Genomic DNA, 90,339 nt, shown 5'->3' with positions numbered 1-90,339 from the left:
TGGGGGTTCGACCATATCATGACCAAGAGGGGCCTTGAGAGTGCCTCGGCGGATTTTGGCCTGATTGCGCTGGCATACAACCTCAAACGAATGCTAAAGCTGGGGATAACGCTTGCAGGGTGGCCTGTTTTGCTGCTTTTATGGCTTCAAGGGGCGCTTTCCCTTCACAAACATGCCCTGAAAACGGTTTCTGGGGACAAAGGCCGATCTTTCAACTTTTACTCCATTTACTTGCCGAAAATGGAATTAAAAACTATTTTCAACAATTGAAGGGCGGTTTTGAGACAGACTGCCGTTGTAAAACATTTGAAAAAAACACTTGCCATAATATTATTGCTACTATTCTGTGAGAATATTTATTCTCAACAGACTGAAAGTCAATCTGAAATATTTAATAGTTTAATAAACTATATTCCTTCAGCACTTAACAACGATGATTTTGTGTCTGATTTAGAAAAAAGATATAAAACGAAATTTAATTATGTAAATGTTTTATTTACTGTTGCGCTTTCTGAAAAAGAACTAAAACTTACGGAAAAGGATATTTTAATTTTTGAAAAACATCTACAAGATTTGGCAATTGAACTATATAAGGAGGGAAAAACATTTCTTTTAAAAGGTTATATGTCTCACGGATGTAATCCAATATCCTCAGAAATGATAAATGAGAAAAACGTAAAAGTTTTGATATGGTGCTATGGAGATATGGTTAAGGATGATAAACTGATATTAAGATTTTTTGAAATATTTAATAATCAAATGAAAATATTAATATAAAACGTTTTACAACAATTCATAACCGCAATTACGGCGGAATCGACTGCGTTCGAATCCACGCGTAATTGCTACCGTCGGTGCTTATTCGAAAAACATTAAATTTAATCCGTAACTGCGGTTATACTAAACGTTGTGCATAATTTCAAAAATGACCGATAGACTGATAAAACGGAATAAAATAAGAACTTGGGATTATATATCTGTTGGAATCTGTATTTGCTTTTCAATATACTTTCTGACAACGCATCAAGTTGAATTTGAAACACGAAAACCAATCGTATTTTATTCTTTCGGACTTTACTTTTTCACTCTGTTTTTCAATTACGGTCATTTGAGAAATATTAACCTTTGGATAATTTGGTTTGGATTATCAATAATTCAAATTATAATATATTACAAACACGGACTTGATAATACTGATTGGCCTGCTATACGGGGATTAAGAAACTTTTGGTTGTATTTAATATTATTTCAAATTTTACGATGGTTAAGTTTGAAATTGCAAAAAAGAGAATTTGTAACTCTCTCAAGATCGCTAAAGGATTTACACGATGATCGAGAATTTAAATTTTGGGATTATCTGTTATTTATACCAGCTATTGCTCTAATTTTTATACTTCAGATAATATGAAAAAACTATGCACAACAATAGTAACCGTTGCACAACCCCTTAATTTTTTAAACCTGAACCAATATAAGCCGTTTTAAGCGGCTTTGTTTTTTTGGTCAGGCTTGAGTAGGAACCAGATTTGGTGCTTTTAAAAAAAGCCATGCTACATTCTGAAGCACTATTTTTGGTAAAAAATACAAAACCAGGCTTTCCGCCCCGCTCTTTGCGCGTTTTTGGACGAACTTGAGGTATTTCTTGAGGTTGTAGGCCATTGCCGAGAGGTGCATGCATTTGTTGGCCTGTTTAATGCCAATGGTATTGACCTTGCGAAGCCCCATAAACTCCTTGAGGGTTCCAAAGACAGGCTCCACGGTGCTTTGCCGTTTGCTTTTTAGATACCGACCAGTGGGGCTTTTTATTCCCGCTGCCGCCACACTTTACCGCAGATACCCCACGCTGCCTTTGCATCAACGTATTGCGGTAGAGGAGAAGAAGGTGTTGAAAACTAAGGTAGAAACCTTGATGCAGGTGATTGGGAAATAAACTTTATATTTGGGGAGGCATGCTGTTGCGTACATGTGCGGGATAGCAGCAATAAGATTTTAAAAACATGCGTATATAAACATGTTAGCAACAACCTAAAAACAACTATGGGAAAAACAAGAAACTTAAATGGAATACCAGGAAATCTTGCCTTGAGTTATTTAAGTACACTTGGATATTATGATGGCGGATATATGGCTGATTGGTTGAACTACATTGCTCGTGAAAAAAATATAAAAGAAATTGAGATTGACATTCTTAACAGCAAAATTGAACCGATTGAAACGGATATAAAACCATTAAAAGCGGACTTGAATAAATTAAGAGAAATTCTAAATAAAGAATTAACAATTCACGGATTTGAAACGGATTTTATAAAAAAAGCGATTATGAAATTTGAAATACCAATTGATAATCCGAGATTTAAAAATACGATTTATTGCTATCCATTTATTGAGGACGAAACAGGGAAGATTTATAAGCCTAAAAAAAGAATAATTGAAACTGCGTACGAAGTTGATTTTAATCCTGTAAAGAAAGTGAGAATGAAAACTGAACAAGTTAAAAACAATTGGATTAGCAAAATTAAGAAAATCCTAAATTAAAAAAAGGCAGTTGCTAACAATGCGTATAAGCAATGGCTTGTCCTCGCCTACTTGGAAATTCCTGCGGAATTTCCAATGGCAAGTACCTGTTTGCCATTGTCCGTCACGAACCACGCCACTGCTCATACACTAACCGTTGTGTGTAACTATGAAGAAACCCGTGCTAAAATGAAAAAATTGATAATTTTAATTTCGATACTTATTACAAATTTTGCTTACGGGCAACGTGGAGATAGTCATAATTTTAATTTTAAAGTCAAATTTGATAAAAGCATTCCTGTTGAAAACCTTCAAATTTTTTATATAGAATACAATGCTAATAGAATTACTTCAATTAAATACGAAACAAATGAAGAAAATGAAATAATTTTTAACGGAATAAATTACTCTATTGCAGGTGCGGGAACATATTTTCCAACTATAATATTTTCATTAAAAGAAGACAAAATTTTAAATGGTTCAAACGAAAAAATTGAAACCTACAGAATGTTTTACCTTATAAGCGAGACAGAAACATATCTAGAAGATATTGGTAAAGAAATTTTCTTCACAAATTCAAGCAAACCCTACTTCATCAAAGTAGGGTTTGAATGGCAAAATAGTAAAAAGATATACAATGTAGAGCAAGTACCGTTAAATCAATTATCGACAGAAATACTCGAAGTTATAACTTCTAACAATACTTGGATGAAAATTAAAAGATAAAATCAATAAGCCGAAAAAAATAGCTACACACAACAGCGGTAACCGTTGCACAACCCCTTAATTTTTTAAGTCCGAACCAATATAAGCCGTTTTAAGCCCCCCCCGCTATCGCACCTGTGTAACGTGCAGTCCTCAGCCTGCCAAAGGGTCAAAGCCTCACCTCGAGCTTAAAGGTACAGTCAAAGCACAAAACAATAAAGAAGAACCCAACAGACACCGGCAGGGGCCTAAACAGCCAAGAAGGGGCCACATAAGTTGGGTTCTTTATATTTTCCATACACCATCCAATCATCACACCCCCTTTCATAGTGCCCTTTGTGGTAAAAACCCAATGAACCAATCCCCCAATTAAACAAGAAACAAGAAACAAGAAACATAACAAATTCCTCAAAGCCAATATCATTTCCCTCATAGCCAAAATCATTTCCCTCACAGCCAAAATATTTTCCCTCACAGCCAATATCATTTCCCTCATAGCCAATATTTTTTCCCTCAAAGCCAATATCATTTCCCTCAAAGCCAATATTTCTTCCTTCAAAGCCAATATCATTTCCCTCAAAGCCAATATTTCTTCCCTCAAAGCCAATATCATTTCCCTCATTCCTCATCGCTAATCCCTCAGCACCAGTATCATAAAGCACAAATCCTTAAAAATTTAACTCAAATTAATTTTGAAATTTCACGAAAGCATTTTAAATTTATTTTGATATTTAATTGTCTTAAATCTAAAATCCAAAACCTATGGCATCCCGCACAGAAAACACCTTCGGAGCGCGTCTTTATAACGCAGAACAACTCTCCACAAACCTTGCAACCTTTGCAGGGTATGTACCACTAACCCCAGAAACTTCAGTGGCAGCATACAATACCTTAATTACGGCTATAGAAGACGTCAACGCACAAGTTGCCGCCGCACACTCTCAGTTCTCCCTCGCGGTAGATAACCGTCAGTACCTATTTATGAAAAGCGAAACATCATTGTTCAAAACAATGTCACCCATCCTCTCTTACGTTAAGGCAAAGTTTGGCAAAAAGTCTGAACAGGCTGCAGAAATAACCACCCTTGTAAACAATATAAGAGGAGAAAAAACCGCCAAATTAAAAAGAGACGAAGAAGGCGAATTTGTATCTCAATCACACCGTTCCTACGGTAGCCAGACCCAGTATTTTGCAGATATTATTACAATTCTTAACAGTTATGGCGCAGCATACGCCCCCACAAACACAAGCATCACCACAGAAAATCTAACCCTGCAGTTAGAAGCCCTAACAGCCGCAAACACGCAAGTAACAACGGCATACAGCACATTAAAACCCCTTCAGGACATGCGCCTCAATGAGTACAGTACCCTTTCAAGCCGCTCCCAAACCATAAAGGACGCAGTAAAATCACAATATGGTATCCAATCATCAGAATACAAACTCATAAAAGGATATAAAATATAAAAAGACGCCCGCCCCAGCGGGCGTTTCCATTTTTCTCACTCAAAGAAAAGCCTACCATCAAAACTTCTCACCACTCACCACTCACTACTCACGTTCTATTTCACTACTTTTGTAAAGCAATGAAAAAGAACAAATGAATTTTAAGTTAGCTACAGAATACCCCGCTAGCGCGAGCGTCCCGCTTGTTCTCAAAACATTAAAATTTTAAAACCAATGAAAAAAATAGGCACTGCTATTCTCATCTTAACTTTATTCGTCTACATCTTTTATTCCGAAAAAAGAAATGCCGAACTCTCGCAAGAGTATATGAATTTATACCAAAAGTATATGGATTGCAATTCAGAAGAAAAAGCAACAACTCTCAATGCAGATGAACAATACCTAGATATCGCAAGTGTAACGCTCGTGCACAAATAAAAAACTTCTCACCACTCACCACTCACTACTCACGTTCTATTTCACTACTTTTGTAAAGCAATGAAAAAGAACAAATGAATTTTAAATTAGCTACAGAATACACCCCCTCCGGCGACCAGCCCGAGGCTATAAAATCCTTGGTAAACGGCCTAAACGCAGACGAAAAATACCAAACCCTCCTCGGCGTAACCGGTTCCGGGAAAACCTTTACCGTGGCCAATGTGGTGCAGCAAGTGCAAAAGCCAACCCTGGTGTTGGCGCATAACAAAACCCTTGCGGCACAGTTGTACACAGAGTTTAAAAACCTCTTCCCCGAAAACGCGGTGGAGTACTTTGTATCCTATTACGATTATTACCAGCCCGAAGCGTTTATCCCCAGCAGCGGCACCTATATAGAAAAAGATCTTTCCATAAACGAAGAGATTGAAAAAATGAGGCTTAGCACCACCTCGTCCTTGCTTTCGGGCAGGAGGGATGTGCTGGTGGTGTCCTCGGTTTCCTGCCTGTACGGTATCGGGAACCCTGCGGAATTTCAGAAAAATGTAATCAGTTTGGAAAAAGGGCAGATCATCTCCCGCACCAAATTGTTGCACCGTTTGGTACAAAGTCTTTACTCAAGAACCGAAGCGGAATTCAATCACGGGCGTTTCCGCATAAAAGGAGATACGGTAGATGTGTACCCCGGTTATGCGGATGATGCTTTTAGAATCCACTTTTTCGGTGATGAAATTGAGGAGATTGAAGTGTTTGACCCATTGAACAACAACATAAAAGCCAAATACGACCGACTGAATATTTACCCTGCAAATATGTTCGTTACCTCGCCAGATGTGCTGCAGGGCGCCATCCGCCAGATTCAGGATGATTTGGTAAAACAGGTGGAATATTTTGGCGAAATAGGAAAACATCTGGAGGCAAAACGTCTGGACGAACGAACCAATTTCGATTTGGAAATGATACGCGAACTCGGCTATTGCAGCGGGATTGAAAACTATTCGCGCTACTTGGACCAGCGACTGCCCGGCACGCGCCCGTTCTGTTTGTTGGATTACTTTCCCAGGGATTATTTGATGGTTGTGGATGAGAGCCACGTAACCATTCCGCAGGTAGGCGCCATGTACGGGGGCGACCGCTCCCGAAAGGAAAACTTGGTGGAATACGGCTTTAGATTGCCAGCTGCGATGGATAACCGTCCGCTAAAGTTTGAGGAATTTGAAGCCCTGCAAAACCAAGTAATCTACGTAAGCGCCACGCCTGCCGATTACGAACTTGAAAAAAGCGGCGGCGTGTATGTAGAACAGATTATCCGTCCCACAGGTTTGCTGGATCCACCCATTGAAGTACGCCCCAGCCTAAACCAGATTGATGATTTATTGGAGGAAATCCAATTGCGCGTGGAGAAAGACGAACGCGTTTTGGTAACCACCCTGACCAAAAGAATGGCGGAAGAACTCACCAAATATTTAACAAGGGTACAAATCCGTACCCGCTATATTCACAGTGATGTGGATACCTTGGAACGCGTAGAGATTATGCAGGATTTGCGTCTCGGTCTCTTTGATGTTTTGGTAGGTGTAAACCTGTTACGGGAAGGATTGGATTTACCGGAAGTTTCCTTAGTAGCCATTCTCGATGCCGATAAGGAAGGATTTTTGCGAAGCAACCGCTCCCTCACCCAGACCGTAGGCCGCGCCGCCCGGAACCTAAATGGAAAGGCAATTATGTATGCCGATAAAATCACTCGAAGTATGCAGGAAACCATTGACGGCACCGAATACCGCCGCCAAAAGCAGATTGCCTATAATGAAGCGCATGGCATTACGCCAACGCAGATAAAAAAATCATTTGAAAACTCATTGACGAAATCCAAGCAGGAGGCTTATACATTTGAAAATGCCGAAACCCTCGCCGCGGAATCGGAGGTGGAATATTTGACCAAGGCACAGATAGAAAAGAAAATCCGCGACACCCGAAAAGCCATGGAAAAAGCCGCAAAGGATTTGGACTTTATGATGGCCGCCAAGTTGCGGGATAAGATTAAGACGTTTCAGAAACAATTGGAGGAAGTTTAAGTTCAATTTTCAATGCTCAATTTTCAATGCTCAATTTTCATTTATATTAACCTGCAACCTGCAACCTGAAACCTGAAACCTGAAACCTGAAACCCGAAACCTGAAACTTGAAACCTGAAACCTGAAACAAAAAATACAAATCCCAAATCCCAAATCCCAAATCCCAAATCCCGAACACCCAATACCGAGAATTTATAATGCCTTTAACGTCCCTCATAAAACCTATTTTGTACTTTACCATTTCTATGGTTTCAGCGCAAAATATCAATTTGGACAATAAGATTATTCCCGAGAGCATCAAAAAAGAAGTTATTGAGGCGATTTCCTTTTATCCTGAATTGTACGATACCGCAATTGAATTCAAATTCAAGGATAATATTAAAAAATCCACCATGCAGGCCCAGCCGCGGTTTGCGAGTTTTTTTAAGCGGAAGGAAAATCGGGAGTACGTAATTTTAATAAGCCGAAACATTCAGATTGAAGGCGAACATTTCACCATGGAGGATATCCCGTCTGATGTAAAAGTAGGTTGGCTTGGCCACGAATTGGGCCACGTTATGGATTATAGGGAGCGCACAAATTTTGGGATGCTTATCTTCGGAATAAAATATCTGTTCTCTTCAGCACATATCAAGGAAGTTGAGCGCACAGCAGATACCTATGCCGTTGCCCACGGGATGGGAGATTATATTTTAAAGACGAAAAACTTCATACTCGACAACGCCAGCCTTTCCGAAAAATACAAGGAGCGCATCCGCCGCCTTTATATTTCCCCAGAGGAAGTAATGGAGCTCATCAATGAAAATAAAGTAGAAGAAGAGCCGGAGATTGTAGGGGAAGAGGGTAGCTGATATGTTTACTTGTTGAAGCGATAATTTGTTTAATTGACTCGTCGGCCTCGTTCACGGCAACAGGATTTGTGATTTGAAATTTTTGGAATTTGTATTTTTAAAACCTAAAACCTCACACCTCACACCTCACACCTCAAACCTCACTCCTTAACCTGAGTTTTTACAAACCTTTCCCAGTCAGCAAACTTTTCCTCGTCCATAACCTTTTCCATTTTAACCTGTCCGCCCTTCTTTTTGTTTTTGGCGTTCCATTCGTGGAAAATTTCAGGATTCACGGTATTCACTTTTACCCCCTTCAGCGCTTTTGAACGTGCGACTGCGTAGTTTTTATTTGCTTCCTTTAAGGCTTCATCCAGTGCGTTCGCTATTTCTGCTGCGTCGATTTCGGTTTGCGTACCCAAATACCAATGGTGGTAAAATTCATCATCTATTTTGACCGCTGCTAAAGTAAATTCGGGGATTTTTATATCGAATTTCTCCTCCATTTCACGCAGGGCAACTTCCATTTTGTTCACGGATAATTGTGAACCAACCACATTTAAAAAGAATTTGGTGCGCCCCGTGATTTTTATTTCGGCCTTTTCCACATCGGTAAAAGCAATGGTATCGCCAATCAAATAGCGCCAAGCGCCCGAGACTGTACTGATTATCAAAACATAATCCACACCCGGTTCCACTTCGGCGAGGGTTAGGGCAGGGGCGTCCTGTGCAAGGGAACCATCATCGTTGATATACTCGGGTTTGAAGGGAACGAATTCAAAATAGATTCCATTGTCGGTAACCAACTTCATTGAAGTGGTATCGGGCCTATTCTGAAATGCCAAAAACCCTTCCGAGGCCAAATAGGTGTCAATCACAATAATGGGATGCGCCAATAATTGGTTAAAACTCTTCTCATACGGCTGAAACGCAACACCGCCAGTGGTATAGACCTGCAGGTTTGGCCAGATTTCGTGAATGTTTGCCGCATCGTGGTATTCAATAACCTTCTTCATCATCAATTCCATCCACGAAGGAATGCCGCTGAGGGCACCAATGTCCCAATTTCGGGCATTTTTGGCAATGGTTTCCACCTTTTGGTCCCAGTCGTCCATTTGGGCAATTTCCTCTCCCGGTTTGTAATAGCCCCGAAACCAAAACGGAATGTTGCTGGCGCTGATACCGCTTATTTCTCCCTCCAAAAACTGATCCTGTTCCTCCAGATTGGTGCTGCTGCCCAGCATCATGATTTCCTTTTCGTAAAAATCGGAAGGGATTTCAAAATTGGTCAATGCGCCCACTTGCTTGATGCCCGTGGTGCGAATGGCCTCGATCATCTCGTCGGTAACGGGAATGCGTTTTGAGGTTTTTCCGGTCGTGCCGCTGCTTCGGGCAAAGTAGGTAGGCTTTCCGGGCCAGCTAATATCTTCCATTCCTTCCTGGGTCTTGCACCACCATTCGGCCTCCATTTGGTGGTAATCAAAATAGGGAACTTTCTCGGCAAACTCTTTTTCAATATCGGTTGCTTCAAGAATTTTTGAAAAGCCGTAATATTTCCCAAAGGCGGTGTTCTTTGCTTTTTCGAGAAGGTTTTTTAGGACTTCCCGCTGCGATTCCACAGGAGATTTTTCTGAAACGATCGCTCCCCGTAGATCGATCGCGGTTTTTATTATTGAGCCGAGTATTGCCATTGTTGAAATTTTTGTTGAAACTACAATTTTTTAAAAAGTTGGATAGGGCGTTTAAATTAAATTTAACCTTTTCGCTATGCGCTGCAATAATGGTATCTTTGTTGAAAAATTAGAAATGCACCATCCAGATTCCGTACGATTGAACAAGGCGATAAGCGATAGTGGCTACTGTTCCCGCCGCGAGGCCGACACCTTAATTGAAAAGGGACGCGTAACTGTGAATGGCGAAAAGAGCGGGCTGGGCGATAGGGTGACGCCCAATGATGAGGTTCGCGTGGATGGAAAACTCATCAAGGAAAATACTGCCGAAGTATATATAATGCTGAATAAACCAGTTGGAATTACCTGTACCACCGATACCCGCTTTGACGATAATGTAGTGGATTTTGTAAACCATCCCGAACGCATTTTCCCCGTGGGAAGATTGGACAAGCCCAGTGAAGGATTGCTTTTATTGACAAATGAAGGCGATATAGTAAACAAAATACTTCGCGCGGGCAACAAGCACGAAAAGGAATACATAGTAAAAGTAGATAGGCCCGTTACCGATGAATTTATTAAGCGCATGGGTTCCGGGATTCCTATTTTGGATACTGTAACCAAACGTTGCAAAGTTGAACGAGTCAGCAGGTTTGAGTTTCGGATTATTTTAGTGCAGGGCTTAAACAGGCAGATTCGCAGGATGTGCGAATATTTGGGGTATGAAGTTGTTGCTTTACAACGCATCCGCATTATGAATCTTGAGTTGGGAGATTTACCCGTGGGCGCGTGGCGCGATCTTACGCCGGAAGAACTTAAAACGCTGAAAGACTCCGTTAAGGATAGCGATGGTCTCCCCAAGGCTTATCAAAAAGATGGCCGAGAAAAGGCGGTAGAGACCGTAAAACCTGAAAAGAAAAGGCAAGAGGAGCGAAATTTAAAAAGAGCCCAGAGAAGTACAGGTGGGCGAAGAAGGAGAGGGCCCAATTAGTCCCATGAAAAAACCGCGCACCGATTGAGTAGCACGCGGTCATTTTCAACTAACTAACCAAATTAAATTTCAATTATGAAATCTCAACCATTTTCTTCAATGCTTTCTTTTCTTCCATCTTTGGGATGGTAACCCGAAGGATTCCATTTTCGTAATTGGCTTGAATATCTTCGACTTTAATATTCTCAGGAAGTTTAAAAGAACGCTCAAAATTGCTGTAATTAAACTCCTTTCTTCTGTACTGGAAATTGGTGTTTTCTTCTTTCTTCTCTTCTACTTTTTTAGAAGCGATTTTTAAGGTATCTTCCTCAACCTCAATAGTAAAACTTTCTTTTTTCAGTCCCGGCACAGCCAATTCGACTACAAAATTCGGGAAATTTTCAATAATATTTACTGCTGGAATGCTAAATGTTTCATAATTGTTATTAAAGACATCTAACTTATTGTCAAAAAGCAGGTTATCTAAAAGCCCTGGCAACCAAATACTGTTTTTATTAACTGTTTTCATAACTATATATTGTTTAAAATTTCGAGTTATTTTCCGAACTGTGTTCAATAATAATTCCAATACTATTTTGCAGACATTTTGGCTGTTGAGAATGATTATTTAGTGACTTTTTGACATTTAAGAAAATGGTCTTTAGAAGATTTAATTCATTTTTAAGAATTTTGATTGAGGGTTTCAGTACTTTTAAAATTGATAACCATCTTTTATGAAAAAACTCTTCATCCGCATTTTTGATTTCTTTAATACTATTGAAAGCAAAATTGCTTTTTACCCTACACTTTTTGCTATTTCCGGTTTTTTTGTTGCTCTTTTGATGATTTATTTGGAACAACAAGGCGTTTCAAGAAAAATCATGGATATTTTTCCTCTTTTGATGGTGGAGGATGGCGATACTGCGCTAACTGTGCTGAGTGCCTGTCTTGGGGGGCTTATTTCCTTGATGGTTTTCAGCTTTTCCATGGTAATGCTGTTGCTCAGCCAGGCCTCCAATAATTATTCTCCGAGATTGCTTCCGGGCTTGATAAGTGACAGGCGCCACCAAGTAATATTGGGTATTTATCTGTCAACGATTCTTTATAATATCTTTACGCTTTTTTCCATTGAACCCAGTGAGGATAAATACACGCTTCCGGGATTTTCGGTGCTTTTGGGAATTGTTTTTACCATTGTCTGCTTGGTCGCCTTTATTTATTTCATACATAATATTTCACAGAGCATACAGATAAACAATATATTAGATACCATATTTGAATATGCTGAAAAAAGGCTGCAAAGCCTAATTGAATCTGAAAAGGGACAAACCAAAAATTTTCCCGATGTGGCCAATTGGTACGAATATAAAGCAGGAAGAAGCGGTTATTTCCAGAATATATCCATAAAAAATATTTTGAGAATTTGCGAAGACGAAGAAACCAGGATTTACATAACAATACCAAAGGGACTTTTTGTGCTGAAAAATTCAATTTTTCTGAAATCTGAAAAGCAATTGGATGAAAAAGTAGTGGATTCTATTATTTCCAACATAAGCTTTGCGCGTGGCGAATTGGTTGAGGACAATTATATTTTGGCATTCAAACAAATAACCGAAATAGCTGTTAAGGCAATGTCGCCGGGAATCAACGATCCCGGAACCGCTATCAATGCCGTTGATTACTTGACAGATTTGTTTGCCTTGCGCATGCAAAAAAAGGACAATGGAATTATTGTTCACAAAGAAAGTGCAACTCTTAGGATGGCAATAGTAAGCTTTAAAGAATTGATGTACAACGTAATGGCTTCTTTGCGTACTTATTGTAAGCACGATCCTGTAATGGTTGAAAAGCTGTTGTGGATGCTGAACTACCTTCAAAAGCAACCTGCTGCAGATGACAATTACCAAAAAGTAATCAAGGAAGAAATGAAAACGCTATTGGAGCAAGCCAAAAACTCTTTTGATTCTGAGTGGGATGTTTTGACCATTGATAAAATGGTTGCGGGCTAGTTGTAATAGATTTTGAAGATTTTTAATAGCTCCTCCGCAGGAACGATCTTATCTTCAGACTGCTCCAGTTTTTTTAGAATTTGATCGGCTACTATTGGGCGAATGCCCATTTTAAGTCCGAAATTTTTTAAGGCTACAATTTCAGATTCGTGGGCTTCATTGTCTATATTCATCATCAAGATCAATTTGTAGAAATGCGTGATTCGTTCCACTTCACTGAAAACGGCCCGGGAAGGTTGCGGATTCTCAAAAAGGTCAATAAGTTCCCTCTCCGAAATATTCATTCGCTTGGCAAGTTTCTGAATAAATTCAATTTCGGAAGCTTTTATTTTTCCGTCTGCCATTACCATATTTATTAAATCACTAAGAAGAGATTTGGGATTTTTCTCCATAAATTATTAATTCACAAAAAAGCCCTCGCAAATGCAAAGGGCTTTCAAAATTATTGGTGTCAATTTAGGAAAGAACTTCCTTCACTTTATCTGCGGCTTCCTGAAATTCAATAGCGCTCTGAACGTCCAGTCCGCTGTCGTCAATTAGTTTTTTTGCAATGTCTGCATTGGTTCCCTGCAAACGAACAATGATTGGAACATGGATGGTGCCCATATTCTTATAAGCATCAATTACACCTTGGGCCACTCGGTCGCAACGTACAATTCCACCGAAAATATTAATAAGGATTGCCTTTACACTCGGATCCTTCAAGATTAGTTTGAAAGCGGCCTCAACGCGCTCGGCATCTGCGGTTCCACCTACATCAAGGAAGTTTGCAGGTTCGCCGCCCGCTTGCTTTATAAGGTCCATTGTTGCCATTGCAAGGCCAGCGCCGTTAACCATACAGCCAACGTTGCCATCAAGATCCACATAGTTTAGGCCTTTTTCCTTAGCTTCAACCTCTACGGGGTTTTCCTCGCGTTTGTCACGCATTTCCTCGTAATCTTTATGACGGAATAGTGCGTTATCGTCAATACTTACTTTTGCATCAACGGCGATAATTCTATCATCACTTGTTTTTAAAACCGGGTTTATTTCGAAAAGAGAAGAATCAGATTCGTTGTAGGCTTTGTAAAGCGCGGTAACAAATTTGGTCATTTCCTTAAAAGCCTTTCCGCTTAAACCAAGATTGAAAGCAACCCTTCTTGCCTGAAAGCCCAAAAGGCCAACGGCTGGGTCAATTTCTTCGGTGAAAATTAAATGAGGAGTTTCCTCGGCTACCGTTTCTATATCCATTCCACCCTCGGTAGAATACATAATCATGTTTCTTCCCGTGGAACGATTTAACAGGACGCTCATATAATATTCCTCTGGCTCATTGTCGCCTGGGTAATAAACATCTTCAGCAACCAAAACTTGGTGCACCCTTTTTCCTTCTGCGGAAGTTTGCGGGGTTACAAGATCCATCCCAATGATTTTTCCTGCAATGTCTTCAACTTCCTGTAAATTCTTTGCAAGTTTTACACCACCACCTTTTCCGCGGCCACCGGCGTGTACTTGGGCCTTGATAACGTGCCAGCCTGTCCCGGTTTGTTCGGTAAGTTTTTTTGCGGCCTCCACTGCCTCTTTAGGGGTGGTAGCCACGATACCGCGCTGTATCTCAACGCCAAAACTGTTTAAAATTTCTTTTCCTTGATATTCGTGTAAATTCATAGTAGCGGTTTTGTACCTACCCGTTTGGCAGGCAGGCTTGTTTATGGATTGCAAAAATAACAAATGTAACAGGAATGCGCTAATGTTTTTAAATCTTTACGTTTCAGAAATTTTCCATCCTTCACAAATTTGAAAATTTAAGTGATTCTTAATGAAGTAATTCGGCATTCCTTTCTATTTTTGCGCCTTAATTTTTAAAAATTTATTCTAAAGAAATGAAAAACCAAGACCTTTTGGCAATTGCCCAAGAATTCGGAAGCCCCGTATATGTTTATGATGCCGCTAAAATTGAAAAGCAGTATAAACGGTTGACCGGCGCTTTTGATAAGGTGGATAGTTTGAGAATAAATTACGCCGTAAAAGCCCTTTCAAATATTTCAGTATTAAAATTGCTCATTAATATGGGCAGTGGTCTGGACACGGTTTCTATACAAGAAGTGATGCTGGGCTTGGAAGCCGGGGCTAAACCAGAAGACATAATCTACACGCCCAACGGAATTTCGCTGGAAGAGATTGAAAAAGCCGCAAAATTAGGGGTGCAAATAAATATTGACAACCTTTCCATTTTGGAGCAATTCGGAACCAAGCATCCCAAAATCCCTGTATGTATCCGGATAAACCCGCACGTTATGGCAGGCGGAAACGCAAATATTTCCGTGGGGCATATTGACAGCAAGTTTGGAATTTCAATCCATCAAATGCCTTTGTTGAAAAGAATTGTTGAGAATACAGGGATGAATATCAACGGAATCCATATGCACACGGGCAGCGATATTTTGGATATCGATGTCTTTCTCTATGCTTCGGAAATTCTCTTTAATGCGGCTGAAAATTTCGATAATCTCGAATTTATTGATTTCGGAAGCGGTTTTAAAGTACCTTACAAAGAAGGCGATATAGAAACAAACGTAGAGGAATTGGGAAAAAAACTGAGTAAGCGCTTTAATGATTTCTGTAAAAAATACGGTAAAAACTTGACCTTGGCCTTTGAGCCAGGGAAATTTTTGGTGAGTGAGGCCGGACAGTTTTTGGTAAAGGTAAATGTGATAAAACAAACTACTTCTACCGTTTTTGCGCAGGTGGATAGTGGGTTCAACCATTTAATCCGCCCGATGCTTTACGGCTCGCAACACGAAATTTCAAATATTTCAAGACCCCATGGAAGGGATCGATTTTACACCGTAACAGGGTATATTTGTGAAACCGATACGTTTGCGAACAACCGCCGCATTCCGGAATTGCACGAGGGAGATATACTTTCCTTTCATAACGCTGGGGCATATTGCTTCACCATGGCGAGTAACTACAACTCCCGCTATCGACCTGCGGAAGTACTCTGGTATAAGGGAAAGGCACATTTAATCAGAAAAAGGGAAACTTTTGAGGATATTTTGAAAAACCAGATAATGGCAGCGCTGTAGTTTTTTGAAAATTTCTGAAAGCAATGTTTCAATTTCAATAAAAAGTATAGCTTTGTTTAAATATGATTAACAAATATTCAACAAAGTTACACTTTTGAAAAATATGCCTCCCAGTGCCATCTCCCGTCCAGTCCATGGACAGAATGATTTTGATACAATTATAATTGGAAGTGGCGTAGGCGGCCTTGCTGCAGCTATCTTTTTATCAAAGGCGGGCCAGAAAGTATTGGTTCTGGAGCAGCACGATGTGCCCGGAGGATGATGCCATAGTTTTTACTTAAATGGCCATCGCTTTACTCCGGGTGTTCATTACGTGGGGCTATTGGATAAAGGGCAATCTACTTCGCAACTCTATGAGGCACTTGGTATTGCGGAGAACCTCGTTTTTTTTTCAGAATGAATCCAACTGGCTACGAGCATGCTTATATTGGGGATGAGCGTTTTGATTTCCCGGGAAATTTTGACCAACTGATTGGCGCGCTTGTGGAAAGATTTCCGAAGGAAGAGAAAAACATAATAAAATATCTAAACCTGGTAAAAAAGGTGAGCGCCGAGTTGCAGCTACTTCCAAATGTAGAAGGATTTTGGCAACATCTCACCATCCCATTTCGAACCAAGAATATGGGGAAATATGCTCTTTTCACCCTCAAAAGGGTGATCGACTGGTATATTAAGGATCCACTTCTTAAAAAAATTCTCAATATACAATTTGGTGATCACGGGCTTGCTCCCGCCAAGGCGAGTTTTCCGTTGCACTGCGCAGTGATGGACCATTACTTTAATGGGGGCTTTTATCCCTGCGGCGGCGGAGCGGCAATTGTAAAGGCAATGACCAGAACCTTAAAAAAACACGGTGGTGAAGTGCGAACACAACAATCCGTAAAAAAGATTCTGCTGGAAGGTGGCAAAAGAAAAACGGCCGCGGGTGTTGAGCTGAAAGGCGGGGAGAAGCTATTTGCCCAGCGCATCATTTCAAACGCCGATCCGAATATTACCTATCAGCAACTTGTGGGAGAAAAAAACTTAAGTAGAAAACTGAAGAAAAAGTTAAGCAGGACGACTTATTCATGCACTTCACTTATGCTTTTTCTAACGGTAACTATGGATCTCAGGGCTGCGGGGATGGATTCCGGAAATATTTGGCTTATGCCCAATGAAGATATGGATACCGTCTATGAACGCATGATGATGCCCGATATAACTACCGAGGCTGCTTTTGAGGGAATGTTCATCAGTTGCACAACCTTGAAAGACCCTTCCAGTTTCGATGGAAAACACCACGGCATAGAGGCCATAACCTATTTGGATTATAAAGTTTTTGAGGAATTCAAAAACGAGGGGGAGCCACGATCCGAAAAGTACCTTCAATTTAAGGAACTGCTTACGGAAAAAATGATCAATACTTTGGAAAAAGTGTTGCCTACCATTCGAGAGCACATTGTTCACAAAGAACTGGGAACGCCCATAACGAATGAATATTATATAAATACCACTAAGGGAAATGTGTATGGAACGGAGAAGAAACTTACACAAATAGGGCCTTTTGCCTACAAATCAAAAAGTGAAATAAAAAATCTGTACCTATGTGGCGCCAGCATTGTTAGCCACGGAGTTGCGGGGGCTGGATACTCAGGATTGCAGACTGCGGGTGAAATTTTAGGAAAAAAACAGCGGGAATTATTAAATACGGATAGCGATCAATCCATATTAATACTGGAAGCAGAAAATAATTCGACTTATCCACTTTGGCTTCAAGAGAAGATTTCAGCCAAAAAAAGACGAATAGCCAGTAAGTAAACGGTAATATAAGCAGCGATTTGAGGATTTTTTACACATTCTATTAAATTTCAATAAAAAGTTTAAAATTTTAAGTTTTTAAAATAAACATTGTTAAAAATTAATATTTCTCATTTATAAGATTATCTTTGCCACTTATTATAAATTTTTTAATTAAATACAATGAACAAAGGAACAGTAAAATTCTTCAACGACACCAAAGGTTTTGGTTTTATCACTGAAGAAGGAACCAACAAAGAACATTTTGTACACATTTCAGGCCTTATCGACGAAGTTCGCGAAGGTGACGAAGTAGAATTTGATCTTCAAGAAGGTAAAAAAGGATTGAACGCGGTTAATGTAAAAGTGCTTTAATACACACAATTTTTTTAAGACAAAGCCTCCCATTTGGGGGGCTTTTTTTATGGATAAAATTTTACAGTTCAAAATTTTATTTTGAAATATATGATGACAATTAGTTGATAATAAAGATTTTATCATACATTTATAGAACTAACTAAATCAAATTTCAAAATGAAAAAATCAACACTACTCTTGATGGTGTTGTGCATGCTGACATTTCAGTTTTCGGCGCAACACAAAAACCCAGAAAAAGAAAAAGAAGCGGCGCGATTAGCCACAGAACTTTCAACCATTTCGCTAAAAAACCTTATTACACAGAAAAGTGATTCTTATGTAATTACTAAAGAGCATGTAAGTAGCATTAGCGGTATTCGCCATGTCTATATACGGCAAGCCATCAATGGGCTTGAAGTATACGGCACCGAATCCAGTGTGCATTTTGACAAAACTGGAAAAGCGATAGTGGAACACAACAAATTCTTGGCTGATGTGAAAGCAACCGTTAAGAGTAGTTCGCAAGGAATTTCAGCTAGACAGGCGGTAACTTCTGTTGCAAGCCAAATGGGTTACACAATTACAAATCTTCAAGAAGTAAAAAGCATTGGAGGTAAAAATAAAGCTACTGTCTTTAATAAAGCCGGTATTTCCTCTGAGGAAATTCCTGCCAAATTAATGTATTATTATCGGGAAGGTGTTGGAACCTATTTAGTTTGGGAGCTTTCCGTAGCCGAAAAGACTTCTTCAGATTGGTGGAATTTTCGCGTAGATGCTTCAACCGGAAAAATAATAGACAAAGACAATTGGACAATTTCCTGTAATATTTTGGGAGATCACGAAGATCATGTCCATGCATCAGCTACGCCGCCGACCCCGTTCATTGGCCCAATGAATGAGCCTGTTAAAAACAATGCTGTTGTTTCAGGAAGTTTTGCACCTCCCGCAGCAAGTTATAGAGTGTATGCAATGCCTGTAGAAAGCCCAAATTACGGAACCCGTACATTGGTAACTAATCCGGAGAATTTAACGGCCTCACCTTTTGGATGGCATGATACAAATGGAGATGATACTCCAGAATTTACCAATACCCGCGGAAATAATGTGGATGCGTATGATGATGATAACGCAAATAATAATCCGGACGGTAAATATGCTTTTAGCCCGGGCGGAAATTTGATTTTTGATTTTCCGCTAAACACTACATATAGTGCTGGTAATCAATCTGAAAATGCCGCAATTACTAACTTGTTTTATTGGACAAACATTATACACGATGTAACGTATCAATATGGTTTTGATGAAGCTAGTGGAAATTTTCAGCAGAATAATTACGGAAACGGCGGTGCTGGTAATGATCCGGTAAATGCTGAAGCCCAAGATGGATCTGGAACTTGTAATGCTAATTTTGCAACACCTGGAGACGGAGCTAGACCGCGTATGCAAATGTATGTTTGTAACTCTAGGGATGGTGATTTGGATAATATGGTAATTATCCACGAATACGGTCATGGAATTTCAAATAGATTGAGCACATTAGGTGGAGCAGAACAAATGGGAGAAGGCTGGAGCGATTATTATGGCTTAATGCTTACAATGGAAAGTGGGGATGCTGGGCCAGACTCAAGAGGGGTTGGTACTTGGTTGATTGGCGAAGGCCCGGGCGGACCAGGTATAAGAACTTGGCCGTACAGTACTAATTTTGGGGTAAACCCACATACATACGATGATATTAAAACTGAAGTAGCGCCACACGGGGTTGGCTCGGTTTGGGCAGAAATGTTGTGGGAAATGACTTGGGAGCTTATAGCTATCCATGGATTTGATACAGATTTTTATAATGGTACCGGCGGAAATAACATTTCTTTGGCGTTGGTTACCGAAGGCTTAAAATTACAACCAAGCCAACCTGGTTTTGTAGATGGTCGTGACGCTATCCTAGCTGCAGATATGGCAATGTACGGTGGGGCCAATCAGTGTGCTATTTGGGAAGCTTTTGCAAGAAGAGGTCTCGGCTATAGTGCCATTCAAGGTTCTTCTGGAAGTAAAACTGATGGTACGGAGGCTTTTGATTTACCACCATCTTTTTCAGATTTGGATGTTATTGATGAAGTATGCCTTTCCGATGGAATACAAACAGGTCTTTCAGGTGGTAACCCGACAGGAGGTGTTTATAGTGGTTCCGGTGTAACCGATGATGGCAATGGAACGACTTTTACTTTCGATCCAAGCGTTGGTGGCCCAGGTTTGGTAACCGTAACGTATATAGTGAACGATTTCTGTACGGGAGCGCCAACTACTTTAACAGATGATATTAATGTAACCAACGACCCCCCAGAAATTATATGTATGGGCTCTGGAAATGTGCCGATGACTGGTTCACAAACAAGCAGCCCAGGAACGGCAATTCCTGATAATAATCCTACAGGAGTTACGGTAACGATGAATGTTACGGAAAATGTTTCCATGACGGATTTGGATGTAAATCTCAATATATCCCATACTTGGGTTGGTGACGTAATTGTTACAATAAAATCACCATCGGGAACAATGGCTACAATAATTGATAGGCCTGGAAGAACAACAAGTGGATTTGGATGTTCAGGAGATAATATTGTTGCTGTTTTAGATGATGAGGCTGCCACTGCTGTGGAAAATGAATGTGCAGGATCAGTGCCTACAATAAATGGTTCTTTCATTCCAAACAACCCACTGTCAGTATTTGATGGAGAAAGCACTATGGGATTATGGGAGCTTACGGTTTCTGACGTTGTGAGCCCAGATACTGGTACAATAAACAGTTGGGGTATAGATTACGATTATGAAGTAACTGCGCCCGTATTGGACGTTACGCTTGACGGTAGCGGAAACGCAACCGTAAACGCAGAAGATTTATTGTTCAGTGTTTCTGTTGATTGCGGAGGATATACAGTATTGGCTGGAAGCCCGTTAGCAGCCACGGTGAGTTTTACCTGTTCTGACACAGGCTTGAATACAGTTGCTGTTGAGGTAACAAATGACAACGGTGCAACTTCAACCTGTTCTGCCATAGTAAATGTTATTGGCGGCGGAGGCGGTGGAGGTCCATTTAATTGTCCGGGAGATATTACCCAAGACAACGATCCAGGTATTTGTGGTGCAGTTGTAACTTATACGGTTGAGTCTCCTTCGGGTTGTGGCGGTTCTTCGCCTTTGGCAACTGGAGTTGCTACTTTGGAACTGATTTCTTCAGCAGGCGGAACAGGAAATAGATCTGGTGTTAGTTATAATCCCTCAGCAGACAGGTACTATAGTGTAAATGCTGGATCTAGTGCATATCCAATAGACTGCTTTGATGGCACTTCAGGAGCTATTATTAGTAGTGTTGTTAGTGGTTTAGATTATAGAGGGGCATGGTGGAATCCTTCCCTAAATCAATCTGAAGGGAATGGTTTTAATTTAGGCGGAGTAGTTCTTACGAACCTAGCGGGTGATTGTCCAGACGGAACAACAACCCCAATTCTTCCGGCAAATCAACCCGATATCCAATCTTGTGGTGATTTGGATTATGATAACAATGAAATAATCTACTATAATGCAGGCTCCATCACCCAAGTAGACAGAGCTTTGGGTACCACAAATGCAATACTGGCACTTTCTGGAATTCCTGGAGGTTCAGTGTATGCATCATATTCTGTAGGATACACAGGTATAGTTGGGTATGAGTATGCAATCTATGATAACACAACCCAATCTGTTCATTTATATGATCGTGCAACTGGTGCTTATGCCGCTGCAAGTTCAATCGGTTTGACTACAAGTGATTTCGGGTTTGCTTATGAAAATGGACTAGCATGGATATATGCAAACGACAGATGGAACGGCTTTACCATTTTTGGTGCTGCAAGTGGAATTATCACCCAAACAGCAGGTTTGGCAAGCGGAAGTACTTTCCCTGTGGGAACAACCACCAATACTTTTGAGTATGACGATGGTGTAAACCCCGTACAAACTTGTTCTTTTGATGTAATTATTAATGACACCGAAACTCCAGCGGCAGTTTGCCAAAACATAACCGTTCAGTTGGATGCTTCTGGAAATGCTTCAATAATTCCTGCCGATGTTGATGGCGGAAGTACTGATAATTGTGGAATCGCTTCCTTAAGTGTTTCTCCAAGTACTTTCACTTGCGCAAATGTAGGTGTAAACAATGTTACCTTTACTGTAACTGATGTCAATGGAAACTCAAGTACCTGCACCGCAGTAGTTACTGTGGAAGACAATATAGCTCCAGGGGCAGTTTGCCAAAACATAACCGTTCAGTTGGATGCTACTGGAAATGTTTCCATTACTGCTGGTGATGTTGATGGAGGCAGTACCGATGCCTGTGGAATTGCAAGTACTTCAATTGATATTACAGATTTCACTTGTGCAGATATCGGTCCTAATAACGTGACCTTAACGGTAACTGATGTAAATGGAAACTCAAGCACTTGCGTAGCTGTGGTAACTGTGGAAGATGACCTCCCACCAACAATAGTTTGTCCTGCAAATATTACTGCAAATACAGATTTGGGAATGTGTAGTGCAGTTGTAAGCTTTCCAATGGCCTTAGGTCAGGATAATTGTAGTGTTACTGTTTCCCAAACAGGTGGTCTTGCAAGTGGAAGTGCTTTTCCGGTAGGGGTTAATACAGTTGAGTTTACTGCAACAGACGGTAGCGGAAATACAGTAGTTTGTAGCTTTACCATTACGGTTGTTGATAATGAAGCGCCAACCATGGTTTGCCAAAACATTACAATTCAATTGGACGCTTCAGGAAATGCATCAATAACTGCAGCCGATGTTGATGGAGGATCTACTGATAATTGTGGAATTGCAAGTATATCGGTTAGCCCGAGTACTTTTGATTGTAGCGATGTGGGTGATAACCCTGTTGTATTAACCGTTACGGACGTTAATGGAAATTCCAATACCTGTACGGCAATCGTAACTGTAGAGGATATTACTCCTCCCGTTGCAGTTTGTCAAAACATTACGGTTGAACTGGATCCCGTAACCGGAACTGTAACTATTGCTGGAACAGATATTGACGGTGGAAGTACCGATGCCTGTGGAATAGACACCTATAGTTTGGATATTGATACTTTTGATTGTTCAAACATTGGCGATAACACAGTAGTACTTACAGTAACAGATGTTAATGGAAATATTAGTACCTGTACGGCTATCGTAACTGTTGAAGATAACACAAATCCAGAGCTTGTCTGTCAAGACTTTACGCTGGAACTTGGGGCTAATGGAACAGCTACGTTAGATCCAAACGATGTAATAGCAAGTAATACTGATAATTGCGGAATTGCAACTGTGGCGGTAGATATTACTGAATTTAGCTGTGCCGATATCGGCACCCCTGTAACTGTTCAGGTATTTACAAGTGATGTAAATGGAAACTTAAGCACTTGTACGGCTGTAGTAACTGTGGTGGATTTATTGGCGCCAGTACTTACTTGTCCTGCAGATCAAACGGTTGATCCGGGAGCTGGTAATTTATTTTACATTGTTCCAGATTATTTCGCAACAGGAGAAGCAACAGCAATTGACAACTGTACCGATCCCGTTACTTTAACTACACAAGATCCTGCAGCAGGCACACCTTTATCTGATGGTGTTTATACCATTACACTAACTGCGGAAGATGAATACGGAAATGTATCTACTTGTACATTTGAGCTAACTGTTGAGAGTGTCTTGGGCGCTGGCGACAACAATGCTGATATTGGAAGTTTACAAATGTATCCAAATCCAGCCCAGCATACCGTAACGATCGGAAATCCACAAAGTCTATCTCTTGAAAAACTAAGTATTTTTGATTTAAGAGGAAGAATGGTAAAATCAATCGATCTTAAAAGTATGGGAACCGAGAAAACAATTGATATTTCTGAAATGGCCGCCGCTACTTATCTTGTAATTATTCAAGGTGAAAACGGACAGACCACCAAAAGGCTTATCAAGGAATAAACATTTGGTTTTAATTAAAAAGAAAACCCTTCCAAATTTAAGTGGAAGGGTTTTTTATTTATTAAAAGTTGATATTATAAAATTTATAAATTGATTATTTCTTTCTTTGCTTTTTCAAATTCGGCAACCATATCCTTCAGAATTTGGGCTGCAGGTTTTATATCATGGATAAGCCCCGCAATTTGACCAATTTCCAATTCGCCTTCTTCCATATCGCCTTCAAACATACCGCGTTTGGCACGGGCGCGACCCAAATGTTTTACAAGGTCTTCCTTAGAAGGATTTGTGGTGTAAAGTTGCATTACGCTTTCAAAAAACTTGTTCTTCAGCATACGTACGGGCGCCAACTCTTTTAAAGTAAGTTGTGTGTCGCCTTCTTTGGCATCGACCACCATTTGTTTAAATGCACGATGCGATGAGGCCTCTTCCGAAGCAACAAAACGGCTTCCCACTTGTACGCCATCAGCTCCTAAAACCATAGCGGCTAACATCCCCCGACCGGTTGCTATTCCGCCAGCAGCAATCAAAGGGATCTTCAACTGTTCTTTCACCATTGGAATTAAGGTGAAAGTTGTAGTCTCTTCACGACCATTGTGCCCTCCAGCTTCAAATCCTTCGGCAACTATCGCATCCACTCCAGCTTCTTGTGCTTTTAGCGCAAATTTCACACTGCTAACCACATGAACCACAGTAATTCCGTTTTCTTTCAATTTTGAAGTATACGTTTTTGGATTTCCGGCTGAGGTGAAGACAATTTTCACACCTTCTTCAATAATTATGTCAATTATTTTATCAATGTCAGGATAGAGCATTGGCACGTTTACACCGAAAGGTTTAGCTGTAGCTTTTTTACATTTTTGAATATGCTCCCTAAGAATTTCAGGATACATAGAACCCGCCCCCAGTAAGCCTAAGCCACCCGAATTCGAAACTGCACTGGCAAGTCGCCAGCCACTATTCCAAATCATTCCAGCCTGGATTATTGGGTATTCAATATTAAAAAGTTCGGTAATACGGTTTTGCACTACTTCTTAATAATTTTATAGCTTGTTGTTTTGTTGTTTGAAGTAATTGAAGCTATATACATTCCTGAAGAAAGTCCAGACACATCGATACTGTTTTTAAAAGTTGTAATATTTGTTTGAAGGACTTTTTCTCCTAAAATATTGAACAATGAAAATTCAGCACTTTCCGAACTTTTAGGGAATGAAATGTTTATTTGGGTACTCACTGGGTTTGGATAAAGTGCAAAATGGTAATCCTGCATCTGCTCCTCTACGCCCAATAAAAGCAATGCATTTAAAGCATCTCCAAAATCTGGAATACCATAGCCCATTTGGTTTGTAGGGTTGTTATATTTATCTGCAGATTCACGAATAGCTTGCATAACAACACTATTCTTTAAGTTGGGAACAGCTTGCCATAATGAAGCAACGGCGCCAGCAGTAATCGGTGAGCTAAATGATGTACCACTAGCGGTGGTAACATCTCCAAATTGATCCACAATAGCAGCATTACGACCCTTTGCCATTACATCAGGCTTCACCCTCCCATCAACTGTGGGGCCAATAGCACTGAAACTCACGTAATCTCCACTACTATTTACGGCTCCAATGGTAAGCACACCAGGAGAGTCGGCAGGGCTTCCCACCCATGGAAAACTCTCATTGCCATTATTACCGGCTGAGTTAACCATAATCATTCCTTTGTCATAAGCGTGATTTGCGCCACGTGCGCCTAAGGTAGTTTGCCCGTCCAAATCTTCGTAAGTATATGTATACTGAGGATAATTAGGTGAGAAATCGCGATAGCTTAAAGAAGTATTTACTACATAAACCCCAAGGCTGTCAGCACGTTCCAGTGCTTCTACCCAATAGGCTTCCTCAACAGGATTTTCATCACCTCCATCTTCTGTAACAAATAAATAATACGAGGCATTTGGAGCAGTGCCCACAAAATCTCCGTCAAGAAAACCTGCGGCATCACTGAAAGTTGAAGATCCATGACTTCCAGTACCATTTGGATTTGTTACTCGGTCTACAAAGTCATAATAACCTAATAATCTCCCCTCATTCCGAAGCGTGGCATATGCAGGATTGGTCAATACGCCCGGATAACCATTATCCATAAATGCAACTATAATATCTTCTCCGGTATAATCATTTTCGTGCAGGTAATCAACATTTAGCATGGTGGTTTGGTTTGTAGCATCACCATAATTGTATATTACCCTTTCTTGGTTTTCAATTTCAAACTTATCTTTAGCAATTGGAGTCTCAAATGGTCTGTTCAAGCTCTTATCCATAAACTCCACTGCTGTAACGAAATTTAGGTTTAAAAGATTATTGATATTGGTTTCCGTTCCACGAACGTAAAGAGCATTCATCCATTTTGATTTTGCATAAACGGTAATACCTGTAGCGGCTTCAATTGCAGATTTTTGGGTTTCGTTTAAAGGTACATCGCGATCGTCAATAGAGGTGCCTTGAGCGGTTTTTCTATCAATGGCTGCTTGGGATAAAATGGTTGATGGGTCTGCTAAAGCTGCTGCCACAACGGCAGGATCCTTAGCTTCCAAAAAAACAAGTGCGTCTTCTATTTGTCCAAAACTAAGCGTAGAGACAAAAACCAAGATTAAGAGGGGTAATTTTTTCATCATATTTTTTTTAAGAGATTACACCGCTCCCCAATAACTCGTTGGTTTTATACCAAGCAACAAATTGGCCTTCGGTTATGGCGGATTGCGGGTTTTCAAATATAACATAAAGTCCGGATACTGTGGCGTGTATTGTGGCTTTTTCCAAAGGTTGTCTATAACGGATACGTGCCATCACCTCCATTTTTTGGTTTTCGAAAAGTTTGAGATCTTCTCGAATCCAGTGGATTTCTTCTTTTTTAACAAAAAGTCCGCGTCTGTAAAGACCCGGATGGCTTTTTCCTTGCCCTGTGAAAATAATATTCTCGTTCACATCTGTATCAATCACAAAAAGTGGTTCTTTGTTTCCGCCCACGGCCAAGCCTTTACGCTGACCTTTAGTAAAATAATGTGCTCCGTGGTGCACACCAATCTTTTTACCATCCGACAAAGAATAGGTATGTTTTGAAGCAAGATATTGTAGTTCTTCTTCTTCGGAAGTAAAATTCGGAGTTTCCAATTTATATTCCTCGAAATCTGAAGGCACCTCTACAATAATGCCATCTTTTGGAGCCAATTTCTGTTGAAGAAATTCGGGCAGCCTTACCTTCCCAATAAAGCACAATCCTTGCGAATCGCGTTTTTCGGCGGTAATTAAATTTTGTTCCGAAGCAATTTTTCGAACCTCCGGTTTCAACAATTCCCCAATTGGAAAGAGAGTTTTGGAAAGTTGCTCCTGCGAAAGTTGGCACAGAAAATACGATTGGTCTTTGTTTGGATCCTTTCCCGCGAGCAATTGATATATCTCTTTTCCGTCTTTTTCAATGGTGCCTTTCCGGCAATAATGCCCCGTTGCCACAAAATCTGCTCCCAGCCCGAGGGCGATTTTCATAAACACGTCAAACTTTATTTCACGATTGCACAGTACATCTGGGTTTGGGGTACGGCCCATTTGATATTCGCGGAACATATAGTCAACGATGCGTTCTTTGTATTCCTCGCTTAAATCTACCGTTTGAAAGGGAATGCCCAGTTTTTCTGCCACGAGCATTGCGTCGTTGCTGTCCTCAAGCCATGGGCATTCATCAGAAATGGTTACGGAGTCGTCGTGCCAATTCTTCATAAATAGCCCAATAACGTCGTAGCCCTGCTCTTTTAAAAGATAGGCTGCAACGCTGGAGTCAACGCCTCCGCTAAGACCGACAACTACTCGTTTTTTCATGATTATTTAAATGTGTGCAAAGATACGGCTTGAAAGCACCAAATTCCAAACTCCTAATTATAACGAAATCATAAAACGGCAAAACTCAAATAAATCTGAAGGTACTGCTTTGGAATTTGGGATTAAAAAAAATTATTTATCAGTTTTTGGATAGGTTTCCTCCAAAATCACTTTCCCATCCTTGTAGTATTTCCAGAGTCCGTGCTTTTTTCCTTCTTTATAAAAACCTTCAATTATTACATTGCCATAAGCATCATAATATGTGGCGGTGCCCTGAAGTTGGTCGTTTGTGTATAGTAACTTTTTCAATAGAATTCCGTCAGGAGAATAATAATTGTCCTCACCTTCCTTTATCCCGTTTTTATATGTGGTTTCTTGGGTAATTTTTCCGTTGGGATAATAAGTAATTACTTTACCGTCCAATTTTCCGTCATTATACTGCTCGCGCGTCATAACATTGTTGGACTTTTCGTGGTAATAGACCCATTCGCCAATGCGGTCCTTGCCCTGCATTTTTCCTTCACTTACCAGTTTTCCCTTTACGGTGAAATATTTTACCTCGACGATATCGTCTTTCCCCGTGAAGTTTTTAATGACCATCGGCTGGCTTTTGCAATCTTCACAATAAAACTTGAATTCGCCCACTTCCTTTCCGTGTTCAAAAGTTCCCTCATAGCGAAGCTGATCGGTGCCTTCAAAGGTTTTTTTCCAAAGACCGTGGCGTTTTCCCTGTGCGTCCATTTGGTTTATTTCGCTTTGTGAAAAGGAAACTTGGGAGCAGAGTACAATTCCGAAGAAGAAAGTTAAAGCATTTTTTTTCATTGTTCATTTACTTAAAAAGCAAACGCTTAAATCTAAAATCTATTTTCAAACATTTTAAATCTAAAGAAAAATCTAACGTTTTCCGGCTTTTTTCTGTTGCTCGGCCTGTTCCATCATCTCGGCCATTTTGCGTTGAAACTTGTTTTGTTTCTTTGGCGTGGCCTTTTTCACCTGAATCTTGGCGTGTACCTTGTCTTCATCTATGATGAAATTTTTGATTACGAGCATAATACCAATGGTAATCAAGTTTGAAACGAAGTAATACAGCGAAAGCCCACTCGCATAGTTGTTGAAGAATACCAACATAAACAATGGCGAAAGGTACATAAGGAATTTCATGTTCGGCATTCCCGGCTGCTGCTGTTGCTGCATGTTTGCGCCCATGGTCATCATCATATAAACAAAGATGGCAATAGAGGCCAAAATAGGGAAGAGACTCACGTGGTCTCCATAAAATGGAATGTGGAACGGCAATTCTGCAATGGTATCATAGCTGGAAAGGTCATCTGCCCAAAGGAAACTTTTCTGCCGCAAATCAAAAGCCGAGGGGAAAAACGTAAACAGCGCATAAAACACCGGAATTTGCAACAAAGCTGGCAAACAACCCTTCAGCGGGCTGGCACCGGCGGAGTTTTGCAGCTTCATGGTTTCCTGTTGGATTTTTAAGCTGTTGCCTTTGTACTTTTCCTTTATCTCGTCGAGTTCGGGTTTCAGCACTTTCATCTTTGCCTGGGCCAAATACTGCTTGTACTGCACTGGCGAAAGCATAAGTTTTATAAGAATCGTCAAAACGATGATGGCAATTCCCGCGGGCAGAAAATCGGTTAAAAAGCCGAATAACGGAATGATAATGTATTTGTTTATCACCCCAAAAATACCCCAGCCCAACGGCATGGCTTCGTCCAGATTACGGCCGTATTTTTTGAAAATTTGATAATCGGATGGGCCGTAGTACATATTCATATTATACGACAACGCCCCATTTTTTGGCTCCAAAAGCATCTTTGCACCGTATCGCTTGGTGAAGGTAGTATCTACCTCTTCGTCTTTCACCAAATCAACGGAAGTTAATTTCACTTCCTTGAAAGGAGTATCGGTAAGTAGCATGGAGCTGAAGAAATGCTGACGGAAATTCATCCAGGTTACGTCCTTCTCTAGTTCATCATCTTCGCCCGAAGGGGAAAGTTTTGAGTGTTTTTCGTCATCGTATTCATAGGTTAAACGCGAATAACGGTTTTCGTATGAAATACTCTTGGCGTGGCGATAGCCCTTTAACTGCCAGTCCAGGTACATCGGCTGCGAAGTATTGATAATACCGTCCAAGCCTTGGCTGTTGATGCTGAAATCCATCATATATTCACCCGGATGCAGGGTATAACGGTATTCAATAAACCCGTTTTCTGAAGTTTTCAGCTTCATGGAGAGCACTTGGTCATCGCCATTTTTGCTCAAGGTAGGTTCAAAATATAGTTCTTGTGAGTTTAGCGTTCGGTTTTCTGAAGTAAACTGAAGATTTAAGGAAGCAGTTCCATCCTTTATCAAATACACCGGAACGGAGTCATATTTGGTGAAATTTTTCAAAAGCGCTTCCGTAATGTATCCGCCTTTATTGCTTATTTCCAAATAGAGCACATCGTTCTCCAAAACCGTTGTGGCATCGGTTGCCGATGGAAGCGTTTCAGAATACGCAAAGGAACCGAGCTTGTTCTTTAACTGTTCAAAAGCCAGGGAATCACCTTGTTTCACAGCGTTCATGGTATCTGAGGTTGCCTGCGCAAGTGTAACTTCATCTGTGGGTTTGGCAGCTTCTGCCTCTTGTTTTGCAGCGGCTTCGGTCTTGGCTTTTTCCGCCTGGATTTCTTCCTCGGTAGGTTTGTTGAGGTACAACATCCAGATTAGGATACCGCCGATTAATAAAAAACCAATAAGTGAGTTAAAGTCGAATTTCTTTTGTTCCATCTTTTATTTCTTCTTTTGAAATTAATCAAAAGCATATTATCATTAATTTTATCTGGCAGGGCAATAATCCCGCCTTTTCTTTTATTGCGCCAAATTGTCTTATTTCTTTTTTAGGGAATGTTCGTGCACGGCTTTCACGAAAGCCACAAACAGTGGATGCGGATTGGCAACGGTACTCTTGTATTCAGGGTGATATTGAACGCCTACAAACCATGGATGCTCGGGAATTTCCACAATCTCCACCAAACCGGTGTTTGGGTTTATTCCGGTTGCCACAAGGCCCGCAGTTTCAAACTGGTCCCGGTATTTGTTGTTGTATTCATACCTATGCCGGTGGCGCTCTTCAATTGTTTTCGTTTTGTAAACCTTGCTTACGATACTTCCTTTTTTCAAGTCGCACTTCCAAGAGCCCAGACGCATGGTGCCGCCCATGTCGGTTATGTTTTTTTGGTCTTCCATGATGCTTATTACCGGGTTTTTTGTCTGCGAATCCATTTCGGTGCTGTTGGCATCTTTCAACTTTAAAACGTTTCGTGCAAATTCAATAACGGCCATTTGCATTCCCAAACAGATTCCCAAAAATGGCAGGTTGTTTTCGCGGGCGTATTTTACGGCGGCAACTTTTCCTTCAATACCGCGCTCGCCAAACCCGGGAGCCACTAAAATGCCATCGAGTTTTGAAAGTTTCTTCCCGATGGTTTTGGCGTTTATGTGTTCAGAATGTATGTATTCTACTTTTACCTTCACCTCGTTTTCCGCACCGGCATGGATGAAGGATTCAAGAATTGACTTGTAGCTATCCTGCAATTCCACATATTTTCCAATCAAGCCTATATGAACCTCTCCTTTTGGGTTTTTGTGCCTTTGCAGAAATTTATTCCACTGCTTTAAATCTGGTTTTTTGGAATTCTTTAAATTTAATTTCTGAAGTGTTACCGTGTCAAGTCCTTCCTCCAGCATCATATTCGGCACGTCGTAAATGGTGGAAGCATCGATGGACTGGATAACGGCTTCCTCTTTCACATTACAGAAAAGCGCGAGTTTTCGTCTTAAATCATTGGAGAGTTCGTGCTCCGTTCTACAAACCAAAATATCAGCGCGGATTCCGCTTTCCATCAGGGTTTTTACGGAGTGTTGGGTGGGTTTGGTTTTGAGTTCGCCGGCTGCCGAAAGGTAGGGCACGAGCGTTAGGTGGATGACCAAAGCGTTGTCGTCGCCCATTTCCCACTTCATTTGGCGCACGGCCTCGATGTATGGCAATGATTCAATATCGCCCACGGTGCCGCCGATTTCGGTAATGATTATATCATAATCGCCCGTATTTCCGAGCAATTGTACGCGTTCCTTAATTTCGTTTGTAATATGCGGAATAACCTGCACGGTTTTTCCCAAAAATTCACCCCGGCGTTCCTTTTCGATTACACTTTGGTAAATTCTGCCTGTGGTAACGTTGTTTGCCTGTGAAGTATTTACGTTCAGAAAACGCTCATAGTGGCCCAGATCAAGATCGGTTTCAGCGCCGTCATCGGTTACGTAGCACTCGCCGTGTTCGTATGGATTCAGCGTTCCGGGATCCACATTTATATAGGGATCCAATTTTTGGATGGTAACGCGGTAGCCTCTGGCCTGCAAGAGTTTGGCCAGCGATGCCGCTATAATTCCTTTTCCTAAAGATGATGAAACCCCGCCCGTAACGAAGATGTATTTTGTAGTGCTCATGAGTGCCTGTGCTGAAATAACTATACGGGATGCAAAGGTACATTTTTTATTGTGGAAAGGAAGTGGAAAATTCCAAAAATCAAATTCCAAATTCCAAGAGGGAAATCCATAAAACTTTGACAAAGTTTCAAACTTTGTCAAAGTTGACCGGTTGCAGAGCGGAGCCGAAGCACTGCCAACCGCTACTTTTTAATAAGCTTCTGCACCAATCCTTCCAGCCCGTTCAATTTAAGCTCGTACATTTCGGCCATCATCCGGCCCAGTTTTCCCTCGGGAAAGCCTTTTTGTTTGAACCACACAAAGTAATATTCAGGAATATTTGCCAAATAATAGCCTTCGTATTTTCCGAAGGGCATTTTATAATTTGCCAATTCCACCAAATGGTTTGGGTCTGGGCTATTTCCAAGATTCATAATCGGCGAGTTGTTTGGCGATGTAATGCTGCCAGAAAGCTTCTTTTTCCTCGTTCCGGGAATGGTCGGTTTCGGCGTCAAATCTGGTTTGCATGGCGCGTCTTTTCTGTTCTACCTGTTTGTAGATACCTTCTATTTCAGATTTTATTCTTTTTGTGAACTTTTTTCCGTGAAGATTTTTCCGAAGCATGCGCGCGTGCAGTTCCGAAATATCAAAATGGGCCTGTTCGTGCCTTAAAATATGGGCGTTCACCCTTTCTGGAATGTACCACGAACCTTCGGGATTAAAAAAACTTTCAACGGAATATTCCACGTGTACAGCTCCATTTTTGATGGAATAGGAATATTGAAAACTGATACCTGTATTGGTACTTGCCACAAAACTGGCGCTCGGCACGGGTTTTCCACGGAAATCTTTCCAGGTGAGTTTCTGGTTTTCATTCCACAGCATCTTTTCGGGATTATTTTGTGGGAAAAGAACCAAGGAAAATATAAAAATGAAAAGTAGTTTCATATTTAAAGAACATCAAAAACAATATCTGTTTAAAGTTTTCTTTGAAAGGGTTTGGAGTAGCCTACCAATTAAAGGTAATCACCTTCTCAATATCGGGATGCAGGCTATAGAGCACGGGGCAGGTCCTGCCGGTATTTTCCAATATTTTTCGCGCTTTTTCATCTATGCCCGATGGAAAATTGAGGACCACTTCAATTTTTGAAATACGGCGTGGATCGGCAGCCATCGTTTTGGTTACGAGCGCCGTGGTGCCGTCCATATTTACCTGCATATCGCGGGCCTTTATGCCCATAACGGTAATCATGCAGTTGGCAAGTCCCGTGGCCACAGTATCGGTGGGAGAAAAGGCTTCGCCCTTTCCGTTGTTGTCCGTGGGAGCATCGGTTATAAATGTACTGCCCGATTTTAAATGTTCATTTTCGGTACGGAGGTTTCCGAGATAGGTTACTTTGGCGGTGCTCATTCTACTACTTCAAATTTAAGGTCGTCGTTATATTTTAAAATATAGGCTGCTTCGTTGCAGTAGCCTTCAGTTTTCGATTTTTCATATCGAAATTTGTTCTCAATATATACCGTTTCGCTTTCGGGCATAATGGCATCGTAAATATCTTTTTCGGCAGCCAATCGCAGCAAGACATCATAGGTTACGTCAAAGCCCCGGATTGCGTAGCGGTTCGGAAGCACACCGTACTTGTTTTTGTAACTTATCAAGAACGGATTGCGGTCTTCTTCATCAATGTTTTTGTTCACCGAAGGGAAAGTGAAGTTCAGTTTTGCCAGGCGCATACTGGAAACCTCGTGCCATTCATAAGCGTCGTTTTTTTGCAAAGTGAATAGGCGAATTTTGTAATTATTCGGCATGGCGGAAAGCACGTTTACGGCACTGCTTACCAACACCGGATTTTGGGATTCAAGGATTACCCAGTTTTCCATTCCCTGTGAGGCTACCGCAGTTATATCGCTGGCCTGTATATATCCGCCGCCACGGGGCGATACGGTTTTGGCTGATGGAATTGCGGTTTGAATCATCTCCCTTTGAGTGGCTCTTTTGGAGTCGGAAATAATGATGACATTCTTTCCGGCACTATGCTCTTTTATGTAACGGATTATCGTTTTCTGTAGCACGGCATCGGTGGGAAGGGTTTGGAAAAGATTGTCGTTCATAGCCATTTCCCTGTTGCTCAAGGGTGAAAAGACCGGGATTTTATCACCTTTCAGCATATCCGAAGCTTTCTCCACATTTTTTTGAAGCAACGGGCCAATAACGGCGTCCACGTTTTTGAACTCGTTTCTTGAAACGATGGAGGCCACTTTGCTATCGCTCTTTTCGGTGTCATAGACATTCAGGGTCACGGAAATGCCGTGGTCCTTTGCGAATTCCGCAGCCATCAAAGCGCCGCTGTAAAAGTCCAAAGCTACGCGAAGGGTAGGGTCGCGTTTCAGTAAATCTTGGTCGTTGCCCGTGGTGTCGCTGGCACTTCGCATTAATCGAAAAGGGAGCATCAATGCTACCGTTTTCATTTTTTTGTTGTCAATTCTTTTTTCCAGATCGATTACCGAAATATCCTCTTTTGAAATGCCGTCTTCATCCTTTGGCAATTTTAGGATCATTCCTTCTTTCAGCCCATCTTTTGCATATGGATTGAGCGCAATGATTTCTTCTTCCGAAAGACCGAATTTTGCTTTTAACCTGTAAAAACCTTCCTTGGGTTTCACTTCGTAATACTGAAAATTTTCTTCGTCTATTTCAGCATTTTCTATTACAGTTTTGTCTGGAACGATCAAGGTTGTTCCCACTTTAAGGCCTTCGCCCAAATCGGGGTTCAAATCTTCCAGTTCCGCAATTGAAATGCCGAATTTTCGGGCAATCCCAAACTTTGTTTCCTTTGCTTTTACGGTATATTTCTGGGTGCCGGGCAGGGCATTTCCAACAGTTGTATTTTCATCTTTTTTGGAGGGCGCAGGAATCAACAGGCGTTCTCCTTTTCGCAGACCCCGGGAGTACAATTCCTTATTTAGCTTCTTGATATCGTCCACGCTTACGTTGTAAAGCTGCGCAATTCCGAAGAGGGTTTCCTTCTTTTTAACCCTGTGGTCGCGGTAGTTGTTTTTATCGGTTCCAGAGCTGATTGCCTCGTTGGATGGAATAATCAATACGCTATTTACCTTCAACTCATTTCTGGAGTCTGGGTTAAGATTGTAAATGGTTTCTTCTGAAATATTATACTTTTTTGCAATGCTGTAAACGGTTTCGCCTTTTTGTACCGAGTGGCTTTTGTATTGTTGTTGCGCAGCCGAGCCACAGCTAACCATAAATAGGAAGGTCACCGAAACGTATATTAAACACTTCAACATAGAGATAATCAATTTTTTAGATTTGCCAAACATAGTCTCGATTTCATTTTGTTATTCCCACTCGATTGTCGCGGGCGGTTTTGAGCTGATGTCATAGACTACTCTATTAACGCCTTTCACACGGTTTATTATATGGTTGCTCGTTTCCTGTAAAAATTCATAGGGAAGGTTTACCCAATCTGCCGTCATGCCATCTGTGGATTCCACAGCGCGTAACGCAACTACTTTTTCGTAAGTACGTTCGTCGCCCATTACGCCAACGCTATTCACAGGAAGTAAAATTGCGCCCGCCTGCCACACTTTATCGTAAAGTTCCCACTTTTTCAAGCCGTTGATAAAGATTGCGTCAACCTCTTGTAATATACGAACTTTTTCGGCCGTAATATCGCCCAAAATCCTAATAGCCAAACCTGGTCCCGGGAATGGGTGCCTGCCCAACAATTCGGGGTCTATGCCCATTTCCTTTCCAACGCGTCTCACTTCATCCTTAAAAAGCATGCGCAAAGGTTCTACTACTTTCAGCTTCATAAAATCTGGCAAACCACCTACGTTGTGATGGCTTTTTATGGTAACCGAAGGGCCATTTACCGAAACGCTTTCAATAACATCGGGATAAATTGTTCCTTGCGCCAACCAATCCACACCAGTCAACTGATGCGCCTCGTCATCAAAAACTTCGATGAAGGCGTTGCCGATGGCTTTTCGTTTTCTTTCGGGATCACTTTCGTTTTTCAAAGCTTCCAAAAAGCGTTCCGAAGCATCCACACCTTTTACGTTCAGCCCCATATCCTTGTATTGGTGAAGTACGTTTTCAAATTCATTCTTTCGGAGCAAACCGTTGTTTACGAAAATGCAAAACAGGTTTCTGCCGATGGCTTTGTTCAAAAGAATTGCTGCAACCGTAGAATCTACGCCGCCACTTAAACCAAGTACTACCTTTCCGTCGCCAATCTGCTCTTTTAAAGTTTCAACAGTAGTTTCCACAAAAGCTGCGGGTGTCCAGGTTTGTGGCACTTCGGCAATATTTACTAAGAAATTTTCAAGCAATTGCTTGCCGTGGGTGGTGTGATATACTTCCGGGTGAAATTGTATGGCATACGTTTCCTCGCCTTCAATTCTATAGGCGGCGTTCAAAACATCAACCGTGCTCGCCAAACGCACCCCGTTTTCGGGAAGTTGCGCAATGGTGTCGCTATGGCTCATCCACACGTTTGTGTTTTCGGGAATATCTTTAAAAAATTCCTCGCCCGATTTTATCATGGATAGTTTTGCCCTTCCGTACTCGCGTATGTTTGAAGGTTCCACGCTTCCGCCGTTAAAATGCGCCAAATACTGTGCGCCGTAACAGACCGCCAAAAGGGGTTTGTGACCGCGAATTTTTGAAAGGTCTGGGTGGGGCGCATCTTGCGCGCGAACGGAAAACGGACTGCCCGAAAGGATTACGGCCTTAAACGGGTCAAGGCTTTCCGGAATGTGATGGTAAGGGTGAATTTCGCAGTAAATGTTCAGTTCCCGCACGCGTCTGGCGATAAGTTGGGTGTACTGCGAACCAAAATCTAAAATGAGGACGTTGTTTTGCATAGGCAAAAATACTTTAAATATATAAGTTGGTTAAAGGGTTGTAAAGAATTTTTTTAAGGGTTTTCAACAGAATAATTATAAATTCAAAATAGTAAAATTAGCATCCAGCGGCTCCAAATTTTCTTTCAAAACATCCAACAATTCCTCGCCATATTCCAAATAGAATTCCGAAAAATTAAGCTGACGTTCCTGCAAACTTTGATTGGGAAATAGTTGATTTTGAATATCTTTTATCCGTTCAAGTTCTTCGGAAAGGTTTCTTTTTTGCGCTTTCAGCAAACGTTTTTCAAGATTTTCCAAACCGTTCAACTGCTTTCGTTCCTGTGCGCCCACGGCTCCCAAAAAGGAGGCGTCGGTTTGTTTTGCCAATTCGTATAAATCTGAAAACTGTTGTTTCAAAAATTCCTTTTGTTGTGAAAAATCGATGTCTATTTTTGAGATTTCCTTTGTGTGTTTCGTCATCAATTCGTGCTGCGGAAGAAATAAATCTTCTACCGAAACATTCAATTTTGAAAGTTTTTCAGAAAGATTTTTCGCCACCAAAAGCACCGAATTGCGAAGCAACAGAATAGGGAAGGGCACTTCCACTTTATTGAAATAATCTTTCAACTGAAACCAATATGCCAACTCGCCACCCCCACCAATGTAACACAGATTTGGTAAAATTTCTTCTTGGTACAACGGACGCAACAACGCATTAGGCGAAAACCGTTCAGGGTTTTCGTGCAACTCCTTTAAAATTTCCTTCCTGGAAAAAGAAAGTTCAGTTTCATTTACATAAAACTTTCCTTCCTTTTCAATAATGCGTTCCCGAAGGTTTTCCTTTAAATAAAACAGATTTATTTCACGTGGATGCACTTGTTCCGAATAACCTAAAGCGTTCAGCTTTTCCGTCGTTTCCGAAACTTTTTTAAAGCTGAGGTTTTCGGTCAGTTCCTTTTCAGCATAGGGAATAAAACATTTTTTCAACTCTGCGTCATTGCCGTCCACAATCACAAGCCCGTGATGGTAGAACAGCGTGTTGGCCAGGAAACGCGTGGCGTCAGCCAAATTATCGTGTTTTGTATATGCATCAGAGAAGAAGGAAATCAGCTTTTTAGCGTTTTCGCTTTCGCCAAAATCCTTTTTCAATTGTTGTTTCACTTCCTTTAAACCATCGGTGGAAAGTTCACCAACGGCTCCGGCAGAATTTCTTTCCCATTTCACTTTTTTTCCGAAGAGGTTGAAATAATTGATTTCTTCAAAATCGTGGTCTTCCGTCGCCATCCAGTAAACGGGTACAAAATGGTTGGTAGGGTAGGTTTTGTTTAACTTTTCAGCGAGGTTGATGGTTGAAAATATCTTATAAAGAAAATAAAGCGGTCCCGTAAAAAGATTGAGTTGGTGCCCCGTTGTGATTGTAAAGGTAGTGTGCTCTTTCAGCAAGTCGATATTGCTGAGCGTGGATTGCGAAATGGAATTATCGCCGTATTGGTACATAATCCGCTTGGCCAGTAAATGCCGTTTGTCATCAGTGAAATTTTTCTGTTTCTCCGTAAGTTGATGCTTGAAATTTTCCAAGTTTGGAAAACGATTGAAGAAGGGTTTTAAGCTTTCATCTTCAGCGAGATAATCGCATATCAATTTTGAAAAATAACCTGTCTTTTTGTACGGAATGGAATGGGTTGGCATAGGTTCTTTGGAAAAAGTGTAACAAAAATAACCGTTTTAAGTGGGTCGCGGGTTTAAAAATACGTTAATATGGTTTTGAAATTCCAAATTTGAAGCACCAAATACCAAAAGTGGCAATTGGAATTTGGCTATATTTGGCCCTTATTTAATATGCACAAAATGACTCGAACTTTCGCTTTCTTTCTGTATTTCCTGCCTTGTCTGGTTTTCGCCCAATTGAAATCCCCTTCGGAGTTTTTGGGGTATGAAATAGGTACCCAATTTTCCCGCCACGCCGATGTTGTTGCCTATTTTGAGCACGTAGCGGCAAATAGCGAAATGGTGAAATATGCAGACTACGGCAAGACCAACGAACGCAGACGGCTGACCTATGCCGTGATTTCTTCCGCAGAAAATCTTGCGAATCTGGAACAAATACGTACCGATAATTTAAAGAATATCGGGATTTTGAATGGCGCTTCTTCCCCTGAGAAAGCTATTGTGTGGCTTAGTTACAACGTACACGGCAACGAGGCCAGCAGCAGCGAGGCGGCTATGAACACGGTTTATAAACTTATTACCGAACATACCGATTGGTTGAAGAATACGGTCATTATAATGGACCCGAATGTAAATCCCGATGGGCGCGATTGGTACGTAAATTGGTATAACCAAGTGAAAGCTTCGCCTTACAATCCATCCCGCGATGCCGTAGAGCATCACGAGCCTTGGCCCGGCGGACGGCCCAACCATTATTTGTTCGATCTTAACCGCGACTGGATGTGGGCGAGCCAAATTGAAACCCAACAGCGCCTAAAAATTTACAATCAGTGGATGCCGCAGATACACGTTGATTTTCACGAGCAATTTATCAACAACCCCTATTATTTTGCCCCGGGTGCGGAACCTTATCACGATATCATCACACCGTTTCAGCGCGAATTTCAGACGCGGATAGGAAAAAACAATGCCAAATATTTTGACGAAAACGGTTGGCTTTTCTTTACCCGCGAGAGTTTCGATTTGCTTTATCCCAGCTATGGCGATACCTACCCGCTTTTTATGGGCGCTATTGGGATGACGTACGAGCAGGCGGGCCACGGTATGGCAGGTTTGGGAATTATAAATGACGAAGAAATTAAACTAACCCTTGTGGACCGCGTAGCACATCACACCACTACCGGCCTTTCTACCATTGAAGTGGCTTCGCAACAAGCGGCTTCCCTCAATTCCGAATTCAGGAAATTCTTTCAAAACGATAATTTGAAGTATAAAAGTTTCGTGTTAAAAGGCAATCCCGACAATCTCCAAGCGCTTGCCGAGCTTTTGGACAAGCACGAAATAAAGTACGGTTTTGCCACTGGCGGAAAAGTTAGCGGCTTTAATTATTCCGATTACAAAAAGGGAACGCTGGATGCCGACGGGGCGCTGGTGGTGAGCACCAACCAGCCGAAAGGTAAAATGGCACAGGTGCTTTTTGAGCCCAATGCCGCGCTCTCCACCCCACTTACCTATGATATTACCGCGTGGAGCCTGCCTTATGCCTATGGTCTGGAAGCGGTTGCTAGCCCTACTTTGGTTGCCTCCAACGCTGCCAACCCCAATAAAACCGTTGTGAATATTGCTTCCCCTTCGGCAGCTGGCTATATTGCGAAATGGAATAGTATGCAGGATGCCGAGTTTCTTTCGGCTTTATTACAGAACGATATAAAAGTGCGTTTTTCTGAAAATGAATTGGGCTTTGGCGGCAAAAGTTTCGGTCGCGGTAGTTTGATTATCACACGAAGCGACAATAAATCCAAGGCAGATTTTGACACGACGCTTATTGAAATTGCAAATGAAATGGGTCGGCAGTTGTACGCTTCGCCCACAAGTTTTGCGGATAATCTGACGGACTTTGGGTCGCAGTACGTGCATTTGATTAAAAACAAAAAAGTAGCTGTGCTTCAAGGAGAAGGTACTTCTTCTTTAAGTTATGGTGCGCTTTGGCACTTTTTTGAGACCCAATTAAAATATCCAATCACCTCAATAAATACGGATGATATAGGAGGTATTGAATGGAGCGATTATGATGTGTTGGTGCTACCCGACGGCAATTACAAATCTATTTTGAAGGATGATATTTTTGAGAACTTGGAAACTTGGATTGGAAAGGGCGGGAGAATAGTCGCCATTGGCAACGCCGTTGGTGTTTTTGAAGGGAAGAATGGTTTTGATTTAAAAAAGAACATTTCCGAAGCTGAAAAGAAAAAGGATTCTCTTTCCGAGGGTAACCTTGTTCCATACGCCCAACGCGAACTGGAAAGTACCAAAGATATGATTACCGGAAGCATTTATAAGGTGCAATTGGACAATACCCATCCGTTGGCATTTGGGTATGGAGATACCTATTATACTTTGAAACTGGGTAACGATTCCTACGGGTTTTTAAAGGATGGCTATAACGTGGGGTATATTACCGAACCTGAAAGCGTTTCGGGTTTTTCGGGGGAAGCGGCAAAGGCTGCCTTAAAAAATTCCATCGTGTTTGCGGAGACGAAAAAGGGCAGGGGCAGCGTGGTTTTTATGATTGACGATGTTTCCTTTCGTTCGTTTTGGCAGAACGGGAAATTGTTTTTGGTGAATGCAATCTTCTTTGGGAATACCGGAAGCTATTAATATTTTCGAGTTAGCTTTTTTAACCACAGAGTTCACAAAGGTTTTCACAGAGTTCATAAAGATAACTCTGTGTAGTTTGTGCTTTCTTTGAGTTCTTTGTGGTTTTTTTCTAATGGTGACTATTTAAAGAAAGTTTTGTCAATTTTATTTCAGGAAGCTTACCGAGATTGCCTCTGTTTCAATTTTTGAGAGCAACTCCAGTTTTCCTGTTTTGAAGAGCTCGTCCACATTTTGTAGATCTACAGCTTCCCAGGGTTCGAGTTTGTAATTTTCGTAATCCACGAAGCGGATGCCGTTGACCATTCTTGGGTTGTAGGCTTTCCTAAAACGAATGCCGCCTTTGCCGGTATAGAATTTATAGGCGAGGTAATCTACCGTAAAACCTTCCTTTGCTATCCAGTACATATATTCATCTTCGTGGTCTGTGCCGCCGCCTTCTTTTGCGAAGGTTACTTTTACTTCATAATATTTCTTGTCATCAATTTCGGCTTCGCCCACGAGTTCCTTATTAACGGCGGGGTCGTTTAGGCCGTGGGGCAGCTGCACAAAATAATGTACGGAGTTTACGGAGTTTGCATACTTGGTAGCCGTGGAATCGTGCAAGATCAGTTTGGAGCCATTGGCATAACGCTCGAAGCCCAGATTGGTGAGTACGTCGCGTGTTTCTCCCAGGGAATCGGTACTTGTTCTTGTGAGTTCATAATTACCATTTTCCCTTTGACTGCTATATTTTACATCGCGAAACGTAAACTGGATGGTTGCGGCTTTATATTTTGCACCCCCGGCATTTTCGATGGTTTTATCAATTATTTGTTGGGCAGTGAGTTGTTTTTCCTCTTGTTTGCAGGAGTAGGAAATTATCAGAATACCGATTAATAAAAGAAATTTCATAAAATTTATTTCTCTAAAGATACGAATCTATATAGAAATCCCAGAGGCATATATAGACATTAAACTATCGTCCTAAAGGTCAAATTTATGCGTGGGTCGTGTATTTTCTTTGTTGGTGGCAGGCGGTGCAGCCAGTGGGTTTGTGTGGTACCTTTCATAAGCAGCAGGCTGCCGTGCTCCAGGTTTAGGGAAACGGTTTCCTTGGTCTGTTTGTGCTTAAGGGCAAATTTGCGCTCCGCCCCAAGACTTACAGAGGCTATGGCGCCATTCTTTTTTAGGTCTTTTTCTGCATCGCTGTGCCAGCCCATGCCCTCATCGCCAGAATGGTAGAGGTTTAGTAGGCAACTGTTAAAAGTTTCGCCGCTTATGGTCTCTATTTCTTTTTTGAGTTGGAGCAGTTCGGGCGTCCACAGCTTTGCTTTTTTGGTGACTTTTGAATAGGTGTATTCAAATTCACGTTGGCCGTACCAGGCTACTTTGCGTTTGGTAACTATCCTTTTTCCGAAGATGATGGTTTCGTCGTTTTGCCACGCGATTGTATTCAGAAGAATGTTGTAAAAATGGTTGGCTTCTTCTTCAGAAAATATCCTTCCGAAGTAATTTACAATACCATCCCGCGGCAGAAGATTGCGCCCGCTATTCATTTCAAACTTGAACAATTCCATAATAGGGTAAATAACAAACAACAAATAACAAATTCCAAATAACAAATTCCAAATAACGAATTCCAAATAACAAATAACAATTAACCAATAACAAAAACTTTATAGTATCTTAGATACTTCATTTTTAAGCATTAAGCAATTTAAACAACCCCTGTTATGAATATTATTTTACTTGTTATTGGCATTCTTGCCGTTGTAGCTATTCTGCTCGTTATTGTGTATAATCGTTTTGTGAAAAACAGAAATGTGGTGAAGGACGCGTGGAGTAATATAGATGTTGCTCTTAAACGCCGTTATGACTTAATCCCAAATCTTGTGGAAACCGTTAAAGGATATACGGCTCACGAAAAGACCACCTTGGAAAGTGTAATACAGGCGCGCAATGCCGCAATGGCGGTACCTTCTGACGATATAAATGCGCAGATAAAGGCCGAAAACCAATTGCAACAAACCCTGCGCAGTATTTTTGCATTGGGGGAAGCTTATCCAGATTTAAAGGCAAATCCTAACTTTTTGGACCTACAGCAAAAACTTAACGAAATAGAAGAGAACCTAGAGCGCAGCCGGAGATATTATAATGGAACCGTGCGCGAGAACAACACTTACGGCGAAAGTTTCCCTGGGGTACTTTTTGCGGGCATGTTGAACTATCAGCACTTTGATTATTTTGAAACAGACGAGGCGAGTCGTGAAAACGTGAAAGTAAGTTTTAACTAAAAAAGAAAGGATGAAAAAAATGTTTCTCCTTTGTTTTGGAATACTTTTTTTTCTGAAAGTTTCAGCACAGGATTTCATTGTTAACAATTTCGTAGTTGATATTTACATTAGCGAGGAAGGGTATTTTGATGTTGTAGAAAATTATGACCTTACCTTTACAGCTTACAAACACGGTATCTACAGAACAATCCGTACCAATTACGATTTGCTTACTGCTGATGGCACGAAGGAAAAGCGCAAGATAAAGATCAGGAAAATTGATGTGCCAGATCATAATTTTGAAGCTGACTTCGATTTTGTACAGAAGATTAGTGATAACCTGCAAATAAAGATTGGCGATAAGGACAAAACCATTATCGGTCCACAGCAATACGAAATAAAATACAGGGTTTACAATGCTTTCCTTTTTGAGGATTCACAGATTCGGTTTTATTGGAACATAAAATCTGACGCTTGGTACACCGTTTTTGAGAAAATAGACTTCAACATCCACCTTCCCGAAAATGTTGACGCAGGCTTGGACGATATTTTTATATATACAGGTTTTAGTGGTGAAACCAATGAAAGTTCAGAATATGATATAAATTATGAAGATGGTGTTTTCAGGGCAGAAAGTCTTCCGCAATTTAAATCCTATTCAGGTCAGAATGTCACGGTTTTGCTAAATCTTCCGTTAGGTTCTGTAAAGGAAATTAAACCCTGGTGGCCTTTTTGGACAACCTATGGTTGGACGCTGATTCTTGGTGCCATGCTGGTTGTTTTCTATTGGGTTTGGAACAAATACGGCAAAGATGATAGGGTAGTGGCCACTACCAGTTATTTTCCGCCCAGTGGCATAGATCCAGCAATGGCTGGTTTTTTAATTGACGACAGCGAAGATACGCAAGACCTAATTGCCTTGATTCCGTATTGGGGTTCGCGCGGAATTATCACTATGGAGCAGATACCAAAAAAAGGCTGGTTTGGTAAGGACGACACCAAATTGACCAAACTTAAACCCTTGCCCGACGGCGCGCCCGATTATGAACGGAAAATTTTCGATGGGCTTTTTGGCAGTTCGGTAGGTTCCTCAAAACAGGAAGTGTTGATAAGTAGTCTAAAGGATTCGTTTTATACGAAGATGGCAAGTGCCAAAACCCTTCTGAAAGCTAAGGCTCAAATTTTTTATGACCCACAGGCCAAGAAAATGCAGACGCGTACTATTTTGGGAACGCTATTAATAGGAGCCATTCTGTTCTTCATATTTATATCTATTTGGGGTCTTTTTGCTGCTCTGGCCGTAATTCCGGTAACTATATTTCTGCTGTTTATGAGCGTTTATATGGTTAAGAAAAATGCCAAGGGCAATGCAGCACTTTCAGAGTTGAAGGGGTTCAAAAACTTTATAAAGATTGCTGAGGAAGACAAGTTGAAAATGCTGTTGCGAGACAGTCCGTCTTATTTTGAGACCACTCTGGGGTATGCCCTTGCTTTTGGACTTTTTGATCAATGGGCAAAAAAGTTTGAAGCCTTAAATCTTCAGCCCCCCAGTTGGTACACCTCGTCCACCGGGGCGTTTACCATGCACAACTTTTCGCGTTCTTTTTCAGATTCCATATCAACGGCCAAATCTACTATGGTTAGTTCTCCATCTAACAGTAGTTCGGGCGGGGGAAGCTGGTAATGTTTCCGTGCCTATTTTATACAGCTACGTCGTACTCCCGAAGGGCATCATTCAATGAAGTTTTGAGATTGGTGCTTTCCTTGCGCTGTCCAATAATCAAGGCACAGGGCACCTGGTATTCTCCGGCAGGAAACTTTTTGGTATAGCTACCTGGAATGACCACCGAACGAGCGGGAACCGAACCTTTGGTTTCCACGGGCGCATCGCCGGTAACGTCTATAATTTTGGTGGAAGCTGTAAGCACTACGTTGGCGCCCAGAACGGCTTCCTTTCCTACGCGAACACCTTCTACCACAATACAACGCGAGCCAATAAAGGCGCCGTCCTCAATAATTACTGGAGCGGCCTGCAATGGTTCCAGCACACCACCAATGCCTACCCCGCCACTAAGGTGAACGTTTTTGCCAATCTGCGCGCAACTGCCCACCGTGGCCCAGGTATCTACCATAGTGCCTTCGTCAACATAGGCGCCAATGTTTACGTAGCTCGGCATAAGGATTACGCCTTTTGAAATATATGCCCCGTGACGTGCCACGGCATGGGGCACCACACGCACTCCTTTTGCTTCGTACCCTGATTTTAGTGGAATTTTATCGTGATACTCAAAAATACCCACTTCCAACGTTTTCATTTTCTGGATTGGAAAATAAAGTACGATGGCTTTTTTTACCCATTCGTTTACCTGCCAGCCGTTGGCAGTTGGTTCGGCGCATCGCAGTTTGCCTTCATCACAAAGGTTTACAACTTCACGAATGGCGACAATGGTTTCGGTTTCGGTAAGTAGGGAGCGGTCTTCCCAGGCTTTTTCTATGGTTTGTTGGAGTTCGGTCATATTTTATTGATGCTTTGGATTCTGTTGATATTATGGATTCTGTTGATAATATGGATACTGTGGTTACTTTTGTTTTTTTCATCCGTCATCCGTCACCCAGCATCCCTTCCACAAATATAAAACCTCCAATCCAAATAACTGTCCAATTGTAGCATACTATTTCCGAAACCCTTATTTTTGCAGTCGTTATGGGAAGAGTTTTAGCATTGGATTACGGCAGCAAGCGAACCGGTATCGCCATTACGGATGAGCTGCAGCTTATTGCCTCGGGTCTTACGACCGTGGCTACTTCAACGCTGATGGATTTTTTGAAAAAGTACATTGCTTCAGAAAAGGTGGACCTGGTTTTGGTAGGCGAACCTAAACAGAAAGATGGAACTCATTCCAATATTGAGGTGGAAATTCAAAAGTTTCTGAAGAAATTTTCTGAAACCTTTCCCGACTTAGATGTGAAACGGGTTGACGAGCGATACACGAGCAAAATGGCTTTTCAGACCATGATTGATAGCGGCCTGAAAAAGAAACAGCGTCAAAACAAGGCCCTGGTGGATGAAATTAGTGCGACGATAATTCTCCAGGAATATCTTTATAATAAATAGAGGAAAGTGGTAGGCTCGCGATTTATCCCGGAACTATAGAAACAATAGATTCCTAAGTGTCCATAAAATCTCAAGTAACAATAAAAAATAAAAATAGAAAATAAACAATGATTCTTCCAATAGTAGCCTACGGCGACCCTGTATTAAGAAAGGAAACAGAAGCAATAACCAAGGATTATCCAAACCTGGATACCGTTATCGAAAATATGTTTGAGACCATGTATGAAGCCCGGGGCATCGGCCTGGCTGCCCCACAGGTAAATCTGCCTATCCGCCTTTTTATTGTGGATGCTACTCCCTTTGAGGACGATGAAGACCTGAGCGAGGAAGAACAGCAATTTGTATCTACCTTTAAAAAAGTATTCATCAACGCCCGGATAATTGAGGAATCTGGCGATGAATGGGCCTTTAACGAGGGTTGCCTGAGTATCCCAGATGTGCGCGAGGATGTGTTCCGAAAGCCTAACATCGTGATGGAGTACGAAGATGAAAATTTCAATAAACACAAAGAATCCTTTAGCGGAATCGTAGCGCGAATTATCCAGCATGAATACGACCATATTGAGGGTATTCTCTTTACCGACAAGCTTTCACCCTTAAAAAAACGATTGATAAAAAGCAAATTGGCAAACATTTCAAAAGGCAAAGTGGGCATTGACTATAAAATGAAATTCCCCAATGCAAAAAAGAAACGTTAACACACTTGCGTATATTAATCAAACCAAAGATATTTGTAACCCTTTAAACAAATTAAAAGTATTTTATGAGCTTAGAAAAAGTGCTTTCCATTTCCGGTAAACCTGGACTTTATAAACTAAAAACCCAAACCCGTACCGGCTTTCTTGCAGAGTCGCTTCTGGACGGAAAAACCATAAACGTGAGCGGCCGCCACAATGTGAGCCTGCTTTCTGAAATTGCCGTTTATACCTTAACCGAAGAAGTTCCGCTTCGCGAAGTTTTTAAGAAAATTTCTGAAAAGGAAGACGGAAAGGAAACCATAAGCCATAAAGTATCAAAGGAAGAGCTGGAAGAGTTTTTCTTCGGCGTAATGCCCGATTATGATGAGGACCGCGTTTATGCAAGCGATATCAAAAAAATTGTGCAATGGTACAATATGCTTGTGAAAAATGGTTTAAACGATTTTTCCGAAGCCAAAGAAGAGACCAAAAAATCTGAAGAGGGTACAAGTGAAAAACCCAAGGAGCCCAAGAAACCAGCCGCGAAGAAAGCTGCTGCGCCAAAATCGACTGCGCCAAAAGCTTCTTCGGCCAAAAAAGGCGGTGCTACTAAAAGTGCGGCATCGCGCAAAACATAGCGAGGAATTTTAAGTTGTCCAGTTATATATTAGTGAAAAATCCCTCAATCCGTTTCGGGTTTTGGGGTTTTTTGTTTTTAGTGAAATATTCCAAAGGCGTAAAATCGTGAACTCGCAATTAATTTTTCTACTTTTAACCCGAAACTGATTTGTCACCCTAAGCAGCCTGTCCCAAGCAATGTCGAAGGGCAGTGCAAGGGCTGAACCTGAAACCTAAAACAAATGAATTCCCGAAAAGACCAACTTAAAGCTTTCGACAGACTATTGACCATTATGGACGAACTGCGCGAGCAGTGCCCGTGGGACAAGAAACAAACCATGGAAACGCTCCGTCACCTCACCATTGAGGAAACTTATGAATTGGGCGATGCCATTTTGGACAACGACCTGCAGGAAGTGAAGAAGGAGTTGGGCGATGTGCTGTTGCATATTGTATTTTACGCCAAAATAGGTAGCGAGACCAATGATTTTGACATTGCCGACGTTTGCAATGATATATGTGAAAAGCTTATTTCCCGACACCCCCATATCTACGGCGATGTAAATGTGGCAGATGAAGAGGAAGTAAAGCGAAACTGGGAAAATCTAAAACTGAATGAAGGCAAAAAAAGCGTTTTGGAAGGCGTTCCAAAATCATTGCCAGCATTGGTAAAGGCGAGCAGAATACAGGATAAAGTGGCGGGCGTAGGGTTTGACTGGGAAGAGCCGCAACAGGTTTTTGAAAAGTTACAGGAAGAGTTGGGCGAACTGCAATTCGAAGTAAATCAGAACAACACCGAAAAAATAGAGGAAGAATTCGGCGATGTGTTGTTCTCTATGATAAATTACGCAAGATTCCTAAAGGTAAATCCGGAAAACGCACTGGAACGTACCAATAAAAAATTCATAAAACGCTTTCAGTATTTGGAAAGCAAGGCAAAGGAAATGAACAAATCGTTAAAAGATATGACCCTGGCCGAGATGGACGTTTTTTGGAACCAAGCAAAAGAATCAGACGGTCGGTAGAGACGTACCGCAGTGCGTCTCTACAATTTGAAAATTATTCCCGAACCTCTTTAATTTTTGAAAGCTTCGCCTTCCAAACTTCAAGTTGCTCTTTGTGGCGGGCTATGTTTTTGTGTACCTCCTTAACCAAGGGATTATTTTCATCAACGTGGTGGAAAAAGCCAAGATTGTTCTCCAATTGGCGGATTTCATCCTTGGTCTCATCAATCTTTTTAGAGATAAAGAAATGCTCATTCTGCAGTTTTCGCTCGTCTTCGCGGTTTACCAGCGTGTTCAGTTTATTGTCAAATTTAATAAGCTCGGTTTCTTTCTTGCCTAAATCCAACTTTCCGAAAAGGCTGTCCAGCATCTTATTGAATTTCTGCTCTATGTTGCGTTTGTTATACGGTACGCGACCGATTTCCTTCCAAGCGGTAATGTGCTCCTTTATAGCTTTAACATCTGCTTTGTGGTCGCCGCTCAATTCAAACGAGGATAGTTTTTCCAGCATTTTTTGCTTCGCTTCAAAATGCTCCACTTCCTCTTTATTGGCTTCATTTTTCTGTGCGTGGAGCCTGTCAAAGTAGTGGTTACAAGCTTTTTTGAATTGTTTCCAGATTTTGTCGCTGTCCTTTCTTGGTACGTGGCCGATATTTTTCCAATCGTTTTGGATTTTTTTCATCAGCGGTGTTGTAGCTTCAAAATCGTCGCTGTCCTTATTTTCCTCAGCAATTTTAATGAGCTCGCGTTTTTTCTCCAGATTGGTGTATTGCTCCTTTTTCTGGTTTTTGTAGAAACTGTTTTTCTGATGGTTAAAGTTACCTGTGGCATCTTTAAAAGCTTTCCAAATTTCCTTATTGTTGGCGCGTGGAACCCTACCCGTATTGAAAAAAGCATCGCGAAGTTCCTGCACTTTTTTAATTGCATTTTGCCAACCTTGGTGGCTTGGTTTGGCCTCTTCGGTGGCTTTTTTAATTTCTTCTATTATTTCTTTTTTCTTTTCAAGATTCGCTTCAAAATCTTTTTCCATTTCGGCCAATTGGGCTTGGCGCTTGTCGTGGATTACCTTTGTGGCCTCACTGAACTTGTCCCAAACTTCATCGCGATATTCTTTGGCAACGGGACCTATATCTTCCTTCCACATTTTATGGAGCATCTGCAATTCGCGGAACGCCTTATTGATGTCCTCTTCCTGTGCAAGCTCTTCGGCGCGCGTAATTAATTTAAGCTTGGCGTCGAGATTGTGTTTAAAGTCCAAATCGCGAAACTCGCGGTTCAGATGCAGAAAATCGTAAAAATTCTCGACGTGGTGGTGATAGGTATTCCAAACGGTATTGTACTTATCGCGCGGTATAGCGCCTGCAACATGCCATTTTTCCTGAATTTCCTTAAAATGCTTGTAGGTAGTGTTTATGTTTTCCTCTGCGCCCAAAAGTCCCTTTAGTTCCTCTATCAATTCCCAGCGCTTGTCCAAGTTTGATTGCAGGTCTTTTTTAAGGTTTTTATAATGATTGTTGCGTCTTTCTTTATAGTCAAAATAAAGCGAATTGAATTCTTTTTTTAGCGGAGTAGTATAGTGGAAGTCGATGATATTCCCGCCTTCGGCAAGAAATTCCTCTTTTTTCTGCTCCAGTTCCTCGTTGAATTTACTATTGAATTCCGAACGGATTTCCTCAACATCGTGCTTTAATTCCTGAATTTTTTTTGTCTTTAACAACTTTTCCAGTTCCGCCACTAATTCTTTTTCAGAAAGGGTGCTGTAATCTTTTTGCGCCTTTTCCTCGTGGTCTTCTTCCTCGTCCTCAGCCTCTTCTGATGATGCTACTTCTTCTTCGTCCTCTTCATCCGCTTCATCCTCATCTTTCTGAGTAGTCACAATCTTTTCATTGGCCGTTGCCTCGCTGGTTTCCTTTTCCTCTACGGCATCCTTTTCCGCAACCATCGCATCTTCCACAATGTCTTCTTTATCAGCTTCTTCGGCAGCAACAGGTTTGCTTTCCCCATTTTCTTCAGAATGTTCTTCTTCTGCTTTTACTTCTTCAGCTTCTGTTGCGGCAGTTTCTTCCTTGGCCGAATCTTCGGGGTTTACAGATGCAGCATTTGTTTCTTCCGCAGATTCAGTTGTTGGAATTTCCTTTTCGTTTTCTTCCTGAGGCAATTTCTCGTCAGACATTTGTTTCAATGTTTAGGTTCGTTTTTCTTGGAGGGTCAAGATACTAACAACTGCGCAATTGGCAAAGCACACAGCGTTTTTTTGAAGTTTTTTATTTGAATTTTATGAATTCCAGATTTCCCACGCTTTCTCGGCTTGTAGCTCCAACATTTTCAAGCCATTGGTGGTTTGGGCTCCCTGTATTTTTCCGCGTTTTAAAAATTCGGTCTCGGCGGGATTGTAGATTAAATCGAAAAGCAGATGGTTTTTTGTGAGAAAGTGATAGGAAAGTGGCGGACAATCAGCGATATTCGGAAAGGTGCCAAGCGGGGTACAGTTTATTATTAGAGGATGGTTTTCAATCGTGGATTTATCCATTTCCGAATATAGCAAACCGGCAGTTGTTTTTTTTCTGCTTACAAATTTGAATTCGAAACCCAACTTGTGCAAAGCATAAGCGACAGCTTTTGAAGCGCCGCCCGTGCCCAGTATTAACGCGGTTTTCTGCCGAAGTGGCAAAAAGGCTTCCAACGATTTTTGAAAACCGAAATGGTCCGTATTATAGCCTATAAGTTTTCCTTCTTCAGAAATTTTAATGGTGTTTACTGCGCCAATTTTTTCGGCATCAGCGTCCAAGCTATCAAGGAAGGGAATTATTTCCTCTTTATAAGGAATGGTAACGTTCAGCCCTTTTAAATGGGGTGTTTCCTGAAGTATCTTTTGAAATTTTTGGATTGAGGAAATATCAAAATTTTCATAGGTATGCACCAAATTTTCTCGTTCAAATTTTTCAGAAAAGAATCTTTTTGAAAAGGAATAGGCTATATTTCTTCCGATTAATCCAAACTTAGCCATGATGTCTCTTTCTATGGTTGTCGAACCAATCCAAACTAAGGACAATCGCAACTCCGACTATGATAAACACGATAGCGAGAATAGTCTCTGAATTAAATTCCGAAGGAAAAAAGCGGTTGTAGCCCCGGATAATTTCCCTGCCATTGGCATCAAATTGAATTTGGCCGAAAGCATCCAGCTCGTATTTTTTTTCTTTCCACGGCCAAACCACGCCAAGCGAACCGGCGATAAACCCAATGATAACGGCGTAGGTAGCTTTTTTGAACCTTTTTAAAACGTAAGCCAAAAGATGGGATAGCGAGACTAACCCTACCAACGAGCCCAACGAAAAAACGGCCAAAACCTTTAAAAGTTCAATGCGCTCCGCGTTATAAATCCAACTGAAATCGCCCTGAAAAACATCTGCAAACGTATCAAAAAGTGAATTTACCGAATCTACCAAAAGCAGCACGTAATTTCCCAAAAGAATTAGGATGAAAGAACCCGAGAGACCTGGCAGGGTCATCCCCGAAACGCTGATAATTCCACAGAAAAAGACAAAGAGTAGATTGCTGTTTTCTTTGGCGGGCTCCAAAAAACTGATGGCAACGCCCGCAGCGACACCACAGAGTAAATAGCCTACATATTTTCGGTTCCAATCGCCAAAATCTTTCGCGATAAAATATATGGAGCCGATAATCATTCCGAAAAATGCACTCCATACGAAGAGTTCATAATGCACAATCAGATAGTCCAAAAGTTTGGAAACGCTGAAATAGCTTATCACCATCCCCAAAATCAAAAGGCTTAAAAACTGGCCGTTGGTATATCTGTAAAAACTTTTGAAACGCCCGTCAATAAATAGTTTGAACGCTTTTTTATTTACTTTTTGAAGCGAATAAATAAACTCCTCATAAAAACCTGCCACAAAAGCCACAACGCCACCCGATACGCCGGGCACCTTATTGGCCGCGCCCATTCCCAGCCCTTTAAGGACCAGCCAAACTTTATCGGAGAAGGAACGATTTTCGTACACGGGTAAGTTAAAAGTTAAGGGTTAGGAGTTAAATGTTATGGGTTAGGAGTTAATTGGATTGTTCATTGGTGCTTGAAACTGCGACTTTATTTACGGCGATTCTTTCCAATAAAAAGATGGTCAGAAAACCTATTACGGCAAATATTATAGCGTACAAAATTTGTGGATTGCCCTCATAATTTTGCGGAAATATGCTTCTTTCAATAAAAGGAATTTGTTCTCCGGAGTGGCTTAATCTGTATTGCAAAACTTCCTTCCACGGCCAAATCTTGTTCAGCGCGCCAATCATAAAACCGGTAAGTACCGCAAGTATCAGATTTTTATGGTGCTTAAACATCCAGTTGAGAGCTCTGGAAAAAACTTTTAGACCAATAACGGCGCCTACGGCAAATATTAGAAGCTTGCCCAAGGCACCCAAAAATAGTGAACTGTCCAAAGTTGTAATGCCTTCGCCCAGTTGGGTCACAATCCCGATAACGGTAGTGTATGCGCCCAAAAGCAACAGGATAAAGGCCCCCGAAATACCCGGAAGTATCATTGCTATAATTGCTATAAAACCTGCGAAAAAAAGAAACCACGTGCTGTCCGGAGAACCCACGGGGTCTGCGATTGTTATTAGATAGGATGCTATGGCAGCAACAATCATCATCGTAATCACCGCCAATCGCCAGTTGGTAATTTGTTTGCCCACGTAAACAATACTCGCAATTACCAACCCGAAAAAGAACGACCAGACCATAATTGGGTAAACTTCCAAAAGCCAAGTAATCAATTTTGCCAAGGAAATGATGCTGATAAAAACTCCCGAAAACAGCGCCAAAAGAAACCCGAGGTTATAATGTTTCCACGCTTTTAAAAAACCGTCCGCTTTCCAGATTTTGAAGAACCCGAGATCCAATTTATGGATGGTTTCTATCAATTCTTCATAAATTCCGGAAATGAAGGCGATAGTACCGCCCGAAACGCCTGGCACAACATCGGCAGCGCCCATGGCGAGGCCTTTTGCGGTGATAACTAAATACTGAAGAAAATTCCGTTGAGGCATAGGTCTATTTTGCTAAAACCCCAAAAATACAGAAATTAAAGCGAAGGATTTTTGTGTTCTTTGATTATTTCCACTACCGCTGGCATTTGGTAAACCTGCGGAAAAAGTTCCTCAATAATCATCAAGAATTCGGGCTCAGATTTTAGGGCATTTTTTAAGTGAAACGCGCCTTTGTCATTTTCGTTCAATGTGAAATAAAGCCCTGAAAGACGGTATTCTATCTCGGCGTGTTCCGGATAAAATTCCAAAGATTGATTGAAATTGTTCACTGCGGCCTCAAATTCACCGAGATTGGTCAAAATATCGCCGCGGGTTAACCAAGATTCTAGTTCATAATTGCCCAATTCCAACGCCTTTCTGAAACCGACTTCCGCCTCTTCAAAAAGGTTGAGTTTATTGTTTATTTTGGCATAACGCTTCCAGTAAAGCACATTTTCACTATCAATATTAATAGCTTTTTCTATATAATAAAGCGCTTTTTGAAATTGTTTGTTCTTTATGTAAAAATCGGTGATGGCGATCCAACCTTTGTCAAGCAAGGAGTCTTCCTCCACACATTTTGTATAAAACTGGATGGCCATTTCGGCATTGCCCAATTTTTCGTAGCATTTCCCTATTCGCAATAATGCGTAGGAAGTTGGGTCGTCAAGTCCTAAGGTAATGGAGTAGCTTTCAATGGCTTCTTCATATCGTTTCAGTTTTTCGAGCACTCTTCCTTTTTCAAGGTAGGCTCCTATAAAACGGTCGTCACTGATTATGGCAAAATCAAAGGCGGCAAGGGCTTTTTTATAGTCCTTCAGTTCATAATACTGCTTGCCTATTTGGTGCCAAGCTACCTCACAATACGGGTTTTTGTTGAGAAAATCATTCAAATAATCAATGGCCGCTTCGTATTCATCCAAGAATTCAAAACAGTAAATAATATTGTAGAGTGCGGAATAATCTTCCTCGTCTTCCTCCAAACATCTCATAAAATAGAGTTTGGCATTTTCGTAATCTTCGAGGAATAAATATTCCATTCCCAATAACGACAATACATCGGCTTCGTCGGCAGTAATCTCCAAAGCCTGTTCCAGTAGGGTGATAGCCTCTTTGTGCATGTCGCGACGCGAGAAAATATTCGCCTTTTGGATGTAGATTTCCTCGTTGCTTTGTTCCAATTGGTGCAACTCATCCAAAAGCTCATCAGCAATGTCCAGTTTGTTTTCAAAAATGTACATTTCTATTTGGAAAAGCTTAAGGTTTGTGGAGGATGGGTGTTGTTCCAGCCCTAATTTGGTCGCTTTTTTGGCAAGTGCAATTTTTCCATTTTCAAGGTAGTGATGCACTATTTCCTCAAATTCCTCTGAGTCGAAAAACAGAACGCTGTTGGTTTTCAGCATAGATTCGAATCTTTCCAGCGAGAAGTTGTTATGCTCGTTTGAACTTAATTGCATACGCACGGTTTAACGGTTTCTTCTATTTTAAAGATAATAATGTATAAATAAGTTCAATTGTTATGCCGTGTTTATTGTTAACGGACTTATCAACAGTAGGTTTGTTTATAAATACCTGTAAACAAAGGCTTTGCGCAACATTTATCTCTTTTGAAGCGAGTTTAGAACGCCTGTCAGTATTTTACAGCCCTCCTCAATTTCGTCATTGCTGATTGTCAGTGGTGGCGTAATACGGATGGCCCGACCTTCAAAAAGTAGCCAAAAAAGCACCAATCCTCTTTCTTTGCAAGCCAGGATTACTTCGGAAGCGATTTCGGGACTTTCCACCATTGCGGCAAGCATCAGGCCCCGACCCCGTACTTCCTTTATTAGTGGATGTTTCAGCAATTTTCTAAAAAGTTTTTCTTTTTGAAGTGTTTGCTGAACAATATCAGTTTCCGTCAATTCCTGAAGCGTTGCCAAAGCGGCAGCCGCTATCACGGGATTTCCGCCAAAAGTGGTAATATGCCCCAGCTTTGGGTTCTCCTGGAGCAGTGCCATCACTTCGTGTGAAGCGGTAAACGCGCCAATGGGCAAGCCGCCGCCCATGCCTTTTCCCATCACTAAAATATCCGGCACGATGCCGAAATGTTCAAAAGCGAAAAGTTTGCCGGTTCTTCCAAATCCGGGCTGAATTTCATCCAAAATCAAAAGCGTTCTGGTTTCATCACAACGCTTTCGCACTTTTTTCAGATAATCATTTTCCGGCTGGATAAAACCAGCGCCGCCTTGGATGGTTTCCAAAATAATAGCAGCCGTTTCCGTGTTTATTTTTTGAAGATCTGCTTCACTATTGAAATTTACAGGGAAGCAATCCGGGACCAAAGGTTTGAAAGCATTTTTGCGCTCCTCGAAGCCCATCACGCTCATCGAGCCCATGGTGTTGCCGTGGTAGGCATTATTTGCGTAAAGAATTTGCGTTCTTCCCGTTGCGCGGCGGGCGAGTTTTAACGCACCTTCGATGGCTTCTGTGCCGCTGTTAACTAAATAAGTTGTGTTTAAATTCTTCGGAAGATTTTCGGCAAGCAGTTTTGCAAGTTCCACGGCGGGTTCTTGAATATATTCGCCATAAACCATGACGTGCAGATATTTTTCAGCTTGATTTTTTATTGCCGAAACAACGCGCGGATGGCAATGCCCCAGCATGCAGGCAGAAACTCCCGCTACAAAATCCAAATGCTTTTTGCCGGAAGTATCGTAAATGTAACTTCCTTCGGCATGCGAAATTTCCAACGCCAACGGATGTGGCGTGGTCTGCGCTTGGTATTTGTAGAAATCCTCAGTCATTAGTTCCCGGTTTGAATGGAATCATTTGCTTTCTGCTGAACGGAATCCCGCTTCGCCTCGCTTTCCAAAGTTTCGGGTTTGGGGTCGTCCGGTCGGTTTTGTAAATCTTTTGGGGAAAGTTTGGACTCTTCGGGAAGTTCAATTTCGTCTTCGGGAATATCCTCAAAAAATTCGCCCTCGTCCTTCGGCAGTGGGATTCCCGTAATTTTTGGGAGTATGGGTGCGGGTTTTCCTTTAAATAAATCTTCCACGGAATACAATCGTTCATCGCCCCGCCATTGAAACCCGGGAAGAATTCTCGCATTCTCAGGCAACATTGACGGCGGATACACTTTGCCATCTGCCTTTTTTATAAACCTGATTCCGGTAATTTGCTGCTCTTCCAAATACATTTGAATGGAACTGGAAACCGTATTGTTTATACCGACCAATTTCTCGTTATCATCTCGGGAATAATAGATTACTTGTGCGTTTTTATTGATGTTTACCGTGTCCAGCTCATTATTTGTAAAAAGTCCGATAAGCTGTTCGCCCTTTACCTGATTGAAGCCCAGGCTATCTTTTTGCACCAAAAAAGCATTGTTGAAAACCTTGAGAGTATCCAGTTTATCCGTTATCGTATCTGAAAGAATGTGGATGGTATCGCCAATCATTTGATTTTCGCCGCTCCACAAAACTGGGTTTCGCAATAGTTTTGTAATTCCCCTTTTTTCGTTGACGTAAATACTGTCACATTTTCCGCTGGTGGGGTCGTCGCCAACTTTTCCGGGTTTGAAAAGCCGGGCGCGATAAAATCCTTTTACAATTCTATTTTCGGGTTTGCCCGTTACGCGCAGTGTGTCTGCGTGCACATAAATTGAATCGCCGTCACGAACCGTGATTGCCACGGCTCTTTTCGTAATAAAAACCGAATCCTTTTCGCGGTAAACTTCGGCATAATGACCGCGGATAACACTTTTATTGATTGTGTCGAGAACCCTAATATTGTTGGTGGCAGAAGCAAAACTTCTGTTTCGGTCAAAGTAGATGCTGTCGCCGTAAAGCGTTCGGTTTTCGTAATCTACTTTTGAATTTTTTACGAAATAACCCGTATCACCACGCGTATCGTAATAACCACGTTCACAATAAACGGTACTGGTTTCGCTCACAATGGTGGAAGGGCCGTATAGGTACGCATCTCCCGTTTCTGAATAAAAATCGAGTTGGTTGCTATTAACGGTATACTTCGGGTTTACGATTTTTACATTTTGAAGAAATTGGTACTTTTTACTTTCGGCAAAATACCTCCCCGAACGGCTGGTCAAAACGCTGGAAGTATCCTGCACCGTGCCGCCAGTCCTGTAATAGGCCTGTTGTTTTATCCTGTCAAAATAAAGCGTATCTGTTTTAAGGGTGGTTTTCGGTTCTGTTAAAACTACATCACCGCTTGCAAAAGCAAATTGCGTGTTTCCGTTGTATTCAGCGTATTTGCTGTTCATCGAGACGGTGTCGCCTTGCGTAATCCGCACATCGCCATAGGCTTTTACGAAATTATTTTTTAGATAAACAAAAGCTTGGTCGCACCACATTTCCACACCTTCGTGCACGATGTACACCTGCCCGGTTTCGTCTTTGGTGTAAATGGCGGCATCGGGAAATTCGGGCCTTATTTCAAGGTAACCGGACTGTATATCCACCTTTTGTTTTTCCTGTGCGGAAAGATTAATTCCGAAGAAAAAAACGATGACTACAATTATGAAAGATGATATTTTCAAAAAAGAATTATTTGTCATTAGCAACGAAAATATCAACAAAAAATTGATTACCGATGAATGGTTTGCTTTCTGTCCGGCCCTACGGAAACAATTTTGATTGGCACTTCCAGTTCTTTTTCCAGAAAATCGATATAATCGTTCAAGGCCTGTGGCATTTGCGAGGCTTCGGTCATTTTGGTTAAATCTGCCTGCCAGCCCTTCATTTCAGTATAAACCGGCGTTACGTTTTCGGCTTCAATATTATACGGAAAATGATGGATTGTTTCACCTTTATAGTTATAGGCAGTACATACTTTAAGTGTGTCGAAACCACTCAACACGTCGCCTTTCATCATAATCAATTGGGTAACGCCATTTACTTGCACTGCATAACGAAGCGCTACCAAATCCAACCAGCCACAACGGCGCGGACGGCCTGTAGTTGCGCCAAATTCATTCCCCACACGGCCCATGGTTTCGCCATCTTCGTCAAAAAGTTCGGTAGGGAAGGGGCCACTACCCACGCGAGTGGTGTAAGCCTTAAAAATTCCAAATACTTCCTTTATTTTTCCGGGAGCTATGCCCAAACCGGTACACGCTCCTGCGGCAGTAGTGTTTGATGAGGTTACGAAGGGATAGGTTCCAAAATCTATATCCAGCAAAGATCCCTGTGCGCCTTCGGCAAGAATGGTTTTGCCATCTTTTTGGGCTTGGTGCAAATATTCCTCGCTATCAATGAAGGTAAGGCTTTTCAATACTTCAACCGCTTTGAAGAATTCTGCTTCAAGGTCTGCCAAATCGTATTGCACATCCACATTGTAAAAATCAATCATCGCTTCGTGCTTATCTGCCAGAGCGCGGTACTTCTCCTGCCAGTTGTCCATTTCCAAATCGCCGACACGAATACCATTGCGGCCTGTCTTGTCCATATAGGTGGGGCCAATGCCCTTAAGCGTTGAGCCAATCTTCGCTTTTCCTTTTGAAGCTTCGGAAGCAGCGTCCAATAAACGATGGGTTGGCAAAATAAGATGCGCCTTTCGCGAAATAAGCAGGCTCTTTTTAAGGTCTAAATTGAATTTTGCAAGATTATCGAGCTCCCTTTTGAAAATCACGGGGTCAATCACCACGCCGTTCCCCACCAAATTGATAGTTCCTTCGTGAAAAATTCCACTGGGAATGGTGTGCAAAACGTGCTTGTGGCCGTCAAATTCCAAAGTGTGGCCCGCATTCGGCCCGCCCTGAAAACGCGCGATTATATCATAGTTTTTTGTTAGGACATCGACAATTTTTCCTTTGCCTTCGTCGCCCCATTGCAATCCAAGTAGTAAGTCTACTGCCATAATTTTTATTGATTGTTCCCGTCATCGGTAGTGGCGGGATTTTTTCTATTTCCGTAGAAATAAAGTGAATGGTTGGTTATTTCAATATTAAAAACCTCTTCTATGGTTTTTTTTATGTTGTGAATCCGCGGGTCGCAAAACTCAATCACTTCGCCATCGGCGAGAATAACGTGGTCGTGGTTGCGGTCAAAATACGATTTTTCGTAATGTGCCTGGTTTTGGCCAAACTGGTGTTTGCGCACCAAGCCGCACTCCAAAAGCAATTCAATAGTATTGTAAAGCGTGGCACGGCTTACGCGGTAGTTTTTATTCTTCATATTTATGTACAGCGACTCAATATCAAAATGGTCGTCGTGGTCGTAAATTTCCTGAAGAATTGCGTAGCGTTCCGGCGTTTTGCGGTGCCCCTTTTGCTCAAGAAAGCCCGTGAAAACGTTCTTTACAATTTCTTGATTATTTATGTCTGTTTTTGAACTCATAATTAAGTGTGCAAAGTTACTCAAATTTTAGATGTGGCATTGGCGAAATGATAGAAAATGAAATCATCCGTGAAATGGACTTAAGACGGTAGGACATAAGACGTATGACTTCTTTACGAAAATGTTAAACCGCTAACGTTTTTTTCATCATCCCTCATCCTAAACCCGGGTAACCTTATCAATTCCGTTTATTTTTTTGATGTTTTCCACAAGATTGTTCAGAATCGATTTGTTTTTTACCACCACAACTATTTTGCCTGTAAAAACCCCGTCATTACTGTCGAAGTGGACGCTTTTCATATCTATATGAAGGTTGTTTGAAATTACTTTAGTTACCTCATTTACCAAACCAATCGTGTCAATTCCCGAAATGTTGAGTACGGCTTTAAATTCGCGTTGTGTGCTGTCAATCCACTTGGCGGGCATAATGCGGTAGCTATAGTTGCTCTGGAGTTGCAGCGCATTCGGACAGTTGGTCTTATGTACTTTTATACCTTCATTCACCGTTACGAAGCCGAAAACATCATCCCCGGGAATAGGGTTGCAGCAGTTTGCCATTTTATAATCGAGTTTGTCCTCGTTCTTTCCAAAAACTAGTTGGTCAAATTTTTCCGTGATTTCTTCCTTGTTGACATCCTCCGGCTTGTCTGGCTTTCGGATTCTATTTTTGAAGAAACTGATAAAGGCATTGCTTCGCGAAGCGGCAAAATCCTTCAATTTTTGGTTGTCGATGATTCCCGCGCCAACGCGATAGTACAAATCCAAACTCGTTTTCACCTTAAAGAAAACCACCAATTGGTTGAGTAGGCTTTCATCGAGGTTCAATTTCAGCGATTTTAATTTTCGGGCCAGGATTACTTTTCCTTCCTCGGCTAGCTGTTTCTTTTCGTCCTTCAGTGACGATTTAATCTTTGACCGCGCACGGCCAGTGGTGGCGTAATTGAGCCAGTTGGCCGTAGGTTTTGCGTTATCTGAAGTAATAACCTCTACTTGGTCACCACTTTTGAGCTCGTGGCTCAGCGGGACGAGTTTTCCATTCACCTTTGTACCGCGGGTGTGCATCCCAATTTCGGTGTGAATGTGAAAGGCGAAATCCAGAGCTGTGGCCCCTTTTGGAAGTGAATACAGGTCTCCTTTCGGGGTAAAGACGAAAATTTCCTTGGCGTAAAGATTCAGTTTAAATTCCTCTACAAAATCCACGGCGCTTATTTCTGAATTCTCCAGCGTGTCCTGTAGTTTGTTCAGCCAATTTTCCAGGCCGCCGTCGTCCTTTTCCTTGTTTTTGTACTTGTAGTGCGCGGCAAAACCTTTCTCGGCAATCTCGTTCATCCGCTCGCTGCGAATCTGCACTTCTACCCAACGGCCTTTCGGGCCCATCACGGTTATGTGCAGTGCTTCGTAACCCGTTGACTTGGGTGAAGAAATCCAGTCGCGAAGCCGTATTGGGTTGGGGCGGAAATGGTCGGTAACTATGGAGTAAATCTTCCACGCGAAGAATTTTTCGTTTTCGGGCTTGCTTTTATAGATAATCCGCACGGCGAATTTGTCATACACCTCGTCAAAGGTGACGTTCTGCGCAAGCATTTTTCTTCGGATGGAAAAGATGGATTTGGGTCGGCCCTTTATTTCGTATTCTAAATTTTCGGCATCCAACGAGTCTTTAATTACTTTATTGAAAGCCTCTATATAGGCGTCCTGTTCTTCCTTGCTTTCCTTTATTCGGCCTAAAATATCTGCGTACACATCTGGCTCGGTAAACTTCAGTCCCAAGTCCTCCAATTCGGTTTTTATGTTGTAAAGCCCAATGCGGTGGGCGAGCGGAGCGTAAATGTAAAGCGTTTCCGAAGCGATTTTCCGCTGTTTGTCCGGCGGCATGCTGTCCATGGTCTGCATATTGTGCAGCCGGTCCGCAATTTTTATGATGATTACGCGAATGTCCTCATTGAGGGTAAGCAGCATTTTTCTGAAATTTTCCGCCTGCATGGAAACGTCTTCAGACATATTTATATGGGCAATCTTGGTAAGCCCGTCCACAATGCGGGCCACGGGAGTGCCAAACATACGCTCGATATCCTCCAAGGAATATTCAGTATCCTCAACCACGTCGTGCAAAAGGGCGGCCGCAATGCTAGTAGCGTCCAATCCAATTTCCGAAGCAACAATTTTTGCGACCGCTATAGGGTGAAAAATATAAGCCTCGCCACTTTTGCGGCGTTGCTCCTTGTGGGCATCAACGGCAAGGTCAAATGCGCTGCGGATCAGTTTTTTATCATCTTTGGTAAGGGTGCGGTAACTGATCTTGAGCAGCTGTTTGTACTGCTTGGCGAGCTCCTTTTTCTCTTCTTCTAAAGCGGCTTCTGTCATAAACCTAAAAGTATTGAAAAGTAATTGAATTGGCAAGAAAATTAATTGGGGAACGGCATTGTGCTTGTGAAGGGCCTTCGGAAATGGACGATTTCAGAAAAGGGAATCAAACTACTTAGGTGTTCTTTTACGAAATATAATTCCAGATATTTCGGTACTTCCCAAGCTGGGCATAGGTATTCTTGATAGGAGTATTTTCTTCGGAAGCGAGATTGGGGTCTGCCTTTAGGGTCTGTGCCGCATAGCTTCGGGCAATCTTTAATATTTCAGAATCCTTTACGATGTCTGCAATGCGAAGGTTTAGCACACCGCTTTGTTGAGTGCCCATCAAATCGCCGGGGCCGCGGAGTTTTAGATCTACTTCGGCAATTTCAAAACCGTCGCTAGTGCGTACCATAGTTTCCAAGCGGGTTTTGGCATCTGCCGAAAGTTTGTGGCTGGTCATTAAAATACAATAACTCTGCTCGGCACCGCGACCAACTCGTCCACGCAATTGATGTAATTGTGAAAGACCAAAACGTTCAGCACTTTCAATAATCATCACACTGGCATTTGGCACATTTACGCCAACTTCTATAACCGTAGTGGCGACCATAATTTGTGTTTCGCCTTTTATAAATCGATTCATTTCGTATTCTTTGTCGGCTGGTTTCATTTGTCCGTGTACGATGGAAACTTGAAATTCTGGCAACGGAAATTCGCGTACAATACTCTCGTATCCGTCCATCAAATCCTTGTAATCCATGGTCTCACTTTCCTGTATCAAAGGGTACACAATATACACCTGTCTGCCCTTCGAAATTTCGTCCTTTATAAAGCGAAAAACCTTCAGTCTATTTGCATCAAAACGGTGCACGGTTTTTATATCTTTTCTGCCCGGTGGAAGCTCGTCAATTACACTAATATCCAGGTCGCCATAAACGCTCATGGCGAGAGTGCGGGGGATGGGGGTAGCGGTCATCACCAACACGTGTGGTGGATAGTCATTTTTGTGCCATAATTTGCTGCGTTGTTCCACTCCAAAACGGTGTTGTTCGTCCACAATTGCAAGGCCTAAATTTTTGAATTTTACCTTATCTTCGAGTAGGGCATGGGTGCCAATTAGGATGTCTAATTCACCATTTTCCAACTTTTCGTGGATTTCTCTCCTTTTTGAAGTTTTGGTTGATCCAGTCAACAATTCAATACTGGTATTCAGTTTTTTACACATTTCAAACAAACTGTTATAGTGCTGGACTGACAAAATTTCAGTCGGCGCCATTAAACAGGCTTGAAAACCGTTGTCAAGTGCTATTAACATTGACATAAGCGCCACTATCGTTTTCCCTGAACCTACATCACCCTGCAAAAGTCGGTTCATCTGGGCATTGCTTCCCAAATCGTTACGGATTTCCTTGATGACCCGCTTCTGTGCTTCGGTTAATTTGAAGGGTAAATGGTCGGAAAAAAAGGTGTTGAAATTATCCCCTATTTTTTCAAAAGTGTAACCCTTAATTTTTGATTTATGGATCAGGTTTTTTCGGATTAATTGCAGTTGGATATAGAACAATTCCTCAAATTTTAATCGGTATTGTGCCCGTGCTAAATGTGCCTGACTTTTCGGAAAATGTATATTGAAAAGTGCTTCCTTTTTTGAGACCAATTTTAGCTGTTCCAAAAGGGTATTTGAGAGGGTCTCGACGAAGTTATTTTTGCTCTCCAAAAACAGTTGTTGCATCAGCGAATTTATCACCCTATTTGTGATACCGCTGTTCCCTAATTTTTCGGTGGATGGATAAACGGGTTGCATGGCAGAACGGATACTTTTTTCATGCGCCTCCAGCAATTCCATTTCGGGGTGCGGCATGGAGAAACTTCCGTTGAAATAATTCGTTTTTCCGAAGATTACATAGGGAACATTCAACTTCAAATTTTCCCGAATCCATTTTTGACCTCGAAACCAAACCAATTCCATACTTCCGGTTTCATCCATAAAAGTGGCGACCAGCCTTTTTCCACGTTTTTGTTCTACGGTTTTAATGTGGGTGATTTTCCCGATAATCTGAACTTCCGCATTGGTTTGCTGCAACTGCGCAATTTTATAATACTGTGTTCTATCGAGGTAGCGATTTGGAAAAAGATTCAACAAATCTTGAAAAGTGTGAATGCCAAGCTCCTTTTTCAGCAAATCCGCCCTGTTTGGGCCGACGCCTTTCAGATAATCGATAGGAGTTTGCAGGAAATTGGCATTCATAAAACGAAAATACTTAATTCCCGCGAAGGCGGGATTCCCAATGGTTGAAAATTTGTAATTTGCTTTCGCTAATTAAATTGTCCTTCACTAAAATGAAAAAGTTTCTTATTGCCTTTCTTTTTTCAAGTTTCACGGTATTTGCACAGCAGACTGATGTTGTGGATTTTTTGAAAATTGAAGCTTTTATTAAACCCAATGTTTTAGAAAAAAAAATAGCTGGGCGATATTTAGCCACATTCGAAGTTTTAAAAGAAACCGATTCCATTTTTATGGATGCTATAGATATTCATATAAATGAAATTGAAACTAAAAATTTCAAAATAACTTCTGACAAAAAAAAGATTTGGTTTGTTGGTAATTTTGAAAAGGGGAATAGTTACATAGCGGATTTTTATTATGAGATGAAACCAAAGCAAACCCTTTATTTTTTTGAAGATCAAATTTGGACGCAGGGACAAGGGAAATACACTTCACACTGGTTGCCAAGTATTGATGACGTTAACGATAAAATTGAGTTTGATTTATTGCTATATGCTCCAATTGATAAAGCAGTAGTAGCTAACGGAAAATTAATGGAGGCCGGCGAATTTCCTGAGGTTAGGTATTTCGATATGAAAGAACCCATGTCCAGTTATTTGGTAGCCTTTGCCATTGGCGATTTCAATAAAAAAGAACTCGTTTCAACTTCCGGAATCCCTATTGAATTGTATTATAAACCTTCAGATTCTCTAAAAGTAGAACCCACGTATCGCTACAGCAAACAAATTTTTGACTTTTTGGAAACTGAAATCGGCGTTGCTTATCCCTGGCAAAACTACAAGCAAGTTCCCGTTCGCGATTTTCTTTATGCCGGAATGGAAAACACAACCGCCACATTTTTCTCCGAAGCGTTTGTGGTAGATTCCATAGGCTTTAACGATAGAAACTACATAAACGTAAACGCCCACGAACTGGCCCACCAATGGTTTGGCAATTTGGTTACGGAAAAAGCAGGGGAAGACCATTGGTTGCAGGAAGGGTTTGCGACTTATTATGCTTTGCTAGCAGAAAAAGATATTTTTGGTGAAGATTATTATTACTGGCAATTGTACCAAACCGCTGAGCAATTTAAAGCAATGAGCGATGAGGGCAAGGGCGAATCATTGTTAAATCCAAGAGCGAGTTCGCTTACGTTTTATCAAAAAGGAGCATGGGCATTGCATATTTTACGGGAACGAATAGGTAACGAGGCCTTTAAAGCGGCAATCAAAAACTATTTGGAGAAATATAAATTCAAAAATGTTTCTACCGAAGATTTTTTAAAGGAAGTGAAAGCAGTCTCGCAAGTTGATATTACAGATTTTGAAAGGGATTGGTTGCAACAGACTGCTTTTCAAAGTGAAGAAGCTTATCAATCTTTGCTGAAATCTACGTTTATAAAAAAATACTTTGAGATTTCAGCGCTTCGGGCAACGCCACTGGCAGATAAAAAAGATCAGTTAAAAACCGCGCTCACATTTCCGAATGATTTTATTGGGCAGGAAGCGGTGTATCAATTGGTTGATGAACCCATATCCGAAACGCTTCCGCTGTATAAAAAAGCTTTCGAAAGCAATAATCTTTACGTGCGGCAGGCGGTGGCGCTTTCGTTGCAAACCATTTTAAAGGAACTCCAAACCGAATATGAAACCCTTTTAAGCGATAATTCTTATGTAACCTTGGAAACCGCACTTTATCAATTATGGATGCAGTTTCCGCAGAAAAGCTCAGAATATCTCAACATAACAAAAGGAATTGAGGGTTTTCAGAATAAAAACATCCGGCAGTTGTGGTTAACTTTAGCATTGATTACAGAAGATTATGAAAAATCTGAAAAGGAGAATTATTTAAAGGAATTGAAAAATTATACTTCCACAGCTTATAGTTTCGAGATACGTGAAAAGGCGTTTGAATATGTAAACGAACTCCAGCTTTGGAATTTGGAAACGCTTAAAAATTTAGCGGAAGCCTGTGTGCATCCCACTTGGCGCTTCTCAAAACCTTCAAGAGAAATGTTGAATGAATTACTTCAGAATGAAAAATATCACGAACAAATAAAGGTTTTGGGCAGACAAATTTCAGAAAAAGCGGCTAATTATTTAAACTCAATTATAAAGGAATGAGAGCGTTGGTAATTTCGGGCGGCGGAAGTAAGGGTGCATTTGCGGGCGGCGTGGCGCAGTATTTAATGGAAGAGCTTCATCATAATTATGATCTTTTTGTGGGAACTTCAACGGGCAGTTTGCTTATTTCACATTTGGCTTTAGATAAGGTTGAGAAAATTAAAGAGGTTTATACATCCGTTAATCAAAAAAGCATATTTAACAGTTGTCCGTTTGTAATTAAGCAAGATAAATTTGGGGGAAAACAGATCGCTATTGATCATTATACGGTGCTTCGCAATTTCATAAAAGGAAAAAAAACCTTTGGCGAGAGTTTAAATTTACGAAAACTGATAGCAAATACCCTGACTGAAATAGAGTTCAATAATTTAAAAGCTTCGGAAAAAGAAGTGGTTGTAACGGTTTCAAATCTTTCATTGAATCAAGTAGAATATAAATCGATCAACGATTTTGAGTATCAGGATTTTTTGGACTGGATTTGGATTTCTTCAAATTTCACTCCTTTTATGAGTCTTGTAAAAAAAGATGGCTGTGAATATGCCGATGGCGGTTTTGGAAGCATGGTCCCTATTGAAGAGGCTATAAACCGTGGCGCAACACATATTGATGTAATTGTGTTGGAAACCGAGATTACCTATTACAATCGGCTTCCCTCAAAAAATGTATTTTCATTGCTCACCAATATGCACAATTATATGGCGGATCGTATCGAGAAACAGAACATCCGCATTGGCAAATTTGTCGCGACAAATAAAGATGTTATTATAAACCTTTATTATACTCCTACGGTTTTGACGACAAATTCTTTGATATTTGATAAGAAAATGATGACCAAGTGGTGGGAACTAGGTTACCAATATGCTGATCAGAAAAATAATGAATTAAACGAAATTCGCACAAAAGACGATTAATATTCCTACATTTTGCTGGGGTATTTCCCTTATTCTTTCAGTGTTTTCCCTGTTTTTTCATCGTAAGTTATAATAGACTGCTGCTAATCAACTCTTTTGATTTATCTTCACTCTACGTTTAGGGAAAAGGTCATTTTAAATTCCCTCTTAATGTGACTAAATTTATACTATAACTTTAAAACCAAATTACATATGAAAACACAGACTATTCAACGGTTATTGTTATTAAGTTGTATTAACTTAATGTTTTTTAGCTGTCAAGATCCAACAACCCATACCGAGCCACCATATGAGGGTCCGCCGAAAGACCATATAATTTCGGTTGATCGCGCTCAGGAAATGTATGATGCTTATTCGCAAAGACGAGTTCCGATAATAAAAAAATATGAAGACAGCATTGCCGCTGATGGTTCAAATTTTACCCCTACCCGTTATGCGGAATATGATTTGGAAACCATAAAGCAATATATAGCATATATTGAGCATGAGGCCAAAGAGGCTAAAGTGGACATACAAACATTGCGTTTCTACCTTTCAAACTATCCTGACAGTGATAAATTCCCAAATGGCGATACGGTTAAATATCCAAAAAGAAATAGTTTTTTCGTAGTGCCTACAATGGCTTATGAAGGCAAGAACGTTGGTTTTTATCTTGAAGAAATAGACGGTGTGTATACTGCTTTGCCCATTAATAGGAACGGACTACGCGGAAAGGACAAAAACCAGACACAAGATGAGCCTCAAGGAAGTGTAAATGAGGCTGGATTTTTTATTTCAACCAATTCCGCAACCCTGGGAAGTGGAACTACAAGTGTCATTTTGAATGATGGAGGAGTTGCTCCCCCACCTGGCACTAGTGACTTTGGGGATAATAACTAGTGGGCATTTAATTTTTGGAAACAATTTTAGACATATTGAAAAATACATATTTGACATTATATGTCAGTGTTTTTCTAATATCGCTGATAAAATTTCCGCTTTATAAACATACAACCTTAAGGCTATTGCCCATTATTTTGTTTCTTACCATGGTTACGGAATATTTGGGCTATTTCCTAAAGGACATTATATATGATATTCCCCTTAATAAGTTTATTTACAATTTATATTATCTAATTCATTTTTCATTTTTCTTCTACATTTTTATGAAGGTGATTGAAAACGATAGATTCAAAAAGAATATTAAAATAGGCTTAGTTGTTTTTTGGTTAATTTTTTTAAGTGATGTAGTATTTACAGGTATTTTTGAGAATTCTTTTGCTAGAACATACATAGCTGGAGCCGCAATCCTGATTTTTTGCATCACCTTATATTATATCAATATTTTACAATCATCACTAGTATTGGTAATAAAAAACGATTTATTGTTTTGGGTAAGTGTAGGGCTATTTTTATTTTATATTGGCTATATTCCCATAAAAATCATTAGAACTTGGTTTTACAAACCGGACAGTTTCTTTGAGATTTTACTTGTAATACAGTCTTCGCTCATAATCATTATGTATTTGTTCTTTTTGACAGGATTTCTATGGATGAAAAAGAGATCATAATAATTGCGGCAATAGCCATTCCGGTAACATTAGTAATTATTGTTATCGTGCTCTTCAGTGTTTTTTCTCGTAGAAAAAACCGATTGTTACAAGAGCAGGAGGAAGCGAAAAAAGCGTTCGACCGTGAATTGGCAGAATCACAAATAGAGATTCGTGAGGAAACTTTGCGAAACATTAGTTGGGAGTTGCACGATAATATCGGCCAGTTGATGACCTTGGCCAAAATACAGGCCCAAATGGCGCTGGAAAGGCCCGAATTGTTAAATGAAGTTTCTGAAACCATAGGCACGGGCATTGATGAGTTGCGGGCGCTTTCAAAATTGATTAATCCTGAAGCATTAAAAAGCTTGAGTCTGCAAGAAGCTGTAAGTCTAGAAATAGAACGATTCAATAGACTTAAATTTATTGCTGCTGAATTAAAAGTGCAGGGTAAAGTAAGGCCCATTGAGAGTAATACCCAAATTATTCTTTTTAGGATATTGCAGGAATTTTTTTCAAACACAATAAAACATTCCAGAGCCTCGACCCTAAAGGTAGTTTTAAATTATTCTGATGAGGTTTTGACTATTTCTGCGGAAGACAACGGAGTGGGTTTTGATAAAACAGATAACTTTATGGGAATAGGACTTAAAAATATGAAAACCCGTGCCCAATTGATCAATTCAACGTTGAAAATTAATTCCGTAAAAGATCACGGTACAGCATTGCACCTTAAATATAGTTATCTGTGAATTTTGAGTAGATATGAAAAACCTTTTATAAAATGAATTATTCCGTAGTAGTAGTTGACGATCATTTTTTGCTTTCCCAAGCCATTGGCGGGTTGGTTCAAGACTTTAAGAAGTTTAAAGTACTATACCTATGCAAAAATGGGAGTGAGCTGCTCGATAAATTTGATGATAAAAAAAATATCCCCGATTTAGTACTTATGGATATAAAGATGCCCATACTTAACGGAATTGAAACAACTGAAATTCTTAGAAAAGATTTTCCTAACGTAAAAGTGCTCGCTCTTTCCATAGAAGAAGATGAATACACTATTTTGAAAATGCTCAGAGCAGGTGCCCGCGGCTATCTGTTAAAAGACACAAAAAAAAATATTCTTGAAGAAGCTCTGATTCAAGTAATGGAAAAAGGTCATTATTATACCAATACAGTATCACAAATCCTTGTGGACTCTTTGGAGAATGAAATTGATACTGAGCTAAAAGAAAAAGAAATTGAGTTTATAAAACTTGCCTGCACCGATATGAGTTATAAAGAAATTTCCGAAGCCATGTGCTGTAGTTATAAAACTGTGGAGGGTTACCGGGATTCGGTCCACAAAAAACTAAAGGTAAAAAATAGAATTGGGCTCGTACTTTTTGCAATTCACCACAATTTATTTACACCCTAAAAAAGTTCGCTGACCTCTTTTTTAACGTATGCCAAGGCTTTTTGCGATGGTGTAACTTCTTCCATAAAATTTTGTAGTAACCATTCCCGCATTTTGTCTACGTTACCGTCCTTTTCGTGCATTGCTCCTTGACGAATTACGTGTATAGTTGCATTTTTTGCAGCGTTCACTAAGTTCCAACATTCAGGAGTTACATAAATTTGTTGTGTTAAATTATGGTCATACTCTTGCTCAATATTTTTTACCAATAAATTTTCGTAATCGTCTTTAGAATCTGAAAATGGTTTCACTCGTACCAATAACTTATTGGGATCTATTCGTTCCAAAAATAAAGTAATACGTTCATATGCTTGAAGCCGGAGGGGTAAAACTTGTTTTTGAGCTTCTTTTTGAACCAAATATCTTCTGCGGCCTTCCTCATTGGCAGTGTGGCCTTTAAAGAAAAAATAAGCAATTATGCCGACAACAATTGCGGGCAATAGATAGGCTACATAACTAATAATTTGGGTTACTTCTTCCATAGAATTTAATTTATTGACAAACTTAAGTCGTTTTTAATAGTTGTACAACTATTAGTTCCTTGTATCAAACCTATAATAGATCGGCTCAAACCCTCGTGCCAATAAATGGAGGTTTTAAAATTAAGTTAAAGCCTTGACCTTAGGGAAGAAATTTCAACTACGTATTAATTATTAAATATTTCACCAATGAAAACAAAATTACTCATAACCCTGTTTTTTTTGACCTTTGCCGTATCCGGTTGGTGTCAATTTCAAACAAATGTTTCGGCAGCTACTATGGTCTATCACGATGTATGTATCGAGCCCCTCTCATTTAATAGTCCGCCAACTACAGATTATATTGTGGCTGGCAATCTCTTTGACACGGCCCTGCAATCTGAACGGGCGTTTCTAAAAAAAGTGGATGAAAATGGCGCCGTAATTTGGAATATCGCCTATCAGGAACCAACTTCACCCCATTTGCGTATTCTGGATATAGTGAGCCATTTGGATCTTATTTTTGCTACGGGCTATATAGACATTGGCGGCAAACGAAAAGTGTTCTTGGCACAATTTGAGGCACTGAGCGGAAACTTTCTCCAAGCCAATTATTATGATGTGGTGGGCCCCAATTTTAATAGCACCGGCCTGCACATCAGTTTTTCAAACAGCGATGCCAATGGCGACAGTATTGCCGATCCTGGTTTCGTAATTGCCGGGTATTTCAGTGATTGTTACAGCCTTGATATCAATTGTGTTTTTAACAACATTGGTTTTGTGCTACGTACTGATTCGGGTTTAAACGTGTTATGGGCTGCAGAAACCGATGCTCCCAACACGGTAAATACCTTAGAATACGACTTTGTAAATGGTGTGGCCGAAACCAGTGATGGGTTTTTTCTTACCGGAAGCGCAACCTGGCAAGACCTATCAAACAATACGGCCCAACAAATAGTATTGGCGCACAAATTGGACTTTCAGGGAACTATGCAATGGGACCAAAGTTATGTTTTTGGAAATGCAAATGATGTAAGTGTTGATGCCTATTTTGATAGTACGACCAGTAAAATCTATATGCTTACCAATTATTCCTTCTCGCATTATTTTGGAATATCGGTTTTTGACAATAATGGAACCTATGATAGTGCCCGCTCCTGGTATGCCGACGATCCCAACAACCTGAACATGTACGGTTTTGCGCTGATGCCATCCTTCAACAGTGCGAATAACCTTGTAATTGCAGGCTATGATAGAGATGAAAGCTGGAACATTGGCGCCAATTCATATTATGGCGAAAGCAATGTCTTTCTTTATGAATTTGACAAAAACACTGGAAATCCTGTTGCGACGAACTATCAATACCTTGTGCCAAACGTAGAGCCCGGTACCGAGGATTTTAACCTTTGGGATTTTCAGATGCCCACCATCTATTACCCCGATATGGCCTTTCCAAAAACGGACAACAGCAACAATAACCATTATTATTTAGCGGGATACCGTGCTATTGATCCTACGGTGACCGATGTAAGTCTGGAACTTTTTAAAGTAGATCCCGCAAAACGCAATACCTGCGACAGTAAGATTATTAATCCCAACCATTTGTCCTTGACCAAGCAGTCGGTGCCGGTTACCTCGGCACACGTGCCGACTAATGCTTTTCCTATAAATCTTACGGCAACGGCAATGCCCTATACCGAGGATTTCTGCGTGCGCGAATTGGCTGTCGAAGAACATTCGATGGAAAAAATAAAAATGTTTCCAAACCCAGCCATACAGCAAATTTCATTTACTGGAGTTGATGCCCTTGACGTTACTATTATGGATGCTTCAGGGAAAATTGTATCGCAACAATATCTTAATAATGAACGGCAAATGGACGTTTCTGAGCTTGCGGCTGGCCTGTACTTTGTTGAAATTTCCAACGGAAAAAATACTACCACCTTTAAGCTCATTAAAGAGTAGCACCCTCCTTCTTGCGCTATATTTTCCTTACCTTAGTTATTGGAAAAAAGATTGATACTCTCCCTTTTAATATGAGCAGAACAAAATTCCATATCATTGTATTTATTGTGATGTGGAATTTTTGTGCTTCCCAGGAATTAGTGAATTACACCATAAAGGATGGCCTGCCCAGCAACCGAGTCTACCGATTGACCCAAGATAACGAAGGTTTTATTTGGGCCATTACCGATAAGGGTATGGCAAAATTTAACGGAAGGGAATTTAAGGTTTTCAATACCAGCAATGGATTGCCAACCAACGACATTTGGGACCTACGGGTTGATGCCGAAAATAGGATTTGGTTCTTTTCAAAATCAACTTTGCTGGGGTATATTGAAAATGAGAAGGTGCATACCTTTCCCAATTGCCAGGCGGGGGTCGTAATGTTTCCGGCATCTACCAATTTTTATAGTAACACCTTTATAGTCGGAAATAGCGGGCAATGGTTTTATCTGGAAAACGGATGTTGGAAAAACCTCACATTTTCAGAGGTACAGGATACCTCAAAATACCATTTTAAAAAGCTTCATAAAAAAGCGGTACAATTGGCAGAGCTTCCCGCTTTTAAAGAAAAGTCCGTAACAAGGTTCAGAAATCGCGATTCTATCATGGTAATGCTCTACAACGAAGGTTTTAGCATAATAAACCTGCTTAGCGGGAAAATTTATGAAAGGGAATTTAAAAAATACGCCAGTCACCAAAACCCCAATTTTATTCGCAACCATTTTGTGAACGATCAAATCCAGATAACGGGATTTGACTTTGTGGGCATACTGGACGATAATTTTGAGATGGATAAGGTGGTTAAGATACCCCCCAATCTAAAGGCCTATTTTTCAATGATAGATAGAAGTGGGAACATTTGGTGCGCCACTTTTTCGCGTGGAATCTTTATGTTGCCGCAGGTAAAGCGCCAGTGTACCTACGTGCTTCCGCATCAAAAAGTAGATCAACTGGCCAGAGTAGGTAAACGGATAGTGGCCAATGTGTACAATAAAGGATTTTATGAATACGATTCACTTCAAAAAAAGTTTAGGCCGTTTATAACGGATAAAAGTTTTGTTTTCAACGCGGTATATTTAGATTCCCTTGAAAGTTCATTTTTCTGTTCTGAAAAGAAAACCATCCAAATTGCGAATGAAGCAGCCAGCCGGCACCAAGTTGATCATTTCAATAAAATTGGTGGCGTAAGGAGCTTGGTCTATCTCAACGGTTTTTTATACGGAAATATATCCTCAGGGGTAATAAAAATAGACCCAGAAACCTTTGAGCGAATCAAAACCTTCGATTATTACGGCGTTAGGGATTTGTTGAGGTTTCGCGATTCCCTGCTCTTGGCAACTTCTGATGGTTTAAAAATACTATCGGACGGAAACATAACCTCCGTATCCCTTGCCGATAATCTTTTAAAGAAACCTATCTTGAGCCTTACTAAGGTTATGGACTCCCAATTTTTGGTCAATACTGACGGGCACGGTTCTTATCTCACAGACCTCAAGGAGGTATCACTATTGCCGAATTCAGAATTTTTGAGTGTTGAAAGCGCTGTTGCAAACAAGTATTTTATCTGGCTGGCTTCTGAAAGCGGAATTTTACAATATAAAAAAGCAGGTCCCGATTATCAATATACAGGCACTTTAAACGAAAACGACGGATTGCCTTCTAAAAAGGTTAACGCTATTCTGCCGGTGGGCGATGATTTGCTTGTATCAACGGACGATGGGGTTGCCATTCTTCCGAGAACTCTTTATAAGCAGCCCCAACTTTTGAAAATTTACGTTGAAAAGGCACTTTTCAATCAAAGTCCTATCCCAGCCTCCGAACCTGCAATGCGCTACACCACCGACAATAGCGTAGATTTTTCCATTGCCACCATAGACTTTTCGTCCGCCCAAAACCAACTGAGCTACAGGTACCGTTTGCTGCCCATTCAAAAAGATTGGACAACTACAACCGCTTCAAACCTTAATTTTTCAAATCTGCCACCAGACAAGTACACCCTGGAATTGAAAACCGGAAACCTAATGGAAACCGCCAATTTCACAATTTTGCCATTATGGTGGCAAAGGCCTTTGGCAAAAGCCGTGTTTTGGCTGGCGGGCATTTCGCTCTTAGGCGGAATGCTCTATTATTTCAGAAACAAGGAAGTTTCAAAAAAAACCGCCAAGATTACCGCACAGAAAAAGATGGCTGAATATGAGCTATATGCCCTGCGCGCCCAGATGAACCCGCATTTTGTTTTCAACTCGCTTGCTGCTATCCAGTATTATATCAACAATAACGACTTTGAAACTTCAGAAAAATATCTGGTGAAATTCTCAAAATTGATACGCCAGTTTTTTGAGCTTTCAAAAGAAAGTGAAATTCCCCTGGAAACTGAAATTAAATTGCTGAAAAACTATTTGGATATTGAAAAGCTCCGTTTTAAGGAGAAATTGGACTATCAGATACATATAGATTCTACGTTAAATTTACCCGAAACCACCATTCCCAGTATGCTGCTCCAGCCCATTGTAGAGAATGCTGTGAACCACGGTATCTTCAATAAAGAAAAAGAGGGCAATATCAATCTGTATTTTCGTAGCATTGACGAGCAGGAATTTATGGTGGAAATTATGGATGACGGCGTGGGCTTTTCAAACTCAAGAAAGAAACCCAACGGCAAGGTAAATTCTTCCGCAGTACTTGAAAATAGAATTGCGGTCTTAAACCGTTCCAAACAATGGGAAATACAATTTTTTAATGCTGAAGTATTTCCGGAGAAAATCGATACAGGCAATATTACTACCTTTAAAATTAAGAAAGTGCGATGACGACTATAACGGCCATATTGATAGACGATGAATTTTCTGCCCTAAAGGGACTGCAACAAAAGGTGGAAAAATTTTTTCCCGAGATTTCAATAACCGCTACCTTTCAAAAACCCGAGGACGCCATAGCATATATAAAAAAAGATCCTCCCGAAATTCTATTTCTCGATATACAAATGCCACGATTGAATGGCTTCGAACTGCTTTCGGAACTGGACGGATTGGATTTTCAGGTCATTTTTGTAACCGCCTACAACGAATATGCCGTGGCAGCGTTAAAAAAATCGGCAATTGGATACATTTTAAAACCTGTGGATGATGACGATCTGAAACATGCAATTACAAAAGCCATAACCACAATACGGGAAAAACAACAATTGGAAAGCAGCAACAAACTCATAGAAGTTCTCACGGAAACCATTTCAAAAAGAAACAAGATTATCGTGCCTACCGAAAAAGGGCTATCCTTTATTCCTCAAGACGAGGTGCTGCATTTGGAAGGTTTTCAGGGTTATACAAAATTTCATTTAAGCAACAATACAGAACTTTTAAGCAGTTATAACCTCGGGAAATTTGAACCTTCCTTGGGGCGAATATTTTTCAAATGCCACAAATCGCATATCGTGAACCTCGAAAAAGTGCGCAGTTTTGAAAATGAAGGTTATTTGGTACTGGAAAACCGCAACCGTGTGCCGATTTCAAAAACCAACCGAAAAGCATTTTTGGAAATGTTCCGTTAAGGCTTTTATTCAGTGTTCAGTGTTCGGCAATGCAGCACACCTTAACAGTTTCCCCTTGGGGGTTAGGGGCTAATACCTTACCTTATTTTCCTTGCGCATCGCTTTCACTTCTTTTTTAGCTTCTTTTTCGTGATAATTTCCGCCCAGATACTGGCAATTTGATAAGGCTTTCATGCTCTCAAAAGGTACTGCACATTTATGGTACATAAAAGATTGTGATAAGGTTTTGATTAAGTTTTTATCGCCTACGGTTAGGTCCACATCGTCCATGGTGAATTGGCAGGGGTGTTCATAACCACAGGCGTGTGTCATTTCTAGCAGCTCCTTACAGAAATTTTTAAAATAGAAATGCGCCCTCACTGATTTGTCTTCAATATTTATACCGCGTTGTAGCCATTTATTTTGGGTAGCAACCCCGCTAGGGCATTTGTTGGTATGGCATTGCTGAGCTTGAATACAACCAATGCTCATCATCGCCTCTCGTGCAACGTTGATTAAATCGGCACCCATTGAAAATGCCATAGCTGCTTTGGCAGGAAACCCTAACTTTCCACTTCCTATAAAAACAATTCGATCACACATCTCGTGCTTTTTGAAAATTTTATAAACTTCAGCAAAACCAAAAAGCCACGGCAGGGACACGTGGTCGGCAAAACTTGGGGGCGACGCACCGGTGCCTCCCTCACCACCGTCAATTGTTATAAAATCTGGCCCTTTGCCGGTTTCTTTCATTATTTTTGCAAGTTGTTCCCATTCTCCCAAGCGGCCTACAGCAGATTTAATGCCCACGGGCAAACCGGTTGCTTCAGCTATACTTTCCACAAATTCAACCATTCCTTTAACTCCTTCAAAAGCAGAATGATTAGGTGGCGATAGCACATCTTTTCCTAAGGGTACGTGTCTTATATCAGCAATTTCCTGAGTAATTTTAGACCCTGGCAAAACACCTCCCTTACCTGGTTTTGCACCTTGGGAAAGTTTTACTTCAATAGCTCTAACTTGCGGGTTTTCGTTAACGAGCTTCACAATTTTTTCCATGGAGAAATTTCCCTGCTCGTCCCGAACCCCAAAATATCCGGTTCCAAAATGAAAAACAACGTCTGCGCCAGTTTTGTGATATGGAGAAAGACCACCTTCACCTGTATTATGATATGCGTAGGCTAGCGCGCATCCTCTATTTAAGGATTCAACAGCCCTTGCCGATAATGATCCGAAGCTCATGGCTGAAACATTAATTACCGATGTTGGACGATATGGACGCCTACGCTTGTGATAACTGCCCATTACTTTAGCACACGGCAGAAAGTAAGGGTTTTTATAGTTGGGATTATCCTTTTCCACCTTAAAGGGAAGCATCGCATTGTTTATGAAAATGTAGTTAGGTTCATAAATATCCCGATCGGTACCAAAACCCTCATAATTGTTTTCATTTTTTGCCGAAGCATAAATCCAGCCGCGCTCTATCCTATTGAAGGGAAGCTCCTCGCGGTTGTTCGCAACAATGTACTGCCGAAGCTCCGGCCCAATACTTTCCAGCATATACCGAATGTGCCCGATAATGGGGAAGTTGTGGCTTATGGTGTGGTGTTTGTTGAAAAAAATATCCCGAATAGCAACGAGCGCTAAAAAGATGAGAACCCAACCCCACCATGGAACTTGGGATAGAAAAGAAAGAATAGATTCCATTAAAAGTTTTTTTATAAAGGTATTCAAATTTATGTGGTTTGAGAAAATTGTTTTTGGGAATAGTTTCTTTTTAAATCGAAATTTTTGTTTATAATTTCTCCAAAATCATTTTAGATAAAAGATTGATAATGGCTATTTTCACAGCTTGAAGAAAATGAAGTTTTGGAAAAATATTTAGAACAACTCAACGAAGCCCAACTAGCGCCAGTACTGCAAAAAGACGGCGCTATGATTGTAATTGCCGGCGCCGGTTCTGGAAAAACGAGGGTCCTTACCTTCCGGATTGCCTATTTAATGTCTCAAGGGGTGGACCCGTTCAATATTTTGGCACTTACCTTCACCAATAAGGCGGCACGCGAGATGAAAAACCGTATCGCAAAAATCGTGGGCGCCAGCGAGGCAAAAAATCTTTGGATGGGGACCTTCCACAGTATTTTTGCAAAAATCCTTCGGTTTGAGGCCGATAAACTGGGCTATCCTTCAAACTTTACAATTTACGATACCCAGGATTCGCACAGCGTCATTCGGTCGGTGATAAAGGAAATGAACCTGGACAAGGATGTGTATAAATACAAGCAGGTTTATTCGCGCATTTCTTCCTATAAAAACAGTTTGATTACCGTTAAGGCATATTTCAACAACCCCGAATTGATGGAAGCCGATGCCATGGCCAAAATGCCGCGACTCGGCGATATTTACAAAGCATATGTGGACAAATGCTTTAAGGCCGGCGCAATGGATTTTGATGATCTTTTATTAAAAACCAACGAGCTATTGACCCGTTTTCCGGATGTTTTGGCAAAATACCAAAACCGTTTTCGTTACATTTTGGTGGACGAGTACCAGGATACAAACCACAGCCAGTATCTAATCGTGCGTGCCCTTTCCGATAGGTTTCAAAATATCTGCGTTGTGGGCGATGATGCCCAGAGTATTTATGCCTTTCGCGGTGCCAACATCAACAATATTTTAAATTTTCAAAAGGATTATGACGATGTAAAGGTTTTCCGTTTGGAACAGAATTACCGTTCCACCAAAAATATTGTGAATGCCGCGAATGCAATTATTGAAAAGAATAAAACAAGACTTGAAAAAGTAGTCTGGACCGCAAATGACGAAGGCAACAAAATTCTCGTAAACCGAACCATGACCGATGGGGATGAAGGCCGATTTGTGGCGAGCTCCATTTTTGAGAATAAAATGAACCACCAATTGAAGGATGGCGATTTTGCAGTTTTATACCGAACCAATGCCCAAAGCCGTGCCATTGAGGATGCGCTTCGGAAAAAGGACATTCCGTACAGAATTTACGGCGGGCTCAGTTTTTATCAACGCAAGGAGATAAAAGACGTGTTGGCTTATCTGCGGTTGGTTTTAAATCCGAAGGATGAAGAGGCGCTGAAACGCGTTATCAATTATCCTGCGCGGGGCATTGGCGATACCACGATGGAGCGATTGATTGTTGCCGCAAACCATTACAACCGCTCAATTTTTGAGGTGATGAAAAACATCGATAAAATTGATTTAAAGATAAATGCCGGCACCAAAAGCAAATTGCAGGATTTTGTGACGATGATTGAAAGCTTTCAGGTTTTGAATCAAAACTATGATGCTTTCACCATTACAGAACACGTTGCAAAAAAAACAGGTTTACTGCAGGAATTAAAGAAAGACGGCACTCCCGAAGGGATTGCCCGTATTGAGAATATCGAGGAACTGTTGAACGGGATGCGCGACTTTGTGGAAGAGCAAAAGGAAATAGCCGATGCCACGGGCTCGCTTGCTGAATTTATGGAAGACGTTGCCCTCGCTACCGATTTGGATAACGACAAAGGCGATAGTGACCGTGTAGCCTTGATGACCGTCCATTTGGCAAAAGGGTTGGAGTTTCCCTATGTATATATAGTGGGGATGGAGGAAGATCTTTTCCCCAGCGGGATGAATATGAATTCCCGCAGCGAACTGGAAGAGGAGCGAAGATTGTTTTACGTTGCGCTTACCCGCGCCGAAAAGCAGGCGTATTTAACTTACACCCAATCGCGATACCGGTGGGGAAAATTGATTGATGCCGAACCCAGCCGCTTTATTGAGGAAATAGATGAAACCTTTTTGGAATACTTAACCCCAATTACGGAAAACCGCTACAAACCCCTTTTGGATGCTGATATTTTTGATGAGGTTGACCACAGCAAACTGCGGCTAAAAAAGCCAGTGGCCGGCAAGGCACCAACGGGCCCCACGGAAGCACAGCTTCGAAAATTGCGGAGATTAAAGCCCGTTACCAGCGATACCGACAAAAATTTTAATGCGGAAGACGCCAATCTAAAGCCGGGGACAATGGTAGAGCACGTTCGCTTCGGAAAAGGAAAAATTCTTAAAATTGAAGGGGTAGGCGCTGACACAAAGGCGGAAATTGATTTTGAAAACGGCGGTTTAAAAAAGCTATTGCTCCGTTTTGCAAAATTGAAAATTGTTAATTCGTGATTTGTTAATTCGGCATTCGTTACTTCGGGATTCGTTATTTCATTAATTTGTGAGGTTCTTTAAAAAAAATTAAGCACCCCGCACGCCGCACCCAGCACCTTTAATCCACTCCCAAATAAGTATCAACTGCGGTACTTAGCTGTTCTTTCATATTTTCGATATCATTTGGTGCCCAATCGCCGTGGCCGCCTTCATAAACCGTAAAACTATGATCTATCTGAGAGTTATTCAGCGCAGCATTTAAAGTTGTTCCATTAGTTAGCGGCACTAGAGGGTCAGTATTTCCGTAGAAAAGCAGCGTAGGACTACTATCATTTGTTACGCGCAAGGCAGGACTCAAAACCTCTGCATAATTTGTTCCTGGCGGATAAGCGCTTTCATCAACCAGTGCTGCCATCAAAGCAGGAAAATTAGGATTTTCACTATAAAACGGATCTGTAAAATCAGTTGGGCCAACAATATCGCCAACTACTTTTACCTGATCGTCATTATCGTAAACATAATCATACATCAGCGAAATATGTGCTCCGGCACTGGCACCAATCATGGCAAATTCCGGAAGGATTTGAAGTTCGTCTTTTTCGGCGGTCAGTTTATTGATAATTGCATCCACGTCCAAAAATTGGTTGGGAAACGCAGGGGTGTCCATATCGGCAAGCACATAGTTCACATTTACTATTGCGTGATCGGGATGTCTTAATTTTATGTAGGGAATAAAGAAATCCATATCAGCCTTATCGCCTCCAGTCCAACCCCCGCCGTGGACCAGTACGATTACCTTCGTTTTGTTGGAGGATCGGTCTGCAGGAAGATATAGGTCGTATTTTTGTAGCGGATCATTTCCGTAGGAAACATTCAGCATCGTTTTTTCCTCTAATGATTCGGTTGTATTGTTATCGTTATCTTTGGAACAGGAAATGAAATTGACTTGAATTCCGAAAAGAAAGATTAGCACGAAGATTTTTTTCATAAGAAATTTTTGTTTTTCCCATAACGCTCAAAATGGGATTTTATGTTAAGTATTTGAAACTTATTCTTTTTTTTAAAAAATGTAAGTAACTTTAAATAAAAAATATGATTCGAAAAGGTTCAAAAGTAACTTGGAAATGGGGCAATGGCGAGGCCGAAGGAAAAGTAATCGAGACATTTTCCGAAGAAATTACCAAAACCATTAAAGAAAATAAAATTACACGAAAAGGCGAAAAAGGAAACAAAGCACTCTACATTGAGCAAGCCGATGGAGATAAGGTTTTAAAGCTTGAAAGTGAAGTGAAAAAGAAATAAAATATTGAAATGGCTGAATTTATTAAGATTTACGAAGAAAACCCCAACCCCAAGGAGATTAAGCGCGTTGTGAAGATACTTCGTGATGGCGGGGTAATCATTTATCCGAGCGATACTGTTTATGCCTTGGGCTGCGATATAAACAACAACCGCGCAATGGAACGTGTGGCGCAATTGCGGGGAGTGAAACTGGAAAAGGCAAATTTCTCGTTCGTGTGTGAAGATTTAAGCAATCTGAGTGATTATGTGAAGCAGATAGACACGCCCACCTTTAAAATTTTAAAACGAAATCTTCCGGGGCCCTACACTTTTATCCTACCGGGAAATAACAATCTTCCTTCGGTTTTTAAGAAGAAAAAGGAAGTAGGGATCCGCGTTCCCGATAATTCCATAACCCGGGCCATAGTGCAGGAGTTGGGCAATCCTATTATTTCAACCTCCATTAAGGACGAAGATGAGGTAATTGAGTACACCACCGATCCGGAACTAATACTTGAAAAATGGGACAATCTGGTAGATCTGGTTATAGACGGCGGCTTTGGCGGCAACATTGCTTCCACCGTAATAGACCTTACCGGGCCTGAACCCGTGGTAGTTAGAGAAGGGAAAGGAAGTTTGGAATTATAGATACCTAATACGGAAGACCAAAAACTAGTTTGCCAACGTGATTTTGCCATCGGAATAAAATGGCAAGGCTCTCTATTTCAATAAATGCTGTAGCCCGCGATAAATGTTTTTTTCCAAGATGTCGATTTCGCCATCGGTGAGAAACATTTTTTTTATGTTGTAAAAAAGTCTATCTATTTCCGTTGGTGAGTAATCAAAGCGCTCTACCGTATTCTGGATTTTCTGTATCCGCTGATAATCGTTGTCCTTATCAAACTCTTTGTGTATTTGTCTGTATTTATCCTCACCTACTTTTTTCATTATAAAATTGCGTTCTTCCTCGGTTTCCACAAAATTGGCATAGGCACAATAAAGTAAAATATACGCCTTAAGCTCCTCGCGGGTCCAATTTGTTTTGAATTCTTCCATTTCTTCGTAAATATTTAATAAGGTTTAATATTCATATCCAAGATACGAAAACCTTTCAAAAGAATGATTTGATGAAACAATAAAAAACCCGGCCTTTTGAGACCGGGTTTGTATTTATAGGCATTCAGAATTTATTATCCGCCTGCCTCAAGGTTTTTCATTTCCTTCTCAATCATATCGTAGAACTGATCGATTTTAGGTAGTACCAAGATACGGGTACGTCTGTTTGTTGCTCTGTTTTCGGCAGTTGTGTTTGGTACCAATGGATCGTACTCTCCACGACCTGCGGCCACCAATCTTTCAGGTGCAATACCAAGATCCTGCAATGCTCTAACAATGGCAGTAGCGCGTTTTACGCTCAAATCCCAGTTGTCCAAAAGAACACCGCTGCGGTAAGGTACGTTGTCCGTATGCCCTTCAACCATTGCTTCAAAATCTGGTTTGCCGTTGATAACTTTGGCAACTTTTCCTAAGATTTCATTGGCTCTTGAAGAAATTTGGTAGCTTCCGGTCTTAAATAAAACTTTGTCTGAAAGCGAAATATAAACTACACCTTTTTCAACATTTACCTCAATGTCCGGATCGTTTATACCCACTTCTCTTTTAAGACTAGTTACTAAAGCAAGGGTTACACTATCTTTTTTGTTAAGCGCGTCCTGCAAACGGGTAATCTTTAGGTCTTTTTCCTTTAAGCTTTCCAAGGATTTTTCAAGGTTGGTAGCACCTTTTGAGGTCAACATAGTAAGCTCTTTTGAACTTTGAATAAGATCCTCATTGGTTTTTTTCATGTCTGCCAAACGCTCCTCAAGTTGTTTTGCGCGGGCTGTTGCCGCGGCTCTTTCGGTAAGGCAGTCGTTAAGTTTAACGGTGGCCGTGTTCAGCAAATCCTGCGTGTTTTGTTGTTTAGCTTCAAGTTCTGCGTATTTCTTCTTGGAAACGCAAGAAGTAAAGGCCAAACTGGAGCATACTGCTAGAATCAATAGTTTCTTCATAATTTGTTAAGTGTTATATTAGATTGTTTATTTCAATAAATCTGAACCAAAATTATTAAAATAGCGGTCGCCTAAAAAACGATTAACAATACTTTAAGTTATAAGCTATTGAAACGGCTCCTTTTTCATTATAAAATGCTGAAATACAATGGATTTTATTTTGAAATATTTCATCTTGGAAGCATTTCTGCGTCTCTTTTTAAGAAATTTCGGCACCAAAAAATAAAAACTGAAGTGTGCTTTTATGACCGCCAAAAAATGTTTTGGCTTTCCTTGGAACAAAAACTGAAAAGCTGCAACGGCGTCCAACACCATCCGAACGAAAATTGCTGAAAAGGCCTGGGCTCCACCGGCATTTTTTAACAGATTTAAAAGCGAGTTTCGAAAATTGTAAAAAGTTTTCTGTGGGTTTAAAGCAGCCAGCGTAGCGCCACCCACGTGATATACCTGCGAGGTACCTACATATAGTATCTTTCCGCCCTTAGCTTGCAATCGCCAGCAAAGGTCAATTTCCTCTTGGTGCGCAAAATAGTCTTCATCCAGTCCGCCAGCTTGCCAAAAAGCATCGGTCTTTACAAAAAGACAGGCTCCCGAGGCCCAGAAAATTTCGGCGGTATCGTTATACTGCCCGTGGTCCTTTTCCAAAGTATTGAAAATACGTCCGCGGCAATACGGATAGCCGTATTTGTCAATAAAACCGCCCGCCGCGCCGGCATATTCAAAATACTCCCGGTTTTTGTAATCAAGGATTTTTGGTTGTGCCGCAACTACCGAAGCGTCTTTTTCAAATTCTGAAATTATTGGTTGCAGCCAGTTTTCGGTTACCTCCACATCGCTGTTCAACAGAACGAAAATGTCTTCGGAAAGGTTTTTTAAGGCGTCGTTATAGCCTTTCGCATAGCCGCCGTTCACTTTATTTTGAATGATTTTTACCGTGGGGAAATTTTCGTAAATAAACGAAATCGAATCATCAGTTGAAGCATTATCGGCCACATAGACAGTGGCTTCGGCGGAAAATTTCACCACAGAGGGAAGAAATTTTTCCAACAAATCCCTTCCATTCCAATTGAGTATGACAACGGCTACTTTCACGGGTGTAAAGATAGATTTTTGAAGTGTTTTTTAACGACTTATTTATAATCGGGAATTTCTTTCAAAAAATTGTAGCGTTCATTCGTGAAATCCATTTGGCAGAAATAATGCTCCAAACCGTTGGTAACCATTAAATACTCCGCTTCCAACGCTAAATTATACCGCGCAATTTGGTCAAAGGTGAGTTGTGAAATTTCAATTGAGGGCGCTTTGCATTCCACAATCAAAAAAATGCTTCCGTCATTGTTAAAAATTAAGATGTCGTATCGTTTTACGGTATGGTTGAGTTTCAATTGTTTTTCAACGTTTATAAGGCTTTTGGGATATTTTTTTTCTTTCAGAAGAAATTGAACAGCGTGCAGGCGAACCCATTCCTCGGGGGTGAGCACCACGAATTTTTTTCGGATTTCATCAAAAACCAACGTTTTATTTTCGCTACTTTTGAAGCGAAAGGAATATTGGGGGAAGTTGAGTTTTTGCATTTACAAATATTCAAAATTTAATATTCAAAATTCAAAATTAAGTTCCTTCAATCGTAAATCGTAAATCGTCCAATGCCGCTCGACAAAGTAAAATCCATCATCACCGATATTAAAAACGGAAACACAAAGCCTATCTATTTTTTGATGGGTGAGGAGCCCTATTATATTGATGGTATTTCAAAATATATTGAGGAAAACGTTTTGAGCGAGGAAGAAAAGGGTTTTAACCAAATGGTGCTTTACGGTCGTGATGTTTCGGTAGAAGACATTATCAGCAACGCCAAACGCTACCCGATGATGGCGGAAAAACAGGTGGTAATTGTAAAGGAGGCACAGGATCTTTCGCGCACGATTGAAAATTTGCTTCCGTATGCCCTCAGCCCGCAGCCCACAACCGTTTTGGTGCTTTGTTATAAATACAAAACCTTGGACAAACGCAAAAAACTGACCAAGGAAATTGCCAAAACAGGGGTTCTTTTTGAGAGCAAAAAACTCTACGAAAACCAAGTGCCGGACTGGATAAAGCGCGTTCTCGCGGGGAAAGGTTATACAATCACCCCAAAAGCCGCCCAAATGTTGGTGGAATTTCTTGGGAATGATTTAAGCAAGGTAAACAACGAGCTTGAAAAGCTGCAATTAATTCTAAAGCCGGGTGAACAGATTACGCCACAGATTATTGAGGAAAATATCGGTATCAGCAAGGATTTCAATAATTTTGAGCTTCAGAATGCAATAGGCGAAAAGGATATAAAAAAGGCTTTTGCAATTATTCAATATTTTTCGCAAAACCCAAAAAGCAACCCTTTGGTGATGACGGTGGCCTTGCTGTACAGTTTCTTTTCAAAATTGCTGAAATACCATGCGCTTACCAACAAGGGCGATGCTGCAAAGGCTTTGGGCGTTCATCCTTTCTTTATAAAAGACTATCAAACCGCCGCCCGAAATTACCCAATGAAAAAGGTGAGCGCCATCATTGCCGCAATCCGCGAGGTAGATATGAAAAGCAAGGGCGTGGGTGCCGCCAACCTTTCGCAGGGCGATTTGCTAAAGGAATTGTTGGTAAAAATTTTTAATTGATTTTGGTAGGCGCGCGATTAATCGCGCGCCTACATTTTGATTAAAATGGTCATTTTTTATACAGTAACGACGACTGAAAACTCATTTTTTGTCGACCGAATATTTCCCCGCGCCCAAAAGTGCAATCGCAATAAATCCTATTAAATATAGTATAGCTTTCTCCTTAATTCCGAATGGGTCTGCGGCGTGAACCACAAAGGCGGCCACGGCCATTGTAATTATCACGGGAATTGCGGACAATCGCGTTTTAAAACCGATTATTACAAGTATCGGGAAAAACACCTCGCACAACACAGCTAAAATTAAGGTTGCCGTTTCACCAATGCCGATGGGGTCGCCAAAGGAGAAATCGCCCGAAAGCATTTTTAAAAGTTTTGGAATTCCGTGGGTAAGCATCATTCCACCGAAGCCTACACGAAGTAAAAGCAATCCTAAATTATAGTTTGTTGAGTTGTTCATTTTTCTGTCTGTTTAAATTTTGAAAAACGAATATAGCAAAACATTTCAATCAAATAAGCAAGTAACCCATTTCAAAAAATTGGCACACCCCTTTTTAAAACGTATTTTTGCAGCTTCAAAAAAATATTGAATGACAAAAATTAAAGCTTGGTTTGCCGCGGCGAGATTGCGAACGTTGCCGCTTTCGGTTTCTGGAATTATTGTTGGTGCAGGTTTGGCTTCACACTACTATTATAGTTCGGTACTTTTCTGGCTCGCAATATTGGTTACGATCGGTTTTCAGGTTTTGTCAAATTTTGCCAATGATTACGGCGATGGCATTCGCGGCACCGACACTGTAAGGCACGGGGAAAAGCGTATGGTAGCTTCGGGAATTATTTCACCTAAAGAAATGAAAATTGGGATGATCATTACCGGAATCATCACTTTTTTTCTCGCCACGTTTTTGATTTTCAGAGCTTTCGGAAATGAAAATTTTGTCATTTCCTTTATATTTTTCAACTTAACTATTGTTTCCATCATCGCTGCGGTAAAATATACTGTTGGGAAAAGAGCCTACGGTTACTCCGGTTTGGGCGATGTTTTTGTGTTCCTGTTTTTTGGGTTACTAAGTGTTTTGGGAAGTTATTACTTGTTCACCCACCAGCTTCAATGGCAACTTTTATTGCCCGCCACGGCAATCGGTTGTTTCAGCACCGCCGTGCTGAATTTGAACAATATGCGCGACATTGAAAACGATGCGGCTGCCAAAAAACTTACCTTGGTCGTAAAATTGGGGTCCACAAAAGCGAAAAAATACCACGCTTTCCTGTTGCTTTTTGGAATGCTTTGCGCTGTGCTCTACACTATCATAAATTATCGGGAACCCTTACAATTTATATACTTAATTGCTTTTATTCCTTTCCTTTTAAACATAAAAACCGTTTTAAAAAACAAATCACCAATGTTGCTCGATGGCGAATTAAAGAAGGTTGCGCTCAGTACTTTTTTGTTTGCAATCTTGTTTAGTATATTTATGTGATAAAAAAAGAAATTATGAAAATTACATTTTACGGACAAAATTGCCTCGGCATAGAGATTAAGGGAAAACACATTTTGGTAGATCCCTTTATTAGCGGAAACGAGCTTGCAAAAGATAAAATTGACATCAACCAGTTAAAGGCAGATTATATTCTTTTGACCCACGCCCACCAAGACCATACGCTGGATGCGGAAGCTATCGCAAAAAATACAGAGGCAGTAATTGTGAGCAATTTTGAGATTGCAAACCATTATGAGGAAAAAGGCATTGAAGTACACCCGATGAACCACGGCGGCAGTTGGAAGTTTGAATTTGGAAAGGTAAAATACGTAATTGCCCATCACACCAGCAGTTTTCCTGATGGCAGTTACGGCGGCCAACCCGGCGGTTTTGTGATTGAGGGCGAACATAAAAACATTTACATCGCGGGTGACACAGCGTTGACAATGGATATGAAATTGATCCCGATGCGAACAAAGTTGGATTTGGCAATTCTCCCCATAGGCGATAATTTCACAATGGGGATTGATGATGCAATTATTGCCAGCGATTTTGTACAGTGCGATAAGGTTTTGGGCGTGCATTATGACACGTTTGGATATATCGAAATAGACCACGAAGAGGCAAAACGAAAATTCTACGATGCCAATAAGGATTTGATGTTGCTTGAAATTGGCGAGAGTATTGAGTTATAAAATTCCAAAAATAAAATTCCAAATTCCAAAGGGCGCTCTTTTGGAATTTGGAATTTTAAAATTTGGTGCTTCAACCCTAAATCTACTTATACTTTGAAAGCCTCTTATAAAAAACACATTCTAAACTTCAAACGTCCCAGCGGCACTTCCCGCGGTGTTTTGAATAACAAGGAAACCTATTTTCTTATTCTGAAAACCGAAGAAGGTTTCGGAGTGGGCGAGTGCGGCCTGCTTCGCGGTTTGAGTATTGACGACCGTCCCGATTACGAAGAAGAGCTTGCGGGCGTGTGTGAAAACTTGGAATTGGGCGTAAGTGAAGCAGATTTATACGAAGCTTTGGAGGAATTTCCGTCGATACAGTTTGGGGTTGAAACCGCTTTTAAATCGTTGCATTCCAATAATCCTTTTGAATTATTTCCTTCGGAATTTACCCGTGGCGAAGCTGCAATTCCTATTAATGGCCTGGTTTGGATGGGAGATAAGGTTTTTATGAAGCAGCAGATTTTAGAAAAACTTAAAGAAGGCTTCACATGTATCAAAATGAAAATTGGCGCTATCGATTTCAAGACTGAAATCGAACTTTTAAAATCCATCCGAACCGAATTTTCCGCTTCCGAAGTGGAACTGCGCGTAGATGCCAACGGCGCCTTTTCGCCCAAGGAAGCTTTGGAAAAATTGAAAGTGCTTTCAGATTTGCAATTGCATTCCATTGAGCAGCCCATCAAGCAAGGCCAATGGCAGGAAATGGCACGACTTTGTGAGGAAACGCCGCTTCCCATTGCTTTGGATGAGGAGCTCATTGGTATCTTTTCAGAAGACGAAAAAAATAAACTTTTAGAAACCGTAAAACCGCAGTTTATAATCCTAAAACCTTCATTGGTTGGCGGTTTCCGCGGAAGCGATACTTGGATAGACCTTGCGGAAAAGCACAATGCGGGTTGGTGGATTACTTCGGC

At 41.0% G+C, this 90,339-nt stretch carries 75 protein-coding genes and 2 pseudogenes (1 of these 77 cut by a window edge); 37 read left to right on the top strand and 40 right to left on the bottom strand.

Translation table 11 applies throughout. The features are described from left to right. Window positions 1–270: pseudogene (locus LS48_RS02780) on the top strand (hypothetical protein); the annotation flags it as partial. Between the two features lie 36 nt (window positions 271–306). Next, window positions 307–777, top strand: a complete 471-nt coding sequence (locus LS48_RS02775) for a hypothetical protein (RefSeq protein ID WP_204376463.1) — start codon at window positions 307–309, stop codon at window positions 775–777. A gap of 813 nt (window positions 778–1,590) precedes the next feature. Here the strand turns inward: LS48_RS02775 and LS48_RS15555 are convergent. Next, window positions 1,591–1,812, bottom strand: a pseudogene (locus LS48_RS15555) (transposase); the annotation flags it as partial. Between the two features lie 225 nt (window positions 1,813–2,037). Here LS48_RS15555 and LS48_RS02755 point away from each other — a divergent pair. Then, on the top strand, window positions 2,038–2,535 hold the full coding sequence (locus LS48_RS02755; protein WP_062619710.1) for a hypothetical protein: 498 nt from the start codon (window positions 2,038–2,040) through the stop codon (window positions 2,533–2,535). A gap of 168 nt (window positions 2,536–2,703) precedes the next feature. Then, window positions 2,704–3,240 (top strand): hypothetical protein, encoded by a 537-nt coding sequence (locus LS48_RS02750; protein WP_131807685.1) that lies wholly within the window; start codon window positions 2,704–2,706, stop codon window positions 3,238–3,240. A 227-nt stretch (window positions 3,241–3,467) separates the two neighbouring features. Here LS48_RS02750 and LS48_RS02745 read toward each other — a convergent pair whose 3' ends face one another. Further along, on the bottom strand, window positions 3,468–3,881 hold the full coding sequence (locus LS48_RS02745) for a hypothetical protein (RefSeq protein ID WP_131807684.1): 414 nt from the start codon (window positions 3,879–3,881) through the stop codon (window positions 3,468–3,470). A 100-nt stretch (window positions 3,882–3,981) separates the two neighbouring features. On the opposite strand from LS48_RS02745, the gene LS48_RS02740 reads away from it, so the two are divergent. The 4 genes from LS48_RS02740 to LS48_RS02720 all read left to right on the top strand — a co-directional run bounded on the left by LS48_RS02740 (window position 3,982) and on the right by LS48_RS02720 (window position 8,026). Continuing rightward, a complete protein-coding gene (locus LS48_RS02740) occupies window positions 3,982–4,686 on the top strand; it encodes a hypothetical protein (protein ID WP_062619702.1) in 705 nt (234 codons plus the stop codon). Window positions 4,687–4,899: 213 nt separating this feature from the next. After that, complete coding sequence (locus LS48_RS02735; RefSeq protein WP_062619701.1) at window positions 4,900–5,103, top strand: hypothetical protein; 204 nt, start codon at window positions 4,900–4,902, stop codon at window positions 5,101–5,103. A gap of 74 nt (window positions 5,104–5,177) precedes the next feature. Continuing rightward, entirely contained in the window at window positions 5,178–7,175 is a 1,998-nt protein-coding gene (gene uvrB / locus LS48_RS02730; protein WP_062619700.1) for an excinuclease ABC subunit UvrB, read from the top strand. A gap of 197 nt (window positions 7,176–7,372) precedes the next feature. After that, window positions 7,373–8,026 (top strand): hypothetical protein, encoded by a 654-nt coding sequence (locus LS48_RS02720; RefSeq protein WP_078056363.1) that lies wholly within the window; start codon window positions 7,373–7,375, stop codon window positions 8,024–8,026. Window positions 8,027–8,166: 140 nt separating this feature from the next. Here the strand turns inward: LS48_RS02720 and LS48_RS02715 are convergent, their stop codons facing one another. Next, window positions 8,167–9,696: a GH3 family acyl-acid amido synthetase gene (locus tag LS48_RS02715; protein ID WP_062619694.1), complete on the bottom strand. Its 1,530-nt coding sequence runs from the start codon at window positions 9,694–9,696 to the stop codon at window positions 8,167–8,169. A gap of 76 nt (window positions 9,697–9,772) precedes the next feature. Here LS48_RS02715 and rluF point away from each other — a divergent pair, with 76 nt between their 5' ends. Continuing rightward, window positions 9,773–10,666: a 23S rRNA pseudouridine(2604) synthase RluF gene (rluF, locus tag LS48_RS02710; RefSeq protein WP_438829838.1), complete on the top strand. Its 894-nt coding sequence runs from the start codon at window positions 9,773–9,775 to the stop codon at window positions 10,664–10,666. Between the two features lie 73 nt (window positions 10,667–10,739). On the opposite strand, the gene LS48_RS02705 is transcribed toward rluF, so the two are convergent. After that, window positions 10,740–11,174 carry an Hsp20/alpha crystallin family protein gene (locus LS48_RS02705; protein WP_062619692.1) on the bottom strand — a complete coding sequence of 145 codons (435 nt, stop codon included), beginning with the start codon at window positions 11,172–11,174 and terminating at the stop codon, window positions 10,740–10,742. Window positions 11,175–11,379: 205 nt separating this feature from the next. On the opposite strand from LS48_RS02705, the gene LS48_RS02700 reads away from it, so the two are divergent. Further along, entirely contained in the window at window positions 11,380–12,654 is a 1,275-nt protein-coding gene (locus LS48_RS02700; RefSeq protein ID WP_062619690.1) for a DUF2254 domain-containing protein, read from the top strand. Here the strand turns inward: LS48_RS02700 and LS48_RS02695 are convergent. Next, entirely contained in the window at window positions 12,651–13,046 is a 396-nt protein-coding gene (locus LS48_RS02695) for a tellurite resistance TerB family protein (RefSeq protein WP_062619689.1), read from the bottom strand. The genes LS48_RS02700 and LS48_RS02695 overlap by 4 nt on opposite strands. 64 nt (window positions 13,047–13,110) lie before the next feature. After that, a complete protein-coding gene (gene sucC / locus LS48_RS02690; protein WP_062619793.1) occupies window positions 13,111–14,301 on the bottom strand; it encodes an ADP-forming succinate--CoA ligase subunit beta in 1,191 nt (396 codons plus the stop codon). 215 nt (window positions 14,302–14,516) lie between these two features. On the opposite strand from sucC, the gene lysA reads away from it, so the two are divergent. The 5 genes from lysA (at window position 14,517) to LS48_RS02670 (ending at window position 23,855) form a co-directional block, all read left to right on the top strand. Further along, a complete protein-coding gene (lysA, locus tag LS48_RS02685) occupies window positions 14,517–15,722 on the top strand; it encodes a diaminopimelate decarboxylase (protein ID WP_062619687.1) in 1,206 nt (401 codons plus the stop codon). A 103-nt stretch (window positions 15,723–15,825) separates the two neighbouring features. Further along, a complete protein-coding gene (locus LS48_RS15550) occupies window positions 15,826–15,984 on the top strand; it encodes an FAD-dependent oxidoreductase (protein WP_235811000.1) in 159 nt (52 codons plus the stop codon). A 134-nt stretch (window positions 15,985–16,118) separates the two neighbouring features. Further along, on the top strand, window positions 16,119–17,519 hold the full coding sequence (locus tag LS48_RS02680; RefSeq protein WP_235810999.1) for a phytoene desaturase family protein: 1,401 nt from the start codon (window positions 16,119–16,121) through the stop codon (window positions 17,517–17,519). 162 nt (window positions 17,520–17,681) lie between these two features. Further along, window positions 17,682–17,873 carry a cold-shock protein gene (locus LS48_RS02675; RefSeq protein WP_026451656.1) on the top strand — a complete coding sequence of 64 codons (192 nt, stop codon included), beginning with the start codon at window positions 17,682–17,684 and terminating at the stop codon, window positions 17,871–17,873. A gap of 159 nt (window positions 17,874–18,032) precedes the next feature. After that, window positions 18,033–23,855 carry a M36 family metallopeptidase gene (locus LS48_RS02670; RefSeq protein WP_062619684.1) on the top strand — a complete coding sequence of 1,941 codons (5,823 nt, stop codon included), beginning with the start codon at window positions 18,033–18,035 and terminating at the stop codon, window positions 23,853–23,855. An 83-nt stretch (window positions 23,856–23,938) separates the two neighbouring features. Here the strand turns inward: LS48_RS02670 and LS48_RS02665 are convergent, their stop codons facing one another. From LS48_RS02665 to bshC, 12 genes are all read right to left on the bottom strand, one after another. Continuing rightward, on the bottom strand, window positions 23,939–24,880 hold the full coding sequence (locus tag LS48_RS02665; RefSeq protein ID WP_062619678.1) for an NAD(P)H-dependent flavin oxidoreductase: 942 nt from the start codon (window positions 24,878–24,880) through the stop codon (window positions 23,939–23,941). Then, window positions 24,880–26,514: a S8 family peptidase gene (locus LS48_RS02660; protein ID WP_062619677.1), complete on the bottom strand. Its 1,635-nt coding sequence runs from the start codon at window positions 26,512–26,514 to the stop codon at window positions 24,880–24,882. Before LS48_RS02660 ends, LS48_RS02665 begins: the two co-directional genes overlap by 1 nt. A 7-nt stretch (window positions 26,515–26,521) precedes the next feature. Next, window positions 26,522–27,712: a tRNA 2-thiouridine(34) synthase MnmA gene (gene mnmA / locus LS48_RS02655; protein ID WP_062619676.1), complete on the bottom strand. Its 1,191-nt coding sequence runs from the start codon at window positions 27,710–27,712 to the stop codon at window positions 26,522–26,524. A gap of 132 nt (window positions 27,713–27,844) precedes the next feature. Then, window positions 27,845–28,534 carry a toxin-antitoxin system YwqK family antitoxin gene (locus tag LS48_RS02650; RefSeq protein WP_062619674.1) on the bottom strand — a complete coding sequence of 230 codons (690 nt, stop codon included), beginning with the start codon at window positions 28,532–28,534 and terminating at the stop codon, window positions 27,845–27,847. 72 nt (window positions 28,535–28,606) lie between these two features. Beyond that, window positions 28,607–30,493, bottom strand: a complete 1,887-nt coding sequence (yidC, locus tag LS48_RS02645) for a membrane protein insertase YidC (RefSeq protein WP_062619673.1) — start codon at window positions 30,491–30,493, stop codon at window positions 28,607–28,609. A gap of 99 nt (window positions 30,494–30,592) precedes the next feature. Beyond that, entirely contained in the window at window positions 30,593–32,212 is a 1,620-nt protein-coding gene (gene pyrG, locus LS48_RS02640) for a CTP synthase (RefSeq protein WP_062619790.1), read from the bottom strand. 182 nt (window positions 32,213–32,394) lie between these two features. After that, a complete protein-coding gene (locus LS48_RS02635; protein WP_062619671.1) occupies window positions 32,395–32,625 on the bottom strand; it encodes a DUF3820 family protein in 231 nt (76 codons plus the stop codon). Further along, window positions 32,609–33,139, bottom strand: coding sequence for a DUF922 domain-containing protein (locus tag LS48_RS02630; RefSeq protein WP_062619669.1), 531 nt, complete (start codon window positions 33,137–33,139; stop codon window positions 32,609–32,611). The genes LS48_RS02635 and LS48_RS02630 overlap by 17 nt, the downstream gene beginning before the upstream one ends. A gap of 61 nt (window positions 33,140–33,200) precedes the next feature. After that, window positions 33,201–33,602, bottom strand: a complete 402-nt coding sequence (locus LS48_RS02625; RefSeq protein ID WP_062619667.1) for an OsmC family protein — start codon at window positions 33,600–33,602, stop codon at window positions 33,201–33,203. Further along, window positions 33,599–35,494 carry a LysM peptidoglycan-binding domain-containing protein gene (locus LS48_RS02620; RefSeq protein ID WP_076692398.1) on the bottom strand — a complete coding sequence of 632 codons (1,896 nt, stop codon included), beginning with the start codon at window positions 35,492–35,494 and terminating at the stop codon, window positions 33,599–33,601. Before LS48_RS02620 ends, LS48_RS02625 begins: the two co-directional genes overlap by 4 nt. 51 nt (window positions 35,495–35,545) lie before the next feature. Continuing rightward, on the bottom strand, window positions 35,546–37,075 hold the full coding sequence (gene guaA / locus LS48_RS02615) for a glutamine-hydrolyzing GMP synthase (protein ID WP_062619663.1): 1,530 nt from the start codon (window positions 37,073–37,075) through the stop codon (window positions 35,546–35,548). Window positions 37,076–37,150: 75 nt separating this feature from the next. Beyond that, a complete protein-coding gene (gene bshC, locus LS48_RS02610) occupies window positions 37,151–38,746 on the bottom strand; it encodes a bacillithiol biosynthesis cysteine-adding enzyme BshC (RefSeq protein WP_062619660.1) in 1,596 nt (531 codons plus the stop codon). 159 nt (window positions 38,747–38,905) lie between these two features. Between bshC and LS48_RS02605 the strand changes: the two genes are divergently transcribed. Then, complete coding sequence (locus tag LS48_RS02605; RefSeq protein WP_062619789.1) at window positions 38,906–41,383, top strand: M14 metallopeptidase family protein; 2,478 nt, start codon at window positions 38,906–38,908, stop codon at window positions 41,381–41,383. 144 nt (window positions 41,384–41,527) lie between these two features. Here LS48_RS02605 and LS48_RS02600 read toward each other — a convergent pair whose 3' ends face one another. Next, a complete protein-coding gene (locus LS48_RS02600; RefSeq protein WP_062619658.1) occupies window positions 41,528–42,274 on the bottom strand; it encodes a DUF6503 family protein in 747 nt (248 codons plus the stop codon). Window positions 42,275–42,333: 59 nt separating this feature from the next. Then, window positions 42,334–42,939, bottom strand: coding sequence for an alpha-ketoglutarate-dependent dioxygenase AlkB family protein (locus LS48_RS02595; protein WP_062619787.1), 606 nt, complete (start codon window positions 42,937–42,939; stop codon window positions 42,334–42,336). 156 nt (window positions 42,940–43,095) lie between these two features. On the opposite strand from LS48_RS02595, the gene LS48_RS02590 reads away from it, so the two are divergent. Beyond that, entirely contained in the window at window positions 43,096–43,656 is a 561-nt protein-coding gene (locus LS48_RS02590; protein WP_193392783.1) for a LemA family protein, read from the top strand. A 10-nt stretch (window positions 43,657–43,666) separates the two neighbouring features. Then, on the top strand, window positions 43,667–45,319 hold the full coding sequence (locus tag LS48_RS02585) for a DUF2207 domain-containing protein (protein ID WP_062619653.1): 1,653 nt from the start codon (window positions 43,667–43,669) through the stop codon (window positions 45,317–45,319). A 16-nt stretch (window positions 45,320–45,335) separates the two neighbouring features. On the opposite strand, the gene LS48_RS02580 is transcribed toward LS48_RS02585, so the two are convergent. Further along, on the bottom strand, window positions 45,336–46,151 hold the full coding sequence (locus tag LS48_RS02580) for a 2,3,4,5-tetrahydropyridine-2,6-dicarboxylate N-succinyltransferase (protein WP_045080157.1): 816 nt from the start codon (window positions 46,149–46,151) through the stop codon (window positions 45,336–45,338). 188 nt (window positions 46,152–46,339) lie between these two features. Here LS48_RS02580 and ruvX point away from each other — a divergent pair, with 188 nt between their 5' ends. The 4 genes from ruvX to mazG all read left to right on the top strand — a co-directional run bounded on the left by ruvX (window position 46,340) and on the right by mazG (window position 49,070). Continuing rightward, on the top strand, window positions 46,340–46,750 hold the full coding sequence (ruvX, locus tag LS48_RS02575) for a Holliday junction resolvase RuvX (RefSeq protein WP_045080156.1): 411 nt from the start codon (window positions 46,340–46,342) through the stop codon (window positions 46,748–46,750). A gap of 107 nt (window positions 46,751–46,857) precedes the next feature. Next, window positions 46,858–47,448 carry a peptide deformylase gene (gene def, locus LS48_RS02570; protein ID WP_062619651.1) on the top strand — a complete coding sequence of 197 codons (591 nt, stop codon included), beginning with the start codon at window positions 46,858–46,860 and terminating at the stop codon, window positions 47,446–47,448. Window positions 47,449–47,513: 65 nt separating this feature from the next. Continuing rightward, window positions 47,514–48,065, top strand: a complete 552-nt coding sequence (locus LS48_RS02565; RefSeq protein ID WP_062619649.1) for a DUF5606 family protein — start codon at window positions 47,514–47,516, stop codon at window positions 48,063–48,065. A 222-nt stretch (window positions 48,066–48,287) separates the two neighbouring features. Next, window positions 48,288–49,070 (top strand): nucleoside triphosphate pyrophosphohydrolase, encoded by a 783-nt coding sequence (gene mazG, locus LS48_RS02560; RefSeq protein ID WP_062619647.1) that lies wholly within the window; start codon window positions 48,288–48,290, stop codon window positions 49,068–49,070. 34 nt (window positions 49,071–49,104) lie between these two features. On the opposite strand, the gene LS48_RS02555 is transcribed toward mazG, so the two are convergent. The 11 genes from LS48_RS02555 to recG all read right to left on the bottom strand — a co-directional run bounded on the left by LS48_RS02555 (window position 49,105) and on the right by recG (window position 65,027). Beyond that, a complete protein-coding gene (locus LS48_RS02555) occupies window positions 49,105–51,222 on the bottom strand; it encodes a DUF349 domain-containing protein (RefSeq protein WP_062619646.1) in 2,118 nt (705 codons plus the stop codon). A 102-nt stretch (window positions 51,223–51,324) separates the two neighbouring features. After that, entirely contained in the window at window positions 51,325–52,056 is a 732-nt protein-coding gene (locus LS48_RS02550; protein ID WP_062619645.1) for a shikimate dehydrogenase family protein, read from the bottom strand. Next, window positions 52,049–53,071 (bottom strand): DUF368 domain-containing protein, encoded by a 1,023-nt coding sequence (locus LS48_RS02545; protein WP_062619644.1) that lies wholly within the window; start codon window positions 53,069–53,071, stop codon window positions 52,049–52,051. Before LS48_RS02545 ends, LS48_RS02550 begins: the two co-directional genes overlap by 8 nt. Window positions 53,072–53,120: 49 nt before the next feature. After that, complete coding sequence (locus LS48_RS02540) at window positions 53,121–54,116, bottom strand: DUF368 domain-containing protein (RefSeq protein ID WP_062619643.1); 996 nt, start codon at window positions 54,114–54,116, stop codon at window positions 53,121–53,123. Between the two features lie 35 nt (window positions 54,117–54,151). After that, window positions 54,152–55,552, bottom strand: a complete 1,401-nt coding sequence (locus tag LS48_RS02535; RefSeq protein ID WP_062619642.1) for a tetratricopeptide repeat protein — start codon at window positions 55,550–55,552, stop codon at window positions 54,152–54,154. 141 nt (window positions 55,553–55,693) lie between these two features. Beyond that, a complete protein-coding gene (locus LS48_RS02530) occupies window positions 55,694–56,878 on the bottom strand; it encodes an aspartate aminotransferase family protein (RefSeq protein WP_062619638.1) in 1,185 nt (394 codons plus the stop codon). After that, window positions 56,878–58,632: an OstA-like protein gene (locus tag LS48_RS02525; RefSeq protein ID WP_235810998.1), complete on the bottom strand. Its 1,755-nt coding sequence runs from the start codon at window positions 58,630–58,632 to the stop codon at window positions 56,878–56,880. Before LS48_RS02525 ends, LS48_RS02530 begins: the two co-directional genes overlap by 1 nt. A 47-nt stretch (window positions 58,633–58,679) precedes the next feature. Further along, the gene (locus LS48_RS02520; protein ID WP_062619633.1) at window positions 58,680–59,951 is read right to left on the bottom strand and encodes an adenylosuccinate synthase; all 1,272 of its coding nucleotides are present in this window, start codon (window positions 59,949–59,951) and stop codon (window positions 58,680–58,682) included. A gap of 5 nt (window positions 59,952–59,956) precedes the next feature. Then, entirely contained in the window at window positions 59,957–60,430 is a 474-nt protein-coding gene (locus LS48_RS02515; protein WP_045080145.1) for a Fur family transcriptional regulator, read from the bottom strand. 159 nt (window positions 60,431–60,589) lie between these two features. After that, the gene (locus LS48_RS02510; protein WP_062619631.1) at window positions 60,590–62,794 is read right to left on the bottom strand and encodes a RelA/SpoT family protein; all 2,205 of its coding nucleotides are present in this window, start codon (window positions 62,792–62,794) and stop codon (window positions 60,590–60,592) included. A 127-nt stretch (window positions 62,795–62,921) separates the two neighbouring features. Beyond that, a complete protein-coding gene (gene recG / locus LS48_RS02505) occupies window positions 62,922–65,027 on the bottom strand; it encodes an ATP-dependent DNA helicase RecG (protein ID WP_062619629.1) in 2,106 nt (701 codons plus the stop codon). 92 nt (window positions 65,028–65,119) lie between these two features. Between recG and LS48_RS02500 the strand changes: the two genes are divergently transcribed. From LS48_RS02500 to LS48_RS02475, 5 genes are all read left to right on the top strand, one after another. Beyond that, window positions 65,120–67,168 (top strand): M1 family metallopeptidase, encoded by a 2,049-nt coding sequence (locus LS48_RS02500; RefSeq protein WP_062619626.1) that lies wholly within the window; start codon window positions 65,120–65,122, stop codon window positions 67,166–67,168. Next, the gene (locus LS48_RS02495) at window positions 67,165–68,079 is read left to right on the top strand and encodes a patatin-like phospholipase family protein (protein ID WP_062619624.1); all 915 of its coding nucleotides are present in this window, start codon (window positions 67,165–67,167) and stop codon (window positions 68,077–68,079) included. Before LS48_RS02500 ends, LS48_RS02495 begins: the two co-directional genes overlap by 4 nt. Window positions 68,080–68,271: 192 nt before the next feature. Next, window positions 68,272–68,958 (top strand): hypothetical protein, encoded by a 687-nt coding sequence (locus LS48_RS02490; RefSeq protein WP_131807683.1) that lies wholly within the window; start codon window positions 68,272–68,274, stop codon window positions 68,956–68,958. 649 nt (window positions 68,959–69,607) lie between these two features. After that, window positions 69,608–70,360 carry a sensor histidine kinase gene (locus LS48_RS02480; RefSeq protein ID WP_062619618.1) on the top strand — a complete coding sequence of 251 codons (753 nt, stop codon included), beginning with the start codon at window positions 69,608–69,610 and terminating at the stop codon, window positions 70,358–70,360. 32 nt (window positions 70,361–70,392) lie between these two features. Further along, complete coding sequence (locus LS48_RS02475) at window positions 70,393–71,025, top strand: response regulator (protein WP_062619616.1); 633 nt, start codon at window positions 70,393–70,395, stop codon at window positions 71,023–71,025. Here the strand turns inward: LS48_RS02475 and LS48_RS02470 are convergent. After that, window positions 71,022–71,546: a DUF7935 family protein gene (locus tag LS48_RS02470; protein WP_062619614.1), complete on the bottom strand. Its 525-nt coding sequence runs from the start codon at window positions 71,544–71,546 to the stop codon at window positions 71,022–71,024. The genes LS48_RS02475 and LS48_RS02470 overlap by 4 nt on opposite strands. Before the next feature lie 186 nt (window positions 71,547–71,732). Between LS48_RS02470 and LS48_RS02465 the strand changes: the two genes are divergently transcribed. From LS48_RS02465 to LS48_RS02455, 3 genes are all read left to right on the top strand, one after another. Beyond that, a complete protein-coding gene (locus LS48_RS02465; protein WP_062619612.1) occupies window positions 71,733–73,487 on the top strand; it encodes a T9SS type A sorting domain-containing protein in 1,755 nt (584 codons plus the stop codon). Between the two features lie 71 nt (window positions 73,488–73,558). After that, window positions 73,559–76,339 (top strand): sensor histidine kinase, encoded by a 2,781-nt coding sequence (locus LS48_RS02460; RefSeq protein ID WP_131807682.1) that lies wholly within the window; start codon window positions 73,559–73,561, stop codon window positions 76,337–76,339. Further along, window positions 76,336–77,076, top strand: a complete 741-nt coding sequence (locus LS48_RS02455) for a LytR/AlgR family response regulator transcription factor (protein ID WP_062619608.1) — start codon at window positions 76,336–76,338, stop codon at window positions 77,074–77,076. Before LS48_RS02460 ends, LS48_RS02455 begins: the two co-directional genes overlap by 4 nt. A 69-nt stretch (window positions 77,077–77,145) precedes the next feature. On the opposite strand, the gene LS48_RS02450 is transcribed toward LS48_RS02455, so the two are convergent. Beyond that, on the bottom strand, window positions 77,146–78,762 hold the full coding sequence (locus LS48_RS02450) for an FMN-binding glutamate synthase family protein (protein ID WP_062619606.1): 1,617 nt from the start codon (window positions 78,760–78,762) through the stop codon (window positions 77,146–77,148). Window positions 78,763–78,924: 162 nt separating this feature from the next. Here LS48_RS02450 and LS48_RS02445 point away from each other — a divergent pair, with 162 nt between their 5' ends. Further along, entirely contained in the window at window positions 78,925–81,246 is a 2,322-nt protein-coding gene (locus LS48_RS02445; protein ID WP_062619604.1) for an ATP-dependent helicase, read from the top strand. Between the two features lie 100 nt (window positions 81,247–81,346). Here LS48_RS02445 and LS48_RS02440 read toward each other — a convergent pair whose 3' ends face one another. Beyond that, entirely contained in the window at window positions 81,347–82,216 is an 870-nt protein-coding gene (locus LS48_RS02440; RefSeq protein WP_062619602.1) for an alpha/beta hydrolase, read from the bottom strand. A 104-nt stretch (window positions 82,217–82,320) separates the two neighbouring features. Between LS48_RS02440 and LS48_RS02435 the strand changes: the two genes are divergently transcribed. Together LS48_RS02435 and LS48_RS02430 are read left to right on the top strand one after the other, a co-directional pair. Next, window positions 82,321–82,530: a hypervirulence associated TUDOR domain-containing protein gene (locus LS48_RS02435; protein ID WP_062619600.1), complete on the top strand. Its 210-nt coding sequence runs from the start codon at window positions 82,321–82,323 to the stop codon at window positions 82,528–82,530. Between the two features lie 9 nt (window positions 82,531–82,539). Then, a complete protein-coding gene (locus tag LS48_RS02430) occupies window positions 82,540–83,157 on the top strand; it encodes an L-threonylcarbamoyladenylate synthase (RefSeq protein ID WP_062619597.1) in 618 nt (205 codons plus the stop codon). Window positions 83,158–83,229: 72 nt separating this feature from the next. Here LS48_RS02430 and LS48_RS02425 read toward each other — a convergent pair whose 3' ends face one another. From LS48_RS02425 to LS48_RS02410, 4 genes are all read right to left on the bottom strand, one after another. Then, window positions 83,230–83,565 carry a hypothetical protein gene (locus LS48_RS02425; RefSeq protein ID WP_062619595.1) on the bottom strand — a complete coding sequence of 112 codons (336 nt, stop codon included), beginning with the start codon at window positions 83,563–83,565 and terminating at the stop codon, window positions 83,230–83,232. Between the two features lie 134 nt (window positions 83,566–83,699). Then, a complete protein-coding gene (locus LS48_RS02420; protein ID WP_062619586.1) occupies window positions 83,700–84,557 on the bottom strand; it encodes an OmpA/MotB family protein in 858 nt (285 codons plus the stop codon). Between the two features lie 105 nt (window positions 84,558–84,662). Next, window positions 84,663–85,649, bottom strand: coding sequence for a glycosyltransferase family 2 protein (locus tag LS48_RS02415; protein WP_045080127.1), 987 nt, complete (start codon window positions 85,647–85,649; stop codon window positions 84,663–84,665). A 38-nt stretch (window positions 85,650–85,687) separates the two neighbouring features. Beyond that, window positions 85,688–86,131, bottom strand: a complete 444-nt coding sequence (locus tag LS48_RS02410; protein ID WP_062619584.1) for a type I restriction enzyme HsdR N-terminal domain-containing protein — start codon at window positions 86,129–86,131, stop codon at window positions 85,688–85,690. A 72-nt stretch (window positions 86,132–86,203) separates the two neighbouring features. Here LS48_RS02410 and holA point away from each other — a divergent pair, with 72 nt between their 5' ends. Next, a complete protein-coding gene (gene holA, locus LS48_RS02405; protein ID WP_062619581.1) occupies window positions 86,204–87,208 on the top strand; it encodes a DNA polymerase III subunit delta in 1,005 nt (334 codons plus the stop codon). Window positions 87,209–87,289: 81 nt separating this feature from the next. Here the strand turns inward: holA and LS48_RS02400 are convergent, their stop codons facing one another. Next, window positions 87,290–87,667, bottom strand: coding sequence for a DoxX family protein (locus LS48_RS02400; protein WP_062619579.1), 378 nt, complete (start codon window positions 87,665–87,667; stop codon window positions 87,290–87,292). Between the two features lie 130 nt (window positions 87,668–87,797). Here LS48_RS02400 and menA point away from each other — a divergent pair, with 130 nt between their 5' ends. From menA to LS48_RS02385, 3 genes are all read left to right on the top strand, one after another. After that, on the top strand, window positions 87,798–88,688 hold the full coding sequence (gene menA / locus LS48_RS02395; protein WP_045080123.1) for a 1,4-dihydroxy-2-naphthoate octaprenyltransferase: 891 nt from the start codon (window positions 87,798–87,800) through the stop codon (window positions 88,686–88,688). A gap of 14 nt (window positions 88,689–88,702) precedes the next feature. Continuing rightward, on the top strand, window positions 88,703–89,383 hold the full coding sequence (locus LS48_RS02390) for a metal-dependent hydrolase (protein WP_062619783.1): 681 nt from the start codon (window positions 88,703–88,705) through the stop codon (window positions 89,381–89,383). A gap of 93 nt (window positions 89,384–89,476) precedes the next feature. Further along, window positions 89,477–90,339 carry the 5' portion of an o-succinylbenzoate synthase gene (locus tag LS48_RS02385; RefSeq protein ID WP_062619576.1) on the top strand. 181 nt of this gene lie beyond the right edge of the window, so 863 of the gene's 1,044 nt are visible here — the first part of the coding sequence; the start codon lies at window positions 89,477–89,479; the stop codon falls past the right edge of the window.

It is taken from the genome of Aequorivita aquimaris, assembly GCF_001573155.1.
Lineage (GTDB): Bacteria > Bacteroidota > Bacteroidia > Flavobacteriales > Flavobacteriaceae > Aequorivita > Aequorivita aquimaris.
The sequence above is the reverse complement of the archived record's forward strand: the minus strand, read 5'-3'. Positions and strand labels throughout refer to the sequence as shown.

What these genes read in the sequence shown, in the direction of transcription:
- LS48_RS02755 (WP_062619710.1), top strand. Translation starts at nt 2,038, where the DNA reads ATGGGAAAAACAAGAAACTTAAATGGAATACCAGGAAATCTTGCCTTG.
- LS48_RS02590 (WP_193392783.1), top strand. Translation starts at nt 43,096, where the DNA reads ATGAATATTATTTTACTTGTTATTGGCATTCTTGCCGTTGTAGCTATT.
- LS48_RS02740 (WP_062619702.1), top strand. Translation starts at nt 3,982, where the DNA reads ATGGCATCCCGCACAGAAAACACCTTCGGAGCGCGTCTTTATAACGCA.
- LS48_RS02495 (WP_062619624.1), top strand. Translation starts at nt 67,165, where the DNA reads ATGAGAGCGTTGGTAATTTCGGGCGGCGGAAGTAAGGGTGCATTTGCG.
- LS48_RS02735 (WP_062619701.1), top strand. Translation starts at nt 4,900, where the DNA reads ATGAAAAAAATAGGCACTGCTATTCTCATCTTAACTTTATTCGTCTAC.
- LS48_RS02705 (WP_062619692.1), bottom strand. Translation starts at nt 11,174, where the DNA reads ATGAAAACAGTTAATAAAAACAGTATTTGGTTGCCAGGGCTTTTAGAT.
- LS48_RS02715 (WP_062619694.1), bottom strand. Translation starts at nt 9,696, where the DNA reads ATGGCAATACTCGGCTCAATAATAAAAACCGCGATCGATCTACGGGGA.
- LS48_RS02430 (WP_062619597.1), top strand. Translation starts at nt 82,540, where the DNA reads ATGGCTGAATTTATTAAGATTTACGAAGAAAACCCCAACCCCAAGGAG.
- ruvX (WP_045080156.1), top strand. Translation starts at nt 46,340, where the DNA reads ATGGGAAGAGTTTTAGCATTGGATTACGGCAGCAAGCGAACCGGTATC.
- rluF (WP_438829838.1), top strand. Translation starts at nt 9,773, where the DNA reads ATGCGCTGCAATAATGGTATCTTTGTTGAAAAATTAGAAATGCACCAT.
- uvrB (WP_062619700.1), top strand. Translation starts at nt 5,178, where the DNA reads ATGAATTTTAAATTAGCTACAGAATACACCCCCTCCGGCGACCAGCCC.
- LS48_RS02530 (WP_062619638.1), bottom strand. Translation starts at nt 56,878, where the DNA reads ATGACTGAGGATTTCTACAAATACCAAGCGCAGACCACGCCACATCCG.
- LS48_RS02750 (WP_131807685.1), top strand. Translation starts at nt 2,704, where the DNA reads ATGAAAAAATTGATAATTTTAATTTCGATACTTATTACAAATTTTGCT.
- LS48_RS02500 (WP_062619626.1), top strand. Translation starts at nt 65,120, where the DNA reads ATGAAAAAGTTTCTTATTGCCTTTCTTTTTTCAAGTTTCACGGTATTT.
- LS48_RS02515 (WP_045080145.1), bottom strand. Translation starts at nt 60,430, where the DNA reads ATGAGTTCAAAAACAGACATAAATAATCAAGAAATTGTAAAGAACGTT.
- LS48_RS02600 (WP_062619658.1), bottom strand. Translation starts at nt 42,274, where the DNA reads ATGAAATTTCTTTTATTAATCGGTATTCTGATAATTTCCTACTCCTGC.
- LS48_RS02470 (WP_062619614.1), bottom strand. Translation starts at nt 71,546, where the DNA reads ATGGAAGAAGTAACCCAAATTATTAGTTATGTAGCCTATCTATTGCCC.
- LS48_RS02535 (WP_062619642.1), bottom strand. Translation starts at nt 55,552, where the DNA reads ATGCAATTAAGTTCAAACGAGCATAACAACTTCTCGCTGGAAAGATTC.
- LS48_RS02455 (WP_062619608.1), top strand. Translation starts at nt 76,336, where the DNA reads ATGACGACTATAACGGCCATATTGATAGACGATGAATTTTCTGCCCTA.
- LS48_RS02390 (WP_062619783.1), top strand. Translation starts at nt 88,703, where the DNA reads ATGAAAATTACATTTTACGGACAAAATTGCCTCGGCATAGAGATTAAG.
- LS48_RS02555 (WP_062619646.1), bottom strand. Translation starts at nt 51,222, where the DNA reads ATGTCTGACGAGAAATTGCCTCAGGAAGAAAACGAAAAGGAAATTCCA.
- LS48_RS02670 (WP_062619684.1), top strand. Translation starts at nt 18,033, where the DNA reads ATGAAAAAATCAACACTACTCTTGATGGTGTTGTGCATGCTGACATTT.
- LS48_RS02550 (WP_062619645.1), bottom strand. Translation starts at nt 52,056, where the DNA reads ATGGCTAAGTTTGGATTAATCGGAAGAAATATAGCCTATTCCTTTTCA.
- LS48_RS02625 (WP_062619667.1), bottom strand. Translation starts at nt 33,602, where the DNA reads ATGAGCACCGCCAAAGTAACCTATCTCGGAAACCTCCGTACCGAAAAT.
- LS48_RS02410 (WP_062619584.1), bottom strand. Translation starts at nt 86,131, where the DNA reads ATGCAAAAACTCAACTTCCCCCAATATTCCTTTCGCTTCAAAAGTAGC.
- LS48_RS02460 (WP_131807682.1), top strand. Translation starts at nt 73,559, where the DNA reads ATGAGCAGAACAAAATTCCATATCATTGTATTTATTGTGATGTGGAAT.
- LS48_RS02475 (WP_062619616.1), top strand. Translation starts at nt 70,393, where the DNA reads ATGAATTATTCCGTAGTAGTAGTTGACGATCATTTTTTGCTTTCCCAA.
- LS48_RS02480 (WP_062619618.1), top strand. Translation starts at nt 69,608, where the DNA reads ATGGATGAAAAAGAGATCATAATAATTGCGGCAATAGCCATTCCGGTA.
- LS48_RS02585 (WP_062619653.1), top strand. Translation starts at nt 43,667, where the DNA reads ATGAAAAAAATGTTTCTCCTTTGTTTTGGAATACTTTTTTTTCTGAAA.
- LS48_RS02580 (WP_045080157.1), bottom strand. Translation starts at nt 46,151, where the DNA reads ATGACCGAACTCCAACAAACCATAGAAAAAGCCTGGGAAGACCGCTCC.
- LS48_RS02435 (WP_062619600.1), top strand. Translation starts at nt 82,321, where the DNA reads ATGATTCGAAAAGGTTCAAAAGTAACTTGGAAATGGGGCAATGGCGAG.
- guaA (WP_062619663.1), bottom strand. Translation starts at nt 37,075, where the DNA reads ATGCAAAACAACGTCCTCATTTTAGATTTTGGTTCGCAGTACACCCAA.
- LS48_RS02595 (WP_062619787.1), bottom strand. Translation starts at nt 42,939, where the DNA reads ATGGAATTGTTCAAGTTTGAAATGAATAGCGGGCGCAATCTTCTGCCG.
- LS48_RS02490 (WP_131807683.1), top strand. Translation starts at nt 68,272, where the DNA reads ATGAAAACACAGACTATTCAACGGTTATTGTTATTAAGTTGTATTAAC.
- LS48_RS02605 (WP_062619789.1), top strand. Translation starts at nt 38,906, where the DNA reads ATGACTCGAACTTTCGCTTTCTTTCTGTATTTCCTGCCTTGTCTGGTT.
- LS48_RS02675 (WP_026451656.1), top strand. Translation starts at nt 17,682, where the DNA reads ATGAACAAAGGAACAGTAAAATTCTTCAACGACACCAAAGGTTTTGGT.
- sucC (WP_062619793.1), bottom strand. Translation starts at nt 14,301, where the DNA reads ATGAATTTACACGAATATCAAGGAAAAGAAATTTTAAACAGTTTTGGC.
- recG (WP_062619629.1), bottom strand. Translation starts at nt 65,027, where the DNA reads ATGAATGCCAATTTCCTGCAAACTCCTATCGATTATCTGAAAGGCGTC.
- yidC (WP_062619673.1), bottom strand. Translation starts at nt 30,493, where the DNA reads ATGGAACAAAAGAAATTCGACTTTAACTCACTTATTGGTTTTTTATTA.
- LS48_RS02425 (WP_062619595.1), bottom strand. Translation starts at nt 83,565, where the DNA reads ATGGAAGAATTCAAAACAAATTGGACCCGCGAGGAGCTTAAGGCGTAT.
- LS48_RS02540 (WP_062619643.1), bottom strand. Translation starts at nt 54,116, where the DNA reads ATGCCTCAACGGAATTTTCTTCAGTATTTAGTTATCACCGCAAAAGGC.
- LS48_RS02465 (WP_062619612.1), top strand. Translation starts at nt 71,733, where the DNA reads ATGAAAACAAAATTACTCATAACCCTGTTTTTTTTGACCTTTGCCGTA.
- LS48_RS02660 (WP_062619677.1), bottom strand. Translation starts at nt 26,514, where the DNA reads ATGATGAAAAAATTACCCCTCTTAATCTTGGTTTTTGTCTCTACGCTT.
- LS48_RS02700 (WP_062619690.1), top strand. Translation starts at nt 11,380, where the DNA reads ATGAAAAAACTCTTCATCCGCATTTTTGATTTCTTTAATACTATTGAA.
- LS48_RS02450 (WP_062619606.1), bottom strand. Translation starts at nt 78,762, where the DNA reads ATGGAATCTATTCTTTCTTTTCTATCCCAAGTTCCATGGTGGGGTTGG.
- mazG (WP_062619647.1), top strand. Translation starts at nt 48,288, where the DNA reads ATGAATTCCCGAAAAGACCAACTTAAAGCTTTCGACAGACTATTGACC.
- LS48_RS02510 (WP_062619631.1), bottom strand. Translation starts at nt 62,794, where the DNA reads ATGACAGAAGCCGCTTTAGAAGAAGAGAAAAAGGAGCTCGCCAAGCAG.
- bshC (WP_062619660.1), bottom strand. Translation starts at nt 38,746, where the DNA reads ATGCCAACCCATTCCATTCCGTACAAAAAGACAGGTTATTTTTCAAAA.
- mnmA (WP_062619676.1), bottom strand. Translation starts at nt 27,712, where the DNA reads ATGAAAAAACGAGTAGTTGTCGGTCTTAGCGGAGGCGTTGACTCCAGC.
- LS48_RS02400 (WP_062619579.1), bottom strand. Translation starts at nt 87,667, where the DNA reads ATGAACAACTCAACAAACTATAATTTAGGATTGCTTTTACTTCGTGTA.
- LS48_RS02520 (WP_062619633.1), bottom strand. Translation starts at nt 59,951, where the DNA reads ATGGCAGTAGACTTACTACTTGGATTGCAATGGGGCGACGAAGGCAAA.
- LS48_RS02420 (WP_062619586.1), bottom strand. Translation starts at nt 84,557, where the DNA reads ATGAAGAAACTATTGATTCTAGCAGTATGCTCCAGTTTGGCCTTTACT.
- LS48_RS02635 (WP_062619671.1), bottom strand. Translation starts at nt 32,625, where the DNA reads ATGAATCTTGGAAATAGCCCAGACCCAAACCATTTGGTGGAATTGGCA.
- LS48_RS02565 (WP_062619649.1), top strand. Translation starts at nt 47,514, where the DNA reads ATGAGCTTAGAAAAAGTGCTTTCCATTTCCGGTAAACCTGGACTTTAT.
- lysA (WP_062619687.1), top strand. Translation starts at nt 14,517, where the DNA reads ATGAAAAACCAAGACCTTTTGGCAATTGCCCAAGAATTCGGAAGCCCC.
- LS48_RS02680 (WP_235810999.1), top strand. Translation starts at nt 16,119, where the DNA reads ATGAATCCAACTGGCTACGAGCATGCTTATATTGGGGATGAGCGTTTT.
- menA (WP_045080123.1), top strand. Translation starts at nt 87,798, where the DNA reads ATGACAAAAATTAAAGCTTGGTTTGCCGCGGCGAGATTGCGAACGTTG.
- def (WP_062619651.1), top strand. Translation starts at nt 46,858, where the DNA reads ATGATTCTTCCAATAGTAGCCTACGGCGACCCTGTATTAAGAAAGGAA.
- LS48_RS02650 (WP_062619674.1), bottom strand. Translation starts at nt 28,534, where the DNA reads ATGAAAAAAAATGCTTTAACTTTCTTCTTCGGAATTGTACTCTGCTCC.
- pyrG (WP_062619790.1), bottom strand. Translation starts at nt 32,212, where the DNA reads ATGAGCACTACAAAATACATCTTCGTTACGGGCGGGGTTTCATCATCT.
- holA (WP_062619581.1), top strand. Translation starts at nt 86,204, where the DNA reads ATGCCGCTCGACAAAGTAAAATCCATCATCACCGATATTAAAAACGGA.
- LS48_RS02620 (WP_076692398.1), bottom strand. Translation starts at nt 35,494, where the DNA reads ATGTTGAAGTGTTTAATATACGTTTCGGTGACCTTCCTATTTATGGTT.
- LS48_RS02440 (WP_062619602.1), bottom strand. Translation starts at nt 82,216, where the DNA reads ATGAAAAAAATCTTCGTGCTAATCTTTCTTTTCGGAATTCAAGTCAAT.
- LS48_RS02630 (WP_062619669.1), bottom strand. Translation starts at nt 33,139, where the DNA reads ATGAAACTACTTTTCATTTTTATATTTTCCTTGGTTCTTTTCCCACAA.
- LS48_RS02695 (WP_062619689.1), bottom strand. Translation starts at nt 13,046, where the DNA reads ATGGAGAAAAATCCCAAATCTCTTCTTAGTGATTTAATAAATATGGTA.
- LS48_RS15550 (WP_235811000.1), top strand. Translation starts at nt 15,826, where the DNA reads ATGCCTCCCAGTGCCATCTCCCGTCCAGTCCATGGACAGAATGATTTT.
- LS48_RS02720 (WP_078056363.1), top strand. Translation starts at nt 7,373, where the DNA reads ATGCCTTTAACGTCCCTCATAAAACCTATTTTGTACTTTACCATTTCT.